The sequence below is a fragment of the Nocardioides sp. NBC_00163 genome (assembly GCF_045206295.1).
GTDB lineage: Bacteria > Actinomycetota > Actinomycetes > Propionibacteriales > Nocardioidaceae > Nocardioides.
Genome location: NZ_CP108155.1, coordinates 3901420 through 4015487, shown reverse-complemented (window position 1 = coordinate 4015487; position 114068 = coordinate 3901420). Strand labels below are relative to the sequence as shown.

Annotated in this window: 108 protein-coding genes (2 of these 108 only partly in view); 29 read left to right on the top strand and 79 right to left on the bottom strand. The window is 68.6% G+C overall.

The window, feature by feature from the left end; all coding sequences use genetic code 11:
* The 16 genes from OG801_RS19300 to OG801_RS19225 all read right to left on the bottom strand — a co-directional run.
* Positions 1 to 644, bottom strand: the 5' portion of a protein-coding gene (locus OG801_RS19300; protein ID WP_406030616.1) for a succinic semialdehyde dehydrogenase. It extends 979 nt beyond the left edge of the window; the window shows 644 of its 1623 coding nt (coding positions 1-644); the start codon lies at positions 642 to 644; its stop codon lies beyond the left edge, outside the window.
* Between the two features lie 48 nt (positions 645 to 692).
* Complete coding sequence (locus tag OG801_RS19295; protein WP_355020754.1) at positions 693 to 1292, bottom strand: hypothetical protein; 600 nt, start codon at positions 1290 to 1292, stop codon at positions 693 to 695.
* A gap of 243 nt (positions 1293 to 1535) precedes the next feature.
* The gene (locus tag OG801_RS19290) at positions 1536 to 2054 is read right to left on the bottom strand and encodes a hypothetical protein (RefSeq protein WP_406030615.1); all 519 of its coding nucleotides are present in this window, start codon (positions 2052 to 2054) and stop codon (positions 1536 to 1538) included.
* A 149-nt stretch (positions 2055 to 2203) separates the two neighbouring features.
* Positions 2204 to 3364, bottom strand: coding sequence for a hypothetical protein (locus tag OG801_RS19285; RefSeq protein WP_406030613.1), 1161 nt, complete (start codon positions 3362 to 3364; stop codon positions 2204 to 2206).
* Positions 3364 to 3651 carry a hypothetical protein gene (locus OG801_RS19280; protein ID WP_406030611.1) on the bottom strand — a complete coding sequence of 96 codons (288 nt, stop codon included), beginning with the start codon at positions 3649 to 3651 and terminating at the stop codon, positions 3364 to 3366. Before OG801_RS19280 ends, OG801_RS19285 begins: the two co-directional genes overlap by 1 nt.
* Positions 3648 to 3944 (bottom strand): SAV_915 family protein, encoded by a 297-nt coding sequence (locus OG801_RS19275; protein ID WP_406030609.1) that lies wholly within the window; start codon positions 3942 to 3944, stop codon positions 3648 to 3650. The genes OG801_RS19280 and OG801_RS19275 overlap by 4 nt, the downstream gene beginning before the upstream one ends.
* A gap of 70 nt (positions 3945 to 4014) precedes the next feature.
* A complete protein-coding gene (locus OG801_RS19270; protein WP_406030607.1) occupies positions 4015 to 5754 on the bottom strand; it encodes a glycerol-3-phosphate dehydrogenase/oxidase in 1740 nt (579 codons plus the stop codon).
* 97 nt (positions 5755 to 5851) lie between these two features.
* Positions 5852 to 6433, bottom strand: a complete 582-nt coding sequence (locus OG801_RS19265) for a C40 family peptidase (RefSeq protein ID WP_406030605.1) — start codon at positions 6431 to 6433, stop codon at positions 5852 to 5854.
* Positions 6430 to 7590, bottom strand: coding sequence for a dipeptide epimerase (locus OG801_RS19260; protein WP_406030603.1), 1161 nt, complete (start codon positions 7588 to 7590; stop codon positions 6430 to 6432). The genes OG801_RS19265 and OG801_RS19260 overlap by 4 nt, the downstream gene beginning before the upstream one ends.
* The gene (locus OG801_RS19255) at positions 7587 to 8357 is read right to left on the bottom strand and encodes a serine hydrolase (RefSeq protein ID WP_355020750.1); all 771 of its coding nucleotides are present in this window, start codon (positions 8355 to 8357) and stop codon (positions 7587 to 7589) included. Before OG801_RS19255 ends, OG801_RS19260 begins: the two co-directional genes overlap by 4 nt.
* A gap of 10 nt (positions 8358 to 8367) precedes the next feature.
* A complete protein-coding gene (locus tag OG801_RS19250) occupies positions 8368 to 9147 on the bottom strand; it encodes an SDR family NAD(P)-dependent oxidoreductase (protein WP_355020749.1) in 780 nt (259 codons plus the stop codon).
* 105 nt (positions 9148 to 9252) lie between these two features.
* Positions 9253 to 10581, bottom strand: coding sequence for an ABC transporter substrate-binding protein (locus OG801_RS19245; protein ID WP_406030601.1), 1329 nt, complete (start codon positions 10579 to 10581; stop codon positions 9253 to 9255).
* Entirely contained in the window at positions 10578 to 11672 is a 1095-nt protein-coding gene (locus tag OG801_RS19240; protein ID WP_406030599.1) for a branched-chain amino acid ABC transporter permease, read from the bottom strand. The genes OG801_RS19245 and OG801_RS19240 overlap by 4 nt, the downstream gene beginning before the upstream one ends.
* Before the next feature lie 3 nt (positions 11673 to 11675).
* Positions 11676 to 12554 carry a branched-chain amino acid ABC transporter permease gene (locus OG801_RS19235; protein ID WP_355020746.1) on the bottom strand — a complete coding sequence of 293 codons (879 nt, stop codon included), beginning with the start codon at positions 12552 to 12554 and terminating at the stop codon, positions 11676 to 11678.
* A 12-nt stretch (positions 12555 to 12566) separates the two neighbouring features.
* Positions 12567 to 13271: an ABC transporter ATP-binding protein gene (locus OG801_RS19230; protein ID WP_406030597.1), complete on the bottom strand. Its 705-nt coding sequence runs from the start codon at positions 13269 to 13271 to the stop codon at positions 12567 to 12569.
* Positions 13271 to 14089 carry an ABC transporter ATP-binding protein gene (locus OG801_RS19225; RefSeq protein WP_406030595.1) on the bottom strand — a complete coding sequence of 273 codons (819 nt, stop codon included), beginning with the start codon at positions 14087 to 14089 and terminating at the stop codon, positions 13271 to 13273. Before OG801_RS19225 ends, OG801_RS19230 begins: the two co-directional genes overlap by 1 nt.
* Before the next feature lie 155 nt (positions 14090 to 14244).
* Here OG801_RS19225 and OG801_RS19220 point away from each other — a divergent pair, with 155 nt between their 5' ends.
* On the top strand, positions 14245 to 15459 hold the full coding sequence (locus OG801_RS19220; protein ID WP_406030593.1) for a PucR family transcriptional regulator: 1215 nt from the start codon (positions 14245 to 14247) through the stop codon (positions 15457 to 15459).
* A gap of 72 nt (positions 15460 to 15531) precedes the next feature.
* Here the strand turns inward: OG801_RS19220 and OG801_RS19215 are convergent, their stop codons facing one another.
* The 10 genes from OG801_RS19215 to OG801_RS19170 all read right to left on the bottom strand — a co-directional run bounded on the left by OG801_RS19215 (position 15532) and on the right by OG801_RS19170 (position 25671).
* Positions 15532 to 16614, bottom strand: a complete 1083-nt coding sequence (locus OG801_RS19215) for an acyl-CoA dehydrogenase family protein (protein WP_406030591.1) — start codon at positions 16612 to 16614, stop codon at positions 15532 to 15534.
* A gap of 12 nt (positions 16615 to 16626) precedes the next feature.
* Positions 16627 to 17814 carry an acyl-CoA dehydrogenase family protein gene (locus OG801_RS19210; RefSeq protein WP_406030589.1) on the bottom strand — a complete coding sequence of 396 codons (1188 nt, stop codon included), beginning with the start codon at positions 17812 to 17814 and terminating at the stop codon, positions 16627 to 16629.
* A complete protein-coding gene (locus OG801_RS19205) occupies positions 17811 to 19043 on the bottom strand; it encodes an acyl-CoA dehydrogenase family protein (RefSeq protein WP_406030588.1) in 1233 nt (410 codons plus the stop codon). Before OG801_RS19205 ends, OG801_RS19210 begins: the two co-directional genes overlap by 4 nt.
* A 3-nt stretch (positions 19044 to 19046) precedes the next feature.
* Positions 19047 to 20081 carry a phosphotransferase family protein gene (locus tag OG801_RS19200; protein ID WP_406030586.1) on the bottom strand — a complete coding sequence of 345 codons (1035 nt, stop codon included), beginning with the start codon at positions 20079 to 20081 and terminating at the stop codon, positions 19047 to 19049.
* Complete coding sequence (locus OG801_RS19195) at positions 20078 to 20713, bottom strand: HAD family hydrolase (RefSeq protein WP_406030584.1); 636 nt, start codon at positions 20711 to 20713, stop codon at positions 20078 to 20080. The genes OG801_RS19200 and OG801_RS19195 overlap by 4 nt, the downstream gene beginning before the upstream one ends.
* Positions 20710 to 21693 (bottom strand): NADPH:quinone oxidoreductase family protein, encoded by a 984-nt coding sequence (locus OG801_RS19190; protein ID WP_406030582.1) that lies wholly within the window; start codon positions 21691 to 21693, stop codon positions 20710 to 20712. The genes OG801_RS19195 and OG801_RS19190 overlap by 4 nt, the downstream gene beginning before the upstream one ends.
* The gene (locus OG801_RS19185; protein ID WP_406030580.1) at positions 21690 to 22466 is read right to left on the bottom strand and encodes an SDR family oxidoreductase; all 777 of its coding nucleotides are present in this window, start codon (positions 22464 to 22466) and stop codon (positions 21690 to 21692) included. Before OG801_RS19185 ends, OG801_RS19190 begins: the two co-directional genes overlap by 4 nt.
* Positions 22466 to 23221, bottom strand: coding sequence for an SDR family oxidoreductase (locus OG801_RS19180; protein ID WP_378819644.1), 756 nt, complete (start codon positions 23219 to 23221; stop codon positions 22466 to 22468). Before OG801_RS19180 ends, OG801_RS19185 begins: the two co-directional genes overlap by 1 nt.
* Before the next feature lie 449 nt (positions 23222 to 23670).
* Entirely contained in the window at positions 23671 to 24777 is a 1107-nt protein-coding gene (locus OG801_RS19175) for a GuaB3 family IMP dehydrogenase-related protein (RefSeq protein ID WP_091051839.1), read from the bottom strand.
* A 72-nt stretch (positions 24778 to 24849) separates the two neighbouring features.
* Positions 24850 to 25671, bottom strand: coding sequence for a class I SAM-dependent methyltransferase (locus tag OG801_RS19170; RefSeq protein WP_355020734.1), 822 nt, complete (start codon positions 25669 to 25671; stop codon positions 24850 to 24852).
* A 201-nt stretch (positions 25672 to 25872) separates the two neighbouring features.
* Here OG801_RS19170 and OG801_RS19165 point away from each other — a divergent pair, with 201 nt between their 5' ends.
* Positions 25873 to 26538, top strand: a complete 666-nt coding sequence (locus tag OG801_RS19165; protein ID WP_355020733.1) for a helix-turn-helix domain-containing protein — start codon at positions 25873 to 25875, stop codon at positions 26536 to 26538.
* On the opposite strand, the gene OG801_RS19160 is transcribed toward OG801_RS19165, so the two are convergent.
* Complete coding sequence (locus OG801_RS19160) at positions 26523 to 26996, bottom strand: DUF3224 domain-containing protein (protein WP_406030577.1); 474 nt, start codon at positions 26994 to 26996, stop codon at positions 26523 to 26525. The two genes, OG801_RS19165 and OG801_RS19160, sit on opposite strands and share 16 nt — an antisense overlap.
* 63 nt (positions 26997 to 27059) lie before the next feature.
* Between OG801_RS19160 and OG801_RS19155 the strand changes: the two genes are divergently transcribed.
* Positions 27060 to 27857, top strand: a complete 798-nt coding sequence (locus tag OG801_RS19155) for a DUF6597 domain-containing transcriptional factor (RefSeq protein WP_406030575.1) — start codon at positions 27060 to 27062, stop codon at positions 27855 to 27857.
* On the opposite strand, the gene OG801_RS19150 is transcribed toward OG801_RS19155, so the two are convergent.
* The gene (locus OG801_RS19150; protein WP_406030573.1) at positions 27854 to 28675 is read right to left on the bottom strand and encodes a helix-turn-helix transcriptional regulator; all 822 of its coding nucleotides are present in this window, start codon (positions 28673 to 28675) and stop codon (positions 27854 to 27856) included. The two genes, OG801_RS19155 and OG801_RS19150, sit on opposite strands and share 4 nt — an antisense overlap.
* A 118-nt stretch (positions 28676 to 28793) precedes the next feature.
* Between OG801_RS19150 and OG801_RS19145 the strand changes: the two genes are divergently transcribed.
* From OG801_RS19145 to OG801_RS19125, 5 genes are read left to right on the top strand one after another with little or no spacing between them, the layout of a single operon-like run.
* Entirely contained in the window at positions 28794 to 30215 is a 1422-nt protein-coding gene (locus OG801_RS19145) for an MFS transporter (RefSeq protein WP_406030571.1), read from the top strand.
* A 27-nt stretch (positions 30216 to 30242) separates the two neighbouring features.
* Positions 30243 to 31469, top strand: coding sequence for an LLM class flavin-dependent oxidoreductase (locus tag OG801_RS19140; RefSeq protein WP_406030569.1), 1227 nt, complete (start codon positions 30243 to 30245; stop codon positions 31467 to 31469).
* Positions 31466 to 32845, top strand: a complete 1380-nt coding sequence (locus OG801_RS19135) for an NtaA/DmoA family FMN-dependent monooxygenase (protein ID WP_406030567.1) — start codon at positions 31466 to 31468, stop codon at positions 32843 to 32845. Before OG801_RS19140 ends, OG801_RS19135 begins: the two co-directional genes overlap by 4 nt.
* Positions 32842 to 33927: an LLM class flavin-dependent oxidoreductase gene (locus OG801_RS19130; protein ID WP_406030565.1), complete on the top strand. Its 1086-nt coding sequence runs from the start codon at positions 32842 to 32844 to the stop codon at positions 33925 to 33927. The genes OG801_RS19135 and OG801_RS19130 overlap by 4 nt, the downstream gene beginning before the upstream one ends.
* Positions 33924 to 35051, top strand: coding sequence for an LLM class flavin-dependent oxidoreductase (locus OG801_RS19125; protein ID WP_406030563.1), 1128 nt, complete (start codon positions 33924 to 33926; stop codon positions 35049 to 35051). The genes OG801_RS19130 and OG801_RS19125 overlap by 4 nt, the downstream gene beginning before the upstream one ends.
* Positions 35052 to 35072: 21 nt before the next feature.
* Here OG801_RS19125 and OG801_RS19120 read toward each other — a convergent pair whose 3' ends face one another.
* The 9 genes from OG801_RS19120 to OG801_RS19080 form a co-directional block, all read right to left on the bottom strand.
* Positions 35073 to 35867 carry a DUF1684 domain-containing protein gene (locus OG801_RS19120; RefSeq protein ID WP_406030561.1) on the bottom strand — a complete coding sequence of 265 codons (795 nt, stop codon included), beginning with the start codon at positions 35865 to 35867 and terminating at the stop codon, positions 35073 to 35075.
* A 17-nt stretch (positions 35868 to 35884) separates the two neighbouring features.
* Positions 35885 to 36838 carry a transporter substrate-binding domain-containing protein gene (locus tag OG801_RS19115; protein WP_406030559.1) on the bottom strand — a complete coding sequence of 318 codons (954 nt, stop codon included), beginning with the start codon at positions 36836 to 36838 and terminating at the stop codon, positions 35885 to 35887.
* A gap of 23 nt (positions 36839 to 36861) precedes the next feature.
* Positions 36862 to 37623, bottom strand: coding sequence for an amino acid ABC transporter ATP-binding protein (locus tag OG801_RS19110; RefSeq protein ID WP_406030558.1), 762 nt, complete (start codon positions 37621 to 37623; stop codon positions 36862 to 36864).
* Positions 37620 to 38591, bottom strand: a complete 972-nt coding sequence (locus OG801_RS19105; RefSeq protein WP_406030556.1) for an amino acid ABC transporter permease — start codon at positions 38589 to 38591, stop codon at positions 37620 to 37622. Before OG801_RS19105 ends, OG801_RS19110 begins: the two co-directional genes overlap by 4 nt.
* Before the next feature lie 137 nt (positions 38592 to 38728).
* On the bottom strand, positions 38729 to 40228 hold the full coding sequence (gene guaB / locus OG801_RS19100) for an IMP dehydrogenase (protein ID WP_355020727.1): 1500 nt from the start codon (positions 40226 to 40228) through the stop codon (positions 38729 to 38731).
* A 127-nt stretch (positions 40229 to 40355) separates the two neighbouring features.
* Positions 40356 to 41255, bottom strand: a complete 900-nt coding sequence (locus OG801_RS19095; RefSeq protein ID WP_406030554.1) for a GNAT family N-acetyltransferase — start codon at positions 41253 to 41255, stop codon at positions 40356 to 40358.
* Positions 41256 to 41330: 75 nt separating this feature from the next.
* Positions 41331 to 42116, bottom strand: coding sequence for a DUF1684 domain-containing protein (locus OG801_RS19090; RefSeq protein WP_406030552.1), 786 nt, complete (start codon positions 42114 to 42116; stop codon positions 41331 to 41333).
* A gap of 64 nt (positions 42117 to 42180) precedes the next feature.
* The gene (locus OG801_RS19085) at positions 42181 to 42936 is read right to left on the bottom strand and encodes a hypothetical protein (RefSeq protein WP_406030550.1); all 756 of its coding nucleotides are present in this window, start codon (positions 42934 to 42936) and stop codon (positions 42181 to 42183) included.
* Positions 42937 to 43048: 112 nt separating this feature from the next.
* The gene (locus tag OG801_RS19080; protein WP_355019864.1) at positions 43049 to 44563 is read right to left on the bottom strand and encodes a hypothetical protein; all 1515 of its coding nucleotides are present in this window, start codon (positions 44561 to 44563) and stop codon (positions 43049 to 43051) included.
* Between the two features lie 132 nt (positions 44564 to 44695).
* Between OG801_RS19080 and OG801_RS19075 the strand changes: the two genes are divergently transcribed.
* Both OG801_RS19075 and OG801_RS19070 read left to right on the top strand, forming a co-directional pair.
* A complete protein-coding gene (locus tag OG801_RS19075; RefSeq protein WP_406030548.1) occupies positions 44696 to 45364 on the top strand; it encodes a DUF305 domain-containing protein in 669 nt (222 codons plus the stop codon).
* Between the two features lie 19 nt (positions 45365 to 45383).
* Positions 45384 to 46133: a GH25 family lysozyme gene (locus OG801_RS19070; protein WP_406030546.1), complete on the top strand. Its 750-nt coding sequence runs from the start codon at positions 45384 to 45386 to the stop codon at positions 46131 to 46133.
* 83 nt (positions 46134 to 46216) lie between these two features.
* Here OG801_RS19070 and groL read toward each other — a convergent pair whose 3' ends face one another.
* The 3 genes from groL to OG801_RS19055 all read right to left on the bottom strand — a co-directional run bounded on the left by groL (position 46217) and on the right by OG801_RS19055 (position 49024).
* Positions 46217 to 47836, bottom strand: a complete 1620-nt coding sequence (gene groL / locus OG801_RS19065) for a chaperonin GroEL (RefSeq protein WP_355019867.1) — start codon at positions 47834 to 47836, stop codon at positions 46217 to 46219.
* Between the two features lie 92 nt (positions 47837 to 47928).
* Positions 47929 to 48222, bottom strand: coding sequence for a co-chaperone GroES (gene groES, locus OG801_RS19060; protein WP_008362423.1), 294 nt, complete (start codon positions 48220 to 48222; stop codon positions 47929 to 47931).
* Positions 48223 to 48409: 187 nt separating this feature from the next.
* On the bottom strand, positions 48410 to 49024 hold the full coding sequence (locus OG801_RS19055; protein WP_406030544.1) for a hypothetical protein: 615 nt from the start codon (positions 49022 to 49024) through the stop codon (positions 48410 to 48412).
* Between the two features lie 249 nt (positions 49025 to 49273).
* On the opposite strand from OG801_RS19055, the gene OG801_RS19050 reads away from it, so the two are divergent.
* On the top strand, positions 49274 to 50431 hold the full coding sequence (locus OG801_RS19050; RefSeq protein ID WP_406030542.1) for a THUMP-like domain-containing protein: 1158 nt from the start codon (positions 49274 to 49276) through the stop codon (positions 50429 to 50431).
* 28 nt (positions 50432 to 50459) lie between these two features.
* Here the strand turns inward: OG801_RS19050 and tsaD are convergent, their stop codons facing one another.
* The 10 genes from tsaD to glmS all read right to left on the bottom strand — a co-directional run bounded on the left by tsaD (position 50460) and on the right by glmS (position 60318).
* Entirely contained in the window at positions 50460 to 51506 is a 1047-nt protein-coding gene (tsaD, locus tag OG801_RS19045; RefSeq protein WP_406030540.1) for a tRNA (adenosine(37)-N6)-threonylcarbamoyltransferase complex transferase subunit TsaD, read from the bottom strand.
* Between the two features lie 177 nt (positions 51507 to 51683).
* A complete protein-coding gene (locus OG801_RS19040; RefSeq protein ID WP_406030538.1) occupies positions 51684 to 52217 on the bottom strand; it encodes a hypothetical protein in 534 nt (177 codons plus the stop codon).
* A gap of 74 nt (positions 52218 to 52291) precedes the next feature.
* On the bottom strand, positions 52292 to 52738 hold the full coding sequence (gene rimI / locus OG801_RS19035) for a ribosomal protein S18-alanine N-acetyltransferase (protein ID WP_406030536.1): 447 nt from the start codon (positions 52736 to 52738) through the stop codon (positions 52292 to 52294).
* Positions 52735 to 53385 carry a tRNA (adenosine(37)-N6)-threonylcarbamoyltransferase complex dimerization subunit type 1 TsaB gene (tsaB, locus tag OG801_RS19030; RefSeq protein ID WP_355019873.1) on the bottom strand — a complete coding sequence of 217 codons (651 nt, stop codon included), beginning with the start codon at positions 53383 to 53385 and terminating at the stop codon, positions 52735 to 52737. The genes rimI and tsaB overlap by 4 nt, the downstream gene beginning before the upstream one ends.
* A gap of 10 nt (positions 53386 to 53395) precedes the next feature.
* Positions 53396 to 54340 (bottom strand): tRNA (adenosine(37)-N6)-threonylcarbamoyltransferase complex ATPase subunit type 1 TsaE, encoded by a 945-nt coding sequence (gene tsaE / locus OG801_RS19025; protein WP_406030533.1) that lies wholly within the window; start codon positions 54338 to 54340, stop codon positions 53396 to 53398.
* The gene (locus OG801_RS19020) at positions 54337 to 55434 is read right to left on the bottom strand and encodes an alpha/beta hydrolase (RefSeq protein ID WP_355019875.1); all 1098 of its coding nucleotides are present in this window, start codon (positions 55432 to 55434) and stop codon (positions 54337 to 54339) included. The genes tsaE and OG801_RS19020 overlap by 4 nt, the downstream gene beginning before the upstream one ends.
* On the bottom strand, positions 55431 to 56618 hold the full coding sequence (gene alr / locus OG801_RS19015) for an alanine racemase (protein WP_406030531.1): 1188 nt from the start codon (positions 56616 to 56618) through the stop codon (positions 55431 to 55433). Before alr ends, OG801_RS19020 begins: the two co-directional genes overlap by 4 nt.
* Before the next feature lie 20 nt (positions 56619 to 56638).
* Positions 56639 to 57994, bottom strand: coding sequence for an NAD(P)H-hydrate epimerase (locus OG801_RS19010; protein ID WP_406030529.1), 1356 nt, complete (start codon positions 57992 to 57994; stop codon positions 56639 to 56641).
* 112 nt (positions 57995 to 58106) lie between these two features.
* Positions 58107 to 58460, bottom strand: a complete 354-nt coding sequence (locus OG801_RS19005; protein ID WP_091051775.1) for a holo-ACP synthase — start codon at positions 58458 to 58460, stop codon at positions 58107 to 58109.
* 13 nt (positions 58461 to 58473) lie between these two features.
* On the bottom strand, positions 58474 to 60318 hold the full coding sequence (gene glmS / locus OG801_RS19000) for a glutamine--fructose-6-phosphate transaminase (isomerizing) (RefSeq protein WP_406030527.1): 1845 nt from the start codon (positions 60316 to 60318) through the stop codon (positions 58474 to 58476).
* Positions 60319 to 60388: 70 nt separating this feature from the next.
* On the opposite strand from glmS, the gene coaA reads away from it, so the two are divergent.
* Positions 60389 to 61354, top strand: a complete 966-nt coding sequence (gene coaA, locus OG801_RS18995) for a type I pantothenate kinase (protein ID WP_406030525.1) — start codon at positions 60389 to 60391, stop codon at positions 61352 to 61354.
* A 122-nt stretch (positions 61355 to 61476) separates the two neighbouring features.
* Here the strand turns inward: coaA and glmM are convergent, their stop codons facing one another.
* The 5 genes from glmM to OG801_RS18970 form a co-directional block, all read right to left on the bottom strand.
* Positions 61477 to 62832, bottom strand: coding sequence for a phosphoglucosamine mutase (glmM, locus tag OG801_RS18990; protein WP_355019880.1), 1356 nt, complete (start codon positions 62830 to 62832; stop codon positions 61477 to 61479).
* 104 nt (positions 62833 to 62936) lie between these two features.
* On the bottom strand, positions 62937 to 63437 hold the full coding sequence (gene rpsI / locus OG801_RS18985) for a 30S ribosomal protein S9 (protein WP_183541754.1): 501 nt from the start codon (positions 63435 to 63437) through the stop codon (positions 62937 to 62939).
* Positions 63438 to 63451: 14 nt separating this feature from the next.
* Complete coding sequence (gene rplM, locus OG801_RS18980; RefSeq protein ID WP_355019881.1) at positions 63452 to 63895, bottom strand: 50S ribosomal protein L13; 444 nt, start codon at positions 63893 to 63895, stop codon at positions 63452 to 63454.
* Between the two features lie 441 nt (positions 63896 to 64336).
* On the bottom strand, positions 64337 to 64558 hold the full coding sequence (locus OG801_RS18975) for a hypothetical protein (protein WP_355019882.1): 222 nt from the start codon (positions 64556 to 64558) through the stop codon (positions 64337 to 64339).
* On the bottom strand, positions 64555 to 65964 hold the full coding sequence (locus OG801_RS18970; RefSeq protein WP_406030523.1) for a FlgD immunoglobulin-like domain containing protein: 1410 nt from the start codon (positions 65962 to 65964) through the stop codon (positions 64555 to 64557). Before OG801_RS18970 ends, OG801_RS18975 begins: the two co-directional genes overlap by 4 nt.
* A 238-nt stretch (positions 65965 to 66202) precedes the next feature.
* Here OG801_RS18970 and rocD point away from each other — a divergent pair, with 238 nt between their 5' ends.
* Entirely contained in the window at positions 66203 to 67441 is a 1239-nt protein-coding gene (gene rocD / locus OG801_RS18965) for an ornithine--oxo-acid transaminase (protein ID WP_355227009.1), read from the top strand.
* A 106-nt stretch (positions 67442 to 67547) separates the two neighbouring features.
* On the opposite strand, the gene OG801_RS18960 is transcribed toward rocD, so the two are convergent.
* The 5 genes from OG801_RS18960 to OG801_RS18940 all read right to left on the bottom strand — a co-directional run bounded on the left by OG801_RS18960 (position 67548) and on the right by OG801_RS18940 (position 71804).
* Positions 67548 to 68618, bottom strand: a complete 1071-nt coding sequence (locus OG801_RS18960; RefSeq protein ID WP_406030520.1) for a nitrate- and nitrite sensing domain-containing protein — start codon at positions 68616 to 68618, stop codon at positions 67548 to 67550.
* A complete protein-coding gene (locus OG801_RS18955) occupies positions 68615 to 69139 on the bottom strand; it encodes a SigE family RNA polymerase sigma factor (RefSeq protein ID WP_355019886.1) in 525 nt (174 codons plus the stop codon). Before OG801_RS18955 ends, OG801_RS18960 begins: the two co-directional genes overlap by 4 nt.
* A gap of 72 nt (positions 69140 to 69211) precedes the next feature.
* The gene (locus tag OG801_RS18950; RefSeq protein ID WP_406030518.1) at positions 69212 to 70468 is read right to left on the bottom strand and encodes a hypothetical protein; all 1257 of its coding nucleotides are present in this window, start codon (positions 70466 to 70468) and stop codon (positions 69212 to 69214) included.
* Positions 70468 to 71064, bottom strand: a complete 597-nt coding sequence (locus OG801_RS18945) for an RNA polymerase sigma factor (RefSeq protein WP_406030516.1) — start codon at positions 71062 to 71064, stop codon at positions 70468 to 70470. The genes OG801_RS18950 and OG801_RS18945 overlap by 1 nt, the downstream gene beginning before the upstream one ends.
* Before the next feature lie 149 nt (positions 71065 to 71213).
* On the bottom strand, positions 71214 to 71804 hold the full coding sequence (locus tag OG801_RS18940; RefSeq protein ID WP_406030514.1) for a TetR/AcrR family transcriptional regulator: 591 nt from the start codon (positions 71802 to 71804) through the stop codon (positions 71214 to 71216).
* A 48-nt stretch (positions 71805 to 71852) separates the two neighbouring features.
* On the opposite strand from OG801_RS18940, the gene OG801_RS18935 reads away from it, so the two are divergent.
* Genes OG801_RS18935 through OG801_RS18925 form a run of 3 tightly spaced genes read left to right on the top strand, consistent with a single transcriptional unit; the run spans position 71853 to position 74742 of the window.
* On the top strand, positions 71853 to 73367 hold the full coding sequence (locus OG801_RS18935; protein ID WP_406030512.1) for a flavin-containing monooxygenase: 1515 nt from the start codon (positions 71853 to 71855) through the stop codon (positions 73365 to 73367).
* Entirely contained in the window at positions 73364 to 74200 is an 837-nt protein-coding gene (locus tag OG801_RS18930; protein ID WP_406030510.1) for an SDR family NAD(P)-dependent oxidoreductase, read from the top strand. Before OG801_RS18935 ends, OG801_RS18930 begins: the two co-directional genes overlap by 4 nt.
* A gap of 17 nt (positions 74201 to 74217) precedes the next feature.
* Positions 74218 to 74742 carry a DUF402 domain-containing protein gene (locus OG801_RS18925; RefSeq protein WP_406030508.1) on the top strand — a complete coding sequence of 175 codons (525 nt, stop codon included), beginning with the start codon at positions 74218 to 74220 and terminating at the stop codon, positions 74740 to 74742.
* Here the strand turns inward: OG801_RS18925 and OG801_RS18920 are convergent.
* Positions 74737 to 76077: a threonine/serine exporter family protein gene (locus OG801_RS18920; RefSeq protein ID WP_355019893.1), complete on the bottom strand. Its 1341-nt coding sequence runs from the start codon at positions 76075 to 76077 to the stop codon at positions 74737 to 74739. The two genes, OG801_RS18925 and OG801_RS18920, sit on opposite strands and share 6 nt — an antisense overlap.
* An 82-nt stretch (positions 76078 to 76159) precedes the next feature.
* On the opposite strand from OG801_RS18920, the gene OG801_RS18915 reads away from it, so the two are divergent.
* Entirely contained in the window at positions 76160 to 77287 is a 1128-nt protein-coding gene (locus OG801_RS18915) for a glutamate--cysteine ligase (protein WP_406030506.1), read from the top strand.
* Here the strand turns inward: OG801_RS18915 and OG801_RS18910 are convergent.
* From OG801_RS18910 to OG801_RS18890, 5 genes are all read right to left on the bottom strand, one after another.
* Positions 77284 to 78399 (bottom strand): FUSC family protein, encoded by a 1116-nt coding sequence (locus tag OG801_RS18910; protein WP_355019895.1) that lies wholly within the window; start codon positions 78397 to 78399, stop codon positions 77284 to 77286. The two genes, OG801_RS18915 and OG801_RS18910, sit on opposite strands and share 4 nt — an antisense overlap.
* A 32-nt stretch (positions 78400 to 78431) precedes the next feature.
* The gene (locus OG801_RS18905) at positions 78432 to 79082 is read right to left on the bottom strand and encodes an HNH endonuclease family protein (protein WP_406030504.1); all 651 of its coding nucleotides are present in this window, start codon (positions 79080 to 79082) and stop codon (positions 78432 to 78434) included.
* Between the two features lie 109 nt (positions 79083 to 79191).
* Positions 79192 to 80019, bottom strand: coding sequence for an MBL fold metallo-hydrolase (locus OG801_RS18900; protein ID WP_406030502.1), 828 nt, complete (start codon positions 80017 to 80019; stop codon positions 79192 to 79194).
* Between the two features lie 68 nt (positions 80020 to 80087).
* Positions 80088 to 81335, bottom strand: a complete 1248-nt coding sequence (locus OG801_RS18895) for a site-specific DNA-methyltransferase (RefSeq protein WP_406030500.1) — start codon at positions 81333 to 81335, stop codon at positions 80088 to 80090.
* A gap of 10 nt (positions 81336 to 81345) precedes the next feature.
* Positions 81346 to 81756, bottom strand: a complete 411-nt coding sequence (locus OG801_RS18890) for a hypothetical protein (protein ID WP_406030498.1) — start codon at positions 81754 to 81756, stop codon at positions 81346 to 81348.
* Between the two features lie 221 nt (positions 81757 to 81977).
* Here OG801_RS18890 and OG801_RS18885 point away from each other — a divergent pair, with 221 nt between their 5' ends.
* Positions 81978 to 82553 (top strand): mismatch-specific DNA-glycosylase, encoded by a 576-nt coding sequence (locus OG801_RS18885; RefSeq protein WP_406030496.1) that lies wholly within the window; start codon positions 81978 to 81980, stop codon positions 82551 to 82553.
* 4 nt (positions 82554 to 82557) lie between these two features.
* Here OG801_RS18885 and OG801_RS18880 read toward each other — a convergent pair whose 3' ends face one another.
* Together OG801_RS18880 and OG801_RS18875 are read right to left on the bottom strand one after the other, a co-directional pair.
* Entirely contained in the window at positions 82558 to 83715 is a 1158-nt protein-coding gene (locus OG801_RS18880; protein ID WP_406030494.1) for a hypothetical protein, read from the bottom strand.
* A 150-nt stretch (positions 83716 to 83865) separates the two neighbouring features.
* Positions 83866 to 87912 (bottom strand): carboxypeptidase regulatory-like domain-containing protein, encoded by a 4047-nt coding sequence (locus OG801_RS18875; RefSeq protein WP_406030492.1) that lies wholly within the window; start codon positions 87910 to 87912, stop codon positions 83866 to 83868.
* A gap of 330 nt (positions 87913 to 88242) precedes the next feature.
* On the opposite strand from OG801_RS18875, the gene OG801_RS18870 reads away from it, so the two are divergent.
* Positions 88243 to 90081 carry a hypothetical protein gene (locus OG801_RS18870; RefSeq protein ID WP_406030490.1) on the top strand — a complete coding sequence of 613 codons (1839 nt, stop codon included), beginning with the start codon at positions 88243 to 88245 and terminating at the stop codon, positions 90079 to 90081.
* A gap of 10 nt (positions 90082 to 90091) precedes the next feature.
* On the opposite strand, the gene OG801_RS18865 is transcribed toward OG801_RS18870, so the two are convergent.
* Entirely contained in the window at positions 90092 to 90631 is a 540-nt protein-coding gene (locus OG801_RS18865) for a TOPRIM nucleotidyl transferase/hydrolase domain-containing protein (RefSeq protein WP_406030488.1), read from the bottom strand.
* 74 nt (positions 90632 to 90705) lie between these two features.
* On the opposite strand from OG801_RS18865, the gene OG801_RS18860 reads away from it, so the two are divergent.
* Positions 90706 to 91455, top strand: coding sequence for a helix-turn-helix domain-containing protein (locus tag OG801_RS18860; protein WP_406030487.1), 750 nt, complete (start codon positions 90706 to 90708; stop codon positions 91453 to 91455).
* Positions 91449 to 92234 carry a hypothetical protein gene (locus OG801_RS18855; RefSeq protein ID WP_406030485.1) on the top strand — a complete coding sequence of 262 codons (786 nt, stop codon included), beginning with the start codon at positions 91449 to 91451 and terminating at the stop codon, positions 92232 to 92234. The genes OG801_RS18860 and OG801_RS18855 overlap by 7 nt, the downstream gene beginning before the upstream one ends.
* Positions 92235 to 92237: 3 nt before the next feature.
* Here OG801_RS18855 and OG801_RS18850 read toward each other — a convergent pair whose 3' ends face one another.
* The 3 genes from OG801_RS18850 to OG801_RS18840 form a co-directional block, all read right to left on the bottom strand.
* Entirely contained in the window at positions 92238 to 92849 is a 612-nt protein-coding gene (locus OG801_RS18850) for a nucleoside/nucleotide kinase family protein (protein WP_406030483.1), read from the bottom strand.
* Positions 92850 to 93012: 163 nt separating this feature from the next.
* The gene (locus tag OG801_RS18845) at positions 93013 to 94548 is read right to left on the bottom strand and encodes an alpha-N-arabinofuranosidase (RefSeq protein WP_406030481.1); all 1536 of its coding nucleotides are present in this window, start codon (positions 94546 to 94548) and stop codon (positions 93013 to 93015) included.
* A 254-nt stretch (positions 94549 to 94802) separates the two neighbouring features.
* Positions 94803 to 95825, bottom strand: coding sequence for a LacI family DNA-binding transcriptional regulator (locus OG801_RS18840; RefSeq protein WP_406030479.1), 1023 nt, complete (start codon positions 95823 to 95825; stop codon positions 94803 to 94805).
* Between the two features lie 145 nt (positions 95826 to 95970).
* On the opposite strand from OG801_RS18840, the gene OG801_RS18835 reads away from it, so the two are divergent.
* Positions 95971 to 96873, top strand: coding sequence for an HNH endonuclease (locus OG801_RS18835; protein ID WP_406030477.1), 903 nt, complete (start codon positions 95971 to 95973; stop codon positions 96871 to 96873).
* 5 nt (positions 96874 to 96878) lie between these two features.
* Here OG801_RS18835 and OG801_RS18830 read toward each other — a convergent pair whose 3' ends face one another.
* From OG801_RS18830 to OG801_RS18810, 5 genes are all read right to left on the bottom strand, one after another.
* Entirely contained in the window at positions 96879 to 97295 is a 417-nt protein-coding gene (locus OG801_RS18830) for a very short patch repair endonuclease (RefSeq protein WP_406030475.1), read from the bottom strand.
* A gap of 386 nt (positions 97296 to 97681) precedes the next feature.
* Positions 97682 to 99652 (bottom strand): ATP-binding protein, encoded by a 1971-nt coding sequence (locus OG801_RS18825; protein ID WP_406030473.1) that lies wholly within the window; start codon positions 99650 to 99652, stop codon positions 97682 to 97684.
* 435 nt (positions 99653 to 100087) lie between these two features.
* Positions 100088 to 100459 carry a transposase gene (locus tag OG801_RS18820; RefSeq protein WP_406030471.1) on the bottom strand — a complete coding sequence of 124 codons (372 nt, stop codon included), beginning with the start codon at positions 100457 to 100459 and terminating at the stop codon, positions 100088 to 100090.
* A gap of 199 nt (positions 100460 to 100658) precedes the next feature.
* Entirely contained in the window at positions 100659 to 102002 is a 1344-nt protein-coding gene (locus OG801_RS18815; protein ID WP_406030469.1) for a DNA cytosine methyltransferase, read from the bottom strand.
* An 800-nt stretch (positions 102003 to 102802) separates the two neighbouring features.
* Complete coding sequence (locus OG801_RS18810; protein WP_406030467.1) at positions 102803 to 103687, bottom strand: TetR/AcrR family transcriptional regulator; 885 nt, start codon at positions 103685 to 103687, stop codon at positions 102803 to 102805.
* Positions 103688 to 103835: 148 nt separating this feature from the next.
* Between OG801_RS18810 and OG801_RS18805 the strand changes: the two genes are divergently transcribed.
* The 4 genes from OG801_RS18805 to OG801_RS18790 all read left to right on the top strand — a co-directional run bounded on the left by OG801_RS18805 (position 103836) and on the right by OG801_RS18790 (position 108697).
* Positions 103836 to 105188, top strand: coding sequence for a helix-turn-helix domain-containing protein (locus tag OG801_RS18805; protein ID WP_406030465.1), 1353 nt, complete (start codon positions 103836 to 103838; stop codon positions 105186 to 105188).
* Between the two features lie 29 nt (positions 105189 to 105217).
* Positions 105218 to 105700, top strand: a complete 483-nt coding sequence (locus OG801_RS18800) for a TrmO family methyltransferase (protein ID WP_406030463.1) — start codon at positions 105218 to 105220, stop codon at positions 105698 to 105700.
* 116 nt (positions 105701 to 105816) lie between these two features.
* Entirely contained in the window at positions 105817 to 108279 is a 2463-nt protein-coding gene (locus OG801_RS18795) for a DNA/RNA non-specific endonuclease (RefSeq protein WP_406030461.1), read from the top strand.
* Positions 108230 to 108697 (top strand): agglutinin cell wall attachment protein, encoded by a 468-nt coding sequence (locus OG801_RS18790; protein WP_406030459.1) that lies wholly within the window; start codon positions 108230 to 108232, stop codon positions 108695 to 108697. The genes OG801_RS18795 and OG801_RS18790 overlap by 50 nt, the downstream gene beginning before the upstream one ends.
* A gap of 6 nt (positions 108698 to 108703) precedes the next feature.
* Here OG801_RS18790 and OG801_RS18785 read toward each other — a convergent pair whose 3' ends face one another.
* Positions 108704 to 109060, bottom strand: coding sequence for a hypothetical protein (locus OG801_RS18785; RefSeq protein ID WP_406030457.1), 357 nt, complete (start codon positions 109058 to 109060; stop codon positions 108704 to 108706).
* Positions 109061 to 109151: 91 nt separating this feature from the next.
* Positions 109152 to 110072, bottom strand: a complete 921-nt coding sequence (locus tag OG801_RS18780; protein WP_406030455.1) for an AraC family transcriptional regulator — start codon at positions 110070 to 110072, stop codon at positions 109152 to 109154.
* A 53-nt stretch (positions 110073 to 110125) separates the two neighbouring features.
* On the opposite strand from OG801_RS18780, the gene OG801_RS18775 reads away from it, so the two are divergent.
* The 3 genes in view from OG801_RS18775 to OG801_RS18765 are tightly spaced (at most 47 nt apart) and all read left to right on the top strand, a layout consistent with a single transcriptional unit that may run on beyond the window.
* Positions 110126 to 110821, top strand: coding sequence for a class I SAM-dependent methyltransferase (locus tag OG801_RS18775; RefSeq protein WP_406030453.1), 696 nt, complete (start codon positions 110126 to 110128; stop codon positions 110819 to 110821).
* A gap of 47 nt (positions 110822 to 110868) precedes the next feature.
* Complete coding sequence (locus tag OG801_RS18770) at positions 110869 to 112626, top strand: DUF429 domain-containing protein (protein ID WP_406030451.1); 1758 nt, start codon at positions 110869 to 110871, stop codon at positions 112624 to 112626.
* A 33-nt stretch (positions 112627 to 112659) separates the two neighbouring features.
* Positions 112660 to 114068, top strand: the 5' portion of a protein-coding gene (locus OG801_RS18765) for a molybdopterin-dependent oxidoreductase (protein ID WP_406030450.1). The gene runs 130 nt beyond the window's last position; 1409 of the gene's 1539 nt are visible here — the first part of the coding sequence; the start codon lies at positions 112660 to 112662; its stop codon lies off the right edge, out of view.

Genomic DNA, 114068 nt, shown 5'->3' with positions numbered 1-114068 from the left:
AGGAGCGCGCTCAGCATGGTCTGCGAGTCGGGCTTGATGACGACCGCGTTGCCGGCGGCGATCGCGGCGATGCCGTCGCACAGCGCCATCGTGAACGGGTAGTTCCACGGGCTGATGATGCCGACGACGCCCTTGGGGACGTGGTTGAGCTCGACCCGGGTGAGCACCGGGATGACGCCGAGCTTGCGCTCGGTGTCGAGGATCTTGCTGCTTCGACGCCCGTAGTAGCGAGCGGTCAGCGCGATGTGCAGCGGCTCGTCGAAGGCGTGCTTGCGGGCCTTGCCCGACTCCAGCACGATCAGGTCGAGGATCTCGTCCTGCCGGTCGAGGACCAGGTCGTGCAGCTTGATCAGGATGCGCTCGCGCTCGGCGACCGGGGTCGCGGCCCACTTCTCCTGCGCGACCCGGGCCTTGGCGAAGGCTGCGGCGACATCGTCATCGCTCGACTGCGGGATGTGCGCCAGCGGCGCCCCGTTGAGCGGACTGATGACCTCTCGGGACTCCCCCGTGGTCGCCACGACGCGGCCGGTCAGACGGGAGACGTAGTCAGGCTCGAGGGCCAGGGACGCCGTGGCGTCGTGCTCGGGATCGAGCGGGCCCTCGACGATCGGGCCGCCGGAAGAGGTCGGGTTCGATGCGCTCATGTACCGAGAGTATGTGACGGGCGTCTCGGAAGCCAGACAGGCGTCCCACTAACTCACGATGCGAACGTCGGCTGCCCACCACAGGTAGTCGTGCTGCTCGGCCGGAAGGTCGATCACGACGCGGTCCACGGGCAGTCGGTCGAGCGCATGCACGGTGCACTCCTCCGCGGGAGCGGCCCGGTAGAGATAGGCGTCCAACGGCCATTTCGTACGCAGCCACTCGTCCAGCCGCTCCGCGATCGACGCGGTGAGCCCGGGCTCTCGGTCCTGGCGGAGCCAGTAGCTGACCCGGGCGGTGGACCCACCGGCGTACCTGAGCAGGGTCTGGGCGTCGGCCCCCATCGCCTCCAGGTAGGGGAACAGGGGCTGCACGTAGAGGCAGCCGAGGGAGGAGGTGCCCTCGGGGTCGAGGAAGAGGTAGGTGAACGCCCGTTTCGCCTGGTGGTCGGACCAATGCCGGATCACCAGCGGCAGGTTGTCGTCGCTGCCGAAGCCCTCCAGCGGCCACCTGCCGCAGCTGTGATCGCGGATCACGTCCGGGCTGGCCAGGTAGGCCTCGGTGTCCAGGTCGAGCAGCTCGGGACGAAGCGGCGCGAGCACGAAATCGTCGGTGGCCAGCGGCTCGGGGGGATCAGCGACCAGGAACATGTCGACAGAGTGCTACGTCAACCGCTTGCTCCGCCACGGCAATTCGCGGGACCGCCTCACGCTGGTTCATCGCCCTGAATCAGCGGACAGACCAGCGGCGTTCAACACGGATGCCGAGGACGAACCCATCGGTTAGACGTGCGGTGAGCGACCGGGCTCTCGTCTCATTGGCCGAGCGACGAGCGCCAGCGAGAGTATCGACCAACGCGGTCCATATCGGCCGCGGCCGACCGACGAGCATCATCAAGTCGAGGTGAACCGCTCCAAGGACGCCAGTTCTGCACGGTCCGCGGGAGTCGTGGCATACCGGGATACAAGGCCAATGACCTCGTCAGCAGGGAGAGCAACAGCCGTGATCCCGATCTTGATCTCCTCGTCACCACGCAGGTGCAGCCCGATCCACCCGTCCCAGAGCGGATCGTTCTCCACCTCGAAGATGTCACGCCACAGCACAGTGCGTGATCGGCTCAGCAACGGGAAAGACGTCAAGCCCTCCGGGGTCAAGAGCAAGCCGCCCCTGCGGCGGACAATGGCGACGGCCATGAAGGTGGCCAATACGAGGAGGCCCGGCGCACAGATGACGAGCGCTCCTGCACGACGGTCGCCGGCCTCAGCAAGTAGAGAGACGACCCCTACGATGCCGCCTCCTGCAGCTCCGAAGAGGCAGATCGAGAACAGCTCAGCGGCATAACCTGGGCGCCGCGGCAGCAGTACGCCACCGCCGAACGCCTCCGGTTCCTTACGCCCCCGTGGCGCATACACGACATGGGCCGCTACGCCGCATGCGATCACCCCGCATGCCCCCGCAACCCGGAGCCACGTGGAGTCCGATAGGGCAACCAGGTACGCGCACACGATGACACCCGCTACCAGGAGCAACCCCGTCCCGAGTCGGTGACGTCGCCGGCGGCTCAGACCCATCCGGTCGCCCAATCCCATGCGTTCTCCGCTCCATCCGTAGCGCCGTTCCAGCCATCTTTGATTCCGTCGTCGACCGAGTCGGTGAACGAGTCTGGCAAGGCGTCCCAGCCCGCCCCCGCAGCCGCGCCTGCAGCAACGCCGACCACCGCCGCCCCAAAGCCGACAGCCAGCGCCGTCCCCCATGCGGGGGACGAAGCGGTGATCCCAGCGATGGCGGCCCCAGCCACCATCCCGCCCCCAATGCTGGCGGCGGTTGAAGTGATCACTTTGCCTGGCGACTTCCCCTCTTTGAGGTCGCCATAGGCGTTCCAGAGTTCGAGCCCAATTCCGATAGGCCCAAGAGCCTTGCCGCCCCTCCCCGCCCACTCAGCGAGCTTGCCGAGCCCCTTCGCCTTCGCCTTGGTCTCCGGTTTGGTGCCTTCCGCGCGTCGACCCGGGTGTCCCGAACGCTCTAGTTTTCTGAGGCGCTCGGCTTCCTTTGCGAGTTCCTTGGCGCGCTTGGCAAGTCCCTTTTCTCCCCCCGCCGTTGTGAAGCCGATCAGCAGAGCATGAGCATTGCTCTTCAGGAACTCCGCAATCTTGTCGATTCGGGAGGTTTCGTCCTTGATCTCGGCTTGAACCGGGGTCAGGTTGGCAGCAATCCACTGCGTGAACGACTCACGCTCAGCGCTCACCTCGTTGCTCAGCCGGTTGTAGAGCTCGACCTTTGCCGCCGCTACCTCGTACGCAGCCATCGCTTGATCCAATTCAGCCAGCTCACCGGGGGTCAACGGCCTGGATGGCACGCTCGGACCGACCGCTGTCGGCGGCGTGGCAATCACCGTCCCGCTGACCGTGAGTCCCCCGGCCGAGGCTTCGTCTCGCCAGCTCGCCATCCGATCTTGACAGGCCCTCAGGCGGTGGGCGTAGAGCTCGAACTTGGTTGCCGCCCTCTCAACGACCGGCACCAGCTCATCGGCCGCTACGACGAGACCCCGCGCATATCCGCGGTACGCATCTCCGGCATCGCCGTCCCAGCCATCCAGCGCAGCCGAACGCGCCGTCTGGACCTCGTCACCGGCGGTCGAGACGGCGGCCTTCAGCCGTGAGCGAAGCCAGTTGGCTGCGGCTTCTACATCACCGGCCGCGCCATCTACCTTCGTCTCGAGCATCACCGAACCTCCGAGGCGAGCTGGTCGAATGTGACCGCAACGTCTTCATCAGTCACCTGAAGGTCCAGGATCGCCGAGGTCACCATCTCCCCGCTGGCTCGATTGATCATCGCAAGCGTTCCCGCAACATCCGCGACTACAGCGAGTATCTCCGTGAGATCCGGCGCGCCCTCACCACCGTCAACACTCTTCGGAATAGATCCAGCCAGGTCATCGATCCCCTCCGCCGCATCTGTGTGTGCTCTCTGAATGCCCGCGGCACTCCTGGGATCGATTCGAATGGTCACGACCCACCATCCGATGACATCAGCCGCATCTGCGGTGGAAGCGGAATATCAAGGTAAGCCGCGTCGTACGGCTTCACCGCCTTCAGATCCGCAAGATCGGCCGTCTGGTACAGCACCCAAGGATGAGCATCACCGCAACAGGCCATGAACCGGTCCAACGCCGTGTAACCCATCAGGGCAACCGCGCCGTCGGCCATCTGGACCATCAGGATCTCGTCGACCTCATCCTCGTCATCGAGTTTGCACGGCAGATAAGCCACAGGTGGCTGGATCGCAGCTGGTTCCCGAGTCATGCTGTTCTTCTACCTCGTCATCACCATTCCAAACATCCAGGGCAAGAATTTTACCTTCACCACAGACAGGTCAGACGAGATCCTCGACCTCTAGTCGCGCGCGGTCGGCCTCCTCGTCGGTGACCTGAAGCTGGGAGCGGCGCTCGGCCTCGATGCGACGCAAGTAGTGGTCGATCTCCTCCTTGGCGCGCTGCTCGTCCCAGCCGAGCTCGTCGGCCATGATCTTGGCGACCCCCGGGGCAGCACCCACGCCGCGGTCGAAGGTCTCCATCGAGATCCGGGTGCGGCGCTCGAGCACGTCGTCGAGGTGGCGGGCGCCCTCGTTGTTGACGGCGTAGACGACCTCGGCGGCGAGGTAGTCCTCGGCACCTTCCAGGGGCAGCGCGAGCGGGCGGCGCTCCTGGATGAGGTCGAGCACGTCGTCGATCAGGCCGCCGTGACGGCCCAGGAGGTGGTCGATCCGGGCGACGTGGAGGCCGGAGCGACGCGCGAGCAGGACGCGCTGGTTCGAGCGGGTCTCGAAGCCCTCGGCCCCGACCAGCCGCACCTTGTCGGTGATCGAGTCGCGCAGGGTCATGTTGGTGGTCGTGCCGAGCGAGTGGGCCGCGGCGTCGACGGCGTCCTTGGCCATCACCCGGTAGGTCGTCAGCTTGCCGCCGGCGATCAGCACCAGACCCGGCAGCGGCGTGACCACGGTGTGCTCGCGGCTGAGAGCGGCGGTCTGGTCGGACTCGCCGGTCAGCAGCGGGCGGAGCCCGGCGTACACGCCCTCGACGTCCTCGAGGTCGAGCGGCACGCGGAGGATCGCGTTGACGTGCTCCAGTACGTACTCGATGTCGGTCTTGGAGGCCGCCGGGTGGGCGAGGTCGTAGGTCCACGGGGTGTCGGTGGTGCCGATGATCCAGTGGCGGCCCCACGGGATCACGAAGAGGACCGACTTCTCGGTGCGGACGATGAAACCCGACTCGGAGCGGATCCGGTCGCGCGGGACGACGAGGTGGATGCCCTTGGACGCCTTGACGTGCAGGGCGCCGCGGCCACCGACCATCGCCTGGATCTCGTCGGTCCACACCCCGGCGGCGTTGACGACCGTCTTGGCCCGGATGACCAGGTCCTGGTCGTGCTCGAGGTCGCGGGCTCGGACCCCGACGACCCGCTCGCCCTCGCGCAGGAACCCGGTCACCTGGACCCGGGTCGCGATGTGGGCGCCGTGGGAGGCGGCGGTGCGGGCGATCGTCATGACCAGGCGGGCGTCGTCGACCTGGGCGTCGTAGTACTGGATCGCGCCGGTGATCGCGTCGGTGCGGAAGTCGGGAGCGATCCGGGCGACGCCTCTGCGGGTGAGGTGGCGGTGGCGCGGCAGGCCGGAGTTGCCCATCCCGGAGAGCGGCCCGAAGCTCGCCATCCCGTCGTAGAGCGCCAGGCCGGCACCGATGTAGGCGCGCTCCCACACCGGGTTGGTCAGCGGGTAGAGGAACGGCACCGGCCGGACCAGGTGAGGCGCGAGAGTGTTGAGCAGGAGGCCACGCTCCTGGAGCGCCTCGCGAACCAGCTCGAAGTCGAGCATCTCGAGGTAGCGGAGTCCGCCGTGGACGAGCTTCGAGCTTCGCGAGCTCGTTCCCGAGGCCAGGTCGCGCTGCTCCACCAGCCCCGTGCTCAGGCCTCTGGTGACCGCGTCCAGCGCCACGCCGGCGCCGGTCACACCTCCACCGACGACGAGTACGTCGAGCTCGGTCTCCCCCGCGGCACCGACCATCGTGCCGATCGCGAGGTCGCGGCTGTGTGGACTCAGTGCCCCTGTGCGAGTCATACGTTCGAAGTTAACTCACCACGTCGAATTGTCACTTCTGGCGCGCGAGAATTCACCGGCGCCGACTGATAAGTCACGCAGCCGTCACAGACGGGCTTCACAGACGGGCAGCGCTGACGAGGGTGGTGAGGCGGTCGGGAGGCATCGGCTCCTCGACGACGACCATCTTGTCGCCATCGGCGTGGATCATCGGACGTACGCCTTCAGGCTCGGGTGGCGCGGTGGCGATGGCCACGTGGGTGATGCGGCCGCTGGGGTCCTGGGCGAAGAAGTAGAGGTCGCCTTCCGTGACGTCGTCGAGGTCGATCGGCTCGAGCGCGGCGGCCTGGTCGCGGGCGTCTCGCGGAAGGCGTATGCCGATCGCCTCCGCGGCTCGGAAGATCAGCCCGGAGCAGTCGATGCCGGCGTCGGTGGTGCCGCCCCAGACGTAGGGGACGCCGAGATAGCTCCGAGCCTTGCTCAGCAGGGTGGCCACCGGCTCGGCGAGGGCGGCCGTCGGCAGCCAGCCGGGATAGCCCCGCTCGTCCTTCGTCGAGGAGTGCGAGGGGACGACGACGTACGTCCAGTCCCCCTGCGTCTTCAGGACGACGATCTCCTCGCCGGGGACGACCTCGGTCTCGTGCTCGGCGTCGTCGGCGGGCTCGGCGACGACGAAGGTGGGCTGGTTCACGGTGGTCACGAGAGGACTCCTTCGATGCCGAGGCCGGGGGCGTCGGGGAACAGGATGCGGGGGCCGTCGTAGCCGATGCCACCGATATACGGACTGGTCTTCGCCCACCAGCCCGCGTCGAGATCCTGCTGGCCGGGGATGCCGGCCGCCGCGACCAGGGCCGCGGCCGCGCCGATGCCGAGGTGCGACTCCATCATGCAGCCGACGAGGCGTCCCAGGCCGTGGCGCTTCGCGATCTCCAGCAGCTCGATCGCGGGCGTCAGCCCGCCGCACTTGGCCAGCTTGATGTTGACCGCATCCGCCGCGCCGGCCCGGATGACGTCGACGAGGTCCTCGAGGTCGAAGACCGACTCGTCGGCCAGGATCTTGTAGGGCTGGTGACGCCGGACGTACGCCATCGCCTCCAGGTCCCGCCGGGCGACCGGCTGCTCGACGAACTCGAGCTCGACATCCTCGTCGGCCAGGGTCGTCAGCACCGCCACCGCCTCGTCCGCACGCCAGCCGGTGTTGGCGTCGAGCCGGAGTACGCACCCCGGCGCCGCCTCGCGGACTGCGAGCACCCGCTCGGCATCGCCCGCGGCATCGGTCCCGACCTTGATCTTGAGCGTCGTGAACCCGTCTCGCGCTCGGGCCGCCGCCGCTTCTGCCAGCTCGTCGGGGGTTCCTACGGAGAGGGTGATGTCGGTGGTGAGGTGCGTTGGAATACCCGGTTCACCGGGTATTCCTGCACTTCTCTGGCGTTGCATTGCCCGAGAAGTGCAGGAAGTGCCTGAGCGGTGTGACGCATGGGACGTCAGATGCTCGGTCATCGAAACCCCTGCCCGCCGGGCGACGAGGTCGTGCAGCGCGATGTCGGCGGCCATCTTGGCCGAGCGGTTGCCGACGACCGCGCCCCCAATCAGGCCCGCCGAGGTCAGATCGGCAGCGGCACCGATCAGCACGTCGGAGACGGGCCCGTCGAGCGCCGCGGAGGATCCAGCGAGCGAGTCGCCGGTGACCCTCCAGACCTGCGGCGCTTCACCCCACCCGACGCAACCGTCGGAGTCCTCGACGGTGACGACGACCGTCTCCGCGAACTCCGTACGCCGCAGAGCGGTCACGAACGGGGTGTGCAGCGGCACCCGGACACGCTGGGTGCGCACCGCGACGATGCGCGGAGAAGTCACAGGGTCGACCACAGATAGCGCGCGACCTCGCTGATCCGGAACTCCGACTCGTCGTCGTCCAAGCCGGTCGTGAGCACGACCATCACCTGCGGTTCACCCTCGGCGGGCCGGATGATCGCCATGTCGTGGCGTACGCCGTCGATCCAGCCGGTCTTGTTGCCGACCACCGCGTCCTCGGGCACGCCGAGCGGGATCGCGTCGCGATACTCCTGGGCGACCAGGATCCCCTCCAGCTCGGCGGTCGACTCGGGCGACAGCAGCCGGCCGGAGGCGAGCTTGGTGAGCAGCTTGCCCATGTCGTTGGCGGTCACCAGGTTCTGCAGCCCGGCCTCACGCGCGGGCGCGTCCTCGATCCCCCGCGAGACCGTCGTCATCGGCGTCACGCCAGCGTCGGCGAGCACTGCGGCGACCGCCTCGAGCCCGACCCGCTCGAGCACGAGGTTGACGGCCAGGTTGCCGGAGACGGTCAGGGAGCGGCGTACGAGATCACCCAGCGGCAGCGGAGACCCGACCGCCGCCCAGGTGTCGGGGTCCTGGTCCTCGGCCGGGTCCATCTCGAAACGCGACCCGACGACGGCGGAGTCGAAGTCGGGATGCACCGCGATCGGCTCGTCCAGCGACAGCAGCCCGCGGTCGCGCAGCCGATAGGCGGCGATCGCGACGGGCACCTTCATCAGGCTCGCCGCATAGTGCTGCTGGTTGACGTTCTGGGCCTGGGTCGGGATGCCGTCGAGGCCGCTGAGCCAGGTCGAGACCAAAGGTTCCACGTCGGTGAGACTAGTCGGTCCGGTCGAGCTCCTGACGGATACGGTTCACGTCGTCGATCCAGGCGTCGACGTCCGAGGCGCGCGTGGCGTACTCCTCGGCCACGTCGGGCTCGAGCGAGATCCAGAACTGCGAGCCCTGCCCGGCATCCCAGACGGCGTCGGCGACCTCCTCAGCGGTGAGCGCGCCCTCGGCCGACCGGAAACCCGGGAGTCCGGAGGAGCGCTCGAGCATCGCCGTCTTCACGCTGCGCGCGACGATCGCCTGAGCGACCACGCCCTGGTGCCGGTAGGTGGCGGCGAGCCACTCGGCGAAGGCGATCTCGGCGTGCTCGGTGGCCGCGTAGGAGGGCGAGCCGAGCAGCGTGAGGAGACCCGCGGAGGAGGAGGTGACCACGAACCGGCCAGCACCGCGGGCGACCCACTCGGGCAGCAGCAGCCGCGCGGCACGTACGTGGGCGAGGACGTTGACCTCGTACGAGGTCATCCAGGCATGGTCGGAGGCCTCGAGGCCGCGGCCGCGCTCGACTCCCGCGTTGCCGTACCAGGCGTCGATCTTGCCGAGCTCCTCCCGGGCAGCGTCCACGAGCGCCGCGGTGCCGGCGGCCGAGGCGGCGTCGCCGGGAACCGCAAGGGCACCGATCGAGTCGGCCACCGAGCGGAGCTCGGCGTCGTCGATGTCGGCAACGACGACGCGACACCCCTCCGCTGCGAACCGCATGGCCAGGGCCTTCCCGATCCCTCGGGCTGCTCCGGTCACAACCACCCCGCTCCCGGGTGCGAGTACGTTCACGGACCGACCACCTCCAGTGGCGTTAGTGAGGGTTAATCACTGTAACCGAGGCCGGTCCGTGAACGTGCGGCAACCTACTGATCAGTACCGATCACTCGGCCCATCTCATTCGGGCAGCCCCGACGAGGGCGGGGCGTCCGAGGCGGCGCTGTCGTCCTCCTCGATGGGGGCGTCGCCGATGTCGGTGACGAGGACCGGCGTGAGCGGCTCCGAGGCACCGTTCTTGATCTCGACCACGCTCATCCCGGAGATGCCCATGTGGGAGTCCTCGGAGAACCGGAACGGCGCCATCCCGGGCCCTTCGAAGGAGGAACCCTCCTTCTCGATGGTCTCCACGATCGACTCGCGGGTGAGGTCCTTGCCGTTGGCCTGCAGCGCCTGGACGAAGGTGTAGGCCTGCGACATGCCGTAGATCCGGTAGTTGGTCAGCTTCTCCGAGCCCTTCTTGGAGTACTCGTCCCAGACCTTCTGCCAGAGCTTGACCCACTCGTCCTCAGGAGCGTCGACGCCCGGGATGTACTCGGTCGTCATCATCCCGTCCATCAGCTTCACACCCTGCTCGGCCGGGATCTTGCCCTTGGTCATCGAGGCCAGCAGCCCGCCGACGAGCGACGGGTCCGAGCCGACGTTCGAGTAGAACCACTTCGACTTGAAGCCGACGCCCTGCGCGGCGATCTGGCTCAGCGCCGTGTAGGACGGCGTGTTGAAGCCGATCACCAGATCGACGCCCTTGGACTTGAACGAGGACATCTGCGGGGAGAAGTCGGTCGACCCACCCGGCGTGTACTTCTGTACGTCGACGATCTGGGCGTCGAGGAACTGACGCGCACCCTTCTCGCCGTCCTCGCCGAAGTCGTCGTCCTGCAGGAAGAGGCCGACCTTGGCGTCGGGCAAGTTCTCCTTGACGTACTGACCGATGACCTTGCCCTCGATCTCGTAGTCCGGCTGCCAGCCGAACGTCATCGGCGAGCCGGACGGGTCGTCGCCCCACTGCAGCGAGCCGCTGGAGACGAACAGGTCGGGGATGCCGTCGTCGTTGAGGCGCTGTACGACCGCGCGGTGCGTGGGGGTGCCGAGGCCGCCGACCATCGCGAAGATCTCGTCCTGCAGGATCATGTCGTTGGTGACGGCGCTGGTGTTGGTCGGGTTGTAGGCGTCGTCCTTGACGACCATCTCGATGTCTCGGCCGTGGACGCCACCGTTGTCGTTGACGTACTCATAGAACGCCTGATGGCCGGAGGGGATCTCCGAGTAGCCGGGTGCGGCCGGGCCGGTCAGCGGGAAGTGCGCACCGACCTTGATCGAGCTGTCGGTGACGCCGACCGCCGACCCGTCCTCGGACGGCCTCTCCTGCCCCGCGCCACAGGCAGCGAGGAGCGAGGCAGTGGTGAGGACACAGACGACCTGTACGGCTCTGCGTGCAGTGCTTCTCATGTTGTCTTCTCCTTGGTTTGCCCGAGAGATGAGGTGAGGGATGTGCGCGCCAGGAACGAGCGCAGGCTGCCGACGATCCCCGCCGGAGCGAGGAGGATGACGAGCATCAGCACCAGCCCGTAGACCACCGGGGTGACCTCCGCGGCCTGGGTTGCGCTGAGCCCGACCGACTCCCCGAGATCGGTGGCGAAGTGAGGAAGAAAGGCGAGTACGCCGGCCCCGATGAGCGCTCCGGTCAGGCTGCCCAGCCCGCCCAGGACGACCGCGGCCAGCAGCGTCAGCGAGAGCGTGATCGTGAACGCGCCCGGCGCCGTGAGACGTACGTTCATGGCCATCAGACCACCCGCGAGCCCGGCAGCCATGGCGCTGACGGTGAAGGCGACCACGCGGGCGCGGCCCAGGTGGATGCCGGCCAGCTCTGCGGAGACGTCGTCGTCCCGCACCGCGCGCCAGCGACGACCGATCCGCGAGCGGCTCAGGTTCGCGAGCGCCACGAAGGTGATCGCGAGGAGCAGCCAGCCGAGGTAGGCGAGGAACGAGTACTGGTCGATCTCGACGGCGGTGAAGAACCAGACCAGGTCCTGGATCAAAGCCGGGAGGTCGGTCGCGCGGGGCACCGGCACCTGAAGCCCCTGCTCGCCGCCGAGGACCTCCCACTGGTTCGCCAGCCGGGGCACCGCCACGGCCAGTGTCAGGGTCGCGCCGGCGATGTAGGGCCCGTGCAGCCGCGCCGCCGGGACCCCGACCATCACCCCGACCACGGCACAGACCGCGATCGCGACGAGCAGGGCGACGAAGACGTCGGCCAGGGTCTCGCCACCGGTGCGCTCGAGCACCAGGGTGGCGGCGTACGCCCCGACGGCCATGAGCGCGCCGTGGCCCAGCGAGAGCTGGCCGGAGAGCCCTGTCAGGAGCGTGAGACCGCCGGCGGCGATGGCGAAGTACGCCATCTCGGCATAGCGGGTCTGCAGATATTGGCTGGAGCTGCCGATGACCGCCATCGCCACCACGAAGGCGATCAGGGCCACGATGAAGTGCCGTGCCAGGGGCACCGAGGTCACCGGACGGACGAGTGAACGCAGACGTTCCATGGGTCAGACCCTCCTGGCCGCAGCGGCCGCGAAGAGGCCGCTGGGACGTACCAGCAGCACCACCATCAGAATCCCGAGCGCGACGAGCGGCGCCAGGTGCTCACCGACGTAGCCGGTGACGTAGGAGAGCGAGAGCCCGAGGATCAGGCCGCCGATCACCGACCCGAGCGGCGAGTCGAGGCCGCCCAGCACGGCGGCGATGAAGCCGTAGATCACGAACGGGTCCATGAACGCCGGGTTCACCAGGTCGCCGCCGGCGATGAGCATCCCGGCCACCGCGCCCACGGCTGCGGCGAGCGCCCAGCCGAGGGTGAGCATGCGCCCGACGCGTACACCCAGGAGCCGGGAGACCTCGCCGTTGAACGCGGCTGCCCGCATCCGCAGCCCCAGGTCGGTGAAGCGGAAGAGGACCACGAGCCCGGCCATCACGAGAGCGACCACGACGATCGTCAGGATGCCGAACGGGGTGATCCCGATCGAGGCGTCCCCCACGTTGATCGCGTTGGTGCTGACCGGGGCCGGGAAGCCGCGGTGCTGGACGCCGAAGGTGATCGCGGTCAAGCCGTGGAGCACCATGAACAGCCCGAGGGTGAGGATCACCGCGTTGAGCTCGGCCTTGCCTTCGACCGGGCGGATGATCACCCGCTCGATCACGGCGCCGAGCCCGAACCCGGCGGCGATCGCGGCCATGAAGGCGACCCAGTAGGGCACGTCGGCGTTGATCAGCGAGAGCGCGATGTAGGTGGTCACCATCGCCATCGCCGCCTGGGCGAAGTTGACGATCCGGGTCGAGCGCCAGATCAGGCACAGGGCGAGGGCGAACGCGGCGTAGACCGCGCCCAGGACCAGCCCTCCGAGGGTGGTGTCGAGAAACTGCTGCATGTCTGCTTCTCCTCAGAACCCGAGATAGGCGTGGCGGAGCTGCTCGTCGGCGGCCAGCTCGGCGGCCGGCGCCGAGGCGACGACCTTGCCGAGGTTGAGCACGACTCCGTGGTCAGCGATGGACAGGGCACTGCGGGCGTTCTGCTCGACCAGGACGACGGTCAGCTCCTCGGTCTGCACCAGTCCGCGGAGCAGGTCGAAGATCTGGGCCACCACCCGGGGCGCGAGCCCCAGGGAGGGCTCGTCGAGCAGGAGTACGGACGGTCGCGCCATCAGCGCGCGGCCGATGACGAGCATCTGCCGCTCACCGCCCGAGAGCATGTGGGCGGTGGCCTCGCGGCGCTCGCCCAGGCGCGGGAAGAGCTCGAAGACCCGCTCGATCGGCATCGGCTCGGAGCCGGTCGCACGGTGCAGCCCGCCGAGCCGGAGGTTCTCGGTGACGGTCAGCTCGGCGATCACGCCACGCCCCTCCGGGACGTGGGAGAGGCCGTACGAGGTCAGTTTCTCGGTCGCGGTGCGCGTGATGTCCTTGCCGTTCAGCGTCACGCTTCCCTTGCTGGACTTCACCAGGCCGGAAACGGTGCGCAGCAGCGTGGTCTTGCCGGCGCCGTTGGCGCCCAGGACGGCGGTGACCTGGCCTCTCGACGCGGTGAAGGTGACGCCGTTGAGCGCCTTGACAGGTCCGTACGCAGCGCTCAGATCCTCGACGGCGAACATCAGGCCTCCTCGGCAACAGTCAGTGCGTGGACTTCGGCGTCGTCGTCGTGCTCGACCTGGTCGCCCAGGTAGGCGGCGAGGACGGCCGGGTCGTTGCGGATCTCGTCGGGTGAACCGGCGGCGATGACGCGGCCGAAGTCGAGCACGGTGATCCGGTGGCAGACCGACATCACCAGGTCCATGTGGTGCTCGACGAGCATCACGGCGGTGCGTTCGGTCAGGCCGGTGATGATCTCGCCGAGCTCGGTCATCTCCTCGGCGCTCAGTCCGCTGGCGGGCTCGTCGAGGAGCAGCAGCTCCGGCTCGGCCACCAGGGCGCGCGCGAGCGCGACCTTCTTCCGGATCGGGTACGGCAGGCTGCCCGGGTAGCGGGCGGCGTACGACTCGATCCCGAGCTCGCCGAGCACCTCCCGCGCCTTGGCGGCCAGCCGGGCGTCGTCGCGGTGGCCGAGCCCGAGCAGCCCGCGTACGAAGCCGGCACGGGCGAGACGGTCGGCGCCGACCATCACGTTGTCGAGCACCGTCATCCGCTCGAAGAGCCCGAGCCCCTGCAGGGTCCGGGCGATGCCGTGGCCGGCGAGCTGGTGCGGGCGGAGGTCGTGGATCGTCTCGCCACGCAGACGGAGCTCGCCCTCGGCGGGGCTGACGAAGCCGCACACGACGTTGAACAATGTGGTCTTGCCGGCACCGTTGGGGCCGATGACGCCGAGCACCTCGTGGGGCGCGACCTCCAAGGAGACGTCCTCGAGGGCGCGTACGCCCCCGAACCGGACCGAGACCCCCTCGACCGCGAACAGCGGCGGGTCTTCGCCAGGCATCTGCATCATGCTCCCTTCGCCTATGTGACGGCTCTCACTTTGGACTCTCCGCACAAGTGGGGATATGGGCAGTGCGCACAAAATCTTTCGGGCGCTCCGACTGAGATTCCCTGGTTTGCTGGCGGATGCGGCAGCAGGCGTGGGACGCTCCGCACATGGCTGTGACGAGTGACACATCTCCCGACGCGGAACTCCGTCCGCTGGTGGAGCGTGCCTGGGCCTCGCTGGTGAGCCAGGCGGACGCGATCGCCGACGACATCACGCTGACCCTGATCGCGATCCAGCCGGAGTGGCACCAGAACGCCGACCCGTCGGTGCGGGCCGACCTGCGCTCCAGCACCCGGGAGCACGTACGCCGCGGCATCCGGGCCATGGCCGGAATGACCCCGGGAGCCAATCCGGTCGACCTGTGGCGCGACACCGGGCGGCGACGCGCGCGGCAGGGCGTACCTCTGGAGTACTGCCTCAACGCCTACACCGTCGGCACCCGGATGCTGTGGGAGGCGATGGTCCACCAGCAGGAGGAGCTCGGGATCGACGACCGAGTGATGGTGCTCGCCGGGCGCCAGGTGTGGACCGACCTGGACGTGCAGAACTCGGTCATGTCGGGGGCCTACCGGAAGGAGGCGGCGCTGCTGCAGCGTCGCGACCTGCAGCTCCAGGGCCGGCTTCTCGACGGGCTCGCCGAGGGTCGCGGTGGCGACCCCGCGTTCGCCGCCGAGGTGCAGGACATCCTCGGGGTCGCCGCCGACGCGCGGATGGCCTGCGTGGTCGCGGCCTTCGACGGCAACCGCGACTCACCGCTGCGCAACCCCGACGACCGGCTGGAGAAGGCCGGTCTGGTGTCGTTCTGGCACGTACGCGGCGACCACCACTTCGGGCTGGTCCCGTTGGGGTCTCGCCCGGTCGCAGAGGCCGTCGCTGATCTGGTCGAGCAGCTCGCCTGCTGCAACTCGGGCCGGGTCGGGATCGCCACCGCCGACGACCTCGGCGGCTTCGGCACCGCCTTCCAGCTCGCCACGCACACGGTCGAGACGGTGCCGCGAGGGCGTACGGACATCGCGGTCGTCGACGACCGTCTGCCTCAGGTGCTGCTGACCGCCTCGCCCGCAGTCTCCCACCTGCTCGTACGCCGCACCCTCGGCCCGATCCTGGCGCAGCCGTCGCATCAGTCCGACGTGCTGCTGGCGACGCTCCGCGCCCTCATCGCGCACGGCGGCTCCCCCACCCACGCCGCCGAGGACCTGATCTGCCACCGCAACACGGTCATCTACCGCGTCAAGCAGATCCAGGACCTCACCGCGAAGAGCATCTCCGACCCCCGCGACCGCCTCCTGTTCGCGCTCGCTCTGATGGCCCTGGAGAAGTAGCCGAGACGTCGCCCGCGTCGGCCGAGTTGGCACCGTGGTGCCCACTCGGCCGACCGGCGTGACGGCTCGGCATCAGATGTCGACCAGGGCCCCCAGACGGTCGCGATGGAGGCCGGGGAGGCCGTACGCGATCTGGTCGGCCTTGGCTCGCTTCAGGTAGAGGTGGGCGGGGTGCTCCCAGGTCATGCCGATGCCGCCGTGCAGCTGCACCGCCTCCTCGGCCGCGGTGACGGCCAGGTCACCGCAGTACGCGGCGGCGACATGGGTCGCGATCTCGGTCTCCTTCGCGTCTCCGAGAGCCAGCGCCCCGGCCGCGTAGCGCGCAGCCGCGCCGGCTCCTTCGACGCTGGTGTAGAGGTCGGCGAGCCGGTGCTTGAGCGCCTGGTAACCACCGACGATCCGGCCGAACTGCCGCCGGACCTTCAGATACTCCACCGTCGTGGTCAGGCACCACTGCGCCACCCCGACCTGCTCGGAGGCCATCAGCGCGGCCCCGGCCAGCAGACCGGAACGTACGGCGTCGGCACCGTGCTCGGCCGCGACGACCACCTCTCCGGCAACCGGGTCGAGGGTGACATCGGCGAGCTGGCGGGTCATGTCGAGCGAGCTCACCGGGGCGATCGTCGCCCGGTCCGCGGGGACGGCTCGGACCTCGATGCCGTCAAGCGTCCTCACGGGCACCAGGAGCGTGTCCGCCTCCAGGGCGCCGGCGACCGACCGGATCTCGGTCTCGACGGGCTCCAACGGCTGGACGGTCGTGGTCGCGAGCGACACGGCCAGGGCCGCGGTCCGCTCCCCCGACGCCAGTCCGGCCAGCAGCTCCGCACCGGCCTCGGTGGGCCCGGCCAGCAGGACCGAGGTCGCGACGACGGAGCTGGCCAGGAACGGCACCGGGGCAACCGCCCGGCCCAGCTCCTCGAGGACCACGGCGGCCTCACGGGCGGATGCCCCGGCACCACCGTACGACTCCGGGATCAGCAGCCCCGCGAGCCCGAGCTCGCTGGCGAGCCCCTTCCACAGGACCGGGGTGAGCGTGCTGTCCCCGTCGTACGCCTTGACCACGTCGGCCGGCGAGCAGTGCTCGGCCAGGAACGACCTGACCGTGGCACGCAGGTCGGCATCGAGCTCGTTGTCGAGCAGTTCGACATCACTCATCGTGGACTCCGTTCATCGGGGGATGGCCTTCCAGGAAACGTCCTTGTCGACCCGGTGCTCCCCGGGCAGACCGAGGACTCGCTCGGCCACGATGTTGCGCAGGATCTCCGAGGTGCCGCCCTCGATGGAGTTGCCCTTGGCGCGCAGGTAGCGATAGACGGCGTCGCGGCCGCCGAAGTCGACGTGCTCGGGCCGGACCATAGCCCAGCCGTCGCCGTCCTCGTAGCGAAGGCCCTCCTCGCCGCGCAGCTCCAGATCGAGCCCGGTGAGCTGCTGGTTGACCTTGGCGAAGGTCAGCTTCATCGCCGACCCCTCGGGCCCGGGCTGGCCGACGGCCAGCTTCTGCCGCAGCCGTGCCCCGGTGAGCCGGGCCACCTCCGACTCGACCCACAGCCTCAAGAGCCGGTCGCGCAGCTCCGGGGTGTGGTTCTCCGGATGCGTACGCCACGACTCGGCGACCACGCCGAGCATCCCGCCCTCGCGGGGCATGGCGGCGCCACCGATGGCGACACGCTCGTTGTTGAGGGTGGCGTTGGCGACCTCCCATCCCTGCCCGACCGCGCCGAGGCGGTGAGCGTCGGGGATCCGCACATCGGTCAGGAAGACCTCGTTGAACTCCGCCTCACCGGTGATCTGGCGCAGCGGCCGCACCTCGACCCCCGGATCGTGCATATCGCACAAGAAGTAGGTCAGACCGCGATGTTTCGGGACGTCCGGATCGGTGCGGGCGACGAGGATCGCAAAGTCGGCGTTGTGGGCGCCCGAGGTCCACACCTTCTGCCCGTTGACGACCCACTCGTCACCGTCGAGGACCGCTCGCGTCGCCAGGCCGGCGAGGTCGGAGCCGGCGCCGGGCTCGGAGAAGAGCTGGCACCAGATCTCCTCGCCGCACCACAGCGGCTCCAGGAAGCGAGACTTCTGCTCCGGGGTGCCGTAGGCCAGGATCGTCGGCGCGGCCATGCCGAGCCCGATCCCGTTGCGTCGCGGGTTGTTGTCGGGGGCGCCGGCCGCCTCGAAGAGGTCGGACACCAGCGGTTGCAGGGCGCGGGAGGCGCCGAGACCACCGTGGCCCTCGGGGAACGCGACCCACGCCAGCCCGGCCTGGTAGCGGGCGTGCAGGAAGGCGCTCGGCTCGGTCGTCGCGACCGGGTGCTCGGCCAGGAACTCCTCGACGCGACCCCGCAGCTCCTCGGGAGTCACTGCCGTCCCTCTCGCCGCGCCGCCTGCTTGCGCAGCTCGGCCTTGGCCAGGGCGTTCTTGTGCACCTCGTCGGGGCCGTCGGCGAACCGCAGCGTGCGGATGCCGGCGTAGGACTTGGCCAGCGGGAAGTCCTGGGAGAGACCGCCGGCACCGTGGGCCTGGATCGCCTTGTCGAGGATCCACTGGACGGTCGCCGGGGTGGCGATCTTGATCGCCTGGATCTCGGTGTGGGCGCCCTTGTTGCCGACCGTGTCCATCAGCCAGGCGGTCTTGAGGACGAGGAGCCGCAGCTGCTCGATCCGCACTCGCGACTCGGCGATCCAGTCACGGATCACGCCCTGCTCGGAGAGCGGCTTGCCGAAGGCGACCCGCTCCTCGACGCGGGCACACATCAGCTCGATCGCCCGCTCGGCCAGGCCGATGGAGCGCATGCAGTGGTGGATGCGACCGGGGCCCAGACGGGCCTGCGCGATCGCGAACCCCATGCCCTCGGTGCCGATGAGATTGCCCGCCGGGACGCGTACGTCGGAGAAGATCAGCTCGGCGTGGCCGCCGTGGTCGTGGTCGTCGTAGCCGAAGACCTCCATGCCGCGCTTGATCGTGAGGCCCGGGGTGTCGCGGGGCACCAGGATCATCGACTGCTGCTTGTGGCGCTCGGCGGACGGGTCGGTCTTGCCCATCACGATGAGGATCTTGGCGTTCGGGTTCATCGCGCCGGTGATCCACCACTTGCGGCCGTTGATGACGTACTCGTCGCCGTCGAGCGCGATCGAGGTCTCGATGTTGGTCGCGTCGGAGGAGGCCACGGCCGGCTCGGTCATCGCGAAGGCGCTGCGGATCTGCCCCTCCAGGAGCGGCTCCAGCCACTCCTTCTGCTGCGCCTCGTTGCCGAAGTCGTGCAGGACCTCCATGTTGCCCGTGTCGGGCGCGGCACAGTTGAACGCGGCCGGCGCGAGGTGGCTGCGGCCGGTGATCTCGGCCAGCGGGGCGTACTGCAGGTTGGTCAGGCCAGCTCCACCCTCACCGGGCAGGAAGAGGTTCCACAGGCCGCGCTTGCGGGCCTCGGCGCGGATCTCGCCGAGTACCGGGACGCTGTCCCAGGCCCACTTGTCGTCCTGGGCCGCGAGCTGCTCGGAGAAGACGGCCTCGTTGGGCTCGACGTACGTCTTCTGGAAGTCCCATACCGAGGCGACGAGCTCCTCGGTCCTGGCGTCGGGTGCGAAATCCATCAGTCAGTTCTCCTTCATTGCAGACAGTCCCATGTCCAGGAGCGGGTGGATCCCGTCCCCGATCTTGTCGAATCCGGGCCCTACGGTCTGGCCCTTGAGGTAGCGGTAGTGGATCCCCTCGAGGATCGCGGCGAGCTTGTAGGCGGCGAGCCCGAGGTAGAAGCCGAACTCGGTCAGGTCGCGCGGGCTGGCGGCGTCGTAGCGGGCGATGATCTCGTCCTCGGAGAGCCAGCCGGGTGCGTTGCTGACGTCGGTCACGGTGCCGTCGCCGGAGACCGTGGCCATCCGCTGGTAGGTCAGCAGGATCGCCAGGTCGGTGACCGGGTCGCCGAGCGTGGCCATCTCCCAGTCGACGACGGCCTTGATCTGGTCGTCGGCGGAGGTCAGCACGTTGTCGAGCCGGTAGTCACCGTGCACGATCCCCGGCCCGGTCGAGGCGGCCTCGGCTGCGCCCACCCGCGCCTCCAGCAGCGCGTGGAGCTCGTCCGCTGCGGGGAGATCGCGGGAGTACGACGCCTCGAGCTGCTTCTTCCAGCGCCTGACCTGGCGCGACAGGAACCCCTCGGGGCGGCCGAACTCGCTCAGCCCGACCGCTGCCGGGTCGACCGCGTGCAGCGAGGCCATCACGTCGATGAGCTGCTCCGAGATCGCCCTGGTCCGCTCGGCGCCGAGCGGCTCGAGCTCGCGGGCGTAGCGGTAGGGCCGGCCGTCGACCTTCTCCATCACGTAGAACGGCGCCCCGAGCACCTCCTCGTCGTCGCAGAACGCGTAGGTGAGCGGCACCGGTACGTCGGTGTCGCGCAGCGCGGTGATCACCGTGTGCTCACGCTTCATGTCGTGCGCGGTGGCGAGCACGTGCCCCAGCGGCGGGCGCCGGACGATCCACTCGTGGGTGCCGTCGGAGACGGCGTACGTCAGGTTGGACTTGCCTCCGGAGATGTGGGTCGCGCTCAGCTCTTCTCCGGCGCCTGTCACGTTCTTGGCCAGCCAGGGGCCGAGCCGGTCCAGATCGAGTCCGGGCAGCGATTCGGTCGTCACGCGGCACCTCCGAGTGCGGGAATCATTCGGGCGAGCGCTGCACGGGTGCTCGCCGGGTCTGTGTGCAGCAGTGCGTCGAGACCGACCGCCCGGGCGCCGAGGACGTTGGGCTCCGCGTCGTCGATGAAGAGGCACTCCTCGGCCGAGAGACCGAGCCTGCTCAGGGTGCGGTCGAAGATCGGTGCCTCCGGCTTCCGCATCGCGACCTCCTCGGAGATCACCACCACCTCGAACAGCGCGTCGACCTGCTTGCGAGGGTAGAAGTTGCCCCAGCTGTTGGAGAGCAGGGCGAGCCGGATCCCGGCGTCGCGGAGCTCCTCGGCCAGCGCGAACATCTCCGGGTTGGGCCGCATCCCGGCGAAGAGCCGGGACAGGACGCCGTTGGGCTCGACCGGGCTACCGTCGTACGTCTCCAGGCGAGCGGCCAGAAGCGTGTCGAACTCCTTGACCGAGAGCTCGCCGAGCTCGAGGCGGTGGATCGGGGTGCCGGCGTCGGCGTAGCGGCCCAGCCACTCCTTGAGTACCTTCGTGAAGCTCTCCGGCTTGATGCCGTCAGCCTCCAGCCAGGTTCGGATCGAGTCGCCGATGGGCGTGGTCAGCACCCCGCCGTAGTCGAAGATGACAGCCTTCATGCGACGTACACGACCCGTCCGACGGTGGTGCCGTCTGCAAGACGCTGTACGCCGTCGGCCACCTCGTCCAGGGACAGCTCCTCGCTGACCAGCGGCTTGATCTTGCCTTCGTCCGCCATCCGGGTGAGCTCGCGGTGGCACTCGGCGACGAGATCGGGCGCGAGCGCGTTGTAGAGGCCCCAGTGGAGCCCGACGATCGAGTAGTTCTTGATCAGCGAGTGGTTGAGCGCTGCCTCCTGGATGCGCCCGCCGGCGAAGCCGATGATCAGGATCCGGCCCTCGAAGGCGATGCACTTGGTGGAGCGGTCGTAGGTGTCGCCACCGACCGGGTCGTAGATCACGTCGGCGCCCTTGCCGCCGGTGACCTCCTTGACCACCTTGACGAAGTCCTCGGTGTGGCGGTCGATCACGACATCCGCGCCGAGCTGCTTGGCGACCGCGGCCTTCTCCGGACCGCCGACGACGCCGATCACGGTCGCCCCGGCGGCCTTGCCGAGCTGGATCGCGGCGCTGCCGACCCCGCCGGCCGCGGCGTGCACGAGCAGCGTCTCGCCGGGCTGGATGTGGGCGCGGCGGTGGAGCGCGAACCAGCCGGTCTGGTAGCCGATGTAGAGGCTCGACGCCTCGGCGTCGGTGAGCGCCTCCGGAGCCGGGAACGTGGTCGCGGCGTCCATCAGCGCGAGCTCGCCGAAGCCGCCGTACGGCAGCGATCCGCCGCCGATCACGCGGTCCCCGACCTGGAATCCGTCCACGCTCTCGCCGAGCGCGACGACCTCACCGCACAGCTCGACGCCCGCGGTGAACGGCAGCTCGGGCTTGACCTGGTAGAGACCTCGGGCCATCAGGACATCCGGGAAGTTGGCGGGGCTGGCCAGCACCTTCACGACGAGCTGTCCGGCCGCGGGGGTCGGGTCGGGCACCTCCTCGAGCCGCATCACGTCCTTGGGCTCGCCGAGCGAGCCGATCCGCCACGCCTTCATACCTGTCCTTCCACGTGCTGCCAGAGTCGATTCATCCCACCGAGCCACTTGTCGGTCTGCGTCGCCCGTGCGGCGTAGTAGTCGCCCACCTCCGGGTGCGGCAGCACCAGGAAACGGTCATCGGCCGTCGCCTCCCAGGCCGCGTCGGCGACCTGCTCGGGCGTCAGCGCTCCGTCGCGGCTGAGCAGGCCGGCCATCGGTCCCGACCGCTCGAGCATCCCGGTCTGTACGCCCTGTGGGCAGATCGCCTGGACGACGATCCCGTGATGGCGGTACGTCGCCGAGAGCCACTCCGCGAAGGCGACCGCGGCGTGCTTGGTGACCGAGTACGTCGGCGTACCGACCATCATCAGCAGCCCTGCCGCGCTCGCCGTCACCACGTAGCGACCGTTCTTCCGCTCGACCCAGTCGGGGACGAGGAGCCGCGCCGCCCGGACGTGGGCCATCACGTTGACCTCGTGCGACGCCTGCCAGTCCTCCTCGGGACAGTCCAGGCCGATGCCGCGGTCGATGCCGGCATTTCCGTACCACGCGTCGATCTGGCCGAGGTGGTCCTTCGCCGTCTCGACGAGGCGAGCCACGCCCTCGACCGAGGCCGCGTCACCGGCCACCGGGTGGGCGCCGATCTCCTTGGCCGTCTCGGTCAGGCGTACGTCGTCGATGTCGTTGACCACGACGCGGACGCCCTCGGCGACGAGGCGGGCGGCGAGGGCACGGCCGATCCCGCCCGCGGCGCCGGTGACGACGGCGGTGCTGCCTGGAGCCGGGGCCATCAGACGCGTCCGCCGGCGAGGGTGAGGCCGCCGTCGACCGTGACGAGCTGGCCCGTCATCCAGCCGGCGTCCTCGGAGAGGAGGAACGAGGCGACGCCGGCGATGTCCTCGGGGGTTCCGAGGCGCTTGAGCGGGTACGCCGCCGAGACCTCCTGCTCGCGGCCCTCGTAGAGGAGCTCGGCGAACTTGGTCTTCACCACGGCCGGGAGGATCGCGTTGACGCGTACCTTCGGGCCGAGCTCGACCGACAGCTCCTGGGTGATGTAGCTGAGCATCGCCTTGCTCGCGCCGTACGTCGCGATCAGGGGCGTCGGGGCCAGGCCGGCCACCGAGGAGATGTTGACGATCGCGCCGCCGTGCTCGGACATCCACTCCCGCCAGACCTGCTGGGTCCAGCCGATCGGCGAGAGGCAGTTGACCTCGACGGTCTTGCGGGCCGACTCGCGGTCCATGTCGATCAGGCCGCCGGCCTTCGGGTTGATGCCGGCGTTGTTGACCAGCAGGTCGGCGCTGCCGAAGGTGTCGATCGCAGCCTTGACGACCTCCTCCTGGTGGCCAGGGTCGTCGGCCTTGCCGGCGATGCCGAGGGCGACCTCTTTGCCCCCGAGCCCCTCGACCGCCTCCGCGAGCGCCTCGGGCTTGCGCGCCGTGATGACGACCTTCGCCCCCTCGTCCACCAGCCGCTGGGCGATGCCCAGACCGATGCCCCGGCTGGCCCCGGTGATGATCGCCGTACGTCCCTCGAACCTCGACATGCTCATTCCCTCGTGTGCTCGGCTAATCTAAGCGCTTGCTTAGGTGGTGACAGCGGTCACTCTACGGGGTCGCCCAAGAACATGGAAGGTCGGCGTCCAAGCAATGCCGAGAAGTCAGGTACGTCGGCCGAGGCGTCGCGTACGTCGGCCGAGACGTCACTTGTGCCGGTCGAGTTCGCACCGTCGTGACCACTCGGCTTGCAGAAGTGACGCCTCGGCAGGCGCGGGTTCGGGGTCGCCGGGCGGGGCAGAATCCCGCCATGGCGGGGATCTGCGGTGCCCGGACGCGACTAACCCCCACATTTTCCCGCCATGGCGGGAAATTGCGCCGACCCCGGGCGGTCAGCCGACCACTCAAGCACTGCCGAAAACGCAGTTGTGGGTGACGAAACGACAGTTTCGTCACCCACAACTGCGGATTCGGCTCGCCAGAACCGAGGACTCGATCGTCAGCCGACGACGACCTCGATCCGCTGGAACTCCTTGAGGTCGGTGTAGCCGGTGGTGGCCATGGCGCGCTTGAGGGCGCCGACGAGGTTCATGGTGCCGTTGGCGACGTGCGAAGGACCGAAGAGGACCTCCTCGAAGGTGCCGACGGGCTCGAAGGCGACGCGCTCGCCGCGGGGCAGGTCGGCGTGGTGGGCCTCGTTGCCCCAGTGGAATCCCTTGCCGGGGGCGTCGGTGGCACGAGCGAAAGGCGATCCGACCATGACCGCGTCGGCACCGCAGGCGATCGCCTTGGCGATGTCGCCGGAGCGGCCGACGGCGCCGTCAGCGATGACGTGGACGTAGCGGCCGCCGGACTCGTCGAGGTAGTCGCGGCGCGCGGCGGCGACGTCGGCCACAGCGGAGGCCATCGGCACTGCCACGCCGAGCACGGTCCGGGTCGTGTGCGCCGCACCGCCGCCGAAGCCGACCAGGACGCCGGCCGCGCCGGTGCGCATCAGGTGCAATGCCGCCTGGTAGGTCGCGCACCCGCCCACGATCACCGGCACGTCGAGCTCGTAGATGAACTCCTTGAGGTTGAGCGGCTCGGCCTGCGAGGAGACGTGCTCGGCCGAGACCGTGGTGCCGCGGATGACGAAGAGGTCGACGCCGGCGTCGACGACGGCCTTGGCGAACTCCTTCGTACGCTGCGGGGACAGCGCCCCGGCCACGGTGACGCCTGAGGCGCGCACCTCACGCAGCCGCTCGGTGATCAGCTCGGCCCGGATCGGGGCCTCGTAGATCTCCTGCAGACGCCGGGTGGCGTCGACACCGCTCAGCTCGGCCAGCTCGTCGAGGAGCGGCTGCGGGTCGTCGTACCGGGTCCAGACACCCTCGAGGTTGAGCACCCCGAGGCCGCCGAGCTTGCCCATCGCGATCGCGGTCGAGGGCGACATCACCGAGTCCATCGGCGCCGCGATCAGCGGGATGTCGAAGCGGTAGGCGTCGATCTGCCAGTCGGTGCTCACCTCGGTGGTGTCACGGGTGCGCCGGGACGGCACGATCGCCACGTCGTCGAAGGCGTACGCCCGTCGTGCTCGCTTGGCCCGGCCGATCTCGATCTCAGTCACATGACGGATTGTTCCACGGGACCGGATCGAGATCGGAAAGGCCACACGCACCGAGCCACACGCACGACCGGGCTAGCTACGCACCGCGGTCAGCAGCAGGTACTCCCACTTCATCACCCCGGCCGTGACGTAGCGGTCCCCCAGCTCGGCGAGCGCGGCGTCCAGCTCCGCCGTCCGCGCGGCGTCCTCGGCGATCCCGCGATAGGCGACGATCGTCGGCCCGTAGCAGGCCTTGAAGAAGTCACGGAACTCCGCGCCGGTCTCGAACGAGTCGATGGCGACCATCCGCTTCTCGGCCTGGACGGAGGTCACCTGGTCGCCCAGCAGGCCGCGTACGTGGGTCTCGTCGCCCCATCGCGGCGGCGGCTGCGCGCCCTCGGGCGGAGGCGGCATGAACGGCTTCATCGTCGCGAACATCTGGCCGATGAAGCCCTCCGGCGTCCAGCTGACCAGGCCGATCCGGCCACCCGGCCGTACGACCCGGAGCAGCTCGGCCGCGGCCTTCTCGTGGAACGGCGCGAACATGATCCCGACGCAGGACATGGCGACGTCGAAAGCGGCGTCGTCGAACGGCAGCGCCTCGGCATCGGCGACGCGCCACGTGATCGAGTCGGCAGCTGTCTCGCCCGATGCTCGGGCCTGTCCGATCTCGAGCAGCTCGGGTGACAGGTCGCTAGCGGTCACGTCCGCCCCCGCGAGAGCAGCTGGGATGGCGGCGTTCCCGGTGCCGGCGGCGATGTCGAGTACGCGGTCGCCCGACCCGATCTCGCAGGCCTCGACGATCACCTGGCCGAGCTCGGGGATGAGCTCGTCGGCGACCCGGGCATAGTTCCCGAGGCCCCACATCGCACGGTGGCGGGCCTTCAGGTCTGGCTGGACGGGTGCTGCGGTCATGGCTTCCTCCACGGACGTCTGACCCGAGAGGAGATCTGGAGCCTCCAGCATCGCCCCCGCGCCGCGGCCTCGGATAGTTCCTTATCTGTACTTGCCGCCCGCCACCGATAGCGGTCTACTGAACAGACAGGGATCTCGGGCTGCACAAGGGGAGGCGGTCCAATGGCGGGGTACGGCCAGTTCTGTCCGATGGCGAAAGCCATGGAAGTGCTCGACGAGCGGTGGACGCTGCTCGTCGTACGCGAGCTTCTGCTCGGCAGCACCCACTTCAACGAGCTGCGCCGAGGTGTGCCCAAGATGTCGCCCGCCCTGCTCTCCAAGCGCCTGCGGACCCTGGAGCGCGCGGGCATCATCCAGCGCCGCGGCGAGGGGCAGCGGACCTCCTACCACCTCACCGCCAGCGGCCAGGAGCTCGCCACGGTCGTCACCGCACTCAACGAGTGGGGTGCGCGCTGGGTCGGCTCGCTGGGCCAGGCCGACCTCGATCCCCACCTGCTCCTGTGGGACATGCGCCGCACGATCCCGATCGACGTGTGGCCGGAGCAGCGCACCGTGGTCGAGTTCCGGCTCACCGACGTCGACCCGAAGGTCGCCCGCTGGTGGCTGATGGTGGCCGCCGACCAGGCCGAGGTCTGCGACTTCGACCCCGGGTTCGAGGTCGACGCGCGCCTCACCGCCAGTCTGCGTACGCTCACCGAGATCTGGCGCGGCGACCTCGCCTGGCCGATGGCGCTCCGCGCCGAGATGGTCACCATCGCCGCCGCCCAGGAGGTACGCCACGCCCTGCCCTCCTGGCTCGGCCAGTCCTCCGCCGCCCGCGTCCCCCGCCCCCGGGTCGACGCGGGACGAGTTCAGCTCCAGTCGTAGGAGAGGACGAAGCCGTACGCCTCGCCGCCACCCTCCTCGGAGAGGACCATGTCGGCCTCGCCGACGAGGCCTTCGAGGCCGCCGGTGCCGAGGCCGGGGACGACGGTGAGGTGGGAACGGACGGTGGCGTCGGCGTACGTCCCGCTGATCCGCCACACGCACGAGCCCTCCTGCCCGGCGATGGAGCCGGTGAACTGCTCGTACGCCTCGAAGACCGCGCCGCCGGCGGGGTTGCCGTAGGCGCCGATCATCCGCGCGACGCCCGTGCCCTGGATCTCGCCGGCGTAGGTGTAGTCGGTCTCGGCGGTGGTCAGGCCGCGATGGGGGATGTAGACGTCGTCGCCCATCTTGGTGCCTTCGCCGTCGATGTCGACGTAGGCCGCCTCGTGCCAGCGCGCGACGGTCATCGTGGTGCTCGCCTTGTTGCCGTAGGTCTTGTCAGTGCTCTGTTCGGTCATGGGTCCAGCCTGCTCCGGGAGCAGGGACGCGGGATTGAAGGAACGCGCCATATCGTTGGCGGCATGGCCGACGACACCGAGGGCAGGGGCTATCCCGACGCGATCGTGCGCCCGGTGACGGCGGCCCGGACGATCACCACCGAGCGGTTCGCGGTTTCGTCAGCGCTCGCGGGACACGTCGACTACCACTGGTACGTCGGCTGGGAGCTCGAGCACCCGCACGACCAGCAGGTCATCCCGCAGCCGAGGATCCACGTCGCCGCCGAGGACGGTCGGCTGCTGGTGCACGGGATCGGCCGCAAGCCGTTCACGCGGCACCTGACCGGCCGGGGCCACACGCTCGGCGTCTCGTTCCTGCCCGGCCTCTTCCGCCCGGTCCTCGGCAGCCGGGTCAGCGCGATCGCCGACCAGGTCGTCCCGGCCCAGGACCTGCTCGGCGTCGACGACCGGCCGGCGGCCGACCGGATCCTCACCTCGACGGACCCGGCGCAGATGGCCGCCGCGATGGAGTCCTACCTCCTGGAGGTCGGCCTCCCCACGGACCCGGTCGCCGAGGACGTACGCCGCTGGGCGACCCTCGCCGAGGACGACCGCTCGATCACCCGGGCCGAGCAGCTCGCCGACCGTGCCGGCGTGAGTCTGCGGTCGCTGCAGCGCCTGTTCAGCGAGTACGTCGGGATCGGCCCGAAGTGGGTCGTGCAGCGGTTCCGCGTGCTCGAGGTCGCCGCCCGCGCCCACTCCGGTGAGGTCGACTGGGCCGCGGTCGCCGCGGAGCTGGACTTCAGCGACCAGGCCCACCTGGTGCGTACGTTCCGAGACGTCGTCGGCGCTCCCCCGGCGACCTACGCCAAGGACCTCTAGCGCGCGAGGAGCTCGAGGGCGTCGGCGGCCGGGCTGCCGGGCTCGGCGTGGTAGAGGCACATCCGGTGGCTGGTCTCGGGCATCACCGGCGCCTCGTACTCGAGGTCGAACCGCCCGACGAGCGGGTGCTGGAACTTCTTGACGCCGTAGCCGCAGTCGTTGACCGGGTGCTGCGCCCACAGCTCGGCGAACTCGTCGCTCTTCTGGGTCAGCTCGCCGACCAGGCAGCTGAGCAGGTGGTCGGCGGGGTGGAGACCGGAGGAGTAGCGGAGGAACCCGACGTGGGAGTAGGCGGTGGCGGCCTGCTCCACCCACAGGTCGCGACCCCCGGGCTCCAGGAAGAACCGCCGGGTCAGGTTGGGTCGGTTCTCGACGTCCTCGGGCTGCTTGAAGGGCAGCTCCGGCGCGATCAGCAGGTGACCGAGCCGGTTCCAGGCGAGCACGTCGTTGCGATGGTCGATCAGGAGCGCCGGCCCGGGCGCGGAGCGGATCAGGCGTACGGTGCTCGGCCGCGGCCGCTCGACGCGGTAGCGGGCCGGCGCGGCGGTCTCGGGGCGCGCCAGGCGACGCAGGTGGTCGTGCTCCTCCGCACTCAGCCGCAGCGCCCGGGCGAGCGAGTCGATCACCGAGTCGGAGGCGTTGTGGTGGTCGGCCTGCTCGAGCCGGGTGTAGTAGGTCGGCGAGACGCCGGCCAGCATCGCCAGCTCCTCACGCCTCAGCCCTGGGACACGGCGGGCGCCGTAGGACACCAGCCCGGCGTCCTCGGGACTGATCGCCGCCCGGCGGCTGCGCAGGAACTCTCCGAGCTCGGTCGTCATGATTCCTATAGTGCCGCCGGCCGGCGATTTCTTCCTGACCCTGTCAGTGACAGGCACGCGGGTGGGTGGCAGGACAGGTGTCTGGCTGGCGTACGTCATCTGCCAGAGCGTTGGTGTCATGACCCTCACTACTCAGGCCGAGCCCGTACGCCCGGCCGCCATGACCCGCGGACAGCTGCTGGTGCTCCTGCTGCTGCTCGCCTCCCAGTTCACCCTCACCGTCGACTTCTCGATCCTCAACGTGGCGCTGCCGACCGTCGGTGCCAGCCTCGGCTTCGCCGAGGCCGACGTGCAGTGGATCGCGACCGCGTTCGCTCTGTGCGCGGCCGGGTTCACGCTGCTCTTCGGCCGGATCGGCGACTACGTCGGCCGACGGCGGGTCTTCCTGATCGGCATGGTCGCGCTGGGCGCCGCCTCCCTGCTCGGCGGGGTCGCCACCTCTCCCGAGCTGCTGCTCACTGCCCGGGTCGCCCAGGGTCTCGCGACCGCCGCGGTCACCCCGGCGGCGCTCTCCTTGCTCACCGTCTCCTTCCCGGAGGGGCCGCTGCGTCAGCGCGCCCTGGGGCTGAACAGCGTGGTGATGTCGACCGGGTTCACCGCCGGGGCGGTGCTGGGTGGCGTACTCACCGATCTGCTCTCGTGGCGCTGGGCGTTCCTGGTCAACGTGCCGATCGCGTTGCTGGTGGTCGCCGTCGCGCCGTTCGTGCTGCGTGACTCCGCCGACCGGGAGCGGTCGCGGCTCGACCTCCCGGGTGCTGTGCTGGTGACGTCCGGGCTGCTCGCGCTGGTCTACGGCGCGACCCGCCTGGGTGAGGCCGGCATCGCCGACGTGTGGGGGCTGGCCGCGATCGGCATCGCGGTGGTGCTGCTGGTCGCGTTCTGGCGGGCCGAATCCACGCACCCGCACCCGCTGGTGCCGCTGCACATCCTCACCCGGCGCACCATCGGCTTCGGCAACATCGCCGGCTTCGCGACCTTCGCCTTCGAGTCGTCGCTGGTCTTCGTGCTGACGATGTATCTGCAGCACGTCCTCGGCCTGGACGCTCTGCAGACCGGGCTGATGCTCGTCGCGATGGGGGCCGGGGCGATCATCGGCGGATCCGTCGGCTCGCGGGTGATCGAGGCCTTCGGCGTACGCAACACCGTGGCGGGCGGGCTCGCGATCCAGGCGGTCACCACCGGCGCACTCGTGCTGATCGGGCCCTCGGTCGGCTGGCTGTGGTTCATCGGCCTGATGAACTTCATCGGCGCCATCGGGCACGTCGCCGCGATCGTCGGTTTCATGGTCGCGGCGACCTCCGGACTCCCCGACCACGAGCAGGGCCTGGCCACCGGGTTGGCGATGATGACCCAGCAGGTCGCGATCGCGCTCGGCATCCCGATCATGTCCACCGTCGCCACCGCCGCCGGCGGAGTCGCCTCGCTCGGTGCTCTCCAGGTGGCGATCGCGGTCAACGCGGTCCTCGTCCTGGTCGCGGCGCTGCTCGTGGCCGTCGGACTGCCCCGGGCGCGGTCCATCCTCCGAAACTCTCCACACTAAGTTGATGAAGTCAGTAGACTTTTACTCATGAGTGCGCCCCCATCTCGTCTTCAACTCGCCGTGGCTCTCGACGGCGCCGGGTGGCACCCGGCCGCCTGGCGGGAGCCGAACGCCTGGCCCGGTGATCTGCTGAAACCCGGCTATTGGGCCGGTCTCGTCCAGGAGGCCGAGGCCGGCCTGCTGGACTTCGTCACGATCGAGGACTCGCTCTCGATCCAGACCGACTCACCGTTCGGCACCGAGGACGACGACCGCACTGACCGGGTGCGCGGACGGCTCGACGCGGTGCTGATCGCCTCCCGGATCGCGCCGCTGACCAGGCACATCGGCATCGTGCCGACGGCGGTCGTGACCCACACCGAGCCCTTCCATCTCAGCAAGGCGATCGCGACCTTGGACTACGTGAGCCGGGGGCGGGCCGGCGTACGTGTTCAGGTCGCGCCGCGACCGCGGGACGCGGCGCTGTTCGGCCGGCGCGAGTTTCCGGAGATCTCGTACGCCGATCTGGAGTCCCCCGCCGGCGACGAGCTGATCCGAGATGCGGTCGCTGAGGCGGCCGACTACGTCGAGGTGCTGCGGCGGCTGTGGGACTCCTGGGAGGAAGACGCGGAGATCCGCGACGTCGCGACCGGGCGGTTCATCGACCGGGACAAGATCCACTACATCGACTTCGAAGGACTCCACTTCGACGTGAAGGGGCCCTCGATCACTCCACGGCCACCGCAGGGACAGCCGGTCGTGGCCGCCCTCGCCCACCGCGACCGGCCGTTCGAGCTGGTCGGGACCTCGGCCGATGTCGGGTTCGTGACGCCTCGGACGGCGGCCGACATCGCCTCGATCACCGCCGAGATCCGGGCCGCGCAGGACACCGCCGGACGCGGCGGCGAGACGGTCCACGTCTTCGGTGACATCGTCGTCCTCCTCGACGAGACCGAGCAGGGTGCCCGGGAGCGGCTGGCTCGCCTCGATGAGGCGGCCGGGGCTGCGTACGCCTCGGACGCACTGGTCTTCGCCGGCACCCCGGAGGGCCTCGCCGACCTGCTCGCGACCTGGCACGCCGCCGGGCTCTCCGGGTTCCGGCTGCGGCCGGCGGTGCTCCCCGACGACCTGAAGCAGATCACCCGCCGGCTCGTGCCCGAGCTGCAGAGGCGCGGGCTCTTCCACGATGCGTACGCCGAAGCGACCCTGCGGGGAGCGCTCGGTCTGCCGCGTCCCACCAGCCGCTACGCCACCACCGAGGGGACGCCCGCATGAGCACGCCGCGCAGCAACGACAGGCCGAAGAAGCAGATCCACCTCGCCGCCCACTTCCCCGGCGTCAACAACACCACCGTGTGGAGCGACCCGGCGTCGGGCAGCCACATCGAGTTCGACTCGTTCGTGGAGTTCGCGCAGATCGCCGAGCGCGGGCTGTTCGACTTCATGTTCCTCGCCGAGGGGCTGCGGCTGCGCGAGCAGGCCGGGGAGATCTACGACCTCGACGTGGTCGGTCGACCGGACACGTTCACGATCCTGGCCGCGCTCGCGGCGGTCACCGACCACCTCGGACTGACCGGCACGATCAACTCGACCTTCAACGAGCCCTACGAGGTGGCCCGCCAGTTCGCCTCCCTGGACCACCTCTCCGACGGGCGCGCCGCCTGGAACGTGGTCACCTCCTGGGACGCGTTCACCGGCGAGAACTTCCGGCGCGGCGGCTACCTTCCGCAGGGCGAGCGGTACGAGCGGGCCAAGACGTTCCTCGACGCCGCGATCCGGCTGTGGGACACCTGGAAGGGCGACGAGATCCTCGCCGACAAGACCTCCGGAGCCTTCCTGTCGACACCGCTCTCGACGCCGGCGCCGGGCGCCTTCGAGCACCACGACTCGCAGTTCGACATCAGCGGCCGGTTCAACGTCCCCCGCAGCCCGCAGGGGCGCCCGGTGATCTTCCAGGCCGGCGACTCCGAGAAGGGTCGCGAGTTCGCCGCACAGAAGGCCGACGCCATCTTCTCGCGGCACAGCCATCTGGAGGACGGTCAGCGGTTCTACGTCGATGTGAAGGGACGGCTGGAGAAGTACGGGCGCCGCCACGAGGACCTGCTGATCCTGCCCGCGGCCACCTTCGTCCTCGCCGACACCGACGCCGAGGCCGTCGAGCTGGCCCGGGAGATCAGGCTGCAGCAGGTCTCCCCCGCGACCGCGATCAAGCTGCTCGAGCAGCTGTGGAACCGCGACCTCTCCGACCACGACCCCGACGGCCCGCTCCCCACGGTCGACCCCTCGGAGAACGACGACCTGATCGCCAAGGGCCGCGCCAGCGCCCGATCGCACGGCGACCGGTTGGAGCAGGCCGAGCGCTGGCGGGCGATCTCCCGCGCGAAGGGGCTGAGCACCCGCGAGACGATCGTCGAGGTCACCGGCCGGCAGAGCTTCATCGGCTCGGCGGAGACGATCGCCGACACGATCGACACCTACGTGCAGAACGACGCCGCCGACGGCTACATCCTGGTCTCCCACATCACCCCCGGCGGTCTGGCGCCCTTCGTGGACCATGTCGTGCCGCTGCTCCAGGAGCGCGGCGTCTTCCGCACGGCCTACGAAGGGACCACGCTCCGCGAGAACCTCGGCCTGCGGGAGCCGACCAGATGAGGTTCCTGGCGATCACGCTCATCGTCCATCGTCCCGATCCGGTGACGGGGCAGCAGAAGGCGACGTACGACAGGTTCCAGGAGGTCGTCACCAACGCCGTCCTCGCCGAGGAGCTCGGCTTCGACGGGTTCGGGGTCGGCGAGCGGCACGAGCGGCCGTTCATCTCCTCCTCCCCGACCGTCGTCCTCTCCCACCTCGCCGCCCGTACGCAGCGCCTCCGGCTCTTCACCGCGGTGACGACACTGGCGCTGCTGGACCCGGTGCGCGCCTATGAGGACTACGCCACCCTCGACCACCTCTCCGGCGGCCGGCTCGAGCTGATCATCGGCAAGGGCAACGGCTCCGCTCAGCGTGACCTGTTCCAGGTGACGCCGGAGGACCAGTGGGACCGGAACGCGGAGTCGTACGAGATCTTCCGCAAGCTGTGGCGCCAGGATCGCGTGACCGCCTCGCCTCGCTTCCGCCCTGAGCTGGTCGAGGCGGAGGTGTGGCCGCGACCGCTGCAGCAGCCGGTGCGCGTGTGGCACGGGAGCGCCACCTCGAAGGAGTCCGTCGACCTCGCCGCGCGCTACGGCGACCCGCTGTTCTCGGCCAACGTCACCAACCCGATCGAGCCCTACGGCGAGCTGGTCGACCACTACCGCGAGCGCTGGGTGGCCTACGGCCACGACCCCGCCGACATCGCGATCGGCGCAGGGACCGCCGGCCTCTACGTAGCAAGGACGAGCCAGGAGGCGTACGCCGCCTATCGACCGGTCTTCGAGGGCCAGCTCGCCTTCCAGGCCGGCCTCGGGCTCGAGCCGGTCTTCCCGACCCTGGAGGACTTCGTCGAGAGGTCATCGGCGCTGGTCGGGTCGCCGCAGCAGGTGATCGAGAAGATCCACCGCTACCACGAGGGCTTCGGGCACCAGGTCGTCCACGTCCAGGCGGACGCCAGCGGCCTCACCGAGCAGCAGCACCGCGACAGCCTGGAGCTCTTCGCCACCGAGGTGGCCGCACCATTGCGGACCGCTCTCCCCGACCCACCCTGGGGCTGGGGCTCCCCGGCCGAGAGCATCTCCACGATCGGAGCACACCCATGAGCCGCACACCCTTGTCAGTCCTCGATCTCGTGCCGGTGTCCTCCGGGGCCTCCGGCGCCGATGCCGTACGCAACGCCATCTCGCTCGCGCAGGCGACCGAGTCCTTCGGCTATCACCGTTACTGGGTCGCCGAGCACCACCTCAACCCCGGGGTCGCCGGCACCTCGCCGGCGGTGGTCCTGGTCCTGCTGGGCGCGGCGACCTCGCGCATCCGGCTGGGTTCCGGCGCGGTGCTGATGGGGCACCGGACGGCGCTGTCGACGATCGAGGAGTTCGGGCTGCTCGACGCCGCCTTCCCCGGTCGGATCGACCTCGGCCTGGGCCGCTCCGGCGGCAGACCCGGGTCTGCCGGCGCGGTCGGCGCCTCGGTGGAGCTGGTCGACGGACGCACCCCAGAGGGCCTGCTCGTTCCACCCAAGTTCGATCCGAGCGGGCTGCTCGGGTCGCCGAGGTTCCAGCTCCAGAAGGAGCTCCTGCAGCTGCCCGGGGCGACCTCCGCCGACTACGGCGAGCAGATCGACACGATCCTCGCCTTCATCGACGGCACCTACCGGGATGCCGCTGGCACCCCGGCGCGGGTCGTACCCGGCGAGGGCGCCGAGCTCGAGCTGTGGGTGCTGGGGAGCAGTGGCGGCGAGAGCGCCGAGGTGGCCGGCAAGCGCGGCCTCCGGTTCGCGACGAACTACCACGTCAACCCCTCCGGCGTCCTCGAGGCAGCGCACTCATACCGCACCGCCTTCGCGCCCTCCGACACCCTGATCGCACCCCACGTCGCGGTCTCCGCCGACGTGGTGGTCGCCGAGACCGAGCAGGAAGCCCGCGAGCTCGCCACCGGCTACGGCCTCTGGGTCCGCTCCATCCGCACCGGCGAGGGCGCCATCCCGTTCCCGACCCCCGACGAGGCCCGCGCCTGGGAGTGGACCGAGGAGGACCGGGCCCTGGTCCAGGACCGTCTCGACACCCAGTTCGTCGGCACCGCTGCGCAAGTCGCCGATCAGCTGGAGATCCTCCAACGCGCCGTCGATGCGGATGAGCTGGTCATCACGACCATCACCCACGACCACGCCGACCGGGTCCGCTCCTATGACCTGATCGCCGAGGAGTGGGCCCGCCGCGGTCACTGAGGCCGCGGCGGGCCGGATGTGTCAGGGCTTCTTCTCCCCCGCCTCGACCGCTACCGGCAGCCGGTTGCCGGCCGGCGGGAGCGGGCAGGTGGCGTGGTCGGTGTAGGCGCACGGCAGATTGGTCGCGCGGTTGAAGTCGATCACCACGTCGCCGTCCGCGTCAGGCGCACCGACGGAGAGCGACCGGTTGGCGGCGTACGTCGTCCTGCCCGAGGTCTCGTCGACGAACAGCACGTGCAGAGAGCCGGGTGCGAAGCCGGGGAAGGCGATGAGGCTGTGCACGGCACCGCCCACCTCGAACTCGATCTCGCCGACGGCCTCGTAGACGTGCTCGAGGCCGTCTACGACCGAGCCGACGGTGGTCGGCACGGGCGTCTGGTAGGCGACGAAACGCCCGGGCACAGCCCACGCCGGGTCGGGCGCGTACGACTCGGTCCCCTGGTAGCCGGTCAGGACCGGGTTGTCGGGGTGGCGGGGGCGGATGATGTCGTTGCCGCCGCGCTTGGCGATCTCGACGACCGCGTCGCCGAACTCGGCGGTGATCCCGCCGCGCTCGTCGATGACGCCGAAGGAGTGCCGACCGGTGACCTCGACGCCGTCGATGACCAGCGACTCACCCGGTGCCAGCGAGACCACGATGCCCTCGGGGCCGCTCGACCAGGCGCCCGGCACGTCGTCGTACGTCTCCGGCTCCTCGCCGAGCCAGCGGATCGAGGTGATCGCGAGGAACCCGTGGGGCGAGGCGCGCTTCTTCTCGTGCTCCTCGTGCCAGGCGGTCCAGTCCTGGACGAAGGTGTCGGTGTCTGTGACGGTCATAGGTCCTCCCGGAAGGTTCAGAATGCCGGCTTCGGATTGAACTCCGATTTGTCGAGCTTTATGTCCGAAACGTCCCACTTCGTGAAGATCTTGTTGTAAGTCCCGTCGGTGATGAGCGCATTGATGGCATCGACGAGCACCTGACCCAGCGGCGACTTCTTGGCGACGACGAAGCCGACGTCGGTGAGGCTGAGCTCGCCGAGGTACTTCAGACCGGGCTGGTGGGAGACCAGGTACTTCAGCGACAGGGTCGGCCCGAAGTAGAGGTCGGTCTTGCCGTTCTGCAGACCGAGCAGGATCGCGGCGTTGTCCTTGAAGTACTCGACCTCGTAGGCCTTCTTGCCCGCCTTCTCGCACTCCGCGGCGCCGTCCTCGAGGATCTGCTGGAAGCTGGAGCCCGGCGACGTCGCCACCGTGTGCCCGCAGATGTCGGTCAGCGTCTCGACCTGGTCGAGGTCGCTGTCCTCGCGGGTGACGAACGACTGCCCGTCGAGCAGGTAGGTGGCGTAGTCGACCACCTTGATCCGCTCTGAGGTGACCGCGAAGTTGGCCTGGCCGACGTCGTACTTGCCGCTCTGGGTGCCCGGGACGATCGTCTCGAAGCTGCCGAACTCCGACTTCCAGGTCACCCCGAGCTTGGCCGCGAGCGCGTTGCGCAGGTCGATGTCGAGACCGATCTGCTCGCCCGACTGGTCCGAGCCACCGTGCGGGAGCCCCTGCTCGCCGGTCGCCTCGGTGGTGCCGAGGACGAGCGTCTTGGACTTCCGTACGTCAGCAGGCAGCCGCCCGGTCAGCGCCGGGTCCGCCTCGACGTCCGAGACGACGTCCTGGGTCGGGATCGCGGCCGGCTCGGCGGAGGCCGAGCCCGAGGACCCGATCCCGCGCTCGGCGTCGCTGAGCGTGTCGGAGGCATTGCCGCATCCGGCGAGGGCGAGGGCCGCGACGGCGACCAGGGCGAGCTTGAGCTTCATGGATCGGTTCCTTTTCTGGGGGCTCACAACACAGCGGAGAGGAACGCCCGAGCGCGCTCGTGGGTGGGAGAGACGAGTACGTCGCCGGGTGCCCCGGCCTCGACCAGCCGGCCATCGTCGAGGAAGACGACCTGGTCGGCGACCTCGCGCGCGAAGCCGATCTCGTGGGTGACCACGATCATCGTCATCCCGGTCTGGGCGAGGTCCTTCATCACGCCGAGCACCTCGCCGACCATCTCGGGGTCGAGCGCGGAGGTCGGCTCGTCGAAGAGCATCAGGTCGGGTTCGACCGCGAGCGCGCGGGCGATCGCCACGCGCTGCTGCTGACCACCCGACATCTGCCGCGGGTAGGAGCGCTCCCGATCAGCGAGGCCGACCCGGTCGAGCAGCTCGCGCCCGCGCGCCTCGGCCGCGCGGCGGCGTACGCCTGCGGCCAGCTGCCCCTCCAGGATGTTCTCCAGCGCAGTCTTGTGGGGGAACAGGTTGAACTGCTGGAAGACCATCCCGATCCGGCTGCGCTGCCGGGTGATCGCCCGGTCGGAGAGCTCCCGCAGCTGGTGACCGTCACGCCGGTAGCCGATGATCTCGCCGTCGACCTCGACGAAGCCGGCATCGGGCTTCTCCAGGTGGTTGACCGTACGCAGCAACGTCGACTTGCCCGAGCCCGACGGCCCCAGGACCACCGCCACCGAGCCCCGCGCGACGTCGAGGTCGATGCCGTCGAGGACCGTGTTGGGGCCGAACCGCTTGGTCAGGCCGCGGACCCGCACGAGGGGCTCGCTCATCGCAGCACCTCCAGCTCACGTCGCCGGGGCGAGCGCGGCACGAGCGGGAGCTGACCCCGCCACAGCCGCCAGAATCCGGTGCGTGCACCCTTGCCGCGGGCGTAGTAGCGCTCGACGAAGAACTGGATCGTCGACAGGATCGTGACCAGGATCAGATACCAGATGGTGGCGACCAGCAGCAGCGGGATGACCAGGTAGTTCTGCGCGTAGATCAGCTGCACCGAGTAGAGCAGGTCCTGCACCGCGATCACCGACACGATCGAGGTGCCCTTGAGCAGCCCGATCAGCAGGTTGCCGGAGGCCGGGATGATCGCGGGCATCGCCTGCGGGAGCACGATCCGCCAGAAGATCCGGGCCCTGGACAGGCCGAGCGCCTTGGCCGCCTCGGTCTGGCCCGCCTCGACCGAGACCAGGCCGCCACGGATGATCTCGGCGGCGAACGCGGCGATGTCGAAGGTGAGTCCGACGAAGGCCGCGAGCAGGCCGCTGAACAGGTGTGCCGTCTCGATCGTGACGAACGGTTTCAGGAACGGGATGCCCAGGCTGATCTGCGGATACAGCGAGGCCATCTGGAACCAGAAGAGCAGCTGCAGCAGGGGCGGCACGCTCCGGAAGAACCAGATGTAGACCGCGCTGACCGAGCTCAGCACCGGGTTCGAGGAGAGCCGCATGACCGCAAGCACGATGCCGAGCAGGTAGGAGCTCACCAGCACCGCGGCGGTCAGCCACAGGGTCAGCACAAGCCCGTCGAGGATCGAGGGGCGCAGGAAGAACGCGCCGACCACGTCCCAGTGGTAGCGCGGGTTCGTCACCAGGCTCTTCACGATCCCGGCGACGACCAGCAGCGCGAGCACCGCCGAGATCCACTGTCCCGGTTTGCGGCGCCCGACGAGCCGGGCATCGAGGAGCTCGTCGTCTCCGTCGCGAGCGAGCAGGGGGTGGCGACGTACGGCCTCATCAACACTCACGCGCGACCACCTCTATATGTCGAGTAACTTGCTCAACATTCTATCTGTAGAGGATGTTTCCGGGTGAGGCATCCGAGAAATGGGACGAGCCCCGAACCCAATGGGTTCGGGGCTCGACGCGCGAGAGCGTCGGTCGGTCAGACGTGGTAGTTCGGCGCCTCGGCGGTGACCTGGACGTCGTGGGGGTGCGACTCCTTGAGCGAGGCCGAGGTGATCCGCATGAAGCGTCCCTGGGTCTGGAGCTCGGGGATGGTGCGCGCGCCGACGTAGAACATGGTCTGGTGGAGGCCGCCGGTGAGCTGGTGGGCGACGGTGGCCAGCGAGCCCTTGTACGAGACCTGACCCTCGACACCCTCGGGGACGATCATGTCGTCGTCGGTGACCTCGGCCTGGAAGTAGCGGTCCTTGGAGAAGGACTTCTTGCCGCGGCTCGACATCGCGCCCATGGAGCCCATGCCGCGGTAGGCCTTGAACTGCTTGCCGTTGATCAGGACCGTGTCACCGGGGGTCTCCTCGGTGCCGGCGAGCATCGAGCCGAGCATCACCGTGTCGGCGCCGGCGACGATGGCCTTGCCGATCTCGCCGGAGTAGCGCAGACCGCCGTCGGCGATCACCGGGACGCCGGCGGGCTTGCAGGCCAGCGAGGCCTCGTAGACAGCGGAGATCTGCGGCACGCCGACGCCGGTGACGACGCGGGTGGTGCAGATCGAGCCCGGGCCGACACCGACCTTGACCGCGTCGGCGCCCGCGTCGACGAAGCTCTGCGCGCCTTCCTTGGTGGCGACGTTGCCGCCGATGACCTGGACGTGCTTGGTCGCCGGGTCGGTCTTGAGACGGTGGACCATGTCGATCAGCATGCGTACGTTGCCGTGGGCGGTGTCCGCGACCAGCACGTCGACACCGGCGTCGATCAGGGTGGTGGCCCGCTCCCAGGCGTCGCCGAAGTAGCCGATCGCGGCGCCGACGAGCAGCCGGCCCTGCGCGTCCTTGGAGGCGTCGGGGAACTGCTCGGACTTCACGAAGTCCTTGACGGTGATCAGGCCGGTGATGCGGCCGTCGGTGTCGACCAGCGGAAGCCGCTCGAGCTTGTGCTGACGCAGCAGCTTGGTGGCCTCTTCGCGCGAGATCTCGGCAGGACCGGTGATCAGGTCCTTCGAGGTCATCACCTCGTTGACCTTCGTGGTCGCCCACTCCGCGACCGGGGTGAACCGGAGGTCGCGGTTGGTGATGATGCCGATCAGCTTCTGGTCGACGTCGACGACGGGAAAGCCGGAGATCCGGTATTCACCGGCGAGCTTGTCGAGCTGCTCCAGCGTCGCGTCGGGGCCGATGGTGACGGGGTTGGAGATGATCCCGGTCTGGGTGCGCTTGACCAGGTCGACCTGGTAGGCCTGATCCTCGATGCTCAGGTTGCGGTGGAGCACTCCGATGCCGCCCTGGCGCGCCATCGCGATCGCCATCCGGGACTCGGTCACCGTGTCCATCGCCGCGGAGATCAGCGGGACCCGCAGGTTGATCTCGCGGGTGAGCCGGGAGGTCGTATCGATGTCAGACGGCGCCAGATCCGAGTATCCAGGCATCAGGAGTACGTCGTCGTAGGTGAGGCCGAGCGTCGCGAACTTCTCCGGGATCTCCATGGAGAAATGTTACGGCCGGGCCCCGAAGATCGCCGAAACGGCGAGACTTCTCTGGCTTTTCCTGCACTTCTCGGGTGTTGCAACGCCAGAGAAGTGCAGGAATATCCGGTTAACCGGGTATTCCTTCCTACCTGCTCAGCGGCTTGAGGTCCCGCACCGGCACCTTGACGGTCAGCAGGTCGCCGGCCATCCGGATGCGTCCGCGCATCCCGGCGGCGAGAACCATGGGCAGCACGGCCTGGTTGTCGGACTGGGTGGTGAGCAGGATCTCGTCGGCGCCGAGCATGTGCGCGAGCCTGGCGGTGTCGACCAGCAGCCGGGTGCCGATGCCGCGGCGCTGCCAGGCCGGGTCGACGCGCAGGTTGACGATGCGTACGTTCTCGTCGTCCTCGGTCGGCGCCAGGACCTCGCCGATGCCGACGGCGACGCCGTCGATCAGGGCGGTGACGGTCTCCCCGGTGACGACGAGGTCGGGGGTGCTTCCGGTGCCCAGGCGGCGTACGGGCGGGGTGGTGCCGATCGCCGCCGACTCGCGGCTGCGGTCGAGGACGTCGTTGACCAGGTCGGCCATCGCGGAGCCGCGGGCATGCTCGGTCGCGGTGAAGGGGGCGGTGCGGTGCAGCTGGACGTCGACGTCGGCGACCCGCAGCTCCATGGTGTCGTGGACGACCCCGGGCGGGGCCTCGGCCTCGGCGTCGAAGAGCTGGGCGACCACCTCCGGGAACGACATCGGCCGTTCCAGGACGTGCCGGGCGGCCTGCACGTAGCGCGTCGGCTGGTCGGCCAGAGCCGCCTCGGTCGCGGTCTGGATGACGATCGCGCCGCCACCTGCGGAGGAGATCAGGTCGCAGATCTCCTTCTCGCCCCAGCCTTCGGGCGTACGCAGCACGAACTCGTCGGTGACCTGCGCCAGCCCCGGGAAGATCTGCATCCCCAGGATGTTGACCCCGGCCTCACCACAGCGCTGCGCCAGCGCCGCCAGCGTGCCCGGTCGGTCCGGCAGCGTCGTACGCACTCTCCACAACATCGTCCCCACCATGAGCCCTAGTCTGCCTGTTTCGCTGTTTCTGGTCCGTTACCCACGGTTAAACCTTGGACGCAGTCAGTCCGCGGGCGGTCGCGGCGGGGTCTGTTCGCCCGCTTCGACGAGCACGTCGATGTGGTTGGTCGCGGGCGGGAGCGGGCAGGTGGCGTGGATCGTGTAGGCGCAGGGCATGTTGGCGGCGCGGTTGAAGTCGAGGACGACGGTGCCGTCGACCGGCGGATCGACGGCGAGCTGGCGGCAGGCGGCGTACGTCGTCACGCCACTGGTCTCGTCGGTGAACAGCAGCCACAGCTCGCCGTCGCCACCGTCGAACGCGATCAGCCGCTGCGGGCGGCCACTCACCTCGAACGCGACCTCCCCCACGGCGTCGATGACGCTCGAACGGCCCTCGACCACGGAGCCGACCGAGATCGGGCGGTTCGTCTCGTAGGCGGTGAAGGAGGCCCGGACCTGCCACGACGGGTCCGGAGCGTACGTCGGTGTGCCGGTGTAGTCGCGCAGGAACGGCCCGTCGGGCTGCCGCGGCCGCAGCACCGGGGTGCCGAAGCGGTCGGCGACCTCGACCGTCCCGCCGTCGAAGGTCGCGATCACGCCGACGGGATCCACGTGACCGAAGACGTGCCGGCCGGCGAGCTTGGCGCCGCCGAGCTCGAGCCACTCGCCCTCACCGAGCTCGACGACGGCGCCCTCCGGACCGGTCGACCAGACACCTGGGATGCCGGGGAACCGGACCGGCCTGCGGCCCAGCCAGTGCAGGCCGGTGATCGCCAGGAAACCTTCGGGGCTTCTCAGCTCGGCTTCCCGCTCATCGCGCCACCGTTGCCAAGACCGCTCGAAAGTCACGCGCTGCACTCTACAAAGACTTGCGTTGCCAGGTCTTGCAATGGTCGCTGCTTTTACCTCAGGTTTACCGTCGGCGCGCCTGACCCTTCACGCGAGAGAGCCGGGCCAGACGGATCGCGCCGCGGGCCGTGGTGACCAGGACGAGGTACCAGATCGCGGCCACCACCAGCAGCGGGATGATCAGGTGGTTGCGCTCCTCGAGCGCCTGGACGACCCCGAGCAGGTCGGTGATCGAGAGCACCGAGACCAGGCTCGTCATCTGGAGCGTCGTCACCAGAAGATCGCCCAGCGCGGTCAGCCGGTCACCGCCCGGGGCAGCCTTGGCCGCGTACGCTCCCATCGCCAGCGCCAGCCCCGTGATCGCCGCGTAGACCGGCGTGACCAGCCGGACCGCGTCGATGTGCACCCCCGGGATCCCGAAGGTGATGTCGGGAAAGATCAGCGCGATGTTGCTCCACAGCAGCAACTGGACGAGCACCGGGATGCTGCCGAAGACCCAGACGTACGCCGCCGCGATCCCCCCCAGCACCGGGTTGCCCGACCTCTCCATCCAGATCGCGACGATCCCGATCGCCCAGGCCACCGCGAAGACCAGCACGGTCAGCCGAATGGTGAGCCAGACTCCGGCGAGGACATCCGGGTGGAGCAGATAGCCGACCACTGCGCCCGGGAGCAGGTTCTCGTTCCTCAGCAGGCTCCACAGGAACCGGAGCAGCAGCAGTCCGAGAAGACCTGCCACCAGCCAATCGAGGAGACCGCGCCGGGTCAGCCAGACCGGGTATGCCCGGCCGGCCCTGTCGGCAGCAGCGGTCTCGGTCATCGCGGTGAACCATGGCCTGGTGCGATGACCAGAAGGTGTCGGCGAGCTGGTCATTCGCTGAAATCGCCGAGTCGGCGCATCCCGCCCCGGGATGCGCCGACTCGGCTATCAATCAGTAGGAGGGCTGAGCCTGGACGTTCAGCTCATCGAACCTGACCCGCTTCGCCGAGGCGACCCGGGGGTCGCGCAGGTCGAAGACGTCGAAGCCGCGCTGGATCTCGTTGGAGTAGATGTAGCCGTTGTAGTAGTAGGTCGACCAGGGTCCGGCGATCGTCGAGGTGTCCTCGAACGGACCACGGTCGAACCAGGCGATCTCCTTCGGGTTGGCCGAGTCGGTGAAGTCGTAGACCGACACACCGCCCTGATACCAGGCCTGGACCATGATGTCCTTGCCCTTGACCGGGATCAGCGAGCCGTTGTGGGCGACGCAGTTCTCGGTGTTGGACTGGGTGCGCGGGATCTTGTAGTAGGACTTGAAGACGAGCTGGCCGCCCTCGATGTCGTAGATGCCGTTGGCGCCCTTCTCCATTCCGGTCTCCGGGTTGCAGGTCGGCGCACCGCCGCCGCCGAGCTCGTCGGTGAAGACGACCTTGGTGCCGGTGTTGTTGAAGGTGGCCGAGTGCCAGAACGCGAAGTTCGCGGTGTCGGTGACCTGCTCGGTCACCACCGGGTTCTCGCGGTCGGAGATGTCCATCAGGATGCCGTCGCCCATGCAGGCGCCGGCGGCGATGTCCTTGGACGGGTAGGTGGTGATGTCGTGGCAGCCGGCGGTGTTGGTGTACCCGCCGTCGGGGAACAGCACCGGCTCGTTGACCACCGCGGCCCGCTCAGGCGCTCGCTTCGGGATCTTGACGATGCTGATCTTGTCGTGCGGAGGCTGGCAGTCGGGGTACTCCGCACGCGGACCGTACGAGGAGACGTACGCGTAGACGTCCCTCCCGTTCTTGCTCGGTGCCAGCGAGTGGGTGTGGGAGCCGCACTTGGTCTCGACCGCCGCGACGTACTCCGGGTCTCTCGGGTTGCTGATGTCGAAGACGCGGATGCCTTCCCACGACTCCTTGATCGCGGCCGACTGCGCCACGTTGTCGCAGGTGTTGTTGCTGCGGCTGGAGTCGACGGAGAGGACCAGCAGGTCGTCGTAGACGGAGATGTCGTTCTGGGACCCGGGGCAGGCGTACTGCTTGACGAGCTTCGGCTTCTTCGGGTTCTTGATGTCGATGACGTTGAACCCGTTGTAGTTGCCCGCGAACGCGTAGTGCCCCTGGAAGGCGAGGTCGCTGTTGAGGGCGTTGGCGGGCGTGAAGGCACCCGACTTGGGGATGTTGGCGATCAGGTGCATGTTGGGTGTGCCGTCGGACTCGCCGGCGGGCACGACCGGATTGTTGGCGCCGAGGTTGGCGAGGTCGTTGCCGGCGACGCAGGCGGAGGCAAAGTTGTCACCGAGCTTGGTGATCGCCTGCTTCTCCTCGGCGGTGCAGCTCGTCTGGGCCTCGGGAGCCTCGGTGGTCTCGGTGCCGTGGGTGTGGGACTCGTCTGCGGAGGACGGGGCGGCGACGGCCAGCCCTCCTGCGACAACCATGACCACCGCGATGGGGGCCAGGTATTGGGTGGGTCGTCTAAGCCTCATGTTCGCAAGCCTTCCGAGTCGGCCGCCGTGGGGTGGCACGGGCAGGACCACTCAACTTTAGTAAAAGTCGTACACGAGAGGCAGGGAATATGAATAAATTGTTCACCTCTGCGGGATCTCGGAAGGAGACACGTGCGCGGTAGGCGGTTGGGTGTCATCACATCGGGTGTCGTGTTCGCGGCGATCTCGCTCGGCGGGTGCGGAGGTTCCTCGGACGACGCGCACGGCGAGCACGCAGGTCACTCGCCCAGCCCGGAGGCGGCCGCCCAGTCGGCCCCCGTGGTCCAGGGCGGAGCGCCGGGTGAGGCCGCGACGACGATCTCGCCCTCGGCTGCTGCCACGGACCCGTGGACCCAGACCGATGCCGACTTCGTGACGATGATGATCCCGCACCACGCCCAGGCGCTGGAGATGACCCGGCTGGCGCGCGAGCACGGCGTCCACCCCGAGGTCGTCTCTTTGGCCAAACGCATCGAGTCGGCCCAGGGCCCCGAGATCGTGGCGATGAGCGGTTGGCTCAACACCCGCGGGCTGCGGGTGCCGCGTGCCTCTGACCCCGCGCACACCATGGCCGGCATGCTCACGCCGGATCAGATGAGCGAGCTCGGCAAGGCCCGTGGCCAGGAGTTCGACCGGCTCTTCCTTACCGGGATGATCCAGCACCACCAGGGCGCCCTGGAGATGGCCGAGCCGATGGCCTCCAAGGGCAGCGACGCGCTGGCGATCGAGATGGCGACGGACGTCGAGGCCACCCAGTCGGTCGAGATCGACATCATGGAGAAGCTGCTCGAAGAGTTGTGAGAACCGGTACGGTTCCGCGGTGCCCCTCGCCCCCGCCCGCCGTCGACGCGTGCTGATCGGCTCCGCCGTCGTCGTCTGCCTCGCCCTGATCATGACCGCGCTGGTCTACACCGGCGTCGTGATGCCGACCCGTCTGTTCGCGGCCAAGTACGACGTACGCGGCATCGACGTCTCCCACCACAACGGCACCATCGACTGGCCACGGGTCGCCGAGCAGGACATCGACTTCGCCTGGATCAAGGCGACCGAGGGCTCTGCGCACGTGGACACGCGCTTCGCCGCCAACTGGGCCGAGGCCCAGCGAGCCGGAATCGCGACCGGCGCCTACCACTTCATGAGCTTCGAGAGCCCCGGCGCCGACCAGGCGCACAACATGATCGCCACCGTGCCTCGCGTGGCCGGCACTCTCGCCCCGGTCGTCGACCTGGAGCCCTATGGCTCCTTCAAGGGGAACCTGCCGCCCGCCACCGAGGTCCGCGCCATCCTGGACCCTCTGCTCGCCAAGCTCGAGGCGCACTACGGCATCGCGCCGGTCATCTACACCACCCCGTCGGCCTACCGCGCCTACCTGGTCGACCTCTACCCCGACAACCCCATCTGGTTCCGCTCCGTCGCCTGGCCGCCCCGGGTGCCCGACGGACGCGACTGGACCGTGTGGCAGTACTCCAACCGCGACCGGCTCGACGGAGTCGGCAGCGCGGACGAGGCGTACGTCGATATGAACGTGCTCTCGGACGACGTCGATCTCGACTCGCTGATCGTTCGCTGAAATCGCCGAGTCGGCGCATCCTGACCCTCTCGCTCGCTTAGCTTCGCGAGGTACTGGTCAGGATGCGCCGACTCGGCTTTGAATCAGTGGCCGTGACCGTGGCCGTGACCGGCCGCGGGCGCCTCTTCCTCTTCCGGCTTGTCGACGACCAGGGTCTCGGTCGTGAGCAGCATGCCCGCGATCGAGGTGGCGTTGATCAGCGCGGAGCGGGTGACCTTGACGGGGTCGATGACGCCCTGGGCGACCAGGTCGCCGTACTCACCCGTGGCGGCGTTGAAGCCCTGGCCGACGCCGAGCTCGCGGACCTTGGTGGTGATGACGTAGCCGTTGTCGCCACCGTTCTCGGCGATCCAGCGCAGCGGCTCGTCGGCGGCCTTGCGGACGACGCGTACGCCGACCGCCTCGTCGCCCTCGAGGCCGAGGTCCTTCTCCAGGACGGAGACGGCGTGGATCAGCGCGGAGCCACCGCCGGCGACGATGCCCTCCTCGATGGCGGCGCGGGTCGCGGAGACAGCGTCCTCGATGCGGTGCTTCTTCTCCTTGAGCTCCACCTCGGTGTGAGCGCCGACCTTGATCACGCAGACGCCACCGGCGAGCTTGGCGAGGCGCTCCTGGAGCTTCTCGCGGTCCCAGTCGGAGTCGGTGCGCTCGATCTCGGACTTGATCTCGTTGACGCGACCCTCGACCGCGGCAGCGTCGCCGCCGCCTTCGACGATCGTGGTGTTGTCCTTCGTGACCGTGATCCGGCGAGCGGTGCCGAGCACCTCGAGGCCGACCTGGTCGAGCTTGAGGCCGACCTCCTCGGCGACGACCTGCGCGCCGGTGAGGATCGCGATGTCCTGCAGCATGGCCTTGCGGCGGTCACCGAACGCGGGCGCCTTGACGGCGGTCGCGTTGAAGGTGCCCTTGATCTTGTTCACGACCAGGGTCGAGAGGGCTTCGCCCTCGACGTCCTCGGCGATGATGAACAGCGGCTTGCCGGCAGCGATGACCTTCTCCAGCAGCGGCAGGAGCTCCTGGATGGAGCTGATCTTGCCCTGGACGAGCAGGATCAGCGGCTCGTCGATGACGGCCTCCATCCGCTCCTGGTCGGTCACGAAGTACTGAGAGATGTAGCCCTTGTCGAACTGCATACCCTCGGTGAACTCGAGCTCGGTGCCGGTGGTGTTGGACTCCTCGACGGTGATGACACCGTCCTTGCCCACCTTCGCGAAGGCCTCGGCGAGGATCTCGCCGATCTTCGCGTCGCGGGAGGAGATGGTGGCGACCGAGGCCATGTCGGACTCGTCGACGACCTCGCGGGCGGCGGCACGCAGGGCGTCGCCGACGGCGGCCGCGGCGGCGTCCATACCGCGCTTGAGGCTCATCGGGTTCGCACCGGCGGCAACCGCGCGCAGACCCTCGTGGACCATCGCCTGAGCGAGGACGGTCGCGGTGGTCGTACCGTCACCAGCGATGTCGTTGGTCTTGGTCGCAACCTCCTTGGTGAGCTGAGCACCAAGGTTCTCGAACGGGTCGTCCAGCTCGATCTCACGCGCGACGGTGACACCGTCGTTGGTGATGGTCGGAGCGCCCCACTTCTTGTCGAGGACGACGTAGCGGCCCTTGGGGCCCAGCGTCACCTTGACGGCGTTGGCGAGGGCGTCGACGCCACGCTCGAGGGCGCGGCGGGCGTTCTCGTCGAACTCCAGGATCTTCGGCATTAGTATTTACTCCCTAGTACGCAGAACGCGGCCGGGGCCCAGGACTTGATAAACCCCGTCGGCCCGGCCGCGTTGATGCGAGACGGATGACGTCAGGCGATGACCGCGAGGATGTCGCGAGCCGAGAGGATGAGGTACTCCTCGCCGGCGTACTTCACCTCGGTGCCGCCGTACTTGCTGTAGATGACCTTGTCGCCCACGGCGACGTCGAGCGGGACGCGGTTGCCCTTGTCGTCGATGCGACCCGGGCCGAGCGCCAGGACCTCGCCCTCCTGGGGCTTCTCCTTGGCGGTGTCCGGGATGACCAGACCGGAGGCGGTGGTCTGCTCGGCCTCGACGGCCTTGACGACGATCCGGTCCTCAAGAGGCTTGATGTTGACCGACACTGTGTCGACCTCCCCATTTCTTTTCTACGGAGTCAGACTTCGGTGGGTGTTGCTACGTCTGTGCTTGCGATCTGCCACGTACGCCGTCGCGGGGGTCGCACCTGGCTCGCAAGCGCTGGCACACTCAGGGGGAGAGTGCCAAAGCAGACGTTAGCACTCGACTGCAATGAGTGCCAGCAAGGCCGCTCTATCGACGCCTGTCGCTGCCCGGGAGCCTCACCAGGAGCGCGATCACACCGGCGAGGAGACCGACGATGATGATGCCGCCGGCAACCACGAGCGATCGCAGATTCTCCTCGTCGCCCTCGTCCTCGAACTCCTTGACCGAAGTGATCTGGAGCTCTTCACCGTCGCTCAGCGCCGGCATCCGCGATGAGTCCTCGGGCAGCGCGGAGATCTCGACAGAGGGCTTCCGACTCGGCTTCTGCTCCTTCTCGGTCGCACTGGCCGACGGCGCGCGCTCCTTCTCGGGCTTCTTCGCCGCCCCCGCAGCCCTCTCCTCGTCCTCTGCCGCGGCGCTCTGCTCCGCTTCGGCCTCAGCCGTCTGGCCCGCCTCGTCGTTCTCGCCCTGCCCGCCTTCGGCTTCCTCCTCTGCCTCGGGCTCGTCCTCTTCCTCGGGCTCGTCCGACGAGGGGACCCGGGTGTACTCCACCGAGTAACCCTCGATCGGGCGCCCGTCGCTGTGCCAGACAACTGTGGTGCGTTGCGGCGTGGACAGGGTGCGCACCTCCGAGCTGCCCCGCCTGCCCCGGCCGTCCACGCAGTAGGACACGATCAGGTAGCCCTCGGGCGCAGTCACCACGCTTGAGGAATCACCGTCAAGCTCGCGGTAATCGTCACCGCGCATGCAGTGACGCACCGGGGTCACCGTGTCAGCGGATGCTGGCGTGGCGAACAACAACGACAGCAGAGTCATGACGCCCGCGAGCGCCCAGAGGCTCACCAGAACTCGACGTGGGGGTCTACGCACCCGGCGGATCCTAGATCACAAACACCCGGTGGGGTAATGGAGTTTGCCCAGACCGGAAACCGGCCTGAGAGGATCGGATGCATGGATCTCGACGCCTTCTCCTGGTTGCTGACCGATGACGGGCAGCGGCTGCTGGCGCGGGCCACCGAGATGACGGGGTCGGCCCTGGCGGTGCAGACCGCGCTGCGCAAGGACGAGGCGGCCGAGCGCGTGGCCGTGGCGATGACCCAGGTCGACCTGCGCCGGAAGGCGGCCGCCAAGTTCGGCGACCTGGCACCGCGGATGTACTTCACCCCCGACGGCCTCGAGCAGGCCACCCGCCTCGCTGTCGCCCACCATCGGGCGGCGCGGTTGCGTGCCTTCGACGCGGCGAGCGTCATCGACCTGGGCTGCGGGATCGGCGGTGACCTGATCGCGTCCTCGCGTGCCGGGCTCACCGCCGCCGGGGTCGACCACGATCCGGAGCGGGTCGCCGTCGCCCAGGCGAACCTCGACGCCCTCGGGCTGCCCGGTGCCGTCACCGTCGCCGACGCCACAGGTGTCGACCATTCCCCCTTCGACGTCGCGTACGCCGACCCGGCACGCCGCGGCGCCAAGGGCCGGGTCTTCTCCGCGGAGGGGTGGGCGCCGCCGTGGTCGTGGGTCGAGACGCTCTTCGCGCGCGACGCGTGCGTGAAGGTCGCCCCCGGGATCCCGCACGATCTCGTACCCGACAAGGTCGAGGCCGAATGGGTCAGCGACCGCGGCGAGGTCAAGGAGGCCGCGCTGTGGTCGGGTTCGTTGGCCAGCACCCACCGCCGGGCCACCGTGATCGGCGAGCGCGGCCTGGCGACGCTCACCTCCGAGGACGATCCCGGTGCCGAGGTCGGCCCGGTCGCCGAGTTCCTCTACGAGCCCGACGGGGCCGTGATCCGCGCGGGGCTGGTCACCGCCGTCGCCGCCGGGGTGCAGGGCCACCTGATCGACGAGCACATCGCGTACGTCGCCTCCTCCGCCTCCTTCGAGACACCGTTCGCCCGCGGGTATCAGGTGCTCGAGGAGCTCCCCTACCGGGACAAGCAGCTCAAGGCGGCGCTGCGCGAGCGCGGGATCGGGAAGCTGACCATCAAGAAGCGCGGCGTACAGGTCGTCCCCGAGCAGCTCCGCAAGCGGCTCGCGCTGTCCGGCACCGAGGAGGCCACGATCGTGCTCACCCGTGTCGCCGGCGAGGGAACGTGTCTGTTGGTGCGGCCCTTCTGAGGGTGGTCTCGACAAGCTCGACCACCGGTTAGACCAGGACGGTTGTGATCGGCTGGGAGGAGTCCGCCGGGAGATCAAGCGCCGAAGGCGTACGTCCCCTGGCCACCATCTCCGCCCCCAGAGCCGCCACCATCGCCCCGTTGTCGGTGCACAGGCCCGGGCGCGGGACTCGGACGCGGATGCCGAGCTTGGTGGCACGCTCCTCGGCGAGCACCCGGAGCCGGCTGTTGGCCGCGACCCCGCCGCCGATGATGATGTCCTCGATGCCTTCTGAAGAGGCTGCGTCGAGCGCCTTGCGCACCAGGACGTCGACCACGGCCTCCTGGAAGCTGGCGGCCACATCGGCAACCGGGACGGGTTCGCTGCTGCGCTCCTTGGCCTCGATCCAGCGGGCGACCGCGGTCTTGAGGCCGGAGAAGGAGAAGTCGAAGCGGTGACGCTCCAGGTCGCGGCGGCCGGTGAGCCCGCGAGGGAAGTCGATCGCGATCGAGCTGCCCGCAGTGGCGGTCCGGTCGATCACCGGGCCGCCCGGGAAGCCGAGGCCGAGCAGGCGGGCGACCTTGTCGAAGGCCTCGCCCGCGGCGTCGTCGATGGTCGCGCCCATCGGGTCGACACCCTCGGTGATGTCGGTGATTTTGAGCAGGCTGGAGTGGCCGCCGGAGACGAGCATGGCAACGCACGGCTCGGGAAGCGGCCCGTGCTGCAGCTGGTCGACCGCGACGTGCGAAGCCAGGTGGTTGACACCGTAGATCGGCTTGTCGAGGCCGAGGGCGAGTGCCTTGGCCGCCGCCACCCCGACCAGCAGGGCACCCGCGAGTCCCGGTCCCGAGGTGACGGCGATCGCGTCGACGTCGTGGAGCTTGATGCCCGACTCCGCGCAGGCACGCTCGATCGTCGGCACCATCGCCTCCAGGTGCGCCCGGCTGGCGACCTCCGGCACGACCCCGCCGAACCGGGCATGCTCCTCGACGCTGCTCGCCACCGCGTCTGCCAGCAGAGTGTGCCCGCGCACCACCCCGATCCCCGTCTCATCGCACGACGTCTCGATCCCGAGCACTAGCGGTTCATCGGCCATAGGTGCATTCTGCCGTGTCACCGTCGAGTCTCCTTGAATCGGTCCGGTCGAGGCACTGGTCTCTCCGGTGAAAGAAAATTTTCTTTCACGCGCGGGGCCACGCACCAGAGGGGACGCTGCAGTCCGTCACCACGTCGAGCGCAAGGGCACTTCTCCGTCGTGAAAGAAAGTTTTCTTTCACATGCGCCCAGCTTGGTTTCCAGGTACAACAGCGTCGGCCCGCATCCGAGAAGCTTCATCGAGGTCCATGGGGGCGTGACCGTCGCAGATGCTCACCCAGAGCCCCCGAAGGACCACCGCCTCGCGCACGACGTCCGATCGCCGGATCGCGTGGCCGAGGATCAAGTGCAGCTCCCGCCAGGCCTCGGCGACCTGCTCCGCAACGGAGTCGTCGGAACGGCCGATCTCCTCGAATGCCAAGAGCGTCCTGATCGGGAGAAACTCATTGTCCCTGCACGGCATGAACCCTGCTGCGCCCCTGGCACCCGAGCGGTCACGCATGACGTCGAGGATGACGCCCAGATACGCTCCCGCCGCCCAAGCGAGCTTCCCTTTGCCACCGCCGAGCCATCGATGAACTGTCGGGACGCTGGCGCCCATCGTTTCACCGATCTGCTTCAGAGATGGCGTCCGCAGCCCGTGCAGGGCGATGGCACGTGCCAGCCCCAGACCGGCCTCCCGTGCGTTCGAATCTGTAGCGAACTGAACCATGGCGGCAGCAGATCATGGATCGGAAATCTCCGTCGAAAGTTATCCACAGCTGCCCGTAGACGACCGACCGGGACTCAGCCGAGCTCCATGGCCAGAACGATCCCAGTCGCACCGTCGCGGTAGTAGCGTTCGCGGCGGTCGATCTCGATGAATCCGGCCTGGTGGTAGAACTCGATGGCCCCGACGTTGCCCTCACGCACCTCGAGGAGGAGTCGCTCGGCTCCCTCGCCCCGAGCGAGGTCGATCGACGCGGCGAGGAGCGATCCACCGATCCCGCGGCGGCGCTGCTCCTCGGCCGTCGCGATCCGCTGGAGCTCGGCGATCTCGTAGACGACGCTCACCAGCGCATGGCCGATGACCGTTCCCGCATCATCGACGGCGACAAGGATCCTGACAGTCGGCATCTTCCCGTCGATCGCCACCTGCAGGTACTCGGGCGTCCAGGCGTCGTCGGGGAACGCCTCGAGCTCGAGGGCAGCGATTGCGTCGACGTCGTCCGAGCCAGCCGGGCGTACGTTCACTGGGAAACCTTCTTCTGAACCTTCTTCTGGGCAGCCTGCTCCACCGCATCAGGCCTGCGCAGGTAGAGCGGCTCGGGATCCATCAGCTCGACCTGCTCCTCGGCGACCGCCCGGGCCAGCCAACCGGCGGACGGGCGTACCGGGCCGAGCGGCGTCGGGAACGCGTCGGGATAGAGCAACGCCCCCTCCCCGACGACCGGCGCCGAGGTGGCGACCTCGGCGGGGCGGGCGACGACAGGGCCCTCGAGGCGTACGCCGTCGGGGTCGTAGGAGGCCAGGTAGACCTCCTTGCGCCGCGCATCCGTGGCCACGAAGAAAGGCCCGCCGACCCCGGAGGCAACGGCCTCCACCGCCAGCACGTCCAGCGTGCAGGCCGCATAGACCGGGATCTCCAGCGCGAACCCGAGCGTCCGGGCGGTGACCAGCCCGACCCGCAGGCCGGTGAACGGCCCGGGGCCTGCGCCAACGGCGATGGCGGTCAGATCCTGGCGTACGATCCCGGCCTCCGTCAGGACGTCGGAGATCAGTGGCGCAAGCTGCTCACCATGCTTCATGGTGCGGTCGGAGACGACCTCGGCGACGACGTCGTCCCCATCGTGGAGCGCCACAGTCACTTGGGGCGTGGCGGTGTCAAAGGCGAGAAGCACAACTCACACCCTAGAGCGCGCTGAGGTCCACGCCGCGCCAGCGGGCCCCGACAGGGACGATCTCCACGCGTCGAGGATCCGCACCGTCGGGCGCCTCGACCAGATCCAACGGAGCCTCGTCTGCCTCGGCACGTACGATCCGGATTTCCAACCGGGACTCGGAGAGCCCCTCGGCCAGGCCCTCGCCCCACTCCACGACCGTCACCGCGTCGTCGAGATCGGTGTCCAGGTCGAGGTCGTCGAGCTCCTCGATCCCGCCGAGCCGATAGGCGTCGACGTGGACGAGCTCCGGGCCGCCGACCGTCGAGGGATGCACCCGGGCGATCACGAAGGTCGGCGAGGTGATCTCGCCGCGCACCCCGAGCCCCGCCCCGAGGCCCTTGGTGAAGGTGGTCTTGCCGGCGCCGAGGCCGCCGGAGAGGACGAGTACGTCGCCGGCGGCGACCAGCGCGGCCACCCGCCGGCCGAGCTCGAACATGGCGTCGGCGTCGAGCGCCTCGACGACATGCTCGTTCAGCGGACGATGGAGGCGCACAGCGGGAGACTCACGGGAGATCTCCCGAAACCCTTGCCGCACCCAGAACCGCAGCGTCTCCGGAAGCTCCTCGCGCGCGATCACCGCGAGATCGTCGAAACCCTCGGAGACCGCGACGCCGGCGGCGTACGTCACCATCTTGTGCGCCACCCCATGACCCTGCTGATCAGGCAGAACAGCGAAACGACGCAGCCACAGGGTCGAGTCCTCGGGATCCATGAGGACGGCCCCGACACCGACCCCGTCCAATCGCGCCACCACTCCGCCGAAGCCGGAGAGGCGTTCCTTCATCGACCCCTCGGTCTCCCCGAGCGCATCCGCGGGCGGATCCAGCGGCGGGCGAGCGGAGAAGGCCTCCCGGACGATACCGAGCACCTCGGTCGCGGCCTCCGGCCCGACCCGCTCGAAGACGAGCGTCATGCCGAAGCCGCATCCCGGGTGGCCGAGGCGAGCAGCTGGTCGAGCTCGGCGTTGACCTGACCATGGCGCTCGAGGATGACCATGTGGCCGGCCTTCTCACACTCGACCAACCGGGAGCCCGGGATGTAGGAGTGCAGCTTGCGGCTGTGGCCGATCGAGGTCAGCCGGTCGGCGGTGCCGCAGATGATCGTGGTCGGCACCCTGCCGAGCGTGGTGATCGACGCGAACTTGTCCAGCGCCCGGAAGCTCGGGAAGAACTCCGCGACGACCTCGAACGGCGTCTGAGAGAGCAGTCCGTCCACGAAGTCGACGTACGCCTCCGGCACCTCGTCCCCGAAGGCGAACACATCGGTGAAGACGGTCGCCACCGAGGCCCCCATCGCGCGGAACCGGTCGACGATCCCATGTCCCCTGGCCAGCGTCCGTATGGTGCGGTTGGCGATCCCGCCGGACAGCTTGGCCGGGAGCACCGGGATCAGCAGCCGGCTCGGGTCCAGTCCACCGGCGGTCGTCGAGATCAGGGCGGTGCCGATGATGCGGCCACCCTTGTCGTACGGCGCGAACAGCTCGGGGTGGTCCTCGGCGAGCGCGGCGATCGTCATCCCGCCCATCGAGTGGCCTACCAGGATCACCGGACCCTCCGGCACGACCGCGTCCAGCACCCGGAGCAGGTCGTCGCCGAGCTGATCGATGGTGGCGTTGCCGAGCGAGGAGCGGCCGCTGCGGCCGTGGCTGCGCTGGTCGTAGAAGACCGACCGCACCAGGCCCCGGTAGGCGGCGCGCTGGAAGTGCCAGCAGTCGAGGTTGAGGCAGTAGCCGTGCACGAAGACGAGCGTCACCCCGTTCGCCCCGCCGGGGTGCGAGTGAGCCGGGTCGACCTCGTCGACCTCGACATGAAGAGGTACGCCGTCGGAGGTCACCACGGTGACCGGGCAGGACCGCAGCGTACCGAGCGGGGTCCGGTCCTCGGGGCGTTCCTCGATCGCGCGGCGGTGCTTCCTGACCACCACTGCGCCGCGGGCCGCGGCAGCGACCGCCGCCGCTCCCAGAGTGCCCGCCGCGATCTGGCCGATCCGTGCTGCGATGCTGCTCATGTGTCGTCTCCCTGCTCGGTGTCGACGTCTGTGTCAACATAACGGCGCTTCATCCGTCCTCCGATTCTGGTGACGACCTCGTAGGCGATGGTCTCGCTCGCCTCGGCCCAGTCCTGGGCGGTCGGCTCGCCATCGGCACCGGTGCCCCACAGGAGCACCTCGGCACCGCGTTCGACCGAGGCGTCCCCGAGATCGACGACGATCTGGTCCATGCAGATGGTGCCGCGCACGGGGTATCGAGCTCCGTCGATCCACACCTCGGCGCGATTCCCGGCACGACGCTGGATGCCCTCGGCGTAGCCGACCGGGATCAGCCCCACCCTCGTCGGCTCGTCGGCCACCCAGGTGTGGTTGTAGGAGACACCCGCACCGGCCTCGATCGGCTTCACCAGCGCGAGCTCGGCCCGCACGGTCATCGCCGGGACGAGTCCGAGATCGGCCCACGGCGATCCCTCGACGCCAGGCGCCGGGTCGACGCCGTACGTCGCGATCCCTACCCGCACCAGGTCGAGCCGCGCACCGGGGCGCAGCAGCGCTCCCGCGGAGTTGGCCAGGTGACGTACCTCCGGCCGGAGGCCGGCCTCCTCGGCGACCGCGAGCGCCTCGGCGAAGACCTTCTCCTGGAGGGCGCTGGCTGGGTCGGCGGTGTTCTCGCTGGCGCTGAAGTGCGACCAGATCCCGGTGACCCGGATCGCTCCCTCGGCCTCCAGGATGCGCGCCATCCCGACCAGCTTCGACCAGTCGGCGAAGGCGGCGCCGCCCCGGCTGAGTCCGGTGTCGACCTTGAGCTGCACCCGGGGCGTACGGCCCAGGGTGTCGCCGGCCGCTGCGAACTTCTCCAGGTCGGCGATCGTGTAGGCGGTGACATCGATGTCCGCAGCCACGAGCTCCTCGGCGGGCTCGCTGGGCATGATCAGCCAGGCCAGCAGCCTGCCCTCGTCGCCGGCTGCGCGCAGCGCGAGCGCCTCGTCGGCCGAGGCCACGCCGAGCCAGTCCGCGCCGCCCTCACGAGCGGCCCGCCCGGCCTCGACCAGGCCGTGCCCGTAGCCGTCGGCCTTGACCACCGTCATGATCGGCGTACGCAGGTGCTCCCGCAGCCGCGAGACGTTGTGTCGGATCGCGGCGAGGTCGATGACGATCTCGGCTCGCCGAAGCGGAGCCCGAGGCGCTGGGCTCGGTGACATGGTGTCAAGGATAGTTCGTGCTAACTGGAGACAGCAGGAAGGGACCGGATAACGGCGGGTATCGCGGCGGCGACGCCGCTCGCCGTGACCGGCCCGCCGTCACTGGCGAGAGTGGCGGCCGCACCGTGCAGCCAGGCGCCCGCGGAGGCGGCGTCGATGGGAGCGAGACCGGCGGCCAGCAGCGAGCCGATCAGTCCGCCGAGCACGTCCCCCGAGCCGGCGGTGGCCAGCCAGGAGGTACCCGTGGTGTTGACCCGTACCGGTGTGTCGGGGTCCGGTGAGGCGATCGTGGTACGCCGCCCCTTGAGCAGCACCACCGCGTCGAACCGCTTGGCCGCGAGCCGTGCGTAGTGCAGCGGACGAGCCTCGATGTCGCCGCGATCCTCACGGATCAGCGCCGCGAGCTCGCCGGCGTGCGGAGTCAGGATCGCGGGCAACCCGAGCGGCCCGTTCAGCGCACGCAGGCTGTCGGCGTCGATGACCAGAGGTACGCCGCTCGCCCGGGCGAACGCGAGCGCGCTGTTGGCGCCGTCGGCGCTGCCGGAGCCGACCACCCAGGCCTGTGCCTGGCCGTCGCCCACGACCTCCGGGTTGTGTCGCTTGACCCACTCCGAGGCGGTGCCGACGTAGCGGACCATCCCGGCCAGCCCGGTGTTGGCTCCGGAGACGGCCAGCAGCGCGGCTCCTGGGTAGGTGGCGCTGCCAACCCTCAGCCCGACCACGCCGCGGGAGTACTTGTGCCCGTCCGGCGCGGGACGCGGCACCAGGTCCGCCACATCGGCGGCCTCGAGGCTCTCGATCGCCGGCGTCGGGAGCCGGAGGCCGATGTCGACCAGCTGGACCGTCCCGCACGCCGACGCGGCCGGGTCGAGCAGGTGACACGGCTTGTGGGTTCCGAAGGTGACCGTCAGGTCGGCGGTCACATGGGCTCCGTCGACCTCCCCTGTGTCTACGCAGACCCCGCTCGGCGTATCGACGGAGACGACCGGGATCCCGGCGAGCAGAGCCAGTGCTGCCTCGGCGTCCGGCCGCAGCCCGGGCTTGCCCCCGATCCCCACGATCCCGTCGATGACGACCGAGGGTTGTGAACCTGAGCGTGGCCTATAGCCCTCGCTGAGCTTCACAACCCTGCCCCCGGCGGCCTTCAGAGCCACCAGACCACCGGGGTGGGCCTTGTCGGAGAGCAACCACGCCTCTACCTGCGCACCGCGGCGCGCGAGAAGCGCACCGGCGTACAACGCATCTCCGCCGTTGTCCCCGCTCCCGACGAGCAGCACGATGCGCTTCCCGTAAGCCCCCCTCAAGAGGTCGATGACCGCGTAGGCCAGCCCGGCCGCCGCACGCTGCATCAGGGCATCTTCTGGCAGGCTCGCCATCAGGGCCTTCTCTGCCGCTCTGACCTGCTCAACCGAGTGCGCACGCCGCATGGCCCAAGCCTACGCGCCAATGCACTGGCGGGGTTGGGCCGAAGGCCTCGAACAAGCCCCGTCAGTCCTCCAGGACGACCATCGCCGAGGCGATGCCGGCGTCGTGGGAGAGCGAGAGGTGGACGGTGGCGACACCGAGCTTCGTGGCCTGCGCCAGCACGGTGCCGCGGAGCTCGAACCGAGGCTGCCCGGAGGACTCCGAGATCACCTCGGCGTCGTGCCACTCCATCCCCTGCGGCGCACCGAGCGCCTTGGCGAGCGCCTCCTTGGCGGCGAACCTGGCGGCCAGCGAGGCCATCGGCTTCGTCGCCTCCGCGGGCGTGAACAGGCGCTCGCGCAGCCGAGGCGTACGCTCCAGCGACTCCTCGAAGCGCTCCAGGTCGCAGACGTCGATGCCGACTCCGAGGACAGCCATCAGTGGACCGCCATCACTCGACCGTGACGGACTTGGCGAGGTTGCGCGGCTGGTCGACGTCGTAGCCGAGCTCGGTGGCGAGCTGGCAGGCGAAGAGCTGCATCGGTACGACCGCGACGAGCGGCTGCAGGAGCACCGGCACCTTGGGCAGCCGGATGATCGTGTCGGAGACCGAGTCGACCGAGTCGTCGCCCTCCTCGACCAGGGCGATGGTGCGGGCGCCGCGGGCGCGGACCTCCATGATCCCGGAGCGCATCTTGTCGTGCAGGAAGTCGCGGCCGCGCGGGGGCACGATGCACCAGATCGGCAGGCCCTCCTCGACCAGCGCGATCGGACCGTGCTTGAGCTCGCCGGCGGCGAACCCCTCGGCGTGCAGGTAGGCGAGCTCCTTGAGCTTGAGCGCACCCTCCAGCGCCACCGGGTAGCCGGCGTGGCGGCCCAGGAACAGGAAGGCCCGGCGGTCCGCGTACTCACGCGCCAGGTCGTAGACCTGCGGCGCGGTCTCCAGCACCTTCTCGACCGCCGCGGGCATCGCCTCGAGCTGGGTCATCACGCCGTCGATCTCATCGCCGTACATGGTGCCCTTGACCTGGGCCAGGTAGAGCGCGAGCAGGTAGCAGGCGACCAGCTGGGTGACGTACCCCTTGGTCGAGGCGACCCCGATCTCCGGGCCGGCGTGGGTGTAGATGACCGCATCGGACTCGCGCGGGATCGTGGAGCCGTTGGTGTTGCAGATCGCCAGCACCTTGGAGCGCTGCGAGCGCGCGTGCCGGATCGCCTGCAGCGTGTCAGCGGTCTCGCCGGACTGCGAGATCGCCACCACCAGGGTGGAGTTGTCGAGGATCGGGTCGCGGTAGCGGAACTCGGAGGCCAGCTCGACCTCGACCGAGATCCGGCACCAGTGCTCGATGGCGTACTTCGCGACCATCCCCGCGTAGAACGACGTCCCCGCGGCGATGATGATGATCTTGGTGACCTCGCGCAGCTCGTCGTCGTCGAGCCGCATCTCGTCGAGGTGCAGAGACCCCGAAGGCGTACGCCGCCCCAGCAGCGAGTCGGCGACCGCACGAGGCTGCTCGAGGATCTCCTTGCGCATGAACCAGTCGTGGCCGTCCTTCTCGGCGGCGGCCAGGTCCCAGTCGACGTGGAAGCGGCGGCCTTCGGCGGGGGTGCCGTCGAAGTTGGTGACTGTCGCGCCGTCGCGGGTGATGGTGACGACCTGGTCCTGGTCGAGCTCCATCGCCTCGCGGGTGTGCTCGATGAAGGCGGCGACGTCGGAGCCGAGGAACGACTCCCCCTCGCCCAGTCCGACCACGAGCGGGCTGTTGCGCCGGGCGGCGACGACCCGGGACGGGTCCTGGGCGTCGATCGCGACGAAGGTGAACGCACCTTCGAGGATCGAGCAGACCTTCTGCATCGCGATGGTCAGGTCGGCTCCGCCGACGACCTCGCGCTCGAGCAGGTGGGCGGCGACCTCGGTGTCGGTCTGCGAGGTGAACTCGTGTCCGTCTGTCTCCAGCGAGGCCCGCAGCTCGGCGAAGTTCTCGATGATGCCGTTGTGCACGACCGCGACGCGGCCGGTGCGCCCGACGTGCGGGTGGGCGTTGCCGTCGGTCGGGCCGCCGTGGGTCGCCCAGCGGGTGTGGCCGATCCCGGTCGTCGACGCCGGCAGCGGCGTGCCCGCGATCGCCTTCTCCAGGTTGGCGAGCTTGCCGGCCCTCTTGTCCACCGCAAGCTTCTGGTCCGCGATCAGGGCGATCCCAGCCGAGTCATAGCCGCGGTACTCCAACCGCCGCAGTCCATCGATCACGACGTCCTGCGCCGACCGGTCTCCGACGTACCCAACGATGCCGCACATGGCGGATGATCCTACGGCTCTCGTGGACCCCAGCAGGAAGCGGCGGCGCATGTGCGTAACAATCGTTGCCATGTCACACCCCGGGCCACACGGCGATGACCGCGGCTCCTCGCCCTACGTCGAGCTCGACCGTAGCGCGTGGGCCGAGCTCGCGACCGAGACCGAGAGTCCGCTGACCGAGGCCGAGATCGAGTCTCTGCGGGGCCTGGGCGACCAGATCGACCTCAAGGAGGTCGAGGAGGTCTACCTGCCGCTGAGCCGGCTGCTCAGCCTCTACGTGAGCGCCTCGGACAAGCTCCACGACCAGCAGGAGCTCTTCCTCGGCAAGACGATGCCGGAACGTACGCCGTTCGTCATCGGCGTTGCCGGATCCGTCGCCGTCGGCAAGTCGACCACGGCTCGTGTGCTGCAGCAGATGCTCGCCCACTGGCCCGAGCACCCCAACGTCGCCCTGGTCACCACCGACGGGTTCCTCTACCCCAACGCCGAGCTCGAGCGTCGCGGCCTGATGGAGCGCAAGGGCTTCCCGGAGTCGTACGACCGCAAGGCCCTGCTCCGCTTCCTCGTCGACCTCAAGTCGGGTGAGGACGAGGTGCGCGCGCCGATCTACTCACACCTGACCTACGACGTCACCGACCAGACCGTGCTGGTCAAGAAGCCCGACATCGTCATCCTCGAGGGTCTCAACGTCCTGCAGCCCTCCCGGGTCCGTGCCGACGGCACCATCGCCCTCGCCCTCTCGGACTTCTTCGACTTCTCCGTCTTCGTCGACGCCGACCCCCGCGACATCAAGCAGTGGTACGTCGAGCGGTTCCTGCGGCTGCGCGAGACCGCCTTCCGCGACCCGTCGTCCTACTTCACGAAGTACGCCGCCCTGTCGCACGACGAGGCCATCACCCGCGCCACCGAGATCTGGAACGAGATCAACGGCCCCAACCTCCGCGAGAACGTCCTCCCCACCCGCTCCCGCGCCACCCTCGTCCTCCGCAAGGACCGCGACCACTCCGTCCGCTACGTGCGTCTGCGGAAGATCTAGGGTCGGGGCGGTTGGGATACCCGGTTAACCGGGTATCCCTGCACTTAATGGGTGTTGCATTGCCCGAGAAGTGCAGGAATACCCTGTTAACCGGGTATTCCTGGGGCCAGTGTGACGAATGATCAGAGAGCGAGCCGCGCGCGTACGACGTCAGCAAGCCGCTCGGCACAGGCCTCGGCCTCGTGATGGGTGGGGGCCTCGACCATGACGCGTACGAGGTTCTCGGTGCCCGACGGGCGCAGCAGGATCCGGCCGGAGCCGGCGAGAGCCTTCTCCTCGGCGGCGACGGCATCGAGGAGGCCGTCGTCGGTCTTGCAGCGGGCCTTGTCGACGCCCTTGACGTTGAGCAGGACCTGCGGGAGGCGGGTGACGACGGAGGCGAGATCGGCGAGGGTGCGCCCGGTGAGGGTCATCCGCTGCAGGACGTGCAGCGCGGTGAGGATGCCGTCGCCGGTGGTGGCGTGCTCGCTCATGATGATGTGGCCGGACTGCTCGCCACCGATGGCGTAGCCGCCCCGGCGCATCTCCTCGAGCACGTAGCGGTCACCCACGGCGGTCTGCTTGACGTGGACGCCCGCGGCGTCCATCGCCTTGACGAAACCGAGGTTGCTCATCACGGTGACGACCACGGTGTCGTCCGGGAGCCGGCCGGCGTCGTGGAGCCCGAGGGCGAGGATCGCGATGAGCTGGTCGCCGTCGACGAGGTTGCCCTCACCGTCGACGGCCAGGCAGCGGTCGGCGTCGCCGTCCCAGGCGAACCCGACGTCGGCGCCGTGCTCGAGGACCGCCTTCTGGAGCATCTCCGGGTGGGTCGAACCGACCCCGTCGTTGATCGAGAGGCCGTCGTTGACGTCGTTGATCGCGATCACCTTCGCCCCGGCCTGGTCCAGGGCCAGCGGGCCCGCGGCTGCGGCCGCGCCGTTGGCGCAGTCGACGACGACGGTCAGCCCGTCGAGGCGGCGCTCCAGGGTGGAGATCAGGTGGGCTGCGTACGTCTCCACGGGGTTCTCGTGGGACGAGATCCGGCCCACCGAGGCGCCAGTGGGGCGGTCCCAGGGCTCGTCGAGGTGTGCCTCGATCCGGTCCTCGAGCACGTCGTCGAGCTTGTGCCCGCCGCGCTGGAGGAACTTGATGCCGTTGTCGGGCATCGGGTTGTGCGAGGCCGAGATGACCACACCGAGGTCGGCCTGGAGGGCCGCGGTGAGGTAGGCGACCCCGGGCGTCGGCAGCACGCCGACGTCGATCACGTCGCAGCCGGCCGAGGCCAGACCGCCGGCCACCGTGGCCTGCAGGAACTGCCCGGAGACGCGCGAGTCGTTGCCGACCACCGCCAGCGGCTTGCGTCCGCTGCCGGAATCGCGCAGCTCCTCGGTCAGGACCAGTGCCGCCGAGGTCGCCAGGTTCTGGGCGAGCGAGGCGGTGAGGATCTCGCCGTTCGCGAGACCACGAACTCCGTCAGTGCCGAAAAGGCGTGCCACGTCCGTGTGACCTTCTTTCGTACGTCGGCCCCCGCCCGAAAAATGAGTCGGGGTGCCTCGGCGAGCCGAGGCACCCCAACAATGCTAGGCGATCTGCTGGGCGATCAGCGCTTGCTGAACTGCGAGGCCTTGCGGGCCTTCTTGAGACCGGCCTTCTTGCGCTCCACGACGCGGGCGTCGCGGGTCAGCAGACCGGCCTTCTTCAGGGTCGGGCGGTTGGCCTCTTCGTCAACGATGTTGAGCGAGCGGGCCACGCCGAGACGCAGCGCGCCGGCCTGACCGGCGATGCCGCCGCCGTCGATGCGGGCGATCACGTCGAAGCGACCCTCGAGCTGCAGCGCGGCGAACGGCTCGTTCGCGATCTGCTGGTGCAGCTTGTTGGGGAAGTAGTCCTCGATGGTGCGACCGTTGATGGTCCACGAACCGGTGCCCGGGACGATCCGGACGCGGGCCACGGACTCCTTGCGGCGGCCGGTCGCGGCGGCCGGGGCGATGGTCGCCGGGCGCTCGGGGGTGTCGGCGGACGGGGCGCTCTCGGAGGTGAAAGCAACGCCCTGCTCGTCGGTCTCGAAGGTCTCCTCGACCTCTGCGGTGTTCTCAGTCATGTCCTGGTCCTGGCTCACTGGGCGATCTGCTTGATCTCGAACGGAACGGCCTGCTGCGCGACGTGCGGGTGCGTCGGACCGGAGTAGACCTTGAGCTTCTTGAGCATCTGGCGGCCGAGCTTGTTCTTCGGCAGCATGCCCCACACAGCGGTCTCGATCGCCTTGCGAGCGTCCTTCTCGAGGATCTCGCCGATCGGGGTCGCGGTCAGACCGCCCGGGTAGCCCGAGTGGCGGTAGGCCAGCTTGGTCTTGGCCTTGTTGCCGGAGAGGGAGACCTTCTCGGCGTTGATGACGATGACGAAGTCGCCGGTGTCCGCGTTGGGCGCGAAGATCGGCTTGTGCTTGCCGCGCAGGAGCTCAGCGGTCTGGACAGCGAGACGGCCGAGACGGACGTCGGTCGCGTCGATCACGAGCCAGGCCCGCTCGATGTCGCCCGGCTTGGGAGCGTAAGTACGCACTTGTGCCTTCTTAGTTCGTTGGACCCGGCGCACGGATGCGCACCGGGATGGTGCTGCGTGGCTTCTGACGAACACGGCCCGGCTTGCCCTGTCCTCTGGGTGGTCCCAGCGGCAGTCATCCGGATCTGCGCCCCTGACCGTGCGAAATGATCAGGACGCGGCAGGAGTCACGACCTCACAAGGTTACGAGCCCCCGCACGGCATAGACAAATCAAGACGTACGCCGCCGGTCGGGGAGCCGGGCGGCGTACGCGATCTTGGAACGGGTCAGCTCGCCTGACCCTGGTTTCCAGTGTCCGTCCGGTTCCTGTGATGAGGCTGTGACGGGCCTTCAGCTCTGCTGAAAACCACAGACGTACGCCGCCGGGACCGTGCCCGGCGGCGTACGTCTCATTCTGCTCGTGTCGACTAGTGGTCGACTAGTGGTCGGCTAGTGGTCGGCTAGTGGTCGGCGCCGACCTCACCCTCGGGGGCGTACAGGTCGGTGACCTCCTCCGGATCCGGGGCCGAGCGCTCCTCGGGTCCCGGAGCGGCCGGCTGGTTCTTCTCGACGACGGGTCGCTTCGGCTCCTCCTCGCCGGTGAGGGCGAGGACGCCGCCGAACGCGCCGGCGGCGACCAGCACCGCTGCGACGGCCAGCATCAGCTTGCGTGCCATGGTCACGCGAGCACGCGGTACTGGATGCCGACCGAGTACTTCCAGATGTCGTAGCGCGAGCTCGAGTTGAGCCCGGCGGTCCACCACACGGCGGGGCAGTACTGCGTCGACGTGCGGCTCTGGATCAGGCTGTTGGGCGAGGCGACGGACGCCATCGTCTTCCACTTGACCGAGTTGCCGAACTGGTGCTTCTGGCGGCTGGCCCAGTCGGACGGACGCAGGACGGTGGAGACCATGTAGACGTTCTTCGTGTAGCCCTTCGGACGACCGCCGTAGTGCTTCAGCGACAGGTTGCGGTAGTTGCCGTCGACCGACTTCGGCAGGCACTTGACGTTCTCGGTGTAGACGGTCGCCTTGGAGCTGGTGCCGGACGCCTTGCAGCGTACGTTCGAGCGCAGGCCGCGGGACTCGGACCAGTCGCTGCGAGCGGGCGCCTTGAGGGTCGAGCAGGAGCCGACGTACTTGTAGTTGAGGGCGTCCGCGGCGGTGACCGTCCTGCTGTAGGTCTTCCAGGTCAGCTTCTTGGCGGACGCGGCGACCGAGATCTGGGCGGCGGTGGCGTTGCCGGCCCTGTCCTTGGTCTCGACGCGGATGTAGTAGGTGCCCGAGACCCGGGTGCCGGCGTTGTTGTAGCCGTTCCACGCGTAGGACGTGGTGCCGGAGAAGCTCGAGGACGAGCCCAGGGTGCGGACGAGGGTGCCGCCGGCGGTGACCACCTTGGCGGTGAAGCCGACGGTCTCGTTCACGGTGAACTTCGCCGTGACCGTGTCGCGGTAGCCGTCCTTGTAGGGGTAGAAGGTCGTCAGGTTGCGGCTCAGGGTGACGACCGGCTTGGTGGCGTCGACGGCACCGAGATCGGCGGTGACGGAGTCGGTCGCGCCGCCCTCACCCTCGATGAACGCGGTGATCCGGTAGGTGTCGGTCGCGGTCGGCATTGTCGCCTGGACCGTCCCGACGCCGTCGGCGTCGAGCGTGATCGGCGCCGACTGCGGGCCGCTCGGCGAGGTGCCGTTCGAGCCGGTGATCGTCCAGTTGGCCACCGGGTTCGCCCCGAGCGCCTCGACGTTCTCGACGTCGTACGTCACGGGGAGCGTCGCGCCCCCAGCTGGGGTCGTGGCGGGGACGGTGATCACGACAGTGGTCACCACGGCGGCGGTCGGCTCCTCCGCCACGCCCTCCGTGGCGGGCTCGGTCTCGGGCTCAGTCTCGGGCTCGGTCTCAGTCGCGGGCCCCGTCTCCGGCTCGGTCACGGTTTCCGTCTCGGTCTCCGTCCCGGGATCGGGCTGCGACGGGTCGGCGGGGGCCGTCTCCGACGGGTCGGTGGTGGTCGACGGGGTCTCCGTCGCGAAAGCCGGCACCGCCGGCACGATCAGGGCGACGGCAGCAGCCGCCACCAGTGCGCGGATGCGCATCTGTGGTTCCTCCGAGTCTCTTACCCGAGATGGTCTGGGTCGCTTCGCTGCCAGAGAACGCGAGGCGGGCGGACGGAACCTATACCCCCAGACGCACCGTCCGCACCGAGATTTACCGCCGTGTTACCGACCGGGAGACAACGATGAGACATCTGGCGTAGCCTGATCGTAGGATTGTCTGACAATCAGATGATCTTGGCTCAGATCACCGAGAACGCCCCACAGATGGAGGAGTGCGATGACCCTGCTCAACGAGGCTCAGGCCACCGCTGCGACCAGCTTGACCCCCGCCGCCTTCGCGGCTGCCGAGGCGCACTCCGCGCACAACTACCACCCCCTCGAGGTGGTGATCAGCCACGCCGAGGGCGCCTGGGTGACCGACGTCGACGGCCGCCGCTGCCTCGACATGCTGGCCGGATACAGCGCGCTGAACTTCGGTCACGGCCACCCCGCCCTGCTGTCGGCAGCCCGTGAGCAGCTCGACAAGGTCACTCTCACCTCGCGTGCGTTCGTGCACGACCAGTTCGCCGAGTTCACCGCCCGCCTGGCCGCGATGTGCGGCAAGGACATGGTGCTGCCGATGAACACCGGCGCCGAGGCCGTCGAGACCGCGATCAAGGTCGCCCGCAAGTGGGGCTACGACGTCAAGGGCGTCCCCGCCGACCAGGCCGAGATCATCGTGATGGCCGGCAACTTCCACGGCCGCACGACCACGATCGTCGGCTTCTCCGACGACGCCGACGCGCGCGACGGCTTCGGCCCGTTCGCTCCCGGCTTCGTGATGGTGCCCTACGCCGACCTCGCCGCGATCGAGGCCGCGATCACCCCCAACACGGTGGCCGTGCTGGTCGAGCCGATCCAGGGCGAGTCCGGCGTCGTCATCCCCGGCGACGACTTCCTGATCGGGCTGCGCGAGGTCTGCACCCGCGAGAACGTGCTCTTCGCCGCCGACGAGATCCAGGCCGGCCTGGGCCGTACGGGCTACACCTTCGCCTGCGACCACGCCGGCGTGAAGCCGGACATGTACATCCTCGGCAAGGCCCTCGGCGGCGGCATCGTCCCCGTCTCGGCCGTCGTCGCCGACCGCGATGTGCTCGGCGTCATCGGCCCCGGCCAGCACGGCTCCACCTTCGGCGGCAACCCGCTCGCCTGCGCCGTCGGCACCGCCGTCGTCGACCTGCTGGAGACGGGCGAGTTCCAGGCCCGCGCCGAGGCGCTCGGCCAGGTCCTGCGCGACCGCCTCCTGGCGATGGTCGGCAAGGGCATCGTCGGCTTCCGCTCCCGCGGCCTGTGGGCCGGCGTCGACATCGACCCGGCGATCGCCAGCGGCCGCGAGATCTGCGAGCGCCTCCTCGCCCGCGGCGTACTCGCCAAGGACACCCACGGCTCCACCATCCGCCTCGCGCCGCCCCTGGTGATCGCCGAGGAGGACCTCCACTGGGCCCTCGACCAGCTCGAGGCGGCAGTCTCGGCCTGACCCAAGCGAGCCTGCAGTTCTGGCGGGCCGAATCTGTAGTTGTGGGCGACGAAACTCTACTTTCGTCGCCCACAACTACCATCTCGGCCGTTTCGCCGTGCCGGGCTCAGTCGACCTCGGCGAGGTCGTCGATGAGCTCGTTCGCCGCCGCGACGGCCAGGTTCTGCAGCCCGCGGAACAGCTCGGTGCAGGACGCCGTATGCTGGTCCGGCGTCATCGTGACCCGGTCGAGATTGCCGTTGGCCAGGACCTGGTTGACCGCCCGTTGCGCGGGAACCCCGACGGCCCCGTTGGTGGCAGTGTTCTTGGTGATCTCGTCGAGGGAGTCGCGCTGAGGTTCCGAGCTCGACGTGTAGAGCGCCGAGAGCGACAGGCGCCACTCAGCCTCGGCCCGAGCAAGCTCGGCGAACTCCTCCTTGCTGAGAGAATCCGCGCCCGCAGCGCCCGCATGCTGCATGGCCTCACGCTTGGCGAGTGCCGTCACCATGATGTTCCGCTGCGTGCCGAGCGACCGGAAGGCGGGGCCCAGGTGGCCGAGCGCCTCGATCTCGTCGTCGATCTCGGCGTCACCGACATACGGCACGAGCGTCGGGATCGCGAGGAGGTCGTTGGAGAGTGCCGACAAGGCCAGTGCCCCCTGCAGCCGAGTCTCCTCCGTACGCATCATGGATCGCGTCTCCGGTAGGGCGGCCAACGACTGCTGGATCTCGGAGGCGAGGTCAGCGAGCTCCTGGTCCCCGCCGTCGATCTTCTCCGCTTTCGCGGTCCAGGTCACGATGGCCTCGTCGGTCTGCTCCTGGATCGGCTTCATCACCACGTCAGGGACGTCCGCGAGGGCAGCGTCGCGCTCGAAGATCAGGTTGATCGCAAGGCCGAACGTGCTGGGCAGCGCCTGCGCGACCGACTCGGCCCGGCGCACCGACGAGGAAGATGTGGAGGTGGGCGACACGGCCGGGTCGGTGGCCCGATCCGCAACGAGAGGCCGCAGCGCGACCCCGGCGATGGCGATGATCCCGGCGGCCATGATGGTCCCGGCGGCGGTGAGCAGTCGCGCCGAGCGCACGCGGCGGCGGCCGCGGCGTACGTCCTCGGAGGGGTCCGGGAGCGGGACCGGAACCGTGGCGCCGATGCGGTAGAGGCGCTCGCGCAGCAGGGTGTCGTCGTCGAAGGTGTTCATCGCCGGCCTCCTCGGGCAGCATCGGGGGCAACGTCGGGGACAGCGAGGCCGGGACGGAGGGCGCGGCGCAGGCTGGCCAGGGCGGCCGAGGTCTGGCTCTTGACCGTCCCGGTGCTGATGCCGAGGTCGGCAGCGGTCTCCTCGACCGACAGACCCCAGTAGTGACGGAGCACGACGACTCGCCGCTGACCTGCGGGAAGCGCACGCAGCGCGGTCCAGAGCTCGTCGAGGTCCTCGGTGTCCGGGCCGCTCGGCGCCGGCCGGTCGACGATCTCGCCGGCCCGCTCACGCCGCCACGGACGACGGCCCTCGTCCAGGTGGCTGTTGACCAGCACCCTGCGCACGTAGGCATCGACGCTGTCGGCCTTCCGCACCTTTCGCCATGCCGCGTACACCTTCGACAGCGTCAGCTGCACGATGTCCTCGGCGCGATGCTCGTCACCGCACAACAGGTACGCCGCGCGGTACAGGTGCGCGCGTCTGTCCCTGACGTAGGCGGTGAACTCCTCGTCCCTGCTCAACGTCTCTCCTCCTCCGATTCCAACCCCCGACGCCCTATTGACGTAACCGGTCGCCGATCGGTTGGGGGCGCCTCAGCCCTTCGGCTGCCACCTCTGATCGAGTACGAAGTCGATGGCGCGGTCCACCGGGATCGCCCCGTCGCCGTACACGCTGACGGTATAGACGGGGCCCTGGAAGACGACGAGGTTCACCGGGTCAGCGGGCTTGCCCATCCAGCGGCGCTTCTTGCCGAGCCCGATGAAGACCTCGTTGCCATCGACGGTGCGGATGATGCAGCCCTTGTAGACGGCGCGGTGGCACGCCTTGTCCATCTGGATCGGGTTGAGCGTCTCCTCCAGCCGCACGTCGACAAGGCCCGGCTCCCCACTGGAGGAGCCGTTCGCCATGTCCTTCTTGACGTCGGTCAGAACGACGGATCCCTCGTGATTGAAGCGCGTCGGCATGCCGTCGTACCACTTTGCCGGGGTTCCGGGCGGGACCAGCGCCTCCAGTGCGGTCCTGCCCAGCTCCTTGGCGTCGACGTCAGGCGGCAGATCCAGCTCCGGTACGACCAGCCGGGGGTCGGCTGCGGCCGCCATGACCTCGTTCTCCCCGAGGTCGACACCGGAGACGGGGATCGTCGAGTTGTTGCCGAACAGTGAGTCGAGCGTGATCGCGACGACCGTCCCGTCGGATCGCTCGACGGCATAGGTGCGTGCGCCACCATGCGTCGCGATTCTCGCCACCTTCGCCCCCGGGTGGTTGACGTCCTCACAGGTCCATCCGGGGTCATCGCACAGGAGGCCGGCTCCATCCCAACCGGGCCCGACGGCCAGCTGAACCATCCCGAGACCGTCCTCGCCTTCGACCGTCCACCCCAGCTTCGTACCGATGGTGCGCCCGCTGCCGGCGTCACCGCTTTGCATGTTGGAGACGGTCTCCTCGAGATGCTCCCCGGTGGGATCCAGGTGCTCGGCGAGGACGTCTCGGTACTTCTGAAGCACCGGGATGTCGCGAGACCACGCGACTCCGTTGCCGTTGAATGCCGCGGGCCACAGCCCCGTGGCGCCGTCCCCGGGGACCTTCACCGGCCCTACCACCCGGTCGGGCACCGGCGACGGCTTGGCCGACGTCTCCAGCGGCCCTGCGATCTGCTTGTCACTGCTCAGCAACGACGTTCTCTGGGCGACCACGACGCCACCGGCCGCCGTGACCGCCACCGCGGCGGCAGCCGCGACGGGCACCATCCACCTCTTCGTACGACTCTCCTGCGAGATCGCCTGCATCAGCTCCGCCTCTCGCCGCGCCTTCACATGGGGGCGCAGACTGCGTTCAGGAATTCCGGTCATCACTTCTCCCCCTCACCCATCAACGCGGCGACCCGCTTGCGTGCGCGGGAGAGCCGGCTGCGTACGGTCCCGACTGGGATGTCGAGAGCCTGGGCAACTTGCAGATAAGAGAGGCCGTCCCAGGCGATGAGCATCAGGATCTGACGGTCCTTGCGGCTGAGCCGGTCGACAGCCACGAGGAGCTCGGACATCCGACGCTCCTCGTCGAGGCGGCGTACGACTCCGTCCGCGTGGTCCTCGGCGTCGTCGAACCGCACCAGCTGCAGCCTGCCCGCCAGTGCGTTCTGCCGGCGGGCACCGCGCGTGGCGTTGCGGCAGACGTTCTCGGCGACCGTGAAGAGCCACGGCATCAGCGAGCCGTCGTAGGCCACCGCCCGTTCGCGCACCCGCCAGACCTCCAGGAACGCCTGGGACATCACGTCCTCGGCGAGGTTCCAGGAAGCCACGCGGCGGAAGCAGAAGTTGTAGACCGGGTCCGCATAGCGCCCGAACAGCTCCGCCATCGCCTCGTGGTCGCCCCGGCGCAGACGCTCCGCCAGACCGCTGTCGTTCTCCGTCACCACGAGTCCGAAGCCCTGGGACTCACTACCTCTCACGCACCCTCTATGTCCGGTACGCCCAGAGGGGTTCCAACTCCGGACGTCCCATTTTCAGGCCCCCATCTGCGTGCCGGGAGCCGTGTAACACGTCGTTCGTAGGACTATTCGCCCTATCAGAACGACCGGATAGTCCTACGAACGACGTGTTACAGCTCCCCCGACCCGAGCAGCTCAAGCAGCACCGGCAGCGACCCCGCCAGCAGCTCCAGCAGCTCCTCACGTGACAGCCCCGCGGGATCGGCCTTCCACGACAGCACCAGCTCCTCGGACATCGCCTGCCAGCCCCTGACGATCAGGCGCGCAGCGGGCGTGTCAGACACGAAGTCGACATCGGCCTTGAAGATCCGGGCACCGAGAGCACCGAAGGCGTCGTCGTAGATCTGGCGCAGGACGGGGTCGCTGGCGGCGCCGCGGACCATGGAGACGTACCCCTCGTAGTTGGCGTCGACGAAATCCACGTAGGCGGTCATCGACGCCAGCAGGCGCTCGACCGGCTCGCCGGTCTCGGGCGGGGCGGTCTGGGCGACGAGCGCGTCGGCGGCGCGGCGTACGACCGCCTCGCGGAAGGCCATCTTGTCGCCGAAGTAGTGGTAGAGCAGCCCGCGCGAGATGCCGGCCTCACGCGCGACCACGTCGATCGATATCTCGTCGAGGGAGTGGTTCGCGAAGAGGCGAATGCCCAGGTCGAGCAGCTGCTCGCGGCGTTGCTCGGGCGTCAGTCTCGTCCGTTGGCTCATGCCGACCATTCTATTGACATCTGTTCAATAGGCAAGAATACTCTCGGTATGACCACTGCTGACCTCACCCATGTCGACCACCTGATCGTCGGTGCCGGCTTCGGAGGCCTGTGCGCGGCGATCAAGCTCGAGGAGGACGGCGAGCGCGACTTCGTCGTCATCGAGAAGGGCTCCGGCGTCGGCGGCACCTGGCGCGACAACACCTACCCCGGCGCCGCCTGCGACGTCCCCAGCCAGCTCTACAGCTACTCCTTCGCACTCAACCCCGACTGGTCGATGAGCTTCTCGCCGCAGCCGGAGATCGAGGCGTACATCAAGAAGGTCGCCGAGCAGTCCGGCACGCTGGACCGCTTCGTCTTCGACACCGCGATGACCGCCGCGACCTGGGACGAGAGCCGGCAGCGCTGGCTCGTCGAGACCGAGGGCAAGGCCGGGAAGAAGACGTACGCAGCGACCACCGTCATCGCCGGCCCCGGCGCGCTCTCCGAGCCCAAGCTCCCGGACATCGCGGGCATCGACACCTTCCAGGGCGAGATCTTCCACTCCGCGCAGTGGAACCACGACGTCGACCTCACCGGCAAGCGTGTCGCGGTGATCGGCACCGGCGCGAGCGCGATCCAGATCGTCCCGGAGATCCAGAAGAAGGCCGCTCGCCTCGACGTGTACCAGCGCACCGCGCCGTGGGTGCTCCCCCGCAACGAGCACCGCTACTCCAAGCTCGAGAAGGCTGCGTTCCGCCACGTCCCCGGCGTCCAGCGGCTCGCCCGCGCGGCGGTCTACTGGGGCCTCGAGGTCCGCGTCCTCGGCCTCGCTGTGCAGCCCAAGCTCACCCTGGCCCACGAGCTGATGGCGAAGAACAACATCCGCCGCGGCATCAAGGACCCCGAACTGCGCCGCAAGGTCACCCCCGACTACACGCTCGGCTGCAAGCGCACGCTGATCTCCAACGCCTACTACCCGGCACTGGCCGCCGACAACGTCGACCTGATCACCGACGGCATCGCCCGGGTGAGCGAGAACGCGATCGTCGCCAAGGACGGCACCAGCCGCGAGATCGACGTCCTCGTCGTGGCGACCGGCTTCTACACCACCGACCTGCCGATCGCCCACGCGATCACCGGCAGCAAGGGCCGCACCATGGCCGAGCGGTTCGCGGAGGTCGGGATGAGCGCCTACAAGGGCACCACGGTCCCGGAGTTCCCCAACCTCTTCTTCGTGGTCGGACCCAACACCGGTCTGGGCCACTCCTCGATGGTCTACATGATCGAGTCGCAGGTGGCGTACATCCGCGACGCGATCCGCACCATGCGCACCAACTCCTACGCGACCGTCGAACCCACCGAGGACGCCACCTCCGCCTGGAACGACGACCTGCAGCGCAAGATGGACAACACCGTCTGGTCCGAGGGCGGCTGCGCGTCCTGGTATCTCGACGAGCACGGCCGCAACACCACCCTCTGGCCGACTTTCACCTTCCTGTTCCGCCACCTGACCAGCAAGTTCGACGTCGACAAGTACGCCGTCACCGCCGCCACCACGACCAAGGAGAGTGTCCCCGCATGAAGTCCTTCGACGACAAGGTAGTCGTACTCACCGGAGCCGGCTCCGGGATCGGCCGCGCCCTCGCGGTCAACCTCGCCGGCCGCGGCGCCCGGCTGGCGCTCTCCGACGTCAACGAGGCAGGTCTGGCCGAGACCGTCGAGCTCGCCAAGCAGGCCGGGGCCCGCGAGATCAAGGAGGACAAGCTCGACGTCGCCGACCGCGAGGCCTTCAAGACGTACGCCGAGGGCGTCATTTCCCACTTCGGCCAGGTCAACGTGGTGATCAACAACGCCGGGGTCGCGCTGTCGGGCCGGGTCAACGACCTCGACTGGGACGACATCGACTGGATCATGGGCATCGACTGGTGGGGCGTTGTGCACGGCACGAAGTTCTTCCTGCCGGCCCTGATCGAGTCCGGCGACGCGCACATCGTGAACATCTCCTCGCTGTTCGGGCTGGTCTCGATGCCCGATCAGGCCTTCTACAACGCGGCGAAGTACGCCGTGCGCGGCTTCACCGAGGCGCTGCGCGAGGAGATGCTGATCGACGGTCACAACGTCGGCGTCACCTCGGTCCACCCCGGTGGCATCAAGACCGCGGTCGCCCGCAGCGCCCGCGTCTCGGCCAAGGACGACCAGGCCGCGACCGCGAAGTTCTTCGACGAGAAGCTCGCCAAGATGGAGCCGGCTCGCGCCGCGGAGATCATCGTCAAGGGCATCGAGAAGAAGCAGGCCCGCGTGCTGGTCGGCCTCGACGCCCACGTGATCCACAACTTCGGCAAGTTCACCGGCTCGCGCTATCAGGACCTCATCGCCCTGGGGGCCAAGTACGTGATGCCGAAGAAGAACGGCTGATCTCTAGACTGAGCGCCATGCGCTTCGAGGCCGGTCACCCTGTTCGTGTCGAGTTCACGAAATGGGGTGGCCGGCCTCATTGGTCCTTCACGGGCCTCTACCTCGGCGAGGACGAGCACGGCGAGTGGATCGGTCACCCGGTCGGCACCGAGTTCGCCCGCCCGGGTCATGGCTGGGTCGCCGACTGGGAGTCGGTCAGCCTGGTCCCCCACCACGACGCGGCCCACTTCCCCGCGTTCAACCAGCCCAACGATCGGGTGAGCTCGCAGATATATGTCGACATGTGCACCCCGCCGGTGTGGCAGGACTCGACGGTCACCTGCATCGACCTGGACCTCGACGTGGTCAAGAAGTTCGACGGCTCGGTCTACATCGACGACGAGGACGAGTTCGAGCACCACCAGCTCGAGTACGGCTACCCGCCCGAGATCATCTCGATGACCGAGGGCTCCGCCGAGCGCGTCTTCCTCGCGGTCAAGGAGAGCCAGGCACCGTACGACACGACCCCCGAGCGCTGGTTCGAGGTGCTGAGCGGCCTATGAGTCGGTCTCGGCGACAGGCACCGGGGCTCGGTCCTTCCGCAGCGGACCGACCAGGCGCGGCCCGGACAGGCGCGTCTCGATCCGCCACGACCGGCGACTGAGCGGCTGGGCGATGAACTCGCCCAGGTAGACGCCGGAGGCGAGGGCGAGCGCGACCGAGGCCGCGGTGAAGAGGGCGACCAGGCCGACCGAGGTGGTCGCCGGTGTCTCCTGGGCGAGCATCGTGAGACCGCGGTAGATCGAGTATCCGGGCAGGAACGGCACCACCGAGGAGACCACGACGACCAGCGGCGGCACCTTCAGCCGGGTGGCGACCGAGTAGGCGATCAGACCGATGAAGAGGGCGGCCACGGCCACCCGCCAGGTGCGCCCGACGTCGCCGGGTACGACGATCGACAGGATCACGGCGACGCCGGCGATGACCGCGATCGGAGCGAGCGTCCGCTTGGGTGCGTACGCCGCGTAGGCGAAGGCCGCGGCGCCGACCGCGCCGCCCGCGGTGGCGAGGGTGATCGACTGCAGCGAGCTGACGTTGCTCGCCACCCCACCGTGGATCGGCACGCCGACCGCGCCCGCGAAGACCAGACCACCGGTGACCCCGGCGATGATTCCGGCCGTCGATACCAGCGCCTCCATGATCCGCGCGCTGGCGGTGACATGGAACCCGGTCAGGGCGTCCTGGAGGGCACCCATGAAGCTGATCCCGGCCAGCATCACGGTGATGTTGGCGGTGATCGAGGTGGAGACGTCGAGGTCCAGCGGCAGCGCCGCGGCGATGACCGCGAGCAGCGTGGCCAGGCCCGCACCGGCGACCTGCAGGTAGAAGAGCGGCAGCCGCCAACGGCGGTGGAGGAAGTGCTGCAGCTGGTCGATCGCGGCGCCGGAGATGAAGGAGAGGACGATCACCCAGAGCTCACCACCGACGTAGACGGTGAACGCGGCGGCCATCACCGCCATGCCGAGCGTCACCGCCCAGCGCGGCCGGCGGTGGCCGCCGGAGATGATCCGACCGAGCGCGATCCGGGCGCCCTGGAGGTCCACCTCGTCGCGTACGACCTGGCGGACCAGGTGGTCGACGGCGGTGAGGTGGTCGTAGTCGATGGTGCGGTTCTTGACCTGGCGGGTGGTGTGCACCGGGATCGCCTCGGGATCGGCCTGATAGCTCATCGAGAGGCTGGTGTAGGTGACGTCGACCTCGGCCTCGCGAAGGCCCAGATGTTGGGCGAGCGACCTCATCGTCGCGGTCACGTCAGCGGCCCCGGCGCCGGTCGAGATCAGCAGCTCACCGACGCGGAGGCAGAAGTCCAGAGTCAGGTTCACCTCACGCGCGTCCACCGTCACAGGGTGCCATCGGGCCGGTGAACGACAGGCATTCACGATGCTCGACAAACGGGCCCGTGCAAGGAACGCTCAATACATGCGGATCGACTTCCATCCCTCCCCCCGGCCGACGCTCGGCGTCGAGTGGGAGCTCGCGCTCGTCGACCGCGAGACTCGGGATCTGGTCAACGTCGCGGACCATCTCTTCGCCCGGGCCAAACCGCGGGTTCCCCACCCGGGGCGGATCCACAAGGAACTGCTGCGCAACACCGTCGAGGTCGTCACCGGGGTCTGCGGGACGGTCGAGGAGGCCATGGACCAGATCCGTGAGACGACCGTCGGCGTGGTCCGTGCCGGTGACGATCTGGGTGTGGATCTGTTCGGTGCCGGGACCCATCCGTTCGCGTCCTGGACCACGCAGGAACTGTCCGCGGGGCATCGCTACCAGGAGCTGATCAACCGCACCCAGTGGTGGGGCCGGCAGATGCTGATCTGGGGCGTACACGTGCACGTCGGGATGCCGGAGCGGGACCGGCTGCTGCCGGTGCTCAACGGGCTGCTGACCTACTACCCGCACTTCCAGGCGCTGTCGGCCTCCTCACCGATCTGGGCGGGCGTGGACACCGGCTACGCCTCCAACCGGGCGCTGATGTTCCAGCAGCTGCCGACCGCCGGGCTGCCGTTCCAGTTCACGACGTGGCAGGAGTTCGAGGCGTACGTCTCGGACCAGTCCGTCACCGGCGTGATCGAGGACATCAGCGAGATCCGTTGGGACATCCGGCCCTCGCCCCGGATCGGCACCATCGAGAACCGGATCTGCGACGGGGTCTCCACGATCCACGAGCTGGCCGCGATCGCCGCCCTGGCGCACTGTCTCTGTGTCGACCTGGACTCCCGGGTGGCGGCCGGGGAGCCGGTGGCCACGATGCCGCCGTGGCATGTCCAGGAGAACAAGTGGCGCGCCGCCCGCTACGGCGTGGACGCGATCGTGATCCTCAACGACGCCTCCGAGGAGCGGCTCGTCACCGACGACCTCGCCGACCTGCTGGTGCGCCTGGAGCCGGTGGCCGCGCGCCTGGGCTGCGAGAAGGAGCTCGCCGGCGTGCACGACATCATCCACAAGGGTGCCTCCTACCAGCGACAACGCGCCATCGCGGCCTCCACCGAGGGCGACCTGGTCGCGGTCGTCGACTCGGTCGTACGCGACCTGCGCGGGTCGCTCTAGCGCGACGGCAGCGGCGGCAGGGCGTCGGTCGCCTCGAACTGCCCCATCCCGGTGACCCCGAGCAGGTCGACGATGATCGACCTGATCTGGACGAGGATGACCTCGGCGTTGAGTGATTCCGTACGCTCCACCTCAGCCGAGTGCTCGCCGACGGCGAGCAGCACCGACCTGGCCTCCTGGCTCAGTCCGTCCGGGCTGCGGCCCGCGCGGAGCTCGGCCTCGACGACGTCGACGGCGTCGGCGAGCCCGAAGGCCAGTTGGTAGTAGCTCTCCGGGACCACGTCCCCGCGGTAGGCGGACACCGCCGCCCGCCGCACCAATACCCGGGTGCTGCGCAGGGCGCGGTCGAGCGGCTCGACGAGCTCGGCCATGCGATGTACGTGGCTGCGATGTCGGAACCGGAAGGGCGAGACGGCCAGCACCGACATGCCCTCGTCGGAGGCGTCCTGCAGCTCGCGGATCAGCGGGTCGGTGGCGCGCGCGTCGGCAAGCACCTTGAGCCCGTGGACCGCGTCCGCGTCGAGCATCACCTGGCCGGCGGCGCGCAGCAGCGAGGCGATCTTCTTGGCCACCACGGCCGCCTGCTCACCGGGCCGTCGCAGCGGCGCGGCGGGCACGATCGAGGCGGCCACCAGCGCGACCGCACCGCCGATCAGCGCGTCGGTCCAGCGCGTGAATGCCGCGCCGGGCGTCGGCAGCAGCCCCATCACGAAGATGGACTGCACCGCGGCCTGGTTACGGAAGACCTGGCCCGAGGAGATGAAGATCCCCACCGCCATGGCCATCGCGACGACCAGGGTCATCTGCCAGGCACCGTCACCGATGACCTGCACCACGACGTCGCCCAGGAACACCCCGAGCGCGACCCCGATGGTCACCTCGGTCACTCTCCTCAGCCGCTGGCCGTAGGAGGTGCCGAGGCTGACCACCGCCGCGATCGGCGCGAAGACGGGTTGGGCGTGGCCGAGCAGGGTGGCCGCGATGAACCAGGCCACCCCGGCTGCCCCTGCGGCCTGCAGCACGTGCCACCGCTTCGACTTCAGCCGCGCCAGCCGGCGGCGTACGTCGGACTCCACCTGGTCACGTGTGACCCTGGGGGTGGAGAACGCCATGCGCAGATCCTAGGGCAGCCGGGCGCCCGGGATCAGCGCGCGCGGGTCACCGAGACGGACTGGCTGCCGCAGCCGTTGGCGGAGGTGAGGTTGGTGAGGGCGGACTTCTCGGTGCTGTCGACGGAGAGGCGCCAGCGGATCTTCACCGAGACGTACTCCTTCAGGTAGCGGCACTTCTGCAGATCAGGCATCCACTCGGCCGGGTCGGCGTCGGACTTCTCCTGGTTCTCGTTGTCGGTGACGCCGACGAGGGAGCCGTAGTAGCCGAGGTCGTTGGCGTAGTCCCGGCGCTCGGTCGAGGTCCACGTGCGGGCACCGGAGTCCCAGGCCTCCGCGAGCGGGACCATGTGGTCGATGTCGATGTCGCTGGTGGCGGTCCAGGAGAGACCGTCGTAGTAGGAGTACCAGCGGCCGCCCGACAGCGAGCAGCTGGAGCCGACCGTCGGGGCCTCCTCGGCCTCCGCGATCAGCACCTCGTTGCGGGTGCTGCAGCCGTCGCCGTCGGCGTCGATCCAGTGCTGGAAGAGGTCGCGGCTGTAGCCGGTGCGGTTCTCGGCTGCGACCGTGAGGTCGCCGATGGCGGTCGAGAGTGGCTGGGAGTAGGTCTCGGCGTGTGCTGCCGCCGGAATGGTGAGCGGCACGAGGGCGCCGCAGGCGAGGATGAACAGGCCACGGAGTTTCATGGGGGTCTCCCGAGGTGAGGTGTTCGGTCGCCCCCTGACGATGCCGCGTTTTACGCGCCCCGTGTAACCCGGTTACCAGATGTTTCGAGAAGTTCACCCAGCGGTGCGATCACGCCGAGATGAACGGCTCCGTCAGATGCGGCGTCGCCAGGTGAAGCGTCGCCAGATGAAGCGTGCCGGCGGCTTCGCGGCTGAGCATGCGCTCCCTCGAGTGCCTGGCCACCTCAGGATCGATCTCGTGTGAGTAGGCGAGCTCGGGGTGGAGCAGTTGGAGCGCGTGTACCAGGAGGTCGCCGGTGACAAGCGCCAGCTCGCGCCCCTCGGCGACCAGCACGCTCTGGTGCCCGGGCGTATGACCCGGCGTGGCGACCGCGCGCCCGGCGCGCAGGGGCGTGTCACCGTCGAGGAGCCGAAGCCGACCGGCCGCCGCGAGCGGGTCGGTGAGGGTCTCGCGAAGCTGGGGGTTGAGCGCGTCGAGGGCGTCGTACTCGGCCCGCTGGAGCAGGTAGTCAGCGTTCGGGAAGTAGGGTCGGCGGCCGTTGGCCTCAGTCACGACCGCCCAACCGACGTGGTCGGTGTGCAGATGCGTGAGCACCACGGTGTCGACCTCGGCCGGGTCGATGCCCGCGGCGTCGAGCGACTGAGGAAGCACACCGGGCACGGGCGCCCACGAGGCGGCCGGGCCGTCTGCCGGACCGATCCCGGCGTCCACGACGGTGATGCCCTTGTCGCCGCGGATCGCGTAGGCACGGAACTGGAGCCGCCAGCGGCCCTCGGCGTCGACCGCGTCCGGATCGTAGCCGTCGACCTCGGCCCAGTGAGCGGCCGTGGCCCCGGGGAAGGCATCGGCGCGCGGGGAGAAGAACAGGCCCTCGCCGTCGGCGAGGGCGATGATCTCGGTCGAGCCGATCCGGAGGCGGGGAACACTGCGGGTCATGGCCGCGATCCTGCCATGCCTTCCACGCAGTGGTGAGGTGTCCGGTCGCCACCTCACGATGCCGCGTTTCACGCCCCCTGTGTAACGCGATCGACAGGCAATTCGAGAAGTTCACCCAGGTCGCGCTCGACCAACGCCTTCGCGCCGCCGTTCCCGTGGGCCGCGACCACGGCCCGCAGCCGCGCGCGGGTGACATCGGAGACGTACGCCATCTCGGCCTTGGCCGCGTTCGAACCCGGCCGGGTCGTCTCGGCGATCTGGACCGACCAGCACGTACGCCGCGCCCCGTCCTCCACGTTGGCCAGCGCGACCGCGTGGCCGGTCGTGCCGGAGCCGGCGAAGAAGTCGAGGACCCTCGCATCGGTCGGCATCGTGGCCAGGATCCGCCGGATCAGGCCGGTCGGCTTCGGCGACTCGAACAGCGGCCCCACCAGGGACTTCAGCTCCGCGACGGCGGTGTCGGTCGAGCCGATCTCCTCGGCCATCCAGATCGTGGTGAGCTTCTTGCGCCTCGCCTCACCGGAGGCATCGCGGGAGAGCCAGTCGCGCTGGTAGACGTCGACCCGCTCCCCCAGCTTCCCGCGTACGCGACGGCACATCAGGTCGTCGGGACGGGCCGCGATCAGCGGGGCGCTCCACCGCCAGACCGCGGGGCGACCGTCACCGAAGACCGGCCAGATCTCCTGGCCGCCGGCGAACGGCTCGACCGCGACGCGACCGGTGTCCGGGTCTCCCCACACCGGGAAGTGGAGGGTCCTGGCGGTCGCCGGGTTGAACTTCTTGTTGGTGTTGCGCAGCGGCAGCCGCCGGTAGTGGCGCCCGTCGTCGGTGACGAGCGGGAAGTCCTGCTCGTTGACGGCTTCGGGGATGCTCGACTCCAGCGCGCAGGCCCGCGCGTCCTTGGCGTAGACCAGCAGATACTCGTGGGACGTCGCGAACCCGTTGCCGAGCTGGCGGCCCTTGGGGTTGAGGTTGACCACGATCTGCGCGAGCTGGTTGCGCTCCTCGAAGACCTCGTCCATCAGGACCTTGAGGTGGGCGGCCTCGTTGTCGTCGATGGAGACGTAGATCGCCGCGCGCTCCGACATCACGGTGCGCGCCGCCTGCAGCCGGGGCCTCATCATCGCGACCCAGGCCTCGTGGCGACCGGCCCGCCGGCCGTCCTCACCGCGCCGGTCGTCGTGGTAGGCGAAGAGGCTGCCGGTGTTGTAGGGCGGGTCGATGTAGATCAGGTCGAACTTCTCCCCCGCCACCGAGAGCGCCCGAAGAACGTCGAGGTTGTCGCCCTCGACGAAGGTGTTCCACGGCTCCCCCACGCGGGGAACGTTAGCCGACCGGGATCTCGGTGCTCAGCAACGCGACCGATCGCTCGGCCACCAGGCACTGGATCTTGGTGCTCTTCGGCGGCGTGACGCTCAGGACCACGTCATCGCCGGTCCTGCCGGCGGTGATCGTCGCCGGGTCCGGAGTCTCACAGCCGTCGTAGACCGTCTGGGCATAGAGCCGCTGGCCCGACGGGACGTGCGCGAGCAGCCTGGTCGCGTCGGTGGTGAAAGATGCCTGGAGCGAGGTGCCGAGAGTGGCTGCGTACGCGTTGATCGCAGGTTCGTCCGGGAGGGGCGTCGCGGTCTTCTCCAGATCGCCGTTGGCCGCGCCGCCGGCGGAGACCAGGCCGCGTACGGGCTTCTCCGAGCTCGGCGGGCGGGACGGCTCGGGCTGGGGCTTCGGCTTTGGCATCGGGGTTCCGGACGGGGATGGCGAGGCCGAGGCCGAGGGCGACGGGCTCGAGGCCGGGTCGGTCCCTTCATCGGCGGTGCCGCAGGCGGAGACCAGAAGCGCCGTCGCAGCGAGTGCGAGTGGGAGAAGACGCGTGGGGTGCATATTTCACATACTCCCCACGGCACCCTGCTGTTGCACCCCCGACCGGCACGTCGTTACTGAGATGGAAGGATCACGCCGTGGCCCGCTTCACCCAGGCCGAGCTCCAGACCTACTACGGCGCCTCGGTCCCCGACCTCCTTCCGGCAGACGACCAGCCCCTGCACCTCCTCTTCGTCGGCATCAACCCCGGCCTGTGGACGGCAGCGACCCAGACCCACTTCGCGCACCCGCTCAACCGCTTCTATCCGGCGATCTTCCGGGCCGGGATCACCACCCGTCCGATCGACGCGTCGGCAGGGATGACGCCGGAGGACCGCGACTACTTCCGGGCCCGGGGCATCGGCTTCACCAACATCGTCCGTCGCGCCACCGCGAAGGCCTCCGAGCTCAGCAACGCCGAGCTCAAGGAGGGCGGCGCCGAGCTGTTCTCCCTGGTCGCACGGAGGAAACCGGCAGTGGTCGCGATCGCCGGGATCACCGCCTACCGGACCGCGTTCAACCGCCCCAAGGCCAAGCAGGGCCTCCAGCCGGAGCCGCTGGCCGGCGCCGAGCTCTGGGTCGTACCGAACCCCTCGGGCCTCAACGCCCACGAGACCGTCCCGACCCTGGCCGCCGCCTACGCCGAGGCTGCCCGCGCCGCCGGCCTGATCTGACTGCTCAGAACCCCGTCGGCGCTTCCGGCAGGTCCGGAACCCCGAGCTTCGCCAGCAGCGCGACCGCGTCGTCGGCCGAGACCCGCGACGGCTGGGAGTGGAGCATGTCGTCGACGGCGAGGTCGACCTCGCCGGTGAGGCAGACGAGTACGTCCTCACCCTCGGCCTCGGCAGGCCCCTGGAAGGCGAGCACGGGGAGGTAGGAGAGGTCGAGGGATGCGGTCTTCTGGAGAAGACGTACGGCGGCGAGCACATCGGCCCGCGGATCGGCGACCTCAAGCGGGCGGCCGTCGACAGAGGCCGCGCCCGAGGCCGGCACCTCGACCATGCCCGCGGTCGAGGGGATGTCGTGCTGCTCGATGACCGCGACCCCACCTGGATGCACCACGACCGCCTCGAGCTCACGCGACCCGATGCTCACGTTGAGCACGACCAGCGCCGACTCGAGCTGGCCGAGCGCCTGGCGGAGCTTCTCCTCGCCGAAGGTCTCCGGCGCGCCGAGGTCGAGCATCCAGCCGCCCGCGGCGGTGGCCACCCACGAGGCGGTCTCCTGCTCCTTGAGCGCCACCAGCTTCTCGGCCTCCTGCCGCAGCCGGTCCCGCTCGAGGGCCGCGTCGTGGGCACGGCGCCGCTCGTCGTCGAGCTCGGCGCGCAGCATCGCGACCTCGCTCTCGGCCAGCTGCTGCAGCTCGCGGCGCCGCTCCGCCTCCCGGGCACGCTCCTCGGCCCGCTGCTTCTCGGCCCGCAGCCGGGCGACCTCGAAGCGGCGTACGCCCTCTTCGAGCAGCCCGAGCGTGCGGTCGGAGACGGCCACATCGGCGCCCGACTCGAGCCGGTCCCGCAGCGCACCCCAGTTGACCTCGGGGTGGTCGGTCACCAGCGCGTCCAGCACCTTCACGAGTACGTCACCCTCGACCCCCACACGCGAAGCGAGTGAGGCCTGGTTGAACCGAGCCGGCGCGGGCGCCGCGGTCGGGGCCGGAGCCAGGCTCCACTGCCCCGGCGGCCCCTCGACGAAGCCGCCCGAGTTCAGCACGCCGAGCAGCTCCTCCTCGGTCAGCAGCACCCGCTTGCCCTTCAAAGCGGCGCGCAGAACCTGCAGGCTCAACGGAGCCCGCAGGCGCAGGATCTCGGCGACGGCCGGCATGGAGGAATGAGGCATAGGGGCTGGTTAGGGGGTTGTTCTCGCAAGCGCCGCGATCGTACACCGCAGCACCGACATTCGAGCCCAGCCAGAGCGGTTCCGAACAAACACGCGAAGGCCCCGGACACCAGCAGGTGTCCGGGGCCTCGCTGTCGAGCCGGTCGAGCGCTAGTCGAGCGGCTTCAGGTCGAAGTCGTAGACAGTCGTCTGACCAGCCACGATCTGCGCCTTCTTGGTCGCCGGGACGAACCCGTCGGCCGCGACGACCACCTGGAGCGGCGCGTTGGACTTCTGCATCCAGTACCCGTAGGTGCCGTCCGCATCAGTCCGAAGCGTCACGTCGTACGACACGCCGTCGAGGGCCACCACAGCACCCTCGAGCGCCTCACCCGAGCCCGTCACCGTGCCCGTGATCTTGCCCCAGCCCGCGGGCGCCTTCACGATCATGGTCGCCGGGACCGGCGCCACGGTGTAGGGCGTGTTGTTCCCGATGACCACGTCGGCCGTGTAGGTGCCAGGCTGGTCGACCGTGGCGGCGAACGTGGCGACCGCGGTGACCGACTTGCCCGGCGCCAGGGTGAACGACGGCGGCTGGACGTCCAGCCACGCGATGCCACCGCCGCCACCGGCCTCACCGGTCACATCGAGGATGATGTTGGAGTCGGGGAACCCGAGCTCCGCGGCGTCGGTCGGCTCCGGCGTACCGCAGGCGTCGGAGGCCAGGTAGGTCGGCGAGGTCTCGGCGGCGGGGTTGCCGCCGAAGTAGACCGCACCACCGGCGACGGAGACGACCAGGATGTCGTCCGGAGCGATCTCCGCCGACGCCGCGACCGGCACCGTGTAGGTCGCCCCGAAGTCGCCGGTCACCGTCGTCGTACCCGACCCGATCGGGGTCAGGTTGGCGAAGGTGAACGCCGCGCCCTCCGGCAACGTGTAGAGCGTCGCCGTCACCGGCGTGCTCCCGTTCGCCGACTCCTGCACCGCGAAGCTCACGCTGGTGGGCGTGAAGCCGCCGGAGATCCCGAAGTCACCGGGTGAGTAGGTGCGCAGGATCGTCGTGGTCCCCGAGGGGCACGCGACCGAGCTGGCCTGCACGACCTCGTGCGAGCTCGAGTGGGACAGGGTCGTCTCACCCGCGGGAGTCGGCGCGAGAGCGGTCACCGAGGGCTGCCCCGACGAACCGAGCTTGCTCCCCGACTTCGACGAGGTCAGACCCGACGCCTTCGAGCCGGCGCCCGGCTTGGTCTCGACCGTGGTGGCTTTGTTGGTGACGCTCTTGGTGACGCCGGCCGAGGCGGTCTTGTCACCCTGGATGACGATCTCCTCGCCGGTGGCACCCAGATCGACCTCGGCGGGTGCGGACCCGGTGTTGGTGATCTTCAGGTTGCGGGAGACCGAGCCACCCATCGCGAGGCTGGCGTTCAGCGCCGTCTGGGTGACGGCGAGCCGGCCTGCCTTGAGCTGGGCGTTGGAGGTGAGCGTGGTGTCCTCTGCGACGGTGAGGTTGCGGCTGATCGGGTCGTAGTCGGGCGCGGTGAAGCTCACGCCGTACTTCCCGGTCACCAGGTCGACGCTGTAGGAGCCGTCGGCGCCGGTCTCGACCGTCTTGACGGACCCGCCGGCGGTCGGGGTCAGGGTGACCTCGGCGCCGTCGATGCCTGCCTTGGTGTTGTAGTCCTTGACGACACCGGAGACCGTGCCCATCGGGGCCAGGTCGAAGGTGATCGACTTGTTGTCGCTCAGCGAGGCGGTGTTGAGCGAGAACTGGGTGCCGATCGTGCCGGTGGCGTTCTCGATGCCGATCGTGGCCGAGCTGCCGAGGGCTCGATCCGAGCTGGGCAGGTCCCCGTAGCCGAGCTCGACCCGGCCGTCCTCGAAGAGGGTGACCGAGAAGTCGAGCAGCTGGTCGGCGCCGTTCAGCGGGAAGACGTCGCGCCACTCGATGACGAACGCGTCCACACCGTCGACCGTCGTCGCTCCGGTGAACACGTCAGCCGCACCTCGGGCGTCGAGGTCGTCCCAGAACGGGTAGATCGCCGCGTTCGGCACGGCCGTGGACGGGATCGCCCCGTTGCCGTAGGCCGTGCTGGACGCGAGGAAGTTCACGTGACCGTTCGATGCGACGTACGCCTTGGCGTAGCTGCCTCCGTAGAGCGGGAAGCTGAACGGCAGGTCCACCGAGGCGGCCGCGTCGTCACCGTCCAGCCCGAGCGCGGTGGTGCCGGAGCGTACGCCGCTCGAGCCCTCCGAGCAGAAGTAGCCGTAGTCGTCGTAGGAGAAGACCACCTTGACGTTGTGCGTCTTGGCGCCCGTCACCTCGATCTCGGAGCTCGTGGCCTCGGCACAGCCGGACCCCTCGGTGAAGATCGTGTACGTCCCCTCCGGGACGCCCGCGATCGAGTAGGTCCCGTCGGCGCCCGAGGTCGCGGACAGGTTGCCCGGCGAGAGTTGGACCTCGGCCCCCGCGATCGGGGCGTTGGTGCTGGCGTTGGTGATCGTGCCGCTGACCGTGTGCTTCGGAGCCTCGGCGAGGTCGAAGTCGACGGTCGTGGTGGCGTCCTCGGTGACCGTCGCCGACCCCGTCTCGGTGACGAAGCCGAAGGCGGAGGTGGTCAGGTCATAGTCACCGACGAAGACACCGGCCGAGAAGTGACCCTCGGCGTCGGTCGTGAGAGTGCGGTCGAGAGCGTCACCGTCGAGCTCGACGGTCGCGCCCTCGATCGGCTCGCCGCCGCTGGTGACGGTGCCGGCGACCGTGCCGCCCTCGGCCGGAGCCAGGGCGATCAGGCGCGCCAGGTCGAGGTAGCCCTCGCCGTACACGTTGTTGTTCTCGGCGGTGCCACCGCAGGTGGTGTCGTCGACGTCGGTCGCCGCCTCGTTGAGCAGGCGGCGGGTCTCCTCGACGTTGCCGATCAGGGTCGGGTTGTAGCTCCACAGCGCCGCGACGGCTCCCGCGAGGTGCGGGGCGGCCATCGAGGTGCCGTTGTAGCTGCCGTACGAACCACCCGGGAGGGAGGAGCGTACGTTCACACCCGGTGCCGCGATGTTGGGCTTGACCAGGCCGTTCTGGCCCGAACCACGGCCCGAGAAGGAGGCGACCGCGCCGGAGGAGTCGACCGCGCCCACCGAGTAGGTGAGGACGTTCGCGCCCGGGGAGGACGTCCCCTGGCACATCGAGCCCGGGTTGCCGGAGGCCCACGAGGAGAACTGGCCGGCTGCGTTCCAGGCGGCGTTCACGTCGTCGAAGAAGGAATCGATGTAGCCGACGCCGTTCCAGCCCCAGGAATTGTTGATGACGTGCGGGCGCTTGGCGACGTCCGGGTTCTCACCGGAGGCGTCGGTCGGCTCCAGCAGCCACCAGCCCGACTCGAGGAGTCCGGCGTCGCTGCCGCAGCAGCCGTTGGTCTCGATCCACTCGGCGTCGGGTGCGACACCGATCTGGTTGCCGGCGCCGTCGTCGCCGATCATGGTGCCCATGGTGTGGGTGCCGTGGCCGTCGAGGTCGCAGGGACCGCTGGAGCAGTCGCCGTAGGCGTCGTACCAGTTGTAGTCGTGGGTGAAGGTGCCGTCACCGTTGTTGCCGCGGTACTGGTTCACCAGGGCCGGGTGGGTGTAGTCGGTGCCGGAGTCGACGCTGGAGACCACGATGCCGGCGCCGGTCGCGCCCTGTTCCCACGCCTCGGGAGCGTTGATGAAGTCGATGCCCCACTCGATGCCCTGCGGCGCCTTGGTGGCCGTCTCCTCCTTGACCGGTTCCACGAGCGAGAGCTTGGCCCGCTCGTGGACGGTCTTGATCTCCGGGTCGGCGGCCAGCTTCAGCGCCAGGTCCTCGGAGCCGTCCTTCACCAGGATCGCGTTCGAGATCGCGTACGTCTTGTAGCTGACCTTGGCGGAGTCGAGCTCGGCGACCGCGCCGGCCTGAGATGCCTTCGCCGTCTTCTCGAGCGCGTCGACGACGTACTGGCCACGCTCGGTCCAGTCGTCGATGGAGGAGGCCGGGCCGAGGTTGGCCTTGTCGGAGAACCGGAGCCAGAAGTCGGTCGAGTCCGACTTCTCGAACTTCGACTCGAGGGTGGACGTGAGCTTGGCCGCGGGGGCCTTGTCGTCGGCTGTAGGGGTGCCGGCGAATGCGGGGGTGGCGGCAAGCATCGCAGCCGTTGCGGCGAGTATGCCTGTGGCTGCTACGGCCGATCGGCCGAGGCGTGAATATCTCAAGGTGGGTCTCCTTGCGGAAACCGTCGGCAAAACCCGCGAACAGAGATCGTGCACATTTCCCGGGTAATGCGGACGGATCGATTATTGCCACGGGAAAGCGTTCTCTCGATTTGTTACGGGCGCAGTCATTCGGAGCGCTGGAGCGCGGCAGATACCTGCCAATGTCGTAAAAGCGTCACGGCTCTAGACAAGTTGGCGAGGCAAATATGACACGGCTGCGTCATTGACACCCGCCCCCGGTATCGGCGTCAGCCGAATCCTCCGTCAAAGGCCGGGTCGTTGACGTAGGTCCGCTTTCCGTTCGCTGTACGTTTTTGTAAAAGGAGGGGCATGTCTGCGATCAAACGCGTGACGAACACGTCCGAGGCCGAGGCGCTGGCGGCGTTGCTCAACGGCGACTCCCGCACGAAGCCGACCGTGGTGGTGACGGTTGCCTCAGGACACACCGAGCCCTACGCCGACGTGGAGCGGATCGCGGCCGAGATCGGCGATCTCGCCGACCTCTACCTGGTCACGACCGGCGGCCACACCTGGGCCTTCTCCAACAAGATGACGCCGGGCACGCAGGTCTACGGCGGTGCCGGGCGGGTCTACCCGGTCGGCCTGGCGTGGAACATCGACCTGAAGCTGGCCCCGCTGCGGTTCGCGTGGAGCAAGTCCGAGGGCCGCAAGCTCACCGGGCAGCTCATCGACGACTCCCTCGACATGGCCGCGGCGGCCGGCCTCTTCGACAGCGCCCGCACCGCCTCCACCCGCGAGCGGCGCGCCGGCATGGTGCTCTCGATCATGAGCGAGCGCGCGCTGGTAGACCTCGTTGGTGGCGATATGGCCTCGGTCCCGCCCCAGCTCGCCCAGGCCGGTGTGCCGATCGAGCGCGTCCTCGCCCCCGGGATGCACGTCGACGGCGTACTCGAGAAGAAGTCACGCTGGCTCGACATCCGGGAGAGCCGTCCCACCGCCGAGGAGGCATTGAAGACGTACGCCGCCGGGGACGTCGTCCCCGCCGAGGTCCGCTCCGTGCTGGCCGGCTCGGCCGACCTGCGCCTGCATCCCGATGTCACCGTCGAGCTCTTCCGCTCGGATGTGACCGGCGACCCCGACGACGACCTCTCGGCGCTCCTCACCCCTGGTGAGGTCGTGCTCGCGCGGGTCGTCGCCGCCGGGCCCAAGTGGCGGCTATCGCTGCGCGAGGTCCGCGAGCACGACACGGCCCGCGAGGCTCTCGCCCTGTACGCCGGTGGCCCGCCCTGGCTCGACCCGGATGCTCCGCCGCCTGCGGTCGTCGAGCATGTCGATCCCGAGCCTGCACCGCCGGAGACCGCTCCGGTGGTCGACGCGGTCGAGCCGGTCGAGCCTCCCGCCGAGTCCGTGGTCGAGGCTCCGGCCAAGCCGGCGATCCCGAGTCCCGCGATGATGCCGCGGCGCAAGGGCGAGCCAGTCCGCGCGGTCCGGCCGGCACCTGCGCCGTCGCCATCGCCCGAGCCCGTGCCGGAGAAGGAGCACGCGCCGGCGAAGAAGGCCGCGGTGCAGTCGATGTCGCTGCAGGTCACCGCGATCAAGGCCGAGAAGGCACATCTCGAGGCGGAGCTGACCGAGCTCCGCGATCAGGTCTCCGGGCTGCGCAACGAGCGCGTGCAGTTCGCCAAGGACCTCGCCCGCGCGGCCCGACAGGTCGAGACCCGCGACGCCGAGCTGGCCCGGATGCGCTCCCAGCTGCGCCGCGCCAAGCAGCGCACCGCACCGCCCGACGTCGCCCTACCCGTCTTCGCCGACCGCGAGCGCGGCTTCCGTCATCTGGTCGAGGCCTCCTGGGCCCGCCGGATCCCCGTCGGCGAGCAGCCGACCCGCCCGCTGCCGGACTTCGCGATCGGCGAGCGGTTCCTCGACAGCGTCGACGCACTCGAGGGCATCGCCGTCGACAAGATCGCCGACGTGGTCATGGAGGTGCTCACCGGCCTCGCGGAACAGTCGACCGGCCGCGAGCTGCACCAGCTGCGTACCTCTGCCGGAGGGAACTCCGCGCCGCAGTCCCGCCCCGACGGCGCGGTCTGCTACCGGGTCTCGATGCAGATCCACACACCCAGCGCCCGCCGGCTGCACTTCTGGAAGTGCCCCGACGGCACCATCGAGCTCTCCCGCGTCGTCGTCCACGACGACATGGAGCCCTAGGGCCTGGGCGTCAGCCCCAGCACCAGGTCAGCAGCCCGACGAGCGGGTCCGGGATCGACTCGAGCTCGACGGCCTCACCGAGGATGGCGCCGTAGCGGATCTTGCGTCCCGACGCGGTGCCGAAGAAGCGGTGCAGCTGGTCGGCGACCTCCTCGCCGCGGTGCTCGGGCTGGTTCTGCAGCGTACGGAATTTTCCGCCCTCGCCGTTGGCCTCGAGGATCTCGACGATCCGCGCAGCCCCGATCGCCCGGATCATCTCGTCCTCGAGGTCGCGCCGGCACGCGAAGAACCCTTGCCCGGAGAGGTCCTCCCCGATCTGCCTGCCGAGCGCGTTGGTGACGAAGTGCTCCTCGGCCTCGTCGTAGAGTCCGCCGACCCGATGTCCCGCCGCTGTCGTCTCCCGGATGAACCGCCCCGCGTTCCCGGCGCCGCCCATGGAGACGACCTCGATCCCGAGCTCGACGAGCTCCACCCCGTAGCGCGGAGCCAGCGCCTCCACCAGAGCCTTGTCGGACTCCCCCTCGACAAGCAGCGTGATCGGTCGCGTCATGGCGCACACCTTAGAAGAAGGTACGCCGCCGCGCCTGTTCCATATATGCAACAAGTCGACCTAGGGTTGCATATATGGAACAGGACGTCGGAAGCCTGGTCGCCGAGTGCATCGAGCGATCGGGGCTCAACGCGCGCCAGGTGGCCGCACGAGCCGGTGTGGCCGCGTCGACCGTCCACCGGATCCTCAACAACCAGGTCAGTCCGTCGGTCGCGACGCTCCACAACATCACCGCCGCCTGCGGGCTCGACCTGACGATGAGCACCTCGACGCTGGCGTCCCCGGCAGCCGCCGCGGCGGCGCGAGCGATCCTCGACGAGCACTACCCGACCGAGGTGGACGCCGAGATCGAGGAGTGGGCGGGCCGGCTCGACACCTGGGCCGACGGCGACGCGGTTCAGATCATCGAGGAGGCGGCGCGAGCCTCCGGCGTACTCCACCGCGCCGACGCGATCCGGCTCAGCGGGGAGGCAACCATCGGCCGGCTCGCGTCCGCCGGCGACGCCTCCGGTCAGCGTTGGGCGGTCTCCGGCGCGGCCGGCCTGGACCTCCCGTCCTTCGACGAGGCCGTCCCCCGGATCTCGGTCCTGTGGTGCGAGGATCCGAGCGAGATCCGGCCGCTGCTCACCGGCGGAACCCTCCGTCCGGCGTCCGCGCCGCACCGGTCCACCGTGGTCATCGCCGCCGCCGAACCCAACCTGTTCCTCGGCACGTTCGAGCGCGATCGGGTCGTCTACGCAGCCCCGATCCAGATCGCCATCGACGCCATCTCCGTCGGCGGAGACGCCGCGGCCCGCGCCCGCGAGGAGATCCGGACATGGTGACCAAGCAGCCCCGCTGGGCACCGGACCCCGAGACGTACGCCGCCCGCAAACCGACCACGAACGACACCTACCGGGAGGTCGCGGACCGCGATGCCCTGCTGCGCGACACCGGCGTCTGGTGGACCGAGGTCGACACCGCCCGCATCCTGCCGAGCGACACCGACCGCGCCTGGCGTCGGTTCCGCGCGAGCCTGCCCGAGCTGATCTGGAACGCCGCGAGGCTCGAGGGCAACAGCTTCACCCTCCCCGAGGTCCGCTCGCTCCTCGACGGCGACACCGTCGGTGGACACACGACCGCGGAGGAACTGCAGGTGCTGGCGCTGAACGAGGCGTACGGCGCACTCCGCGACCTGATCGGCTACGGCAGGTTCCATATCGACAAATCGACGTCCGATCGCCTCAACCGCATCGTCGCCCGCCACGAGACGCTCGACGCCGGGAGGTTCCGCGGCGAGGGCACGCTGCGCCGCAATGGCAGCGAGCTGCTCCGAGCCCGTTTCGCCACGCTTCAGGAGCGACTTGCCGAGATCGGCGACCCACGGCTCCAGGCACTGATCTACTTCTGCTCCGCCGCCCGGACCCGGTTCTACGCCGGCGGCAACAAGCGCACCGCCCTGCTGATGATGACCGGCATCCTGATCTCGAACGGCTTCGACGCCGTCACCGTCCCCAACGCCCGACGCCTCGAACTCGACCACGCCCTCGACACCCTCGTCACCACCGACGACGCCACCGAGCTGATGGCCTTCCTCGTCGACTGCGCCACTTCCGAGGGCTGACGGCTACAGCACCAGATCCGCCCGATCCCGCGTCGCCCGCACCAGCGCGGCGTTGCGCAGATCGCTGGCGGCAATCTTCGCCTCCGCCTCCTCCCGCGACCTCCCGCCGGCGAGGAACCGCTCGAGCAACCTGGGCACGAGGACGGCGTCCGGAACATCGACGAACCACACCTCATCCAGCAGCCCGCGTACGTCCTTCCACGGCCCCTCATTCAGCAGCAGATAGTTGCCCTCGGTGATCACGATCGGCTCGTCCTCGATCACGACCCCACCGGGCACAGGCTCGTCGGTGATCCGGCTGAACGTCGGCCACTCGACCCGCCCCTCACGCACCTGCCGCAACGCCGCCACATACCCCTCGGCGTCGAAGGTGTCCGGCTCGCCCTTTCTCCCGCGCGCCCCCATCGCGTCCAGCTCCGCGTTGCTCCGGTGGAACCCGTCCATCGGCGCGACGACCGCAACGTTCCCGGACTCGTTGAGTACGTCTCGCAGCCGCTCCGCCAACGTCGACTTCCCTGCTCCCGGAGGCCCGACGATCCCGAGCACGAACCGGGCGCCCGCCTTCTCCTTGAGCTGCTCCGCCAGCCGAACGAGTCCGTTTCCACTGAGGGTCAAGGCAAACCTCCACGACGCACCCGGGTAGCCCGGCAATCGGGCCTTTTACTAGACGATGACACTTTGTGAACGGTTCACAGAGTGTCATCGTCTAGTAAGAGCATGGCGGAACGCCGCTCACGCCGTGTGATCCCGGGCCAGGCATCAAGTGACGCCCGGGCCGTCACGACACCGCCACCTCGAGCTCGACGACCGACCAAGACAACGGCGGAAGGTTCAGCCGCACGGCGCCGTCCTGGACACCGACGTCGCGAAGCGGCACGAGCCCCACTCGGTCAGGCGCAGCCTCCACGTTGGACGTGTGCCGGTCGCCACCCTCGGGGATGGTGAGGACCTCGGCGCTCGCCACGCGCGCCACCCCGAGCCCACGCAGATCGACGGTGACATCAGAGGCCTCGTCGAGGCCCCGGTTGGCGACGAAGAGCGCGACCCGACCGTCCACCTCGGACCAGGTCGCGGCCGCGTCGATGACGTCGACGTCGCCGAACTTCTCGGTCGAGATCTGGTCGGCCGAGACCGCCAGCCGCATGATCTGCCCGCGGGCGAGCGAGGCCATCCGGGCGAAGGGCCAGAAGATCGTCTGCCGCCAGGCCGGTCCGCCCTCCTCCGAGCGGATCGGGGCGATCACGTTGACCAGCTGAGCCTGGTTGGCGATGCGTACGCGGTCGCCGTGGCGCAGCAGGCTGTTGAGCAGGGTGCCGACGACGACGGCGTCGGTGACCGAGTACTCGTCCTCGATCAGCCGCGGGTGCTCGCGCCACTCCTTCTTCACCTGATCCGGCTGGTCCTCGGAGTCGAGGCCTTCCATGTACCAGACGTTCCACTCGTCGAAGGAGATGTCGACCTGCTTGGTGTGCTTGCCGGCCGCCTTGACCGCGTCGATCGTCGCCACGACGCCGTCGATGAACGCGTCCATCCCGACTGCCTCGGCGAGGAACGAGGCGGCGTCCCCGGAGCGCTCCTGGTAGTACTCGTGCATCGAGATGTAGTCGATCTCGTCGTACGCGTGGGTCAGTACGGTGTGCTCCCAGGTGCCGAACGTGTCCATGTAGCGGTTCGAGGAGCCGACCGCGACCAGCTCGATCGAGTCGTCGACGAGCTTCATCGCCTTGGCCGTCTCCTGCGCCAGCCGGCCGTACTCGTGCGCCGTCTTGTGGCCGATCTGCCACGGCCCGTCGAGCTCGTTGCCCAGGCACCACAGCTTGATGTCGAAGGGCTCTTCGGCCCCGTTCTTCCGCCGTAGATCCGACCAGTACGTCCCACCGGGATGGTTCGCGTACTCGACCAGCGCCCGCGCCTCCTCGACCCCACGCGTACCGAGGTTGATCGCCTCCATCACCTCGACGCCGGCCTCGCGGGCCCAGCCCATGAACTCGTGCAGGCCGAACTCGTTGGTCTCGATCGTGTGCCAGGCGCCGTCGATGCGGCGGGGCCGGTCCGCGACCGGGCCGATGCCATCCTCCCAGCGATAGCCGGAGACGAAGTTTCCCCCGGGGTAGCGCACCACCGTCGGGCCCAGCTCCCGGACGAGCTCGAGCACGTCCTTGCGGTAGCCACGGTCGTCGGCGGTCGGATGGCCGGGCTCGTAGATGCCGGTGTAGACACACCTCCCCATGTGCTCGACGAACGACCCGAAGAGACGTCGGGGTACGTCGGCGATCGTGAAGTCACGGTCGATGGTGATACGTGCGCGGGTCATGGCCCGAAACTATTACATCGTTGTAATGACGCTGGCAAGAGTCCCCGCCTCCCCTATTCGGTGGATCCCTTCCGACCCCGACCGGCCACGCCTCGATCACGAGTGCCAATGGGAAGCATGAAGTCCCGAAGGCCACGCTCCCGATGAGTACGACGATGCTCGTCGCCGCAGGTATCGGCTACCTGCTGGGCATCCTCGTCGGCGTCTGGATCGCGCACGGCCGCTGGACCGCGCACTAGACCACCGCGGCCGCGCTACCGCGTCGTGCTCGCACGGACGACCAGCTCGTGCGGGATCGCCACTGCGCGAGGAGGGCTTGTCCGATCCCCGATCCGGGTCAGCAGCAGGTCGACAGCCGCCTCGGCGAAGGCGTGCCGGTCCAGGGCGATGGTGGTCAGCGACGGATGCATGAACCGAGCGTGCTCGACGTCGTCGAACCCGGTCATCAGTACGTCGCCGGGCACCGAGATCCCGTGCTCCTGGAGCACGTGCATCGCGCCGAGGGCGATCGAGTCGGTGAACGCGACGATCGCGTCGAAGCCGGCGTCGCGGACCAGCAGCTCGGCGGCCGCCTCGGCGCCACCCGCCATCGACCACTCCTCGACGTACACCTCCAGCCGCAGATCAGGCTCGATTCCGTGCTCCCGTAGCGCCCGGTGATAGCCCTCCAGCCGCTGGATGCTGGTCGCCGACGCACCGGTAGCGCCCGTCTTCCCGCCCAGCGCCGCGACCCGTCGCGCGCCGCGCTCGAGCAGGTGCTTTGTCACCTCATACCCGGCTTGCCGGCTGTCGATCAGCACCCGGTCGACCTTGTGCTGCTCGACCTCGCCGATCAGCACCACCGGCGGCAGCTGATCGTCGTGGACGACGATGCTGTCCTGGAGCCGGATCGGGTTGAGGATCAGCCCGTCGATCTGGTGCTCACGGGCCCGCGAGACCAGCTCGTACTCCCGCTTCGGCTCGGCCCCAGTCTCCTCAATCTGGACCGCCATCCCGCGCTCGTGCGCCACCTGCACCACCCGGTGCACCAAGTCCGCCGAGAACGCCGTCGCCAGATCCGGCAGCGCGAGCGCGATCACCCCCGTCCGGCCGTTGCGCAGGCTCCGGGCGCTCAGGTTCGGTACGAACCCCAACTCCTCGACCGCCGCCAGCACCTTCTCCTGCGTGTCCGGACGTACGAACACCGTCCCGTTCATCACGTTCGACACCGTCTTCGGCGACACCCCCGCCAGCGCCGCGACATCCTTCACCGTCGCCCGCCGCGGCCTCCTGGTCATGGGGTCAGCGTAAGTCAACGATTCATCCCGGCACCTCACGCTCTCTTGGACCCACCCACCTGGTTCGGCAGTCACCCTGTCTGCGTCGCATGCGGAACAAAACGATTCTCGGCCTCTCAGGACCTTTCTCTGGCAAGCTATCGTTGTGGATATCGAGCCTTCAGAGCTGACGAAGCGTGAAGCTCTCATGCAGGCTCTAGCAGAGAAGTTCGCACAATCCGCCGTCCTGAAACGTGAATGGCTCTCGAGAGTCGATTTCGGCTTCGGCACAGAGCGAATCATCGACACGAGCAAGGGCATCTGGAACCCCAGTGCCTATGCCGCGACCCTGACCATCATCAGCGACCCGCAGAGCGAGTACGACGACGGTGATCACGATGATTTCCTGTACCGCTACTCATACGAGAAGCGGCCCGCGGGCCAGGACCCACGTGGCGGGTCGAACGCCAAGCTGCGCGACGCGATGCGGCTACGGCTTCCGGTCATCATGTTGCGCAAGGTCGACAAGGGCCAGTTCGTGCCGATCATGCCCGTGTACGTGATCAAGGACGAGCCCGAGAACCAACGGTTCCTGCTCACTCTGGACGAGAGTCTCAGGTTCCTGACGGACCCGGCGGTCCTGAGTCCGGAAGAACGTCGTTACGCCGAACGGACCACACGGCAACGGCTTCACCAACCAGTTTTCCGCGCCCGGATCCTTGATGCATATGAGCGGCAATGCGCGGTCTGCACTCTCAAGAAGGCCCCGCTGTTGGACGCTGCACACATCACCGAAGACTCTTTCGAGCACGGCGTTCCCGTAGTGACCAACGGAATGGCGCTGTGCAAGATCCACCACGCTGCGTACGACGAGAAGATCCTGGGCATCTCGCCGGACTACGTCGTGCACATCAATCCGGATGTGCTCGCCGAGGTCGACGGCCCGATGCTGAAACACGGGCTCCAAGAGATGGATCGCCGGCCCCTCCTCTTGCCGGCCAGGCGCCACGACCACCCCGACCGTGACAGGCTCGCTGCGAGGTTCGACGCGTTCAAGGATGCCGGCTGAGAGTGCTACGCCGGACTGGGCCTGCTCAAACAGGCGGCAACCCTCGCCGCTGCATGGTCGGCGCTCTCGTGCTCCCAGATTCGGACGACGGTCCAGCCGAGCTCACCGAGCGCCGCATCGGTGCGCCGATCTCGAGCGATGTTTGCGTCGAGCTTCTCGCGCCACCACTCCGCGTTGTTCTTCGGAGATGTGGCGTGCTGCGGACAGCCATGCCAGAAGCAGCCGTCGATGAAGACCGCGACCTTCTGTTTGGTGAAGCAGACGTCGGCCCGCGTGCGAAGCGGTGGCGCGAGCCGGAAGTCGACTCGAAACCGATAGCCGCGTGCATGTAGTCGCCTACGTATCTCCAGCTCGAGGGGGGTGTCGCGGCGCCGCTGACGCTGCATGCGCCGGCGTACCGTTTCGTCGAGCGGCTCGGGCATCAGGCCGGCGCCATTGCCTCGATGTGGTCGCTCAGAGCAGCCTCGAACTCGGGTCGCGCTCTCAGCGAGCTCCGCTTGAAACGACTGGCGAAACCTGTGGTCGCCTTGTGGTTCAGCTGATCGGACGTGAGATCCGTCAGAGGCTGCTCCATCGTCGACGCAGACTCGAGCGCCAGCGCATGCTCGCTCAGCGCCCGCATCTCCCGCTGCCCACCCACCGAGCAGCAGCGACTGGCCAATGTCAGCCCGCGATCATCGCCTTGTGATCCACGCTCCCCGACACGCCCGGCTCGACCCGCCGACCTTCGAGCCGCACCATGACAGGGACCGCGTTCCGCCGCCCGTGGCGCGGTACCAACCCCAGTCACAGTCCTGAACTTATCTGGCTACCCGGCACGGTTCGACCTTCCTCGGGAGACCTCAAGCCAACCAAGGTGCATGCGATGTGTCTCATCGAGAACTCGATCCCACGTCTTGAACTCCAGGCGCGGCGACGGAATTTGCTCAAGACCCTTCCTGATCGAATCGGCCTGCTGGGTGTATCCCTGAGCGACCATCAGACCACGCACGGTCGGCGGCACGGTGTTTTTCGCATAGTGCTGGGCAACCGCCTGCACGTAAGAATGGAACTTATTGACCTCGTCAAGGTCTGCCTTTCGAGGGACTCCGCTCGAATAAGCGCCGCGCTTGATCTCGACGACCACAACTTCGTCAACGCTAGCCGGCGCCGTTGGCACCAAAGCGAAGAGATAGTCGAGATGATTTCCACTCTCCGCCTCGGTCTCGGGGCTGAAGGTCACCCCTGGCATTGTCGTCACGTCGATCTCGTCGCCGAGGAGGTGCCACCGGGGATCGAGCAGCCACGCGTCACCGCGGACGATGTTATGGATCTCAGGTACTTCTTTAGCACCCTCCTCCAGCGCCTTCTGAAGCTTCTCGATTGTAGCGATACGTGCCTCAATGACTGACATGAGACGCCGTGCATCGATAAGGCCGAACTGCGCAACGAGTGACCACATACGGTCCTGTACTGGTTCGTCTTCTTCCTCAATCTGCTCCATAAGCTGACGCACTTGGACGTCGCTGCGACTGTTCACCACCGATCGCATGATGTTGTTGACATCACCCTGATCAACCTCGGGGAGCCGAGCAAGCTTGCCTGCGACGCCGAGCATCGCACGTTTCTCGCGTGCGGTATAGACTTCAAGCATCTCATCCAGTTCGGCATTTTGCTCGGCCTCTGCAACAGCCGCCTCGGCTCGAAGGTCTTGCCGCGCCCTGAGAGCCCACGTGAGACGGCGCCGGCCCCAGTTCATAAACTCGTCAAGCCGTGCGTCTTCGAGCTGAAGCTGGTCCCGATTGCTTTGGATATAATCCAACTCGATATCGTTACCCTGGTCGAGCCAATCTGCCTCGACTTCACCGACTAGATACTCGAGACCCAACTGCGCCGTTGTCCCTTGAGACCGCTCGAATTTGAAGGGCCGCTGCGCCATCTTGCTCCTCGCCAAGACACTGATTCCCTGCTGGTCCCCTTCCGCGAGCGGCTTCTCGGTAAATCCAATCCACCAACGCACGGTCTCTCCCGTTGGCAGGGTCTCGATACCCCAGCCGTCTTCATCGACCTCGACTCCATCGGGCGCTTGGTCCTTCGGCAGACGGAACTGTAGATCGATGGAAAACCTGGCGAGTGGCTCACCGTTTATCAGGACAGTCATGTCACGGAGGGCGAAGCGTCGCGACATTGAGGTCTGAAATGATTTAGCTGAGATCTTCCGCTTGACGCGCAGACTGCTGAGGCGAATCCGAGTTCCACGCTCTAAGACAACACCATCGGGAGTGACTAGCGGCGTTGGCTGTACTGCCTCAACTTGGTAGTCCTCGTCGGGCCGCAACTGTCGCACGGCGTCGTAGTCGATCGCGAATGCAGTTGGCGCGTCGCCTCTAGTCGTCGTGCACTCCAGATAGCCAGCGGTGCCGAACGCCGCGAGTTTGCCGATACCCTTTCTGCCATGAACCAGTCTGCCCCCCTCGGATCGATCGCCTAGTGAGGTCAGGCGCCGCTTACGGCCCACCACGAGGTACGCGTCTTGGGCCTGTTGCCTCGTCATCCCGTGTCCGTCGTCGAGCACGATGAGTTCAGCACCAGTTGCCCAGTCTTCTTCGAACGGCACAGTTACCCACACATTCTCCGCATCCGCGTCCCATGCGTTGCTGATTAGCTCAGCAACCGTCGCAGTGACCGACGGATAGAGCTGCGCACCGAGCTGTTCTACCAGCGACCCGCCGAACTTCAGCACGAGCGGATCTTGAGAGCTGTCTGCGTTCTTCGCGGTTACGACTTCAGCGTCTGACATCTCTGCACATCCTGTCCCGGCCCCAACTCATGTTTGCACGATCGCCCTTCCATCGGAGGCGAACCATGTCGCAAGAGATATATTGCCGGTCAGACGACCCAAGCGGTGGAGAACTCTGAAAACGTCTCCACCCAGCCGAGTTCACATAGTCCGCGCAGCCGCGTCTGCAACTTGGCTCGGTCCACCGCGCTGCCAGAAGCCCGCTTCACCTATTCGCCCTCGCCGAACAATCGTGCCGCCCAAGTCGCGCTCGGAATCGCGTTGACCGTAGGAACGCGATGCCTCGCACAGCCGGCTCTTCACAGATGAGGGTGTAGTCGTGGCCTGAACCCGCCCGACTCGAGCAGGCTCCTGGCGATGTAGTTGGTCAAGTTCCGGAAGCGCAGGGCAGATCCGCGGACGTGTTCAAGTCGACCGTTGAATCTCCTATGCTTGTCAAGCGCCTGCTGGAGCAGTGGTCGCGGCGTTGGGTTGCCGGTAGATCTGGCGGGCGAGGTAGCGCTTGAGCAAGCGGCGGATCTCTCGCAGGATGTGGCCTTCGGCCGTCCGTTTCTCGACATAGGCTCGGGGGTCGGGCTCCATGCGCACGCGGATCACCACGGCCGTGTGAAGGGCGCGGTTGAGTCGTCGATCTCCTCCGCGGTTAATCCGGCGACGCACGGTGTTCCCGGACGAGGCGGGGATCGGATTGACGCCCGCAAGGCTCGCGAACGCGGCCTCGGATCTGACGCGCCCCGAGTGCGACCATGCGGCGAAGGCGATAGCGGCGGTGACTGGTCCGATGCCGGGTTTGTCGAGCAGGCCCACTGCCGGGCTCGTGGCAAGCAGGGGCCTCATCTGTCGTGTGAGATCGGCCAGTTCGTGGTCCACAACGCGGACGCGCTTGGCTAGTCTGACGGCCTCGGTGCAGACGATGCTGATGGAAAGTTCCTCGCCGCGGCTGCGCCATCACGCGATCGTGGTGATCTGGCCGGTGTGAGGGTGCCACGAGCGTGACCGTCGCGCGTCATGACTCATGGGTCAGGCTTCTACCAGCGCTGCGCCCGATCTGGCTGGCCTTGTCAAGTTGTCCTCTAGCCTTGGACACCCGTCGGTCACTGGCAGGTAGTAGCGAAACGCTCGTATCCGCGTCGAGAAAGGCACGAATCGCGTCGCCGTGCATCTTGGTGAAGTGCGGCGGCACAGCCTCACCAATCATCTCCCTCAACTTCGTGTGGCCCCAGCGCTGGAGCGCATCTCCCCACTTAAAGTCCAGCGGAATCGTCTGGATGTGGGCACACTCGTATGGACTCAGGAGCCTGTTCTCCCAAGGGTGGATCGTCTTGTCACTTCCGACACGGCCGCTTGCTGTGGTGACGGTGGATGCGGGCACATCAGGTCTCATGCGGGTATAACTGCTAGTGCGAAAGCCCTTGATGAGCCTCCACGACCCGTTCTCCAAGACAACCGGCCGCGGCAGCGGCTCCCCGCATACAGAGCATGTCGCGGCGTCAAGGTCAGGAGTGTTCGAATGACACATGGAACACTGCTGATTCTTCCAGGCGCCATCGCCCGAGTTCGGCGGAATCGCGGCGACCATCCGATACTGGCGGTCGTCCCAAACAGGCACGAAGTGCATCGAATTGCCCGGATCTACTGCCTTGCGCGCATCGGCCGCGTCAAGAGGCGCAGCGGCCAGGTCCCGGAGCGACTCGGTGATCGTGACCTGCTTTCCGTTCCAGTCTGCGGCATGAGTAGGTCGGGGAAACGGGGTGACTCCTTCATGGCAGTCGAGTCCTCGTTCATCCTTTCGGATCAGGGTTAGGAAGGACCTCTTGCGCGTCTGCGGCACGCCCCAGTCAGCAAGATCGGCAACCATCGAAAAGATCTCGTAGTCGTCAGACAACGCCTCAACGAGAAGGAGCGCGGCACTGATCGGCCGACCTGTGGCCGGATCAGGAACCGCCCGCGTAAGAAATGCCGGGACGTTCTCGACCACAATCGCGCGAGGCTTAAGTGCCTCGGCTACGGCCTTGATCACAACCACCAGAAGGTTCCGAGGATCACGCCCTCCACCCGTCGCATCGTCATGCCGTCCCAAACCGCCACGTGCGGTGCTCATCCCTTGACAGGGTGGACATGCCGCGAGCAGATCCGGCCGCTGGTCGCCCTCGGCGTCCTTCCATTTACCGACGACTGTCCTCCACGTCTCCCGGAGGTCGCCCGGCACTCCCAGCGCTGTGGGATGGTTTGCCAACGCCACGGAAAGTCGATTCGGATTGAGTTCTGCCATCACCTTGAACTCAAAGCCGGCTCTCTTGTACCCGACATCTCCTGCCCCACAATTCGAGAACAGGCTGAGTGCCTTCACACCAATCCCCGCGAGACCTTCGGAACGGCGCCGACCCCCACGATGACATGCCAACAAATCTCAAAGCCGAAAGTATCAATCGCGAAACGACGGCGCCTGGCCTGGGGGCCGTTCCCCTCCGCTGTGGCGACGACGGTCACAGTCTGGCTCATGAACAAAGACTATCGTTGGTTCCTCGCTCTCGTCGCATCTTCACACCCTCCACGACAGGGGTCCGTCGCCCGTCCGCGAGCAACTAGAGGCGCACCAAAGGCCCGAGGCACCGATGTCGCTGTGGCGACGGCCCGCCGTCCAGCGCCACGGCGCCACAGGCGACCAGAGATCCTGGAACGCTGACGGCGGCTATCGGGGCAGCAAATGGGTGAGTGCCAGCCAGCCAGTCGAGGAGGGTGCAGCCGGTGCGTTGGCTGATGACGGTGGTGAGGTGGCCGGGGGTGTAGCCCAGGGAGCGGGCCAGGTCGCCGGCGGAGACCTTGGTGGCGTACGTCCTCTCGAACTCGTCGAAGACGCGGGTAACCAGCGGGTCCGAGGCGATGGGGGCCGGCGCTATGACATGGCAACGAGTACCTCGTCCGGCTCGTCGAGATCACTGACCTAGACGGTGACGGTGGTTTGTCAACAAAGCGCATTGACCTCGCAAAGAACGCTTTGGTCGAGGCTTACGACTCTCAGATGTCCCTGTTGCATTGCTAGGCAGGCGGGAGAAAGCCGCCTCGACATACACACCCCAACCGGTCCTGTTGCAGACGAGGTGATTGGCCCGGCCTGACCACCACCATCGGAGCGGCCTGGCCGGGAGACTAGGCGAACCGGCCGACCAAGCGCTCCGCGGTGAGGGCGGCGGTCCAGATCTGTTCGGCGGGTACGTCGCAGATTCGGAGTGCGGAGGCTGCGATGGCATGACGTTTCGTGTCGGTGAGCGTGTCTCCGGCGCGGCGGATGCTGATGACGACTTCGACGAGTTGGAGCAGCACGCTGCCCAGGCGGAGATCGTGTTGACTCCGGTTGTTGGTGAGGTGTGAGGCGATGCGGTCGTAGGCGTCGATGAGTTCTCGGCGCACGGTCTTGGCGCGCTTGAACAGCGGCTGGCTGGTGACGTCGGGCAACCGCGGGAGCATGCCGGCGTTGTGGGGCGCGATGGCGAGAATGTGCACGTCGACGAGGACTAGGACGTACAACACGATTGCCCAGCCGTGCTCGGCGGCGAGCCGTTCGATCTCCTCGACCTTGTCGATCGTCGGGCGGATTGTCTGCTCGAGCAGCTCGCTGAGAATCTCACCTTTGTCTGCGAAGTGGTAGTACAGCGAGGACTGTCGGATGCCGACGGCCTCGGCGATGTCTCGGGTCGAGGTGCCTGCGTAACCGCGACTTGTGAACATACGCGCGGCGTGGTCGAGGATGTCCTCGCGGGCCGATCCTGTCGCGATCTGGCCAGTGTGGCGAGGACGTCCGGGCCCTCCGGGTCTGACGGTGCGGGTCATGGTTGCTGACATCTCGATCTCCGGGTTTCGGCGCGGCGTGAGTACCGCGGATTGACCCGACCAGCGTGCTGGAGCAAGCCGGTCAGGCTCCCACGCGGAGCGGCAACTTTCTGGTCCGCGGCCCGACAGGCCCTTGACCTGCGTATTTGGGCGTGGGTGAGTCGGGATCTTGTATCTGGATGCAAGTTTCTGCGCCGTGTTCACGCATCGGTGGCTGCGGGCTGGGCGCGCGGATACGATCGCGTCAGATAGGGGCCGCAGACGACGATCGGGCGAGGAATTCGACGTGGCACGAAGCGAGAGGGCTGCGCGCGAGCAGTTGCGCGTGCGCTTGGTGGCCGAGGATCGCTCGGTGGCTCAGATCGCTGCGCAGATGCAACAAGCTTTCGGTGACCGCCCTCGGCGGGCCTGGCGGGCAGCTCTCGGCTGGACGCAGTGGAAGGCGGTGCAGCAGTACCGGACGGTCAACCCGGATGCCCCGATCGATGACTCCCGGCTCTCTCGTTGGGAGAACTGGCCACACGGAGGTTCGCGTCCCGCGCTGGAGGACCTCGCACGTCTGGCTCGCGCATTTGGACACGGCTGCACGGTCCTCGACCTTCTCGATGACGTCGATCACGAGCACCTGCCACTGGCTCAGCAGGATCTGCTTCGGCAGCTGCAAACCCCAATGGCTCCGGCCGCTCGGCCGGCCCGGGACAATGGCGCTGTGGACCTGACTCGACGTGAGGCACTTGGTGCGGCCGCGGCAACCGTGGTGTCGTGGGGTTCCCCGCCGACAACGGGACGACGCTACGGCGCGACCGATGTGGCACGGGTCTACTCCACGGCGGCCGGATTCGCTCGCGCTGACCAGAAGCACGGCGGCGGAAGCGCGCTCGCTCAGGTCACGGCGTACCTCACGAACGACGTGCAAAGGATGGTCACCGGGGTCTTCCCTAACGAGTCGGTCAGGGCAGCGATGTTCGCAGCAGCATCCGAGGTCGCCTACGTCGCAGGGTGGATGGCCTTTGACGATGCCCGCCACGGCCAGGCACGTCGTCTGCTGACGACCTCGGTCAAGCTCGCCGAGGAGGCCAGCGATCCGGCACTTGCGGGCCACGCCCTTCGGGCACTCGCGCATCAAGCGATCGAGCTCGAAAAACCCAACGACGCGCTCGCGCTTGCCGAGGCATCCGTGGACGGCGCCCGATACCGCACGGCGTGCCCGCGTGAGCGTTCCCTGATCGGTGTCGTCCATGCTCGGGCGCTCGCCACCGCGGGACTCGGTGGTGCGTCCGCGGCCGCCCTGTTGCGTGCGGAGAAGGACCTCGCCGCAGCGAGCAGTGGAGACGAAGAACCAAGCAGGGTGTTCTTCTTCTCCCAGGCATCACTCGCCCATGAGACCGGCCGCACCCTCTACGCCAGCGGCGACCTCAACGGCGCCGAGACCGCTCTGACCCGCAGCGTCGAACTGCGCGGCAAGGAGTTCGTACGCACCCACGCGGTCACCCTCGGCTACCTCGGCGAGATCCAGGCCGCCCGCGGCCACCTCGATCGTGCCGGTGCGACCTGGTCGACCGCGCTGGACGCCACTTCTGGCGTGCGATCCGGACGGGTGCGGGACATGGCCGCCACCGTGCGCCAGGTCCTCCAACCTGTTCGCTCCACCAGCGAGTTCGCAGACCTCGACCAGCGCGCCGCCGCCTACCTCGCCACCGCCTGACTCGAACGCCCCACCCCCAAGGAGCAACCGTGGAACCCATCCCCATGACCCCGATCGCCCAGGTCGTCGGCGGCCGGACCGAGCCCACCGATGACTACTGGGGCGGTACCCAGGCGATCATCCGCGTCGACCCCGACCTGTACCCGGTCGAGGCGACCCAGGGTCTGGAGGAGTTCTCCCACCTCGAAGTCGTCTTCTTCTTCCACCTCACCGACCAGACCGACCTCAACCTCGGCCTACGCCGTGCCCGCGAGAACCCGGCCTGGCCCGAGGTCGGCAACATCGGTCACCGCAACATGCGCCGCCGCAACTGGCTCGGTATCTCTCGCTGCAAACTCATCAAGGTCGACGGACTCGACCTCCACGTCGAAGGCCTCGACGCCGTCGACGGCACCCCCGTACTCGACGTCAAGCCATGGTTCGCCGAGTTCGGCCCCCGCGGAGAGACTCACCAGCCGGCTTGGGTCACCGAGATGCTCGGCGACTACTTCGCCCCATCGACCGAGGCCTAGCGACGCAACACCGGCCACCGGACCTGCTGAGCCGAGGCTGTGCACACTGCGTGCGCAAGCGAGATTCTTTGCTTGATTCGGTTTAGATGTCGGTGGTCGCGGGTAGAACACTTCACGTGAAGGCTGCTCGGGCGGCATCGAGGGATCTGTCAGGCAGGCGGGCGTTTGGCCGTCTGCTGGCCTTGGCAACCCTCCTGCTCGCGTTGCTCACCGCGCTCCCGGCCGCAGCGATCGACGTGCCGTTCGACCCGTTGCCGATCCCGGGCGAGGACGCGTGCAACAACCTCGATGCGCCGATTCCGGCTTCACCTCATGGGTTCGGATCGTTCGTCGTCGAGCTCGATATCGATCCGGCGGGGCGGTCGGCGGATCCGTTCGCTGCCCAGCACCCGGCGTCGATCGAATCGGTCTACGGAACTTCACCGCAATGGTTCACCTACGACAACGGCTGTACCGGGCAGTTCGTCGCCGATGCCGGGACAGCGCTCGGCAACATCCTGCTCGAGCTCTCCGGCCTACTGCCGAACTGGTCCCACGCTCTGCTCCACTCGGCGCTCTCCCCTAGCTCGTGGCTCATCGCGCTCGAAGAACCCGTCGTGGAGGCCACGACGGCGACCGCTCAGGGAGTCTGGTCGCCATGGCTGCCCATCGTCCTGCTTCTCGTCGTCGTGATCATCATCTTGCGGTCGCGAGCGGGTCGATTCGCAGGCTCCACCACCGCAGCGGCCTGGGCTCTTCTCGTGCTAGGCCTCTCGTCCTGGTTGATGAACTATCCGTTGGAGGCAGTCCACCTCGTCGATGACGGAGTGCGTGGAGCGACCGAGCTGATCGCCACGTCGTTCAACGACGACAAAGCCCTCCCGGAAGACGCCAAAGACCTCGGCGACGAGTCGGCGGTCGTCGCGGTGGACATTCAGTTCGACCACATCGTCCGAACCACGCAGTACCGCACGTGGGCCACTGGAGTCTTCGGCAATCCCGATTCCGCGACTGCCAAGGAGTACGGGCCGAAGGTCTTCGCCGCTACGCACTTCTCCTGGGAGGAATACGAGACCTACCGCGACGATCCGGAGGGCGCCGGCGCGAAGATCGTCGAGAAGAAGGCCGATGACTTCAAGACGTACGCCGAGCAGATCAAGGAGAACGATGCGCTCGCGTACGACCGCTTCAAGGGCGGTCACTGGTCGCAGCGAGTCACCACATCGCTCGTGAACCTGGTCATGATCCTGGTGACCTGCGGTTTCTTGCTTCTCGCCGCTCTCGCCACGCTGCTCGCGTACGCCCTGATTCGGCTTATCGTCCCCTTCTCCCCGGCGCTGGGCGTGCTGTTCATGATCGATCGCACTCGCGACGCGGCGATCGCGATGCTCAAGCGTGTCGCCGGGCCGCTGGTGATGGGCCCGATCTGTTTCCTCGTGGGACTTCTGCTGCTGCGATTCTTCGCTGCCATCCTTGCGACCGACGCCATCTGGTTCGTCCTCAAGCTCGGCCTCATCGGCGTGCTGACGTACATCGCCTGGAAGCTGGTGCGTCCGCAGGCCTACACAGTGGGACCCGTCCTGAATCGCGCCTTCGCGCCTCTCAGAGCGGCGTTGGCGGCTCGGGTGGGTGCTGCGGCCGGCACTACCGCAATCCCTGACCGGAGCGTCCAGGCATCGACTACGCACGCCCCGGGGCCATCAGCCAGTTTTGCTCTTCCGTACTTGCCGCCGCCAGGAGCGACTTGGACGGACCCAGACGCAGCGGCCTTCGTTCCGTATGTTCCACCCGCGAAGGTTTTGGAAGGTACATCGGCCACACTGCCCGCCGTCAGCGGAACGACGCAGTATGACTGGCCGATCGGCCCGCACCCATTGGTTCGAGCCACCGAGAAGTACCCGCCGCCTCGGGTGGGCCGGACTATCACAACCAATCCGCTAGGACCGCGAACTCGGTTTCCACCGAGGGGACTTGCCCTAGAGCCGAACACTGCCTATGAGGTGCCCGGTCGTGGCATCTACTACACCAACGACGCAGCGGAGCTCACCCACGTCGAAACGGCGTTTGGAACGAAAGGCAATCTGAACTGGGATCTGAACTATCCGGCCCCGAATGTCACCTACGTCGTCAGCGACCGCTTCCGCTATGACACCGATGACGAGACCCGGACGGTGAAGGCAAACGATGTCCAGGCGGCCCGCGGGGATGCGCCACGGTCAGAATCAATCCAGTCCGCAGTCGGAAAGACAGCGGGCGAGGGATACGACGGCGGTCACCTGCATCAGAACGCGCATGCGGGAGGCGCCGAGAGGATAAATATCGTCGCGATGCTCGAAGAGTTGAACCGATCCGGGTCGCAGGAGTTCGGATCCATCCCGAACAGCTTCTACGCGTTCGAGGCGAGGCTGCGCGGACTGGTCAGCCAAGGGCGTAACGTGAGCGTCGACCTCAAGATCGAGTACCAGCGCAACAGCAGCAGCCGAACGCCACGCCGTATTCGAGCCGACTACACCATCGACGGGGTGCACCAGCCGGAGGAGTATTTCAGGAATGTCCGAAGCCAGCGACAACGGGACTCCAGCGATGATCCGCCAAGGTGAGTTGATCAGCGAGATCGCGGCACTGGCCGCAGCGGCTGTCCCCGGTGAATGGACGAGCTTGGTCTACGCCCCTCGAGTTCTCACGATGTACGCCGAGATCGAACTGCTCGCACGCCGCCCAGACGGCACGGTCGAACGCGTCCCGGGACCCGATGCACTCGACGCAATCGAGGAGCTGCGCGACGTGATGTATCGGCCCGGCGCCGGAACATGGTTCTCGTCGAAGTGGACCGTGACCAACGACAACGGTCAATGGTCTACCGAAGTCGAGTTCAACTACAACGACGAGCCAGCTTGGAGTAGGCCGGTCGACCCAGGTCTCTATGGGCTCGATCTGGAGGACTTCCCGCGCCGCGATGACCTCATCCCTGACTGGCTCGCTGCCAGGCTGACGGAGGCCCGCGCTCGCGCGAAGTGAGCGCTGTCAGCGTTGGTAGGAGAGCGTAATCGGTCTGGTGGAAGTAACGACGACGCCGGGAAGCTGGGCCAGGGCGGCACAGACAAAAGACGAGCGCTTCACGTTGAGGTCGTCGGCGGCGACGAGTTCCTTGTTCGTGAGTACGCCCCGAACAGTTAGACGTTCCCACGCTTTCGTCAGCATCTCGGCAGGAACACGTTTGGGACCGGCGCCACGGTCTCTGGAACGCTCGGTCTCTACGTAGATCCCCTCGGGAGCGATCCTGACGATCCAGTTCGGTTGCTGCGAACCAAGGGTGTAGATCGCCTCGCCGAGTCGCAGATTGTCGGAGAGGAGCTGGAGTAGGTCGTCGTCGAGCGACATGCAATGAGCATCCCATGGAATGGGCGGGCTTGCAGTCGCTCACACGGCGTCCTCGCACTGGCACCAGGAGCCAAACTCGACCATCACGGCATCAAGCCTCCCGGCGCCAGCGGTCGGGGGTGGTGCCGTAGCGGGACTTGAAGCGGCGTACCAGGTAGCCGGGGTCTGTGAGGCCGGTGCGGGTGGAGATGACCGAGAGCGGGAGGTCGGTTTCGCGGAGGAGGCGGCGGGCTTCGGTGAGGCGGCGCTCGGTGAGCCAGTCGAGGAGGGTGCGGCCGGTGCGTTGGCGGATGACGGTGGTGAGGTGGCCGGGGGTGTAGCCAAGGGTGCGGGCCAGGTCGCCGGCGGAGACCTTGGTGGCGTACGTCCTCTCGATCTCCTCGAAGACTCGGCTGACCAGCGGGTCGGGGGCGATGGGAGCGCTGGGGGCCAACCGCGCCGACGCGACCAGGAGGTTGGTGAGGATCGCGGTGACGGCGTCGTGGGAGCCGAGGCGTTCGGGGTGGCGTAGCTCGTCGTCGAGCTCGGTGAGCCAGGCCTGCCAGCGGGGGCGCTCGGCCTCGGGGACCATGCCGCGGCGGCCGTCGGCGGCGAAGAGGGCGAGCAGCGGGTGGTGGGCCCAGGTGAGCGGGGAGATGGAGGCGAGGGAGGGGATGGCGTCGGGGGTGAACGCCACCGACCACGCCCGCGCGTGCGTGAGCTCGGCGAGCGACTCGGCGGCCACGACCTCGCCGGGCGCGACCGCGTGGACCTCGCCGTCACGCAAGGCCACCTGCTTGCCGTCGAGGCCGACGGCGCCGCCGCCGCGCTCGACATAGGCCAGCACCCAGAAGTCGTGAGCGTGCCGGTTGTCGGGAGGCAGGTGCTCGGTGTCGCAGTCGGGATCGAGGGGTACGACCCTGACGGCAGGTCTGCCCGGGCGCTGGTCCCAGGCGTAGACCGGGGTGCCGTCGGCGCGCACGGTGCGCACGGCTCGGGCGAGCACCGAGGTCGAATCCGAAGAACGTCCCATGTCGACCGACTTCCCTCCCACTATAGATCCGCAAGATGTCCCATCGTGGATGTATGACCACCATACAGATCATCGACGGCCGCGCCGAGGGCGAACGGGACCGCCCGTTCCTCCCCGGCATGGGCCGCACCTGGCTCCTTCCCCTCTACGACCTCTTCACCCGGTTCGCCCGCGTGCGCCCACTCCACGAACGGACGGTCGAGCTCGCCGGCATCTCGCCCGGGCAGACGGTGCTCGACGTCGGCTGCGGCACCGGCAACCTCTCCTTCTCGGTGCTTCGCGCCGTCCCGGGAGCCGCCGTCACCGGACACGACCCCGACGACGCCGCACTTCGGATCGCCGCTCGGAAGGCGGGTCGGCGGGGCGTACGTCTCTCGCTGGTGCAGGGGTACGCCGACCGGTTGCTGCCCGAGGACGGCAGCGTCGACCACGTCGTCTCCTCGCTCGCGCTTCACCACGTCGACGACGCCGGGCGCGAGGGGTTCGGTCGCGAGGCTCACCGGATCCTCCGGCCAGGTGGGCGGGTGACCATCGTCGACTTCGGCGCCCCCGACCACGGTCATGGCGGGCACGGAAAGGGACACGGCCACGAGGGCCACCGGCATCGCGGGATGAACGCCCATACCGAGCGCAACCTCGACAACGGGATCGTCACCCTGCTGACCGACGCCGGGTTCACCGATGCCCGCGAGATCGACCACATCGACCACCGGTTCGGCCCGATCACGATCGTGCAGGCGACTCGCTGACGGCCCGGGGGTTAGACCCGCGCCTCTTGGGCGGGCAGTCTGGCCCCATGTACTTCCTCGGAGTCGACCTCGCCTGGGGCGTGCGCAGGCCGACCGGCCTGGCCGTCCTGGACGAGGAGGGCCGCCTCGTGCACGTCTCTGCCGCCAAGACCGACGACGAGATCGTCGCCGCCCTCGAGCCGTACGTCGACGACTGTCTCGTCGCGATCGATGCTCCCCTGATCGTCACCAACCCGACCGGGAACCGTCCGGCCGAGGCTGCGCTCAACAAGGACTTCGCTCGCTTCGACGCCGGCGCGCACCCCTCCAACACCAGCAAGCCGGAGTTCAGCGAGCAGCCTCGAGGCGCCCGGATCGCGGCTCGGCTCGGGCTCGACATGAACCCCCGGTCCGGCCGGCGGCGCCGGGCGATCGAGGTCTACCCCCACCCCGCGACGGTGGCCCTCTTCCGCCTGGGACGGACGCTGAAGTACAAGAACAAGTCAGGGCGTGACATCGACCAGCTCCGCGCCGAGCTGATCATGCTGTTCGGCCTGCTCGAGGGACTCGCGAGCGCAGACCCGCCGCTGCTGCTCGACAACAACCCGTCGTGGCACGCCCTGCGAACGGCCGCCGAGAATGCCGTACGCAAGAGCGAGCTGCGCGTGGTCGAGGACCAGGTCGACGCGGTGCTGGCCGCCTACATCGGCCTGTTCGCGACCCGCGCACCGGACCGCACCACCACCTACGGAGACTTCGCCACCGGCTACATCGTCACGCCGACGCTGCCCGACGACCTCCGCCCGACACCCCGCGGGCGAGCCGGGGCGAGGATCCACGACACCGCGACCGCGGTCCGTGAGTACGCCGCGATGCAGCCGACGCTGCAAGAAGCAGCCGACCAGTACGTACAGCTGGTGACCTCGATCCTCGACGACGCGGGCATCAACTACCTCACCGTGACCTCTCGCGCGAAGTCGGTCGCCTCGTTCGCGGCCAAGGCGGCTCGTACCGTCGACGGACGACAGGTCTTCACCGACCCGCTCCGCCAGATCACCGACCAGATCGGGCTGCGGGTGATCACCTACGTCCACAGCGACGTCCAGGCCGTCGCCGACCTGCTCGACGACCAGGTGGTGGTCCACGACGACCGTGACATGGGCGAGGAGACCGCGAGCGAGGGCCGGTTCGGGTACGCCAGCCGTCACCTGCTGGTCAGTCTCGACCTCGCGCGCGAGGGCCAGGCGGCGTACGAGCTGTTGCGAGGCCGCCAGGCGCAGATCCAGATCCGCACGGTGCTGCAGCACGCCTGGGCCGAGTTCGAGCACGACATCCGCTACAAGGGCACCATCCCCAGCGAGCACGTGCCCGACTTCGACCGACGGTTCACGCTCGCTGCCGGCCTGCTCGAGCTCGCCGACCGCGAGTTCTCCACGATCAGGGATCGGCTCCGGGAGGGCGCGACCGCCGCCAGCACGGAGGCTCCCGACGACGACCCGCGGATCAGCCCCCGGGAGCTGGCGGCGTTCCTGGCCGGGCAGTACGCCGAAGCCGGCTGGTCGCGGACCGACCACTACGGGTGGATCTCCGGAGTCATCCTCGAGCTCGGCATCACCTCGCTGACCGAGCTCGGCGACGCGTTGCGCTCGGTCGACGAGGAGACCCTCATGGCGCGGATGGACTACCGCTATCCGCCGGGCGCGGTGCGCCGGCTCGACGACGCCCTGCTCTGGGTCTACGGCGACGCCTATGTCGGGCTGCGTGCCAATGCGCACCGGGCGCCCGGTCTGAGAGCCAGGCTCGCCAAGATGCGCGACTCCGACTGAAATCCGTTCCGGGCGCGGGCGCGAATTCCCGCTATGAGACACCTGGATCGCCACACCCTCGCCCATGCCGCCGCCGGTGTGCTCGCCGGAGTGGCCGGAATGTCCGCCGCGCACCTCACCGCTGCGCTGCTCACCCCGGCCTCGTCCCCCGCGCTCGCGGTCAGCACCGCGGTCATCGACGCCACGCCCACCCCGGTCAAGGAGTGGGCTGTACGCGAGCTCGGCAGCGCGGACAAGCCGATCCTGATCGGCAGCGTGCTGCTGGTCACGATCGCGTTCGCCGCCGTGATCGGCGTCGTGGCCCGCAGACGGCTGAGACTCGGCGTCGGGCTCATGGCCGGCCTGGTCCTGCTCGCCGGGGCCGCCGTGGTTCGCCAGCCGCTCTTCGAGGTCGCCAACCTGGTGCCCACGTTGGTGGCGCTCGTCCTCGGACCCGCCGTCCTGGTGCTGCTGACCCGCGCCCTGACCGTTGAGCGCACGCCGACCCACCGGAGCGACACCCCGAGCGACAGCGCGGCCACGCGCCGCAGCGTACTGATCGGGTTCGGGGCCCTCGCCCTGCTCTCCGCAGCGGCCGCGACCGGCGGGCAGCTGATCGTGCGGGGGCGTACGGCGCTCGCCGACATAATGCTGCCGCGGGTCCGCGACCCGCTGCCGGCGCTCCCGGCGGGCCTGGAGGAGACGCACCAGGGGATCTCCCGGTTCATCACCCGCAACCGCGACTTCTACCGTGTCGACACCAAGCTGGCCGTCCCGATCGTCGACCAGAACAGCTGGTCGCTGACCATCGACGGTGACGTCGAGCGGGAGCTCACCTTCAGCTACGACGACCTGCGCGCGCGGGAGAACGTCGAGCACGACATCACCCTGACCTGCGTCTCCAACGAGGTCGGCGGCAAGCTCGTCGGCGCGGCGCGCTGGACCGGCGTACCTCTCAAGGAGCTGCTCGAGGAGGCCGGCGTCGGCGATCGGGCCGACCAGATCCTCTCGACCGACGTCGAGGGCTTCACGATCAGCACCCCGCTCGAGGCCGCGATGGACGGGCGCAATGCGATGGTCGCCCTCGGCATGAACGGCGAGGTCCTCCCCCGCACCCACGGCTTCCCGGCCAGGCTGGTGGTGCCCGGTCTCTACGGGTACGTCGGCGCCACCAAGTGGGTGACCAGGCTGACCCTGACGCGCTACGACGAGGCGACCGCCTACTGGACCGACCGCGACTGGGCCATCGATGCCCCGATCAAGCTGTCCAGCCGGATCGACACGCCCCGCCCGCTGAGCAACGTCCCCTCAGGCCGCACCGTGATCGGCGGCGTCGCCTGGGCCCAGCACCACGGCGTCGCCACGGTCGACGTACGCATCGACGGCGGCCGCTGGCAGCCGGCCGAACTCGGCCCGGACGCCGGGATCGACTACTGGCGCCAGTGGTTCCTGCCCTGGGACGC

What these genes read in the sequence shown, in the direction of transcription:
- OG801_RS18780 (WP_406030455.1), bottom strand. Translation starts at nt 110,072, where the DNA reads ATGGGACGTTCTTCGGATTCGACCTCGGTGCTCGCCCGAGCCGTGCGC.
- OG801_RS18790 (WP_406030459.1), top strand. Translation starts at nt 108,230, where the DNA reads ATGTCCGAAGCCAGCGACAACGGGACTCCAGCGATGATCCGCCAAGGT.
- OG801_RS18970 (WP_406030523.1), bottom strand. Translation starts at nt 65,964, where the DNA reads ATGCGCATCCGCGCACTGGTGGCGGCTGCTGCCGTCGCCCTGATCGTG.
- OG801_RS18950 (WP_406030518.1), bottom strand. Translation starts at nt 70,468, where the DNA reads ATGACCGGAATTCCTGAACGCAGTCTGCGCCCCCATGTGAAGGCGCGG.
- OG801_RS18770 (WP_406030451.1), top strand. Translation starts at nt 110,869, where the DNA reads ATGTACTTCCTCGGAGTCGACCTCGCCTGGGGCGTGCGCAGGCCGACC.
- OG801_RS18930 (WP_406030510.1), top strand. Translation starts at nt 73,364, where the DNA reads ATGAAGTCCTTCGACGACAAGGTAGTCGTACTCACCGGAGCCGGCTCC.
- OG801_RS19180 (WP_378819644.1), bottom strand. Translation starts at nt 23,221, where the DNA reads ATGTCGAGGTTCGAGGGACGTACGGCGATCATCACCGGGGCCAGCCGG.
- OG801_RS18910 (WP_355019895.1), bottom strand. Translation starts at nt 78,399, where the DNA reads ATGGCGTTCTCCACCCCCAGGGTCACACGTGACCAGGTGGAGTCCGAC.
- OG801_RS18900 (WP_406030502.1), bottom strand. Translation starts at nt 80,019, where the DNA reads ATGACCCGCAGTGTTCCCCGCCTCCGGATCGGCTCGACCGAGATCATC.
- OG801_RS19225 (WP_406030595.1), bottom strand. Translation starts at nt 14,089, where the DNA reads ATGCCTGGCGAAGACCCGCCGCTGTTCGCGGTCGAGGGGGTCTCGGTC.
- OG801_RS19010 (WP_406030529.1), bottom strand. Translation starts at nt 57,994, where the DNA reads ATGGCGAGCCTGCCAGAAGATGCCCTGATGCAGCGTGCGGCGGCCGGG.
- OG801_RS19275 (WP_406030609.1), bottom strand. Translation starts at nt 3,944, where the DNA reads ATGACTCGGGAACCAGCTGCGATCCAGCCACCTGTGGCTTATCTGCCG.
- OG801_RS19155 (WP_406030575.1), top strand. Translation starts at nt 27,060, where the DNA reads ATGGCCGACGACACCGAGGGCAGGGGCTATCCCGACGCGATCGTGCGC.
- OG801_RS18890 (WP_406030498.1), bottom strand. Translation starts at nt 81,756, where the DNA reads ATGCCAAAGCCGAAGCCCCAGCCCGAGCCGTCCCGCCCGCCGAGCTCG.
- rpsI (WP_183541754.1), bottom strand. Translation starts at nt 63,437, where the DNA reads ATGACTGAGAACACCGCAGAGGTCGAGGAGACCTTCGAGACCGACGAG.
- OG801_RS18935 (WP_406030512.1), top strand. Translation starts at nt 71,853, where the DNA reads ATGACCACTGCTGACCTCACCCATGTCGACCACCTGATCGTCGGTGCC.
- OG801_RS18925 (WP_406030508.1), top strand. Translation starts at nt 74,218, where the DNA reads ATGCGCTTCGAGGCCGGTCACCCTGTTCGTGTCGAGTTCACGAAATGG.
- OG801_RS18855 (WP_406030485.1), top strand. Translation starts at nt 91,449, where the DNA reads ATGGTGACCAAGCAGCCCCGCTGGGCACCGGACCCCGAGACGTACGCC.
- OG801_RS19150 (WP_406030573.1), bottom strand. Translation starts at nt 28,675, where the DNA reads ATGACGACCGAGCTCGGAGAGTTCCTGCGCAGCCGCCGGGCGGCGATC.
- OG801_RS18840 (WP_406030479.1), bottom strand. Translation starts at nt 95,825, where the DNA reads ATGACCAGGAGGCCGCGGCGGGCGACGGTGAAGGATGTCGCGGCGCTG.
- OG801_RS19040 (WP_406030538.1), bottom strand. Translation starts at nt 52,217, where the DNA reads ATGGTTCAGTTCGCTACAGATTCGAACGCACGGGAGGCCGGTCTGGGG.
- OG801_RS19005 (WP_091051775.1), bottom strand. Translation starts at nt 58,460, where the DNA reads ATGGCTGTCCTCGGAGTCGGCATCGACGTCTGCGACCTGGAGCGCTTC.
- OG801_RS19095 (WP_406030554.1), bottom strand. Translation starts at nt 41,255, where the DNA reads ATGTTGTGGAGAGTGCGTACGACGCTGCCGGACCGACCGGGCACGCTG.
- OG801_RS19080 (WP_355019864.1), bottom strand. Translation starts at nt 44,563, where the DNA reads ATGAGGCTTAGACGACCCACCCAATACCTGGCCCCCATCGCGGTGGTC.
- OG801_RS18880 (WP_406030494.1), bottom strand. Translation starts at nt 83,715, where the DNA reads ATGCCTCATTCCTCCATGCCGGCCGTCGCCGAGATCCTGCGCCTGCGG.
- OG801_RS19135 (WP_406030567.1), top strand. Translation starts at nt 31,466, where the DNA reads ATGAGCACGCCGCGCAGCAACGACAGGCCGAAGAAGCAGATCCACCTC.
- OG801_RS18870 (WP_406030490.1), top strand. Translation starts at nt 88,243, where the DNA reads ATGTCTGCGATCAAACGCGTGACGAACACGTCCGAGGCCGAGGCGCTG.
- OG801_RS18860 (WP_406030487.1), top strand. Translation starts at nt 90,706, where the DNA reads ATGGAACAGGACGTCGGAAGCCTGGTCGCCGAGTGCATCGAGCGATCG.
- alr (WP_406030531.1), bottom strand. Translation starts at nt 56,618, where the DNA reads ATGTCACCGAGCCCAGCGCCTCGGGCTCCGCTTCGGCGAGCCGAGATC.
- OG801_RS18825 (WP_406030473.1), bottom strand. Translation starts at nt 99,652, where the DNA reads ATGTCAGACGCTGAAGTCGTAACCGCGAAGAACGCAGACAGCTCTCAA.
- glmS (WP_406030527.1), bottom strand. Translation starts at nt 60,318, where the DNA reads ATGTGCGGCATCGTTGGGTACGTCGGAGACCGGTCGGCGCAGGACGTC.
- OG801_RS19190 (WP_406030582.1), bottom strand. Translation starts at nt 21,693, where the DNA reads ATGAAGGCGTGGCGGATCGGCTCGCTCGGCGAGCCCAAGGACGTGATG.
- OG801_RS18940 (WP_406030514.1), bottom strand. Translation starts at nt 71,804, where the DNA reads ATGAGCCAACGGACGAGACTGACGCCCGAGCAACGCCGCGAGCAGCTG.
- OG801_RS19145 (WP_406030571.1), top strand. Translation starts at nt 28,794, where the DNA reads ATGACCCTCACTACTCAGGCCGAGCCCGTACGCCCGGCCGCCATGACC.
- rocD (WP_355227009.1), top strand. Translation starts at nt 66,203, where the DNA reads ATGACCCTGCTCAACGAGGCTCAGGCCACCGCTGCGACCAGCTTGACC.
- OG801_RS19020 (WP_355019875.1), bottom strand. Translation starts at nt 55,434, where the DNA reads ATGAGCAGCATCGCAGCACGGATCGGCCAGATCGCGGCGGGCACTCTG.
- OG801_RS19110 (WP_406030558.1), bottom strand. Translation starts at nt 37,623, where the DNA reads ATGAGCGAGCCCCTCGTGCGGGTCCGCGGCCTGACCAAGCGGTTCGGC.
- OG801_RS19140 (WP_406030569.1), top strand. Translation starts at nt 30,243, where the DNA reads ATGAGTGCGCCCCCATCTCGTCTTCAACTCGCCGTGGCTCTCGACGGC.
- OG801_RS19165 (WP_355020733.1), top strand. Translation starts at nt 25,873, where the DNA reads ATGGAAGTGCTCGACGAGCGGTGGACGCTGCTCGTCGTACGCGAGCTT.
- OG801_RS18830 (WP_406030475.1), bottom strand. Translation starts at nt 97,295, where the DNA reads ATGCCCGAGCCGCTCGACGAAACGGTACGCCGGCGCATGCAGCGTCAG.
- OG801_RS18905 (WP_406030504.1), bottom strand. Translation starts at nt 79,082, where the DNA reads ATGAAACTCCGTGGCCTGTTCATCCTCGCCTGCGGCGCCCTCGTGCCG.
- guaB (WP_355020727.1), bottom strand. Translation starts at nt 40,228, where the DNA reads ATGGAGATCCCGGAGAAGTTCGCGACGCTCGGCCTCACCTACGACGAC.
- OG801_RS18865 (WP_406030488.1), bottom strand. Translation starts at nt 90,631, where the DNA reads ATGACGCGACCGATCACGCTGCTTGTCGAGGGGGAGTCCGACAAGGCT.
- OG801_RS19235 (WP_355020746.1), bottom strand. Translation starts at nt 12,554, where the DNA reads ATGCAGCAGTTTCTCGACACCACCCTCGGAGGGCTGGTCCTGGGCGCG.
- OG801_RS19230 (WP_406030597.1), bottom strand. Translation starts at nt 13,271, where the DNA reads ATGTTCGCCGTCGAGGATCTGAGCGCTGCGTACGGACCTGTCAAGGCG.
- coaA (WP_406030525.1), top strand. Translation starts at nt 60,389, where the DNA reads ATGTCACACCCCGGGCCACACGGCGATGACCGCGGCTCCTCGCCCTAC.
- OG801_RS18960 (WP_406030520.1), bottom strand. Translation starts at nt 68,618, where the DNA reads ATGAACACCTTCGACGACGACACCCTGCTGCGCGAGCGCCTCTACCGC.
- OG801_RS19270 (WP_406030607.1), bottom strand. Translation starts at nt 5,754, where the DNA reads ATGACTCGCACAGGGGCACTGAGTCCACACAGCCGCGACCTCGCGATC.
- OG801_RS19285 (WP_406030613.1), bottom strand. Translation starts at nt 3,364, where the DNA reads ATGCTCGAGACGAAGGTAGATGGCGCGGCCGGTGATGTAGAAGCCGCA.
- OG801_RS18845 (WP_406030481.1), bottom strand. Translation starts at nt 94,548, where the DNA reads ATGACCCGCGCACGTATCACCATCGACCGTGACTTCACGATCGCCGAC.
- OG801_RS19195 (WP_406030584.1), bottom strand. Translation starts at nt 20,713, where the DNA reads ATGAAGGCTGTCATCTTCGACTACGGCGGGGTGCTGACCACGCCCATC.
- OG801_RS19160 (WP_406030577.1), bottom strand. Translation starts at nt 26,996, where the DNA reads ATGACCGAACAGAGCACTGACAAGACCTACGGCAACAAGGCGAGCACC.
- OG801_RS18915 (WP_406030506.1), top strand. Translation starts at nt 76,160, where the DNA reads ATGCGGATCGACTTCCATCCCTCCCCCCGGCCGACGCTCGGCGTCGAG.
- OG801_RS19240 (WP_406030599.1), bottom strand. Translation starts at nt 11,672, where the DNA reads ATGGAACGTCTGCGTTCACTCGTCCGTCCGGTGACCTCGGTGCCCCTG.
- OG801_RS19205 (WP_406030588.1), bottom strand. Translation starts at nt 19,043, where the DNA reads ATGGATTTCGCACCCGACGCCAGGACCGAGGAGCTCGTCGCCTCGGTA.
- OG801_RS19050 (WP_406030542.1), top strand. Translation starts at nt 49,274, where the DNA reads ATGGATCTCGACGCCTTCTCCTGGTTGCTGACCGATGACGGGCAGCGG.
- OG801_RS19295 (WP_355020754.1), bottom strand. Translation starts at nt 1,292, where the DNA reads ATGTTCCTGGTCGCTGATCCCCCCGAGCCGCTGGCCACCGACGATTTC.
- OG801_RS19085 (WP_406030550.1), bottom strand. Translation starts at nt 42,936, where the DNA reads ATGACCGAGACCGCTGCTGCCGACAGGGCCGGCCGGGCATACCCGGTC.
- OG801_RS19245 (WP_406030601.1), bottom strand. Translation starts at nt 10,581, where the DNA reads ATGAGAAGCACTGCACGCAGAGCCGTACAGGTCGTCTGTGTCCTCACC.
- groL (WP_355019867.1), bottom strand. Translation starts at nt 47,836, where the DNA reads ATGCCGAAGATCCTGGAGTTCGACGAGAACGCCCGCCGCGCCCTCGAG.
- OG801_RS19130 (WP_406030565.1), top strand. Translation starts at nt 32,842, where the DNA reads ATGAGGTTCCTGGCGATCACGCTCATCGTCCATCGTCCCGATCCGGTG.
- OG801_RS18785 (WP_406030457.1), bottom strand. Translation starts at nt 109,060, where the DNA reads ATGTCGCTCGACGACGACCTACTCCAGCTCCTCTCCGACAATCTGCGA.
- tsaE (WP_406030533.1), bottom strand. Translation starts at nt 54,340, where the DNA reads ATGACGCTCGTCTTCGAGCGGGTCGGGCCGGAGGCCGCGACCGAGGTG.
- OG801_RS19215 (WP_406030591.1), bottom strand. Translation starts at nt 16,614, where the DNA reads ATGAGTGATGTCGAACTGCTCGACAACGAGCTCGATGCCGACCTGCGT.
- tsaD (WP_406030540.1), bottom strand. Translation starts at nt 51,506, where the DNA reads ATGGCCGATGAACCGCTAGTGCTCGGGATCGAGACGTCGTGCGATGAG.
- OG801_RS18775 (WP_406030453.1), top strand. Translation starts at nt 110,126, where the DNA reads ATGACCACCATACAGATCATCGACGGCCGCGCCGAGGGCGAACGGGAC.
- OG801_RS19120 (WP_406030561.1), bottom strand. Translation starts at nt 35,867, where the DNA reads ATGACCGTCACAGACACCGACACCTTCGTCCAGGACTGGACCGCCTGG.
- OG801_RS19170 (WP_355020734.1), bottom strand. Translation starts at nt 25,671, where the DNA reads ATGACCGCAGCACCCGTCCAGCCAGACCTGAAGGCCCGCCACCGTGCG.
- OG801_RS19220 (WP_406030593.1), top strand. Translation starts at nt 14,245, where the DNA reads ATGGCTGTGACGAGTGACACATCTCCCGACGCGGAACTCCGTCCGCTG.
- OG801_RS19185 (WP_406030580.1), bottom strand. Translation starts at nt 22,466, where the DNA reads ATGGCCCCGGCTCCAGGCAGCACCGCCGTCGTCACCGGCGCCGCGGGC.
- OG801_RS19115 (WP_406030559.1), bottom strand. Translation starts at nt 36,838, where the DNA reads ATGAAGCTCAAGCTCGCCCTGGTCGCCGTCGCGGCCCTCGCCCTCGCC.
- OG801_RS19125 (WP_406030563.1), top strand. Translation starts at nt 33,924, where the DNA reads ATGAGCCGCACACCCTTGTCAGTCCTCGATCTCGTGCCGGTGTCCTCC.